The sequence below is a fragment of the Pseudomonas sp. 22085 genome, from assembly GCF_052045815.1.
Taxonomy (GTDB): Bacteria; Pseudomonadota; Gammaproteobacteria; order Pseudomonadales; family Pseudomonadaceae; genus Aquipseudomonas; species Aquipseudomonas glycinae.
Genome location: NZ_JBQEQA010000022.1, coordinates 1 through 111,715, shown reverse-complemented (window position 1 = coordinate 111,715; position 111,715 = coordinate 1). Strand labels below are relative to the sequence as shown.

At 61.0% G+C, this 111,715-nt stretch carries 106 protein-coding genes and 4 tRNA genes (1 of these 110 cut by a window edge); 56 read left to right on the top strand and 54 right to left on the bottom strand.

Translation table 11 applies throughout. The annotated features are described in order from the left end of the window. On the top strand, positions 1 to 585 hold the 3' portion of the coding sequence (locus ACTJK7_RS24100) for a glutathione S-transferase family protein (RefSeq protein WP_108562802.1). Its footprint begins 114 nt before the window's first position; the window shows 585 of its 699 coding nt (coding positions 115-699); its start codon lies beyond the left edge, outside the window; its stop codon occupies positions 583 to 585. A gap of 258 nt (positions 586 to 843) precedes the next feature. Next, positions 844 to 1,818: a porphobilinogen synthase gene (gene hemB, locus ACTJK7_RS24095; RefSeq protein ID WP_064380881.1), complete on the top strand. Its 975-nt coding sequence runs from the start codon at positions 844 to 846 to the stop codon at positions 1,816 to 1,818. Positions 1,819 to 1,946: 128 nt separating this feature from the next. On the opposite strand, the gene ACTJK7_RS24090 is transcribed toward hemB, so the two are convergent. Next, the gene (locus ACTJK7_RS24090) at positions 1,947 to 3,476 is read right to left on the bottom strand and encodes an FAD-dependent oxidoreductase (RefSeq protein WP_108562801.1); all 1,530 of its coding nucleotides are present in this window, start codon (positions 3,474 to 3,476) and stop codon (positions 1,947 to 1,949) included. A 194-nt stretch (positions 3,477 to 3,670) separates the two neighbouring features. Here ACTJK7_RS24090 and ACTJK7_RS24085 point away from each other — a divergent pair, with 194 nt between their 5' ends. Beyond that, positions 3,671 to 4,759 carry a DUF1615 domain-containing protein gene (locus tag ACTJK7_RS24085; protein ID WP_108562800.1) on the top strand — a complete coding sequence of 363 codons (1,089 nt, stop codon included), beginning with the start codon at positions 3,671 to 3,673 and terminating at the stop codon, positions 4,757 to 4,759. 78 nt (positions 4,760 to 4,837) lie between these two features. On the opposite strand, the gene ACTJK7_RS24080 is transcribed toward ACTJK7_RS24085, so the two are convergent. The 12 genes from ACTJK7_RS24080 to ACTJK7_RS24025 all read right to left on the bottom strand — a co-directional run bounded on the left by ACTJK7_RS24080 (position 4,838) and on the right by ACTJK7_RS24025 (position 17,813). After that, entirely contained in the window at positions 4,838 to 5,200 is a 363-nt protein-coding gene (locus ACTJK7_RS24080) for a hypothetical protein (protein ID WP_108562799.1), read from the bottom strand. 113 nt (positions 5,201 to 5,313) lie between these two features. Then, a complete protein-coding gene (locus ACTJK7_RS24075) occupies positions 5,314 to 6,009 on the bottom strand; it encodes an anti-sigma factor (protein WP_108562798.1) in 696 nt (231 codons plus the stop codon). After that, a complete protein-coding gene (locus ACTJK7_RS24070; RefSeq protein WP_170928941.1) occupies positions 6,006 to 6,539 on the bottom strand; it encodes a sigma-70 family RNA polymerase sigma factor in 534 nt (177 codons plus the stop codon). Before ACTJK7_RS24070 ends, ACTJK7_RS24075 begins: the two co-directional genes overlap by 4 nt. A gap of 42 nt (positions 6,540 to 6,581) precedes the next feature. Further along, positions 6,582 to 7,103 (bottom strand): DUF3455 domain-containing protein, encoded by a 522-nt coding sequence (locus ACTJK7_RS24065; RefSeq protein ID WP_064597927.1) that lies wholly within the window; start codon positions 7,101 to 7,103, stop codon positions 6,582 to 6,584. 148 nt (positions 7,104 to 7,251) lie between these two features. Then, positions 7,252 to 8,865, bottom strand: coding sequence for an ABC transporter ATP-binding protein (locus tag ACTJK7_RS24060; RefSeq protein WP_108562797.1), 1,614 nt, complete (start codon positions 8,863 to 8,865; stop codon positions 7,252 to 7,254). 14 nt (positions 8,866 to 8,879) lie between these two features. Further along, positions 8,880 to 9,902 carry an ABC transporter permease gene (locus tag ACTJK7_RS24055; protein ID WP_108562796.1) on the bottom strand — a complete coding sequence of 341 codons (1,023 nt, stop codon included), beginning with the start codon at positions 9,900 to 9,902 and terminating at the stop codon, positions 8,880 to 8,882. Beyond that, on the bottom strand, positions 9,902 to 10,966 hold the full coding sequence (locus ACTJK7_RS24050; RefSeq protein WP_108562795.1) for a microcin C ABC transporter permease YejB: 1,065 nt from the start codon (positions 10,964 to 10,966) through the stop codon (positions 9,902 to 9,904). The genes ACTJK7_RS24055 and ACTJK7_RS24050 overlap by 1 nt, the downstream gene beginning before the upstream one ends. Before the next feature lies 1 nt (position 10,967). Next, positions 10,968 to 12,839: an extracellular solute-binding protein gene (locus tag ACTJK7_RS24045; protein ID WP_108562794.1), complete on the bottom strand. Its 1,872-nt coding sequence runs from the start codon at positions 12,837 to 12,839 to the stop codon at positions 10,968 to 10,970. A gap of 87 nt (positions 12,840 to 12,926) precedes the next feature. Further along, the gene (locus ACTJK7_RS24040) at positions 12,927 to 15,632 is read right to left on the bottom strand and encodes a TonB-dependent receptor (protein WP_064380864.1); all 2,706 of its coding nucleotides are present in this window, start codon (positions 15,630 to 15,632) and stop codon (positions 12,927 to 12,929) included. A gap of 207 nt (positions 15,633 to 15,839) precedes the next feature. Continuing rightward, entirely contained in the window at positions 15,840 to 16,241 is a 402-nt protein-coding gene (locus tag ACTJK7_RS24035) for an ExbD/TolR family protein (protein ID WP_011335072.1), read from the bottom strand. Beyond that, positions 16,241 to 16,945 carry a MotA/TolQ/ExbB proton channel family protein gene (locus ACTJK7_RS24030; RefSeq protein ID WP_007959058.1) on the bottom strand — a complete coding sequence of 235 codons (705 nt, stop codon included), beginning with the start codon at positions 16,943 to 16,945 and terminating at the stop codon, positions 16,241 to 16,243. Before ACTJK7_RS24030 ends, ACTJK7_RS24035 begins: the two co-directional genes overlap by 1 nt. Before the next feature lie 49 nt (positions 16,946 to 16,994). Continuing rightward, on the bottom strand, positions 16,995 to 17,813 hold the full coding sequence (locus ACTJK7_RS24025; protein ID WP_085686619.1) for a TonB family protein: 819 nt from the start codon (positions 17,811 to 17,813) through the stop codon (positions 16,995 to 16,997). A gap of 1,078 nt (positions 17,814 to 18,891) precedes the next feature. Here ACTJK7_RS24025 and ACTJK7_RS24020 point away from each other — a divergent pair. Further along, positions 18,892 to 19,515 (top strand): glutathione S-transferase, encoded by a 624-nt coding sequence (locus tag ACTJK7_RS24020; RefSeq protein ID WP_108562793.1) that lies wholly within the window; start codon positions 18,892 to 18,894, stop codon positions 19,513 to 19,515. 160 nt (positions 19,516 to 19,675) lie between these two features. Here the strand turns inward: ACTJK7_RS24020 and ACTJK7_RS24015 are convergent, their stop codons facing one another. Further along, entirely contained in the window at positions 19,676 to 20,116 is a 441-nt protein-coding gene (locus tag ACTJK7_RS24015; RefSeq protein WP_064380861.1) for a CBS domain-containing protein, read from the bottom strand. A 189-nt stretch (positions 20,117 to 20,305) separates the two neighbouring features. Between ACTJK7_RS24015 and ACTJK7_RS24010 the strand changes: the two genes are divergently transcribed. Continuing rightward, complete coding sequence (locus tag ACTJK7_RS24010; RefSeq protein WP_440780689.1) at positions 20,306 to 22,666, top strand: DNA polymerase II; 2,361 nt, start codon at positions 20,306 to 20,308, stop codon at positions 22,664 to 22,666. On the opposite strand, the gene ACTJK7_RS24005 is transcribed toward ACTJK7_RS24010, so the two are convergent. The 3 genes from ACTJK7_RS24005 to ACTJK7_RS23995 form a co-directional block, all read right to left on the bottom strand. Beyond that, entirely contained in the window at positions 22,631 to 23,101 is a 471-nt protein-coding gene (locus tag ACTJK7_RS24005; RefSeq protein WP_440780690.1) for a DUF1810 domain-containing protein, read from the bottom strand. The genes ACTJK7_RS24010 and ACTJK7_RS24005 overlap by 36 nt on opposite strands. 29 nt (positions 23,102 to 23,130) lie before the next feature. Next, complete coding sequence (locus ACTJK7_RS24000) at positions 23,131 to 23,952, bottom strand: aldo/keto reductase (RefSeq protein WP_440780691.1); 822 nt, start codon at positions 23,950 to 23,952, stop codon at positions 23,131 to 23,133. Positions 23,953 to 24,042: 90 nt separating this feature from the next. Then, the gene (locus tag ACTJK7_RS23995) at positions 24,043 to 25,191 is read right to left on the bottom strand and encodes an aldose epimerase family protein (RefSeq protein ID WP_440780692.1); all 1,149 of its coding nucleotides are present in this window, start codon (positions 25,189 to 25,191) and stop codon (positions 24,043 to 24,045) included. A gap of 246 nt (positions 25,192 to 25,437) precedes the next feature. On the opposite strand from ACTJK7_RS23995, the gene ACTJK7_RS23990 reads away from it, so the two are divergent. From ACTJK7_RS23990 to ACTJK7_RS23980, 3 genes are all read left to right on the top strand, one after another. Further along, entirely contained in the window at positions 25,438 to 26,187 is a 750-nt protein-coding gene (locus tag ACTJK7_RS23990; protein ID WP_440780693.1) for a hypothetical protein, read from the top strand. 95 nt (positions 26,188 to 26,282) lie between these two features. Then, a complete protein-coding gene (locus tag ACTJK7_RS23985) occupies positions 26,283 to 27,068 on the top strand; it encodes a sulfite exporter TauE/SafE family protein (RefSeq protein ID WP_108562788.1) in 786 nt (261 codons plus the stop codon). A 205-nt stretch (positions 27,069 to 27,273) separates the two neighbouring features. Then, complete coding sequence (locus ACTJK7_RS23980; RefSeq protein WP_108562787.1) at positions 27,274 to 27,840, top strand: DUF4174 domain-containing protein; 567 nt, start codon at positions 27,274 to 27,276, stop codon at positions 27,838 to 27,840. Positions 27,841 to 27,912: 72 nt separating this feature from the next. On the opposite strand, the gene ampC is transcribed toward ACTJK7_RS23980, so the two are convergent. Next, positions 27,913 to 29,079: a class C beta-lactamase gene (ampC, locus tag ACTJK7_RS23975; protein WP_108562786.1), complete on the bottom strand. Its 1,167-nt coding sequence runs from the start codon at positions 29,077 to 29,079 to the stop codon at positions 27,913 to 27,915. 160 nt (positions 29,080 to 29,239) lie between these two features. On the opposite strand from ampC, the gene ACTJK7_RS23970 reads away from it, so the two are divergent. Continuing rightward, positions 29,240 to 30,112 (top strand): LysR family transcriptional regulator, encoded by an 873-nt coding sequence (locus ACTJK7_RS23970; RefSeq protein ID WP_440780694.1) that lies wholly within the window; start codon positions 29,240 to 29,242, stop codon positions 30,110 to 30,112. Positions 30,113 to 30,233: 121 nt separating this feature from the next. Here ACTJK7_RS23970 and gudD read toward each other — a convergent pair whose 3' ends face one another. Together gudD and ACTJK7_RS23960 are read right to left on the bottom strand one after the other, a co-directional pair. Next, the gene (gene gudD / locus ACTJK7_RS23965; protein ID WP_440780695.1) at positions 30,234 to 31,577 is read right to left on the bottom strand and encodes a glucarate dehydratase; all 1,344 of its coding nucleotides are present in this window, start codon (positions 31,575 to 31,577) and stop codon (positions 30,234 to 30,236) included. Positions 31,578 to 31,591: 14 nt separating this feature from the next. Continuing rightward, positions 31,592 to 32,938, bottom strand: coding sequence for an MFS transporter (locus tag ACTJK7_RS23960; protein WP_108562783.1), 1,347 nt, complete (start codon positions 32,936 to 32,938; stop codon positions 31,592 to 31,594). Positions 32,939 to 33,302: 364 nt separating this feature from the next. Between ACTJK7_RS23960 and ACTJK7_RS23955 the strand changes: the two genes are divergently transcribed. After that, entirely contained in the window at positions 33,303 to 34,016 is a 714-nt protein-coding gene (locus ACTJK7_RS23955) for a FadR/GntR family transcriptional regulator (RefSeq protein ID WP_108562782.1), read from the top strand. Between the two features lie 155 nt (positions 34,017 to 34,171). Here the strand turns inward: ACTJK7_RS23955 and ACTJK7_RS23950 are convergent, their stop codons facing one another. Next, on the bottom strand, positions 34,172 to 35,065 hold the full coding sequence (locus ACTJK7_RS23950; protein ID WP_234420577.1) for a DMT family transporter: 894 nt from the start codon (positions 35,063 to 35,065) through the stop codon (positions 34,172 to 34,174). A gap of 101 nt (positions 35,066 to 35,166) precedes the next feature. On the opposite strand from ACTJK7_RS23950, the gene ACTJK7_RS23945 reads away from it, so the two are divergent. Continuing rightward, positions 35,167 to 36,030, top strand: coding sequence for a LysR family transcriptional regulator (locus ACTJK7_RS23945; RefSeq protein WP_440780696.1), 864 nt, complete (start codon positions 35,167 to 35,169; stop codon positions 36,028 to 36,030). Between the two features lie 6 nt (positions 36,031 to 36,036). Here the strand turns inward: ACTJK7_RS23945 and trhP are convergent, their stop codons facing one another. Then, positions 36,037 to 37,365, bottom strand: a complete 1,329-nt coding sequence (trhP, locus tag ACTJK7_RS23940) for a prephenate-dependent tRNA uridine(34) hydroxylase TrhP (RefSeq protein WP_085654298.1) — start codon at positions 37,363 to 37,365, stop codon at positions 36,037 to 36,039. 156 nt (positions 37,366 to 37,521) lie between these two features. Here trhP and ACTJK7_RS23935 point away from each other — a divergent pair, with 156 nt between their 5' ends. Next, positions 37,522 to 38,583, top strand: coding sequence for an AI-2E family transporter (locus tag ACTJK7_RS23935; RefSeq protein ID WP_064380833.1), 1,062 nt, complete (start codon positions 37,522 to 37,524; stop codon positions 38,581 to 38,583). Here ACTJK7_RS23935 and ACTJK7_RS23930 read toward each other — a convergent pair. From ACTJK7_RS23930 to ACTJK7_RS23920, 3 genes are all read right to left on the bottom strand, one after another. Next, positions 38,580 to 38,762, bottom strand: coding sequence for a hypothetical protein (locus tag ACTJK7_RS23930; RefSeq protein WP_064380832.1), 183 nt, complete (start codon positions 38,760 to 38,762; stop codon positions 38,580 to 38,582). The genes ACTJK7_RS23935 and ACTJK7_RS23930 overlap by 4 nt on opposite strands. Before the next feature lie 102 nt (positions 38,763 to 38,864). Further along, entirely contained in the window at positions 38,865 to 39,059 is a 195-nt protein-coding gene (locus ACTJK7_RS23925) for a hypothetical protein (RefSeq protein ID WP_007951579.1), read from the bottom strand. A 245-nt stretch (positions 39,060 to 39,304) separates the two neighbouring features. Beyond that, complete coding sequence (locus tag ACTJK7_RS23920; RefSeq protein WP_007951578.1) at positions 39,305 to 39,655, bottom strand: hypothetical protein; 351 nt, start codon at positions 39,653 to 39,655, stop codon at positions 39,305 to 39,307. 254 nt (positions 39,656 to 39,909) lie between these two features. Here ACTJK7_RS23920 and ACTJK7_RS23915 point away from each other — a divergent pair, with 254 nt between their 5' ends. Together ACTJK7_RS23915 and ACTJK7_RS23910 are read left to right on the top strand one after the other, a co-directional pair. Beyond that, the gene (locus tag ACTJK7_RS23915) at positions 39,910 to 40,728 is read left to right on the top strand and encodes a shikimate 5-dehydrogenase (RefSeq protein WP_440780697.1); all 819 of its coding nucleotides are present in this window, start codon (positions 39,910 to 39,912) and stop codon (positions 40,726 to 40,728) included. Between the two features lie 97 nt (positions 40,729 to 40,825). After that, positions 40,826 to 41,344: a cupin domain-containing protein gene (locus tag ACTJK7_RS23910; protein ID WP_085654297.1), complete on the top strand. Its 519-nt coding sequence runs from the start codon at positions 40,826 to 40,828 to the stop codon at positions 41,342 to 41,344. A gap of 16 nt (positions 41,345 to 41,360) precedes the next feature. Here ACTJK7_RS23910 and ACTJK7_RS23905 read toward each other — a convergent pair whose 3' ends face one another. Next, on the bottom strand, positions 41,361 to 42,011 hold the full coding sequence (locus ACTJK7_RS23905) for a YceH family protein (protein ID WP_011335047.1): 651 nt from the start codon (positions 42,009 to 42,011) through the stop codon (positions 41,361 to 41,363). 126 nt (positions 42,012 to 42,137) lie between these two features. Between ACTJK7_RS23905 and ACTJK7_RS23900 the strand changes: the two genes are divergently transcribed. Further along, a complete protein-coding gene (locus ACTJK7_RS23900; protein WP_011335046.1) occupies positions 42,138 to 42,647 on the top strand; it encodes a DUF1993 domain-containing protein in 510 nt (169 codons plus the stop codon). 65 nt (positions 42,648 to 42,712) lie between these two features. Here ACTJK7_RS23900 and sstT read toward each other — a convergent pair whose 3' ends face one another. Then, positions 42,713 to 43,945 (bottom strand): serine/threonine transporter SstT, encoded by a 1,233-nt coding sequence (gene sstT / locus ACTJK7_RS23895; RefSeq protein WP_323151627.1) that lies wholly within the window; start codon positions 43,943 to 43,945, stop codon positions 42,713 to 42,715. 338 nt (positions 43,946 to 44,283) lie between these two features. Between sstT and ACTJK7_RS23890 the strand changes: the two genes are divergently transcribed. Then, positions 44,284 to 45,444 (top strand): MFS transporter, encoded by a 1,161-nt coding sequence (locus ACTJK7_RS23890; protein ID WP_011335044.1) that lies wholly within the window; start codon positions 44,284 to 44,286, stop codon positions 45,442 to 45,444. On the opposite strand, the gene nhaR is transcribed toward ACTJK7_RS23890, so the two are convergent. Then, positions 45,441 to 46,340, bottom strand: coding sequence for a transcriptional activator NhaR (gene nhaR / locus ACTJK7_RS23885; RefSeq protein WP_007951569.1), 900 nt, complete (start codon positions 46,338 to 46,340; stop codon positions 45,441 to 45,443). The genes ACTJK7_RS23890 and nhaR overlap by 4 nt on opposite strands. A gap of 145 nt (positions 46,341 to 46,485) precedes the next feature. On the opposite strand from nhaR, the gene ACTJK7_RS23880 reads away from it, so the two are divergent. Together ACTJK7_RS23880 and ACTJK7_RS23875 are read left to right on the top strand one after the other, a co-directional pair. Then, entirely contained in the window at positions 46,486 to 46,725 is a 240-nt protein-coding gene (locus tag ACTJK7_RS23880; protein WP_039767627.1) for a hypothetical protein, read from the top strand. 29 nt (positions 46,726 to 46,754) lie between these two features. After that, complete coding sequence (locus ACTJK7_RS23875) at positions 46,755 to 47,504, top strand: TerC family protein (protein ID WP_011335043.1); 750 nt, start codon at positions 46,755 to 46,757, stop codon at positions 47,502 to 47,504. Positions 47,505 to 47,578: 74 nt separating this feature from the next. Here the strand turns inward: ACTJK7_RS23875 and ACTJK7_RS23870 are convergent, their stop codons facing one another. After that, positions 47,579 to 47,734: a hypothetical protein gene (locus ACTJK7_RS23870; RefSeq protein WP_170928935.1), complete on the bottom strand. Its 156-nt coding sequence runs from the start codon at positions 47,732 to 47,734 to the stop codon at positions 47,579 to 47,581. Positions 47,735 to 47,977: 243 nt separating this feature from the next. Here ACTJK7_RS23870 and ACTJK7_RS23865 point away from each other — a divergent pair, with 243 nt between their 5' ends. The 3 genes from ACTJK7_RS23865 (at position 47,978) to ACTJK7_RS23855 (ending at position 49,169) form a co-directional block, all read left to right on the top strand. Continuing rightward, complete coding sequence (locus ACTJK7_RS23865) at positions 47,978 to 48,649, top strand: peptidase C39 family protein (RefSeq protein WP_108562777.1); 672 nt, start codon at positions 47,978 to 47,980, stop codon at positions 48,647 to 48,649. 94 nt (positions 48,650 to 48,743) lie between these two features. Beyond that, positions 48,744 to 48,950, top strand: a complete 207-nt coding sequence (locus tag ACTJK7_RS23860) for a DUF6021 family protein (RefSeq protein WP_108562776.1) — start codon at positions 48,744 to 48,746, stop codon at positions 48,948 to 48,950. Positions 48,951 to 48,962: 12 nt separating this feature from the next. Beyond that, positions 48,963 to 49,169 (top strand): hypothetical protein, encoded by a 207-nt coding sequence (locus ACTJK7_RS23855; RefSeq protein ID WP_011335040.1) that lies wholly within the window; start codon positions 48,963 to 48,965, stop codon positions 49,167 to 49,169. A gap of 52 nt (positions 49,170 to 49,221) precedes the next feature. Here ACTJK7_RS23855 and pbpG read toward each other — a convergent pair whose 3' ends face one another. Both pbpG and folD read right to left on the bottom strand, forming a co-directional pair. Then, positions 49,222 to 50,160, bottom strand: coding sequence for a D-alanyl-D-alanine endopeptidase (gene pbpG, locus ACTJK7_RS23850; RefSeq protein WP_085654295.1), 939 nt, complete (start codon positions 50,158 to 50,160; stop codon positions 49,222 to 49,224). A gap of 229 nt (positions 50,161 to 50,389) precedes the next feature. Next, positions 50,390 to 51,244 carry a bifunctional methylenetetrahydrofolate dehydrogenase/methenyltetrahydrofolate cyclohydrolase FolD gene (folD, locus tag ACTJK7_RS23845; protein ID WP_011335038.1) on the bottom strand — a complete coding sequence of 285 codons (855 nt, stop codon included), beginning with the start codon at positions 51,242 to 51,244 and terminating at the stop codon, positions 50,390 to 50,392. A 274-nt stretch (positions 51,245 to 51,518) separates the two neighbouring features. On the opposite strand from folD, the gene ACTJK7_RS23840 reads away from it, so the two are divergent. The 10 genes from ACTJK7_RS23840 (at position 51,519) to ACTJK7_RS23795 (ending at position 60,918) form a co-directional block, all read left to right on the top strand. Further along, positions 51,519 to 51,595 (top strand) — tRNA-Arg (locus tag ACTJK7_RS23840). A 32-nt stretch (positions 51,596 to 51,627) separates the two neighbouring features. Next, a tRNA-His gene (locus ACTJK7_RS23835) sits at positions 51,628 to 51,703 on the top strand. A gap of 58 nt (positions 51,704 to 51,761) precedes the next feature. Continuing rightward, positions 51,762 to 51,846 (top strand) — tRNA-Leu (locus ACTJK7_RS23830). A 76-nt stretch (positions 51,847 to 51,922) separates the two neighbouring features. Beyond that, a tRNA-His gene (locus ACTJK7_RS23825) sits at positions 51,923 to 51,998 on the top strand. Between the two features lie 400 nt (positions 51,999 to 52,398). Then, entirely contained in the window at positions 52,399 to 53,709 is a 1,311-nt protein-coding gene (gene tig / locus ACTJK7_RS23820) for a trigger factor (RefSeq protein ID WP_064380817.1), read from the top strand. 92 nt (positions 53,710 to 53,801) lie between these two features. Next, entirely contained in the window at positions 53,802 to 54,437 is a 636-nt protein-coding gene (clpP, locus tag ACTJK7_RS23815) for an ATP-dependent Clp endopeptidase proteolytic subunit ClpP (RefSeq protein ID WP_323151625.1), read from the top strand. A gap of 113 nt (positions 54,438 to 54,550) precedes the next feature. Further along, entirely contained in the window at positions 54,551 to 55,834 is a 1,284-nt protein-coding gene (gene clpX, locus ACTJK7_RS23810; protein ID WP_007951558.1) for an ATP-dependent Clp protease ATP-binding subunit ClpX, read from the top strand. Between the two features lie 163 nt (positions 55,835 to 55,997). After that, positions 55,998 to 58,394 carry an endopeptidase La gene (gene lon / locus ACTJK7_RS23805; protein WP_108562775.1) on the top strand — a complete coding sequence of 799 codons (2,397 nt, stop codon included), beginning with the start codon at positions 55,998 to 56,000 and terminating at the stop codon, positions 58,392 to 58,394. A 148-nt stretch (positions 58,395 to 58,542) separates the two neighbouring features. Continuing rightward, positions 58,543 to 58,815 carry an HU family DNA-binding protein gene (locus tag ACTJK7_RS23800; protein WP_002552737.1) on the top strand — a complete coding sequence of 91 codons (273 nt, stop codon included), beginning with the start codon at positions 58,543 to 58,545 and terminating at the stop codon, positions 58,813 to 58,815. A 231-nt stretch (positions 58,816 to 59,046) separates the two neighbouring features. Then, positions 59,047 to 60,918, top strand: coding sequence for a SurA N-terminal domain-containing protein (locus tag ACTJK7_RS23795; protein WP_108562774.1), 1,872 nt, complete (start codon positions 59,047 to 59,049; stop codon positions 60,916 to 60,918). Positions 60,919 to 60,978: 60 nt separating this feature from the next. On the opposite strand, the gene ACTJK7_RS23790 is transcribed toward ACTJK7_RS23795, so the two are convergent. Continuing rightward, entirely contained in the window at positions 60,979 to 62,184 is a 1,206-nt protein-coding gene (locus ACTJK7_RS23790; protein ID WP_108562773.1) for an MFS transporter, read from the bottom strand. A gap of 122 nt (positions 62,185 to 62,306) precedes the next feature. On the opposite strand from ACTJK7_RS23790, the gene ACTJK7_RS23785 reads away from it, so the two are divergent. The 3 genes from ACTJK7_RS23785 (at position 62,307) to ACTJK7_RS23775 (ending at position 64,460) form a co-directional block, all read left to right on the top strand. Beyond that, positions 62,307 to 63,206, top strand: a complete 900-nt coding sequence (locus ACTJK7_RS23785; protein ID WP_108562772.1) for a LysR family transcriptional regulator — start codon at positions 62,307 to 62,309, stop codon at positions 63,204 to 63,206. Positions 63,207 to 63,298: 92 nt separating this feature from the next. Then, a complete protein-coding gene (locus tag ACTJK7_RS23780) occupies positions 63,299 to 64,144 on the top strand; it encodes a DUF2242 domain-containing protein (RefSeq protein ID WP_064380804.1) in 846 nt (281 codons plus the stop codon). A 127-nt stretch (positions 64,145 to 64,271) separates the two neighbouring features. Continuing rightward, positions 64,272 to 64,460, top strand: a complete 189-nt coding sequence (locus tag ACTJK7_RS23775; RefSeq protein WP_139831576.1) for a hypothetical protein — start codon at positions 64,272 to 64,274, stop codon at positions 64,458 to 64,460. Between the two features lie 4 nt (positions 64,461 to 64,464). On the opposite strand, the gene ACTJK7_RS23770 is transcribed toward ACTJK7_RS23775, so the two are convergent. Together ACTJK7_RS23770 and ACTJK7_RS23765 are read right to left on the bottom strand one after the other, a co-directional pair. After that, positions 64,465 to 65,505: an AraC family transcriptional regulator gene (locus ACTJK7_RS23770; RefSeq protein WP_108562771.1), complete on the bottom strand. Its 1,041-nt coding sequence runs from the start codon at positions 65,503 to 65,505 to the stop codon at positions 64,465 to 64,467. A gap of 3 nt (positions 65,506 to 65,508) precedes the next feature. Continuing rightward, positions 65,509 to 66,636, bottom strand: coding sequence for a nitrilase-related carbon-nitrogen hydrolase (locus tag ACTJK7_RS23765; RefSeq protein WP_064380801.1), 1,128 nt, complete (start codon positions 66,634 to 66,636; stop codon positions 65,509 to 65,511). A 205-nt stretch (positions 66,637 to 66,841) separates the two neighbouring features. Between ACTJK7_RS23765 and ACTJK7_RS23760 the strand changes: the two genes are divergently transcribed. Both ACTJK7_RS23760 and ACTJK7_RS23755 read left to right on the top strand, forming a co-directional pair. Continuing rightward, a complete protein-coding gene (locus tag ACTJK7_RS23760; protein ID WP_323151624.1) occupies positions 66,842 to 68,881 on the top strand; it encodes an NADPH-dependent 2,4-dienoyl-CoA reductase in 2,040 nt (679 codons plus the stop codon). A 41-nt stretch (positions 68,882 to 68,922) separates the two neighbouring features. Then, the gene (locus tag ACTJK7_RS23755; protein ID WP_108562769.1) at positions 68,923 to 69,831 is read left to right on the top strand and encodes a 1-aminocyclopropane-1-carboxylate deaminase/D-cysteine desulfhydrase; all 909 of its coding nucleotides are present in this window, start codon (positions 68,923 to 68,925) and stop codon (positions 69,829 to 69,831) included. Here the strand turns inward: ACTJK7_RS23755 and ACTJK7_RS23750 are convergent. Together ACTJK7_RS23750 and ACTJK7_RS23745 are read right to left on the bottom strand one after the other, a co-directional pair. Continuing rightward, a complete protein-coding gene (locus ACTJK7_RS23750; protein ID WP_064380796.1) occupies positions 69,828 to 70,382 on the bottom strand; it encodes a cytochrome b in 555 nt (184 codons plus the stop codon). The genes ACTJK7_RS23755 and ACTJK7_RS23750 overlap by 4 nt on opposite strands. A gap of 241 nt (positions 70,383 to 70,623) precedes the next feature. Beyond that, a complete protein-coding gene (locus ACTJK7_RS23745) occupies positions 70,624 to 71,028 on the bottom strand; it encodes a hypothetical protein (protein WP_159085223.1) in 405 nt (134 codons plus the stop codon). Positions 71,029 to 71,044: 16 nt separating this feature from the next. On the opposite strand from ACTJK7_RS23745, the gene ACTJK7_RS23740 reads away from it, so the two are divergent. Continuing rightward, on the top strand, positions 71,045 to 71,350 hold the full coding sequence (locus tag ACTJK7_RS23740) for a hypothetical protein (protein WP_108562767.1): 306 nt from the start codon (positions 71,045 to 71,047) through the stop codon (positions 71,348 to 71,350). Positions 71,351 to 71,452: 102 nt separating this feature from the next. Here the strand turns inward: ACTJK7_RS23740 and phnX are convergent, their stop codons facing one another. Both phnX and ACTJK7_RS23730 read right to left on the bottom strand, forming a co-directional pair. Continuing rightward, positions 71,453 to 72,280: a phosphonoacetaldehyde hydrolase gene (gene phnX / locus ACTJK7_RS23735; protein ID WP_108562766.1), complete on the bottom strand. Its 828-nt coding sequence runs from the start codon at positions 72,278 to 72,280 to the stop codon at positions 71,453 to 71,455. 134 nt (positions 72,281 to 72,414) lie between these two features. After that, positions 72,415 to 73,524, bottom strand: coding sequence for a 2-aminoethylphosphonate--pyruvate transaminase (locus ACTJK7_RS23730; RefSeq protein WP_108562765.1), 1,110 nt, complete (start codon positions 73,522 to 73,524; stop codon positions 72,415 to 72,417). Between the two features lie 113 nt (positions 73,525 to 73,637). Here ACTJK7_RS23730 and ACTJK7_RS23725 point away from each other — a divergent pair, with 113 nt between their 5' ends. Further along, complete coding sequence (locus ACTJK7_RS23725) at positions 73,638 to 74,498, top strand: LysR substrate-binding domain-containing protein (RefSeq protein WP_108562764.1); 861 nt, start codon at positions 73,638 to 73,640, stop codon at positions 74,496 to 74,498. A gap of 121 nt (positions 74,499 to 74,619) precedes the next feature. On the opposite strand, the gene ACTJK7_RS23720 is transcribed toward ACTJK7_RS23725, so the two are convergent. Then, positions 74,620 to 75,492, bottom strand: coding sequence for a LysR family transcriptional regulator (locus tag ACTJK7_RS23720; protein ID WP_108562763.1), 873 nt, complete (start codon positions 75,490 to 75,492; stop codon positions 74,620 to 74,622). A 289-nt stretch (positions 75,493 to 75,781) separates the two neighbouring features. Between ACTJK7_RS23720 and ACTJK7_RS23715 the strand changes: the two genes are divergently transcribed. Continuing rightward, on the top strand, positions 75,782 to 77,107 hold the full coding sequence (locus ACTJK7_RS23715) for an MFS transporter (protein WP_064380788.1): 1,326 nt from the start codon (positions 75,782 to 75,784) through the stop codon (positions 77,105 to 77,107). A gap of 66 nt (positions 77,108 to 77,173) precedes the next feature. After that, positions 77,174 to 78,571 carry an FAD-dependent oxidoreductase gene (locus ACTJK7_RS23710; RefSeq protein WP_323151733.1) on the top strand — a complete coding sequence of 466 codons (1,398 nt, stop codon included), beginning with the start codon at positions 77,174 to 77,176 and terminating at the stop codon, positions 78,569 to 78,571. Between the two features lie 3 nt (positions 78,572 to 78,574). Here ACTJK7_RS23710 and ACTJK7_RS23705 read toward each other — a convergent pair whose 3' ends face one another. Then, on the bottom strand, positions 78,575 to 79,978 hold the full coding sequence (locus ACTJK7_RS23705) for a type VI secretion system Vgr family protein (RefSeq protein ID WP_440780698.1): 1,404 nt from the start codon (positions 79,976 to 79,978) through the stop codon (positions 78,575 to 78,577). Positions 79,979 to 80,197: 219 nt separating this feature from the next. On the opposite strand from ACTJK7_RS23705, the gene ACTJK7_RS23700 reads away from it, so the two are divergent. Next, positions 80,198 to 80,902, top strand: coding sequence for a YebC/PmpR family DNA-binding transcriptional regulator (locus ACTJK7_RS23700; RefSeq protein WP_011335021.1), 705 nt, complete (start codon positions 80,198 to 80,200; stop codon positions 80,900 to 80,902). Positions 80,903 to 80,941: 39 nt separating this feature from the next. On the opposite strand, the gene ACTJK7_RS23695 is transcribed toward ACTJK7_RS23700, so the two are convergent. Further along, a complete protein-coding gene (locus ACTJK7_RS23695) occupies positions 80,942 to 82,255 on the bottom strand; it encodes a leucine-rich repeat-containing protein kinase family protein (protein WP_440780699.1) in 1,314 nt (437 codons plus the stop codon). Positions 82,256 to 82,317: 62 nt separating this feature from the next. Further along, complete coding sequence (gene zapE, locus ACTJK7_RS23690) at positions 82,318 to 83,451, bottom strand: cell division protein ZapE (RefSeq protein WP_108562759.1); 1,134 nt, start codon at positions 83,449 to 83,451, stop codon at positions 82,318 to 82,320. A 287-nt stretch (positions 83,452 to 83,738) separates the two neighbouring features. Here zapE and ACTJK7_RS23685 point away from each other — a divergent pair, with 287 nt between their 5' ends. The 7 genes from ACTJK7_RS23685 to ACTJK7_RS23655 all read left to right on the top strand — a co-directional run bounded on the left by ACTJK7_RS23685 (position 83,739) and on the right by ACTJK7_RS23655 (position 90,161). After that, positions 83,739 to 84,248, top strand: coding sequence for a Csu type fimbrial protein (locus ACTJK7_RS23685; RefSeq protein WP_236196020.1), 510 nt, complete (start codon positions 83,739 to 83,741; stop codon positions 84,246 to 84,248). A 100-nt stretch (positions 84,249 to 84,348) separates the two neighbouring features. Then, positions 84,349 to 84,882, top strand: coding sequence for a Csu type fimbrial protein (locus tag ACTJK7_RS23680; protein ID WP_440780700.1), 534 nt, complete (start codon positions 84,349 to 84,351; stop codon positions 84,880 to 84,882). 20 nt (positions 84,883 to 84,902) lie between these two features. Beyond that, complete coding sequence (locus ACTJK7_RS23675; protein ID WP_007951533.1) at positions 84,903 to 85,439, top strand: Csu type fimbrial protein; 537 nt, start codon at positions 84,903 to 84,905, stop codon at positions 85,437 to 85,439. 4 nt (positions 85,440 to 85,443) lie between these two features. Further along, positions 85,444 to 85,944, top strand: coding sequence for a Csu type fimbrial protein (locus ACTJK7_RS23670; protein WP_011335016.1), 501 nt, complete (start codon positions 85,444 to 85,446; stop codon positions 85,942 to 85,944). A 24-nt stretch (positions 85,945 to 85,968) separates the two neighbouring features. Beyond that, positions 85,969 to 86,751 (top strand): fimbrial biogenesis chaperone, encoded by a 783-nt coding sequence (locus tag ACTJK7_RS23665; protein ID WP_108562756.1) that lies wholly within the window; start codon positions 85,969 to 85,971, stop codon positions 86,749 to 86,751. Between the two features lie 84 nt (positions 86,752 to 86,835). Further along, the gene (locus ACTJK7_RS23660) at positions 86,836 to 89,193 is read left to right on the top strand and encodes a fimbria/pilus outer membrane usher protein (protein WP_108562755.1); all 2,358 of its coding nucleotides are present in this window, start codon (positions 86,836 to 86,838) and stop codon (positions 89,191 to 89,193) included. Then, positions 89,190 to 90,161 (top strand): Csu type fimbrial protein, encoded by a 972-nt coding sequence (locus ACTJK7_RS23655; protein ID WP_108562753.1) that lies wholly within the window; start codon positions 89,190 to 89,192, stop codon positions 90,159 to 90,161. Before ACTJK7_RS23660 ends, ACTJK7_RS23655 begins: the two co-directional genes overlap by 4 nt. A gap of 5 nt (positions 90,162 to 90,166) precedes the next feature. Here the strand turns inward: ACTJK7_RS23655 and ACTJK7_RS23650 are convergent, their stop codons facing one another. Next, positions 90,167 to 90,919 (bottom strand): anti-sigma factor family protein, encoded by a 753-nt coding sequence (locus ACTJK7_RS23650; RefSeq protein ID WP_064380773.1) that lies wholly within the window; start codon positions 90,917 to 90,919, stop codon positions 90,167 to 90,169. Then, on the bottom strand, positions 90,916 to 91,422 hold the full coding sequence (locus ACTJK7_RS23645; protein WP_108562749.1) for an RNA polymerase sigma factor: 507 nt from the start codon (positions 91,420 to 91,422) through the stop codon (positions 90,916 to 90,918). The genes ACTJK7_RS23650 and ACTJK7_RS23645 overlap by 4 nt, the downstream gene beginning before the upstream one ends. Positions 91,423 to 91,681: 259 nt before the next feature. On the opposite strand from ACTJK7_RS23645, the gene ACTJK7_RS23640 reads away from it, so the two are divergent. From ACTJK7_RS23640 to ACTJK7_RS23620, 5 genes are all read left to right on the top strand, one after another. Further along, positions 91,682 to 93,256: an amino acid adenylation domain-containing protein gene (locus tag ACTJK7_RS23640; protein ID WP_323151729.1), complete on the top strand. Its 1,575-nt coding sequence runs from the start codon at positions 91,682 to 91,684 to the stop codon at positions 93,254 to 93,256. A 62-nt stretch (positions 93,257 to 93,318) separates the two neighbouring features. Continuing rightward, positions 93,319 to 94,587: a hypothetical protein gene (locus ACTJK7_RS23635; RefSeq protein ID WP_419791709.1), complete on the top strand. Its 1,269-nt coding sequence runs from the start codon at positions 93,319 to 93,321 to the stop codon at positions 94,585 to 94,587. Positions 94,588 to 94,636: 49 nt separating this feature from the next. Then, positions 94,637 to 95,401, top strand: coding sequence for an enoyl-CoA hydratase-related protein (locus ACTJK7_RS23630; RefSeq protein WP_108562745.1), 765 nt, complete (start codon positions 94,637 to 94,639; stop codon positions 95,399 to 95,401). A 120-nt stretch (positions 95,402 to 95,521) separates the two neighbouring features. Next, positions 95,522 to 96,616: a catalase family peroxidase gene (locus tag ACTJK7_RS23625; RefSeq protein WP_108562743.1), complete on the top strand. Its 1,095-nt coding sequence runs from the start codon at positions 95,522 to 95,524 to the stop codon at positions 96,614 to 96,616. Beyond that, complete coding sequence (locus ACTJK7_RS23620; RefSeq protein WP_108562741.1) at positions 96,613 to 97,158, top strand: cytochrome b; 546 nt, start codon at positions 96,613 to 96,615, stop codon at positions 97,156 to 97,158. Before ACTJK7_RS23625 ends, ACTJK7_RS23620 begins: the two co-directional genes overlap by 4 nt. Before the next feature lie 7 nt (positions 97,159 to 97,165). On the opposite strand, the gene ACTJK7_RS23615 is transcribed toward ACTJK7_RS23620, so the two are convergent. Together ACTJK7_RS23615 and ACTJK7_RS23610 are read right to left on the bottom strand one after the other, a co-directional pair. Then, positions 97,166 to 98,374: an MFS transporter gene (locus tag ACTJK7_RS23615; protein WP_108562739.1), complete on the bottom strand. Its 1,209-nt coding sequence runs from the start codon at positions 98,372 to 98,374 to the stop codon at positions 97,166 to 97,168. Between the two features lie 147 nt (positions 98,375 to 98,521). After that, positions 98,522 to 99,673, bottom strand: coding sequence for a M14 family metallopeptidase (locus ACTJK7_RS23610; protein WP_064380763.1), 1,152 nt, complete (start codon positions 99,671 to 99,673; stop codon positions 98,522 to 98,524). A 97-nt stretch (positions 99,674 to 99,770) separates the two neighbouring features. Here ACTJK7_RS23610 and ACTJK7_RS23605 point away from each other — a divergent pair, with 97 nt between their 5' ends. Further along, on the top strand, positions 99,771 to 100,010 hold the full coding sequence (locus tag ACTJK7_RS23605) for a hypothetical protein (protein WP_223290654.1): 240 nt from the start codon (positions 99,771 to 99,773) through the stop codon (positions 100,008 to 100,010). A 143-nt stretch (positions 100,011 to 100,153) separates the two neighbouring features. Here ACTJK7_RS23605 and ACTJK7_RS23600 read toward each other — a convergent pair whose 3' ends face one another. Further along, the gene (locus tag ACTJK7_RS23600; RefSeq protein ID WP_011335006.1) at positions 100,154 to 100,492 is read right to left on the bottom strand and encodes a DUF6124 family protein; all 339 of its coding nucleotides are present in this window, start codon (positions 100,490 to 100,492) and stop codon (positions 100,154 to 100,156) included. Positions 100,493 to 100,621: 129 nt separating this feature from the next. On the opposite strand from ACTJK7_RS23600, the gene ACTJK7_RS23595 reads away from it, so the two are divergent. After that, positions 100,622 to 101,278 (top strand): LexA family protein, encoded by a 657-nt coding sequence (locus ACTJK7_RS23595; RefSeq protein ID WP_064384077.1) that lies wholly within the window; start codon positions 100,622 to 100,624, stop codon positions 101,276 to 101,278. A gap of 39 nt (positions 101,279 to 101,317) precedes the next feature. On the opposite strand, the gene ACTJK7_RS23590 is transcribed toward ACTJK7_RS23595, so the two are convergent. The 4 genes from ACTJK7_RS23590 to ACTJK7_RS23575 are packed head-to-tail and all read right to left on the bottom strand — an operon-like array spanning position 101,318 to position 106,879. Continuing rightward, positions 101,318 to 103,267 carry an acetyl/propionyl/methylcrotonyl-CoA carboxylase subunit alpha gene (locus tag ACTJK7_RS23590; protein ID WP_108562737.1) on the bottom strand — a complete coding sequence of 650 codons (1,950 nt, stop codon included), beginning with the start codon at positions 103,265 to 103,267 and terminating at the stop codon, positions 101,318 to 101,320. After that, complete coding sequence (locus ACTJK7_RS23585) at positions 103,267 to 104,082, bottom strand: gamma-carboxygeranoyl-CoA hydratase (RefSeq protein ID WP_039767512.1); 816 nt, start codon at positions 104,080 to 104,082, stop codon at positions 103,267 to 103,269. Before ACTJK7_RS23585 ends, ACTJK7_RS23590 begins: the two co-directional genes overlap by 1 nt. A 13-nt stretch (positions 104,083 to 104,095) precedes the next feature. Further along, positions 104,096 to 105,703, bottom strand: a complete 1,608-nt coding sequence (locus ACTJK7_RS23580; protein ID WP_064597790.1) for a carboxyl transferase domain-containing protein — start codon at positions 105,701 to 105,703, stop codon at positions 104,096 to 104,098. Between the two features lie 12 nt (positions 105,704 to 105,715). After that, positions 105,716 to 106,879, bottom strand: a complete 1,164-nt coding sequence (locus ACTJK7_RS23575; RefSeq protein ID WP_039767508.1) for an isovaleryl-CoA dehydrogenase — start codon at positions 106,877 to 106,879, stop codon at positions 105,716 to 105,718. 199 nt (positions 106,880 to 107,078) lie between these two features. Here ACTJK7_RS23575 and ACTJK7_RS23570 point away from each other — a divergent pair, with 199 nt between their 5' ends. Next, on the top strand, positions 107,079 to 108,776 hold the full coding sequence (locus ACTJK7_RS23570) for an AMP-binding protein (RefSeq protein WP_108562735.1): 1,698 nt from the start codon (positions 107,079 to 107,081) through the stop codon (positions 108,774 to 108,776). Positions 108,777 to 108,827: 51 nt separating this feature from the next. Here ACTJK7_RS23570 and ACTJK7_RS23565 read toward each other — a convergent pair whose 3' ends face one another. From ACTJK7_RS23565 to ACTJK7_RS23555, 3 genes are all read right to left on the bottom strand, one after another. After that, on the bottom strand, positions 108,828 to 109,187 hold the full coding sequence (locus ACTJK7_RS23565) for a DUF6124 family protein (RefSeq protein WP_064380755.1): 360 nt from the start codon (positions 109,185 to 109,187) through the stop codon (positions 108,828 to 108,830). Positions 109,188 to 109,274: 87 nt separating this feature from the next. Beyond that, complete coding sequence (locus ACTJK7_RS23560) at positions 109,275 to 109,640, bottom strand: DUF6124 family protein (protein ID WP_064380754.1); 366 nt, start codon at positions 109,638 to 109,640, stop codon at positions 109,275 to 109,277. 1,069 nt (positions 109,641 to 110,709) lie between these two features. Then, positions 110,710 to 111,609 (bottom strand): hydroxymethylglutaryl-CoA lyase, encoded by a 900-nt coding sequence (locus ACTJK7_RS23555; protein ID WP_064380750.1) that lies wholly within the window; start codon positions 111,607 to 111,609, stop codon positions 110,710 to 110,712. Between the last annotated feature and the right edge of the window lie 106 nt (positions 111,610 to 111,715).

Sequence of the window (111,715 nt, the reverse complement as noted above, 5' to 3'; positions counted from 1 at the left end):
GAAGAGATCGGCCTGCCCTACGAGCCGCATCGCGTGGGCTTCGACACCAACGACCAGATGTCTGCGGAGTTCCTGTCGCTGAACCCGAACAACAAGATTCCGGCGATCCTCGACCCCCACGGTCCCGAGGACAAACCGCTGCCGTTGTTCGAGTCCGGCGCGATCCTGATCTACCTCGCCGACAAGAGCGGCCAGTTGCTGGCCCAGGAAGGCGCGTTGCGCTACGAAACCATCCAGTGGCTGATGTTCCAGATGGGCGGGATCGGCCCGATGTTCGGCCAGCTCGGTTTCTTCAACAAATTCGCCGGCAAGGACTACGAAGACAAGCGTCCCCGTGACCGCTACGTCGAAGAAAGCCGTCGCCTGCTCAGCGTCCTGAACACCCGCCTGGAAGGGCGCGACTGGATCATGGGCGAGCGCTACACCATCGCCGACATCGCCACGTTTCCGTGGGTGCGCAACCTGATCGGGTTCTACGAGGCAGGTGATCTGGTCGGCATCAACAACTTTCCGAACGTCACCCGGGTGCTGGAGCGCTTCCTCACGCGGCCGGCGGTTGTGCGCGGCCTGACCATTCCTTCCTGATTTCAAGGTTAAACACCCGACCCTGTGGGAGCTGGCTTGCCAGNCCAGCGATGAGGCTGTCACAGTCAACATCGATGTTGATTGACCCATTGCTATCGCTGGCAAGCCAGCTCCCACAGGTCATCGGGTGGTTCTGATGATTATTGCGTCTTGGGTAATGCACTGTTGATTGATCCAGGTTTGTACCCCGTCCCCCGCAAGGCATAAGCTTCGCCCCCTACGACTTTCGTCTCATCCGCTGTTTTCAGGAAAGGCCCCATGTCCAGTCAGTTCCCCGAAGCACGTCCACGCCGTCTGCGCCGCAATGCGAGCCTGCGCAGCCTGTTCCAGGAAACCGAGTTTTCCCTCAACGATCTGGTGCTGCCGATCTTCGTCGAAGAAGAGATCGATGACTTCGTGCCGATCAAGAGCATGCCCGGCGTGATGCGCATTCCCGAGCGCAAACTGGCCGGCGAAATCGAGCGTTACGCTCGGGCCGGAATCAAGTCGGTGATGACCTTCGGCGTGTCCCATCATCTGGATGCCAATGGCAGCGACACCTGGCGCGAAAACGGCCTGGTGTCGCGCATGTCGCGGATCGCCAAGGACGCCGTGCCGGACATGATCGTGATGTCTGACACCTGCTTCTGCGAGTACACCGACCATGGCCATTGCGGCGTGATGCACAACCATGAGGTCGACAACGACCAGACCCTGATCAACCTCGGCAAACAGGCAGTTGCAGCAGCCCGTGCCGGCGCCGACGTGATCGCGCCATCGGCAGCGATGGACGGCCAGGTACGGGCGATTCGCCGGGCACTCGACGACGCCGGCTTCACGCAGATTCCGATCATGGCCTACTCGACCAAATTCGCCTCGGCGCTCTACGGCCCGTTCCGCGAGGCCGGCGGCAGCGCGCTGAAGGGCGATCGCAAAAGCTATCAGATGAACCCGATGAACCGCCGCGAAGCCCTGCGCGAATCGTTGCTCGACGAACAGGAAGGCGCCGATGCGCTGATGGTCAAACCGGCCGGCGCGTACCTGGACATCATCCGCGACATCCGCGAAGCCTCGAACCTGCCGCTGGCGGCGTATCAGGTCAGCGGCGAGTACGCGATGATCAAGTTCGGCGCCCAGGCCGGGGCCATCGACGAAGATCGCGTGGTGCGCGAAAGCCTCGGCGCGATCAAGCGCGCGGGTGCGGATCTGATCTTCACCTACTTTGCGATGGACCTGGCCCTGGCCGGGATTTAAGCAACACCACAAAACCCAATGTGGGAGCGAGCTTGCTCGCGATATCGGCGTATCAGACAACCCTGCATTGACTGACAGACCGCTATCGCGAGCAAGCTCGCTCCCACAGTGGTTTGTGGTGTTCTGAATCAGGTGAAAAACGGCCGGATCCCGTGGTCACGGAAATACCGCTCGATCACCTTCGGATCCGCGCTGTTGTCGGCAATCGCCACGTAGGTATCGGGGCGCAGCAGGTAAAAGCCGTTGCGCCCCAGGCCCGCCGTTTCAAACGCCGGACGCCAGTCGAACACGTGCAGCGGCAAGTGATGTTCATTGCACCAGGCGATCATCTCGTCGCTGGTGTCGCCGTACACATGCACCTGCCAGCACGGCTGGCGCAACGGCTCGTAATTATCCCCCTCGCCATCATGGGCCCACGGCAAGCGGTCGCCGCCGTGGACGTGCCCGGCCACGCCTTCGCTCAATGCCATGCCCCGATAGTTGACGGTGATCTGCGACACCGTGCGAAACAGGAACTCGCGGCTGCTCTCGAATGAGGCCATTTTCGGAATCAGGAACGGCGCCAGCCGGGTGCGTAACAGGTCGGCCATGCGGCCTTCGGCGGTGACGAAGCTGAAGACCTTGTCGGTGGTCGACACCAGTCGCCGGGCGAAGGCGATGCGTTCGGTCTCGTAGCTGTCGAGCAGTGTGGGCGTTGCTGCGCCGCCGAGCACTGCCGCGAGTTTCCACGCCAGGTTGATCGCATCGCCGATGCCGGTGTTCATGCCCTGACCGCCGGCCGGGCTGTGCACGTGCGCCGCATCGCCGAGCAGAAACGCCCGGCCCTGGCGAAAGTGATCCGCCACCCGATGATGCACGCGGTAGGTGGAGAACCAGTTGACGTCCTCGATGTGCACGTTCAGATGTTCGATGGCACGATTGCTGACGTCGGAGAACTCGAGGGTTTCGGCGCGATCCGCACGTTCGTCGCGCACCGTGCCGATCAACCGCGCACGGCCTTCACCGGCCAGCGGGAACACCGCGAGAAAGTCCGCTTCATCCAGATCCAGATGCAACTCGCCGTTGAGCGCCGGGCCGCTGGCCCGCACATCGGCGACGTAGAAAATCTGCTGGTAGGTGCCACCGGGAAAACCGGTGTCGAGGGTTTTGCGCACAACCGAACGAGCGCCGTCACACCCGGCCAGATAGCAGGCCTGGCAGATTTCCTGCTCGCCATCCGGCAGGCGCAAATGCGCGGTGAGGCCATCGCCGTTTTCCGTGAAGCTCTCCAGCGTCGTGTTGCGCTCGACGGTCACGTCGTAGTCTTCGAGGCGGTCGATCAACAGTCGCTCGTGTTCGTCCTGGGGGTACATTTCCAGAAAGGCATAGGGCGTCAGGCCTTCGCCGATGCGGTTGAGCGGTAGTTGCGCCACGGGTTTGCCCTTGACCCAGAAATTCGCCGCCGCCACCCGGTGACCGTTGCGCACCACCGCGTCGGCCAGATCCAGTTGCCGGTACAACTCAAGGGTGCGCGCCTGCACCGCCAGCGCCCGCGAAGTGGTGCCCGGAGCGGAAGCTTTGTCGATGATGCGCACGCGCACGCCCAGTTTGCTCAGCCACAGGGCCAGCACCAGCCCGGTGGGGCCCGCGCCGATGATCAGAACATCACTGCGGTTCATGGTCTGTCCTCCTCGCGTGTCCTGATCCGAGACGTGCAACTAAGTGTGCAGCAGCAAGTATGGATCAGACGGCGAGGGCGGCCAGTCGGCCTGCCAGACGGGACGATGGAACAGCGCCGCCGGCCCGCAGTCCTATCCTGCACCCTGCGATTGAGCGTAGGGTTAACCCGGCTCAACGGACTGGATGAAGCGTTATGCACACCCCTCGATTATTCGTCAGCCTCGCCGCGCTGCTGGTACTGGCCGGTTGCGCCGGTCAACGCAGCGAAGAACCGGCGCCGCGCCCGCCCGCCGAGGTCAAGGCGCAGATCGTGCGCCTGCTGCCAGCAAAAACCGTTGACCGCCAAGGCTGGGCCACCGACATCTACGCCGCGTTCGCGGCCCAGGGCATCAGCCCGACCACACAGAATCTGTGTTCGGTGCTGGCCGTCACCGAGCAGGAATCCACCTTTCAGGTCGATCCGCCGGTACCCGGCCTGGGCAAGATCGCTCGTGACGAAATCGACCGCCGCGCCGCCAAGGTGCATATCCCGAGCCTGTTGGTCAGCGGCGCCTTGCAGGTGCGCTCGCCGAACGGCAAGAGCTACAGCGAACGCCTGAGCGCCGCCCGCAGCGAAAAGGAATTGAGCGCGATTTTCGATGATTTCATCGGCTCGGTGCCGATGGGCCGCACGCTGTTCAGCGGTTTCAACCCGGTGCACACCGGCGGGCCGATGCAGGTCAGCATCGAATTCGCCGAGAAGCACGCCAAGGATTATCCGTACCCGGTGGACGGGACGATTCGCCGCGAGGTGTTCAGCCGTCGCGGCGGGATGTATTTCGGCATCGCCCATCTGCTCGGTTATCCGGTGAGTTACCGCGAACCTTTGTACCGCTTCGCCGATTTCAACGCCGGCTGGTACGCCAGTCGCAATGCGGCGTTTCAGAACGCGGTCAGCCGGGCGTCGGGGATTCCGCTGGCGCTGGATGGCGACCTGATCCGCCCGGGCGCGATCATGCCGGGCAGCACTGAACTGGCGGTGCGCGCTCTCGGCAAATCGCTGGGCATGCGCAATCCGGTGATCCGCGATCAACTGGAGAAGGGCGATAGCCTGGGCTTCGAGGAAACCAAACTGTATCAACGGGTATTCGAGCTGGCGGAGCGTGCGGAGGGCAAGTCACTGCCCCGTGCGGTGTTGCCGGGCATCGTGCTGCAGAGCCCGAAGATCACCCGCAAACTGACCACGGCGTGGTTTGCCAAACGGGTCGACGAGCGCTATCGGCGCTGCATGGCCAAGGGCTGAGGACGATCAGACAGGCATAAAAAAACCCGGCTGACGGGAGCCGGGTTTTTTCTGGGTTGTTGCGGTCAAGCCATTCATTCAAGCAACGCGGCGTTCGATCAGACGATCCGAGCCACCTTCGGCAACGCGGCGTTCAATCAGACGATCCGAGCCACCTTCGGCAACGCGGCGTTCGATCAGACGATCCGAGCCACCTTCGGCAACGCGGCGTTCAATCAGACGATCCGAGCCACCTTCGGCAACGCGGCGTTCGATCAGACGATCCGAACCGCCTTCGGCAACGCGGCGTTCAATCAGACGATCCGAGCCACCTTCGGCAACGCGCTGTTCGATCAGACGATCCGAACCGCCTTCGGCGATCATGGTGTGGGCCGGTTTGGCGGCAAATGCGTTGGAAGCCAGAACCGAGAGGGCAATGCTGAGGATGACTTGGCGTTTCATGATTGTGTGCTCCGGGGGTGTTGTTTGTTTGGTATGGAGCCGATGTTACGCCCGGGATTTTTTAAGAGAACTTCATTGACGTGATGGTGAACATCGACGCCGATGATGGTTTGTCACAGCACCTTCACTGCGCGGCCAATTGCCTGGATCGGCCCGGTGGGTTTGCCGATCGGCGAACCGGTGGCGCCTTCCAGCGTCAGCTCGAACAATTGGTTAGGTTGCAGCGGCGGCAGTTTGTCCAGCGGGATCGACAGCGCCTGGCCCGGTTTGACCAGCCCCAGCGACACCGGACCCTGCCAGCCGTCGGCCTTGGTCCAGAATTCCAGCGCCTTGTCCGTCGGCACCTCGACCACGCCCAGCGGAATCAACTGAATCTCCCGCGGACTGCTGGCCTGGATCACCCAGCCCGGCGCCTTGTCCTGCGGGGCGACCAGCACCACCAGAAAGCTCGGTTTCGGGGTGGTTTGAGTTAGCAGGATCGAACCCAGCAACAAGGTCGCGGCCAGCCCGGCAGCGCTCAAGCCGCGCCACAGCGACAGGCGGTTCCACCAGGAAATCTCGGGCGCCACCTTATGGGTGAGTTGCCCGACACTGCGTTCGATGCGTTGCCACAACTGCGACGAGGGCTGATGCGCCGGCGCGAGGTCGGTCAGTTCCAGCAGACGCCGCTCCCAGGCATCCACGGCCGCTTGCAGCTCGGGCTCGTTGGGCAAGCGTCGTTGCACTTCGGCGCGGGCTTCGGCCGAGAGGGTGCCGAGCACGTATTCGCTGGCCAGTTCATCGCGTTCCTGCGCCGATTCGGTGGTCATCCCATGCACTCCCGCAACGCATTGAGGCTGCGCTTGATCCAGGCTTTGACGGTGCCCAGCGGCGTGTCGAGGCGTTGGGCGATCTGTGCGTGGCTGTAACCGTCGACGTAGGCGTGAAGGATGCAGCGGCGGCGTTGCGGTTCCAGTTGATGCAGGCAGCGATGGATGCGGGTCGATTGCGCCAGCGCATCGAAGTCGTCATCAATCGCCGGAGATTCGTTGCTGTCGTTCAACGGCGTTTCCCGGTCGTGATTGCGCAGCACATTCAGCGCCAGATGGCGGGTCACGCTGAACATCCAGCCCCGGGCCGAACCGCGCGCCGGATCGAAACCCGCCGCGCCAGCCCAGATCTTGATGAATGCGTCGTGAACGATGTCTTCGGCCAGCGCCGTGTCGCGCACCAGACGCCGGGCCACACCGAGCAGCCGCGGGCTTTCCTGCACATACAATTCGCGCAGGGCCCCGCGCTCGCCGCGGGCACAGGCGGCGAGGCGGGCTTCGTAATCGAACGCGGTTTCGGGTAATGGCATGTCCTGCAATCTAGCAAGCATCGGCCAAACGTCCAGTCAGGCTCAGTTCGCCGCCCAGAAAATGTAGTCGGCCTGGTACTTCACCACTTCCTGTTTGCCCTTGTTGGCTGCCGTGCATTCGCTGCCCGGCGCCACGCCGCCCTTGAGCGCGACGCGCTGGATGTAGCTCACGCCGCTCATGGCGCCTTTGCCCTCGGCGGGGTTGGCCTTGACCAGTTGATAGGGCAGGTTGCCCGGGCTCGATGGCGCTACGGCCAGTTGCGTACCGGTGACTTTCGAGCCGTCCTTTGCCTGCCAGGTGGCGGGCGGGCCGAAGTAGGTACCGACCTGTTTGCCGCTGCGATCGTTGAGCACCGCTTTGGGGCCGACGAACACCCACTCGGTCTGGCCGGCGGCATTGGCCTTGTCCCGGCATTCGTAGGTGATCTCGCCGACCCCGGTGGTTTCCATCGCGATCTTGTGGCCGTCTGGCACTTTGATCGCGTCGGGATAACTGCTTTGGGCAAAGCTTGTCGAGGCGACGGCGAGCAAACCGGTGAAGCCGATCAGTTGGGTGATGTTCATCAGTGTTTCTCCGAAAAAGGGTAAACCGCTGACAGCCGAAAGAGGGCTGTTACAGGGACTACCCGCGACGGAGGCGTTTGGATGCAGGGCCCGACAAATAATTTTGAAAACACTGCAACCCCGCTCCCACAGGGATCTTCAGCAATTGTCAGATTGTTGTAACCAGCTCTTTCCCGGTTTTTTCCAATGCCAGGCCGGAGGCCTTCAGGAGTTCCTGGGTGTAGGCATGCTGCGGCGCCGCAAAAATCTCCCGGGACGACCCCTGTTCCACCACCTTGCCGTCCTTGATCACCATCAAGTCGTGCGCCAGTGCATGCACCACCGCCAGGTCATGGCTGATGAACAGGTATGTCAGCCCATGGCGGATCTGCAATTGCCGCAACAACTCCACCACCTGTTTCTGCACCGTGCGATCCAGTGCCGAGGTCGGTTCGTCGAGCAGAATCAGCGCCGGTTCCAGTACCAGCGCCCGGGCGATGGAAATGCGCTGGCGCTGGCCGCCGGAGAATTCGTGGGGATAGCGATGGCGGCTCTGCGGGTCGAGGCCGACTTCCTTCAAGACGCGGATCACCGCAGCCTCACGTTCTTCGGGCGTGCCGATGCCGTGGGTCAGCAGGCCTTCGGCAATGATCTGCTGCACCGACATCCGTGGGCTGAGGCTGCCGAACGGGTCCTGGAACACTACCTGAATCTGTCGGCGCAACGGGCGCATCAAGCGCTGATTGAGCAGGCTCAGTTGCTTGTTGCCGAAGCGAATCTCGCCCTCGGATTCCACCAGCCGCAGAATTGCCTGGCCCAGCGTCGATTTGCCCGAGCCGGACTCGCCGACAATCCCCAGGGTCTTGCCCCGTTGCAGCCGGAAACTCACGCCGTCCACGGCCTTGATGTATTGCTGGGTGCGGCTGAACAACGCCTTGGGCAGCGGGAACCAGACTTTCAGATCGTCCACCTCCAGCAGGTTGTGATCGTAGCGACTCGGCACCGGTGCGCCCGACGGTTCCGCCTCGATCAGCAGCCGGCTGTAGGGATGCTGCGCGGCGCGGAACAGCGTTTCGCAATCGGCCTGTTCGACGATTTCCCCATGGCGCATCACGCACACCCGTTGGGCGATGCGCCGCACCAGATTGAGGTCGTGAGTGATCAGCAGCAGCGACATGCCGAGGCGTTGCTGCAACTCGATCAACAGCTCGAGAATTTTCTGTTGCACGGTCACGTCCAGCGCCGTGGTCGGTTCGTCGGCGATCAGCAATTCCGGTTCGTTGGCCAGCGCCATGGCAATCATCACCCGTTGCCGCTGGCCGCCGGAGAGCTGGTGCGGATAGGCCTTCAGACGCTGCAACGGCTGGCGAATGCCGACCAGTTCCAGCAGTTCCAGCGTGCGCTGGCGCGCGGCGCGGCCCTTGAGTCCCTTGTGGATCTCCAGCACTTCGCTGATCTGTTTTTCCACCGTGTGCAACGGGTTCAGCGAGGTCATCGGCTCCTGGAAAATCATCGCGATGCGGTTGCCGCGCAAGCTGCGCATCTGCTGTTCACTGGCGTGCAGCAAGTCCACGCCGTTGTAACGGATGCTGCCCGTGCTACTGACGGTTTTGCCTGGCAGCAAACGCAGGATCGAGTGCGCCGTCACCGACTTGCCCGAGCCGGATTCACCGACCAGTGCCAGGCATTCGCCACGGCGGATGTCGAGGTTCACGCCGTGCACCACTTCGTGCCCGGCGAAGGCGACGCGCAGGTCGCGGATTTCAATCAGGTTGTCGGTCATTTCAGCTCCGGGGATCAGGATCGCGGATCGAACGCGTCACGGCAGGCTTCGCCGATGAACACCAGCAGGGACAGAATCAGCGCCAGGGCAAAAAACGCCGTCAGCCCCAGCCACGGCGCTTGCAGATTGCGCTTGGCCTGGCCGATCAGTTCACCCAGCGAGGCGGTGCCGGCGGGCATGCCGAAGCCGAGAAAATCCAGTGCGGTGAGGGTGGCAATGGCGCCGGTCAGAATGAACGGCAGGTAGGTGAGGGTGGAGGTCATGGCGTTGGGCAGAATGTGCCGGCGCATCAGCTCGCTGTCCGTCAGGCCCAGCGCCCGCGCGGCCTTGACGTATTCCAGGCTGCGCCCGCGCAGGAACTCGGCGCGCACCACATCCACCAGTGCCAGCCAGGAAAACAGCGCCATGATCCCCAGCAGCCACCAGAAACTCGGCGAGACGAACCCCGACAAAATGATCAGCAGGTACAGCACCGGCAATCCCGACCAGATCTCCAGCACCCGCTGCCCGAGCAAGTCGACCCAGCCGCCGTAATAACCCTGCAACGCCCCGGCCACGATGCCGACCAGCGCACTGACGGCGGTGAGGATCAGCGCAAACAGAATCGAAATCCGCGTGCCGAAAATCACCCGCGCCAACACGTCCCGGGCCTGATCGTCAGTGCCCAGCCAGTTGCTGGAGGACGGCGGGCTCGGCGCCGGTTCCGTGAGGTCGTAATTGACCGTGTCGTAGCTGAACGGGATCGGCGGGAACAGCATCCAGCCGCCTTGATCCTCGATCAGTTTGTGTACGTAATTGCTGGCGTAATCCGGCTGGAACGGCAGTTCGCCGCCGAAATCGGTTTCCTGATAATCGCTGAGGATCGGGAAGTAGAAGGCGTTGTGGTAGCGGATCACCAGCGGTTTGTCGTTGGCGATCAGTTCGCCGCCGAGGCAGATCAGGCACAGCCCGATGAACAGCCACAGCGACCAGCGCCCGCGACGGTTGGCCTTGAATTGGGCGATGCGCCGCCGGCCCAGAGGGGAGAGTGTGAACATCAGGCAGTCCTCGCCGAGAAGTCGATGCGCGGGTCGAGCAGGGTGTAGCAGAGGTCGCCGATCAGCTTGATCAACAGGCCGAACAGGGTGAACAGAAACAGCGTGCCGAACACCACCGGGTAGTCCCGCGACACCGCCGCTTCGTAGCTCATGCGCCCGAGGCCGTCGAGGTTGAAGATGGTTTCGATCAGCAGCGAGCCGGCGAAAAACACCTCGATCAATGCCGATGGCACTCCGGCCACCACCAGCAGCATTGCGTTGCGAAACACATGGCCGTAGAGCACGCGTCTTTCGGTCAGGCCTTTGGCGCGTGCGGTGATCACGTACTGGCGGCTGATCTCGTTGAGGAAGCTGTTCTTGGTCAGGATCGTCAGCGTCGCAAAACCGCCGATCACCAGCGCCGTCACCGGCAACACCAGGTGCCAGAGGTAGTCGCCTACCTTGCCCCACAGGCTCAGGCTGGCGAAGTTGTCCGAGACCAGCCCCTGCACCGGAAACCAGTTGACGTAGCTACCCCCGGCGAACACCACGATCAGCAGGATCGCGAACAGAAACGCCGGCATCGCGTAACCGACGATGATCGCCGTGCTGCTCCAGACATCGAAAGCGCTGCCGTTTTTGATTGCCTTGCGAATGCCCAGCGGGATCGAGATCAGGTAGGTGATCAAGGTCGCCCACAGGCCGAGGGACAGCGACACCGGCAGCTTCTGCACGATCAGATCCGTCACCTTCGCACCGCGAAAGAAGCTGCTGCCCAAATCCAGTTGCGCGTAGTTTTTCAGCATCAGCCACAGGCGTTCGTGCATCGGCTTGTCGAAGCCGTAGTGGTGTTTGATCTCTTCGATCAGCGCCGGGTCCAGGCCACGGCTGCTGCGCCCGGCACCGCCGATGGCCGTGACCTCGCTGGCGCCGCCCATGCTGTGCCCGCCGAAGCCTTGCAGGCGGGCGATGGCTTGTTCCACCGGGCCGCCGGGCGCGGCCTGCACGATGACGAAGTTGACCACCAGAATGCACAGCAGCGTCGGGATGATCAGCAACAGACGTCGACTCAGATAACGCCACATGTCACTGGCCCCCCGCGAGCTGGCGCAGGGCACTCATCTGCTGGTTGGTCAGCGGCTTGGCCGAGACCTCCCACCAGGTATCGAGGCCTTCGCTGTAAATCGGCTGCACCGGTGGCCTGCCGAAGCGGTTCTGATACACCGTCGGTGTGCCTTTGGAGTAGTAGTTGGGAATCATGTAGTCACCCCATTGCAGCACCCGGTCGAGGGCGCGGGCGTAACGCACCATGGCGTCGCGGGTATTGGCCTGGACCAGGCCGTCGATCAGCCGGTCCACCGCCGGGTCCGCCAGCACCATCGAATTGGAGCTGCCGACCTGGGTCGCGCTCTGCGAGGCATACAGGCTGTACAACTCGCGGCCCGGCGAGACGATCGGATCGCCGCTGCGGGGGAAACTGGTGACGATCATGTCGTAGTCCCGGGCGTTGAGCCGGTTGATGTATTGCGCCGAATCGATACGTCGCAAATTGAGGGTGATGCCGATCTGCGCCAGGGTGCGTTTGTACGGCAGCAGCATGCGGTCGAAACCGCCCTGGCCGTCGAGGAAGGTGAATTCGAATGGCTCGCCGGCGGCGTTCACCAGCCGATTGTTTTTTGGGGTCCATCCGGCTTCGGCCAGCAGCTTCAGGGCCTGCAACTGCTTGTCGCGGATGTAGCCGCTGCCATCGGTTTTCGGCGCCTGATAGACCCGGCTGAAAACCTCGTCCGGAATCTGTCCGCGCAGCGGTTCGAGGATCGCCAGTTCGCCGGCGTCGGGCAGCGCGGTGGCGGCCATTTCACTCTTCGGCCAGTAGCTGTTCTGGCGCACGTAGAAGCCGCGCATCATCTGCTTGTTGGTCCACTCGAAATCCCACAGCAGGCTCAGCGCCTGACGCACGCGGCGATCCTTGAACAGCGGGTTCTGCAGGTTGAACACGAAACCCTGGGCGCAGGTCGGTTTGTCCGGGGCGAGAATTGCCTGTTGCAGGCGACCGTCGCGCAGGGCCGGGCTGTCGTAGCCGACCACGTAGCCGGACGAGGAAAACTCGCGGTTGTAGTCGAACGCGCCGGCCTGCAGCAATTGTCGGGCGACATCGGTGTCGCCGTAGAAATTCACGGTCAGGCTGTCGAAGTTGTACATCCCGCGACTGACCGGCAAGTCTTTGCCCCACCAGTGCGGATCTCTCTGAAAACTGATGCTGCGTCCCGCATCGACCTTGCTCACCCGATACGGGCCGCTGCCCAATGGTGGTTCGAAACCGCCGCCGTTGGCGAAGTCGCGGGTTTTCCACCAGTGCTCGGGCACCGGTCGCAGCGACGCCAGATCCAGCGCCAGGGTGCGGTTGAGGTTGTTCTTGAAAGTGAAGCGAATCTGCCGCGGGCCTTCGATCAGCACGTCCTGCACGTCGGCGTATTGCTGGCGATAACTCAGGCTGCCCTTGGTCATCAACAGTTCGAAGGTGTAGCGCACGTCCTCGGCGGTGATCGGCGTGCCATCGGCGAAACGCGCCTCGGGATTCAGGTTGAAACGCACCCACAGACCGTCGGGATCGCGCTCCATGGTTTGCGCCACCAGACCGTAGACGGTGTAGGGCTCGTCCAGCGAGCGGAACGCCAGCGGCGAATACACCCAGTCGTTGACCTGCACCACGGAAATGCCCTGATCGGCATACGGGGTGATGTAGTTGTACTGACCGATCTCCATCGAAGCGCGGCTGAGCGAGCCACCCTTGGGGGCGTCGGGATTGACGAAATCGAAGTGCTGGAAACCGGCGGGGTATTTCGGCGCCTCGCCGTACACCGTCATCGCGTAGCTGCCGCCGGCCAGCGCAGCTGCCGCGTTGCACAGCAGCGCGCTGCCGAGCAGCAGGCCGGCCATGTTGCGCAAAAAGCTCATGAGATCACTCCTCAAACCTCTGAAAGAACAAGGACCCCTGTGGGAGCTGGCAAGCCAGCTCCCACAGGGTTATGCAGTGCTCGTTCCTTAGAAGTGGTACGTCATGCGCGCAAACAGCGTGCGGCCCAGCGGGTCGGTGTAGCGCGGGTCATAACCGCTCTGGAAGTTGTAAGCCTGGTTGGAGAACGGCGGATCGCGGTCGAACAGGTTCTTCACCCCGGCATCGACGTCCAGCACCTTGTCGAAGGTGTAGCCGGCCGACAGGTCCCACACCGAATACGATGCGACCCGCGCGTTGGTCTCGCGGTCGTAGTCGTTGTAGCCGGTGGTGAAGCGGTTGGTCAGCGCCGCGCGGGCCGCACCGAAGGTCCAGGAACCGGTCAGGTTGTGTTTCCAGCGGGCAATCACACCGTCGCCCTTGAAGTCGCCGACCTTGTCGGTGAACGGGCCCTTGATGGTGCTCTGGAAGTCGTACTCGTCGACATAGGTGCCTTGCAGGCCCAGGCCGAACTGACCGTACGGCGTGTTCGGGAAGCGATAGTCCAGCGACACATCGACGCCGTTGGTTTCGACGATGCCGAGGTTGGCGTTGCCGGTGACGATGTAATTGAGCGTGCCATCGGCGTTGCGCACAAAGCGGTCAGGGTAGCTGCCGGCCTGATCGAACACGGTGGATTCCGGGAACGGCTGGATCTGGTTGGAGATGTGAATCCACCAGAAATCCAGGCCCACGGACAGATTGCTGACCGGCTGATAGACAAAGCCCAGCGTCACGTTGCGCGCCTTCTCCGGGGCCAGGTCTTCGTTGCCGCCGATCTGGTTGAGGAACTGCTGACCGCAATCGCGCCCGCCGTTGCCGCCCGGTTGCACCACGCCGCCGGTACACAGCACCGGGTCGTTGTAGTAGCCCTGGGTGTAGGTGATGCTGCGCGGCGAATACAGCTCATACAGCGACGGCGCACGGAAGCCTTCGCTGTAGGCGCCGCGCACCACCAGCTCCTTGAGCGGCTGATAACGGAACGAATATTTCGGGTTGGTGGTGCTGCCGAAGTCACTGTATTTGTCGTGACGCACGGCGGCGGACAATTCCAGGCTGTCGAGTACCGGTACGTTGATTTCCGCGTAGGCGGCTTTCACGCTGCGGTCGCCCTCGACGCTGCCGGCCGGGTCGATGCCCAGGCTCTGGATGTCGCCGGCAAAGGCTTCGTAGTCTTGGTGGAATTTCTCTTTGCGGTACTCGCCGCCCAGGGCCAGGCCGGACGGACCGGCACCGAACCAGTCACCGATCTCGCGGCTGATCCGCCCGTCGAAACCGGCGACCCGACCGACCGCCGTGGAATAGGCGCCGTGGTACGCGGCCTGGTCGATGTATTGCTGACCGGCGCTGGTCTGCGGGCCGAACGGGTTGAGCAGGCCGCTGGCCAGACCGTCGATCATCGCCTGATCGCTGACGTAGCCGCTGGTAACGCTGGAGACGATCTTGTTCTGGTTGTACGAGGCGCCGACGTTGTAGTCCCAGCCGCCCACCAGACCGTCGAAGCTCAGCAAAAAGCGCTGGCTGGTGTTCTGGTCTTTCGATTCACGCGGGCCGGCGGCGGTTTCGCGCCAGTTCACGTCCACCGGTTGCGTCGGGTCGAGGGCGAAACCGGTGGGCGCCGGGGTGATGCCGTTGCCGGGATAGTAGGGCGAGGACGAATCCAGGCTCAGGCCGGTCAATGGCGCCGGGCCGACAGCGGTGGCGTTGTTGTTGCGCGACCAGAAGTATTCAAGGTTGACGTTGTGGTCGTCGGCCAGTTTGCCGGTGGTCTTGCCGAAGAACGACGTCTTCTCGGTCTGCGGCACCAGGTCGATGAATTCCCGGGTGCTGAAGCGGCAGAGGCCGTCGCGGGCCACCAGGTTGGGGCCGTTGCAATTGCTGTTGGCCAGCGGGTTGGTGGCGTTGCCGTTCTGGCTGTAGTTGCCGGGGAACGCGGTGCCGGAGGTCTGGTCGAGACCTCGGCCGGGCACGTAGTCACGGGCGAAGGAGCGGTCGTTGGCGTCGAGGTTCTGTTGCTTGTTGTAGTTGAACACGCCGAGCACGTTGAAGCGGTCCTGCTCCAGGTCGCCGTAGCCCCAGCTTGCGCTCATGTCCTTGGTCGCACCGCCGCCGCTGTGGGTCGGGGTTTCGCCGCCGAGGGTGAGCTGGCCGTCGGTCATGGATTTCTTGGTGATGAAGTTGATCACGCCGCCGATGGCGTCGGTGCCGTACAGGGCCGAGGCGCCATCGCGCAGCACTTCCACGCGCTCGATCGCGGCAAACGGGATCATGTTCAGATCCACCGCGCCGCCGGCCGAGTTAGTGCCCGACAGGGCGTTGTTGGCCAGTCGGCGACCGTTGAGCAGCACCAGCGTCTTGTTCGCGCCGATGCCGCGCATGTCGGCGAACGATGCGCCGCCGGTGGCTGCGCCGACCGAGCCTGCGCTGTTGTTGATCGACTGGCTGCCGGTGATGCGCTGCACCAGTTCGGCGGTGGTGGTCACGCCCTGTTTGCGCAGTTCATCGGCCTTGAGCACGGTGATCGGCACCGCCGTTTCCGCATCGACCCGGCGAATCGCCGAACCGGTCACTTCGACCCGTTGCAGTTGCGTGGTCGGCGCAACCACCGCAGCGGCGGCCGGGACGCCGTTGTCGTCCTCGGCAGCCTGAACCCCGGCGCCCATCCCCATGGCCACCAGGTACAACGGAACGAAACGGTGGCGGGAAATCGTCGCCACCAAAGGTTTGAGCGTGAAGCGTGGAGTGTTCATCAGCATGGTTGTTTCCGACTTTGTTAGACGTTTATCGAAATGGCCTTGTGAGCCCTCTTTGCACGGAGCACGGTGGTGCCGCGCCGCGAAAACCACTTTCTTCAAGCAAGCCGATCCCCTCCGAAGACGCGCAGCGTTTTTCGGTCGGCCGATTGCGACGGGATTCAACGAACGGTGCCGGGCGCGTCCCTCACAGCGCGCCCGGCACCGCCGTCAGCGGGTGGTCATCACCGATATCTTGGTGATGCCCGAGCGCTCGATGGACGCCATGGCCTTGGCGACCTGGCCGTAATTCACGGCGGAGTCGGCCTGCAGCTGCACGCGTACGTCGGCATCTTTGGCCTTGACTTCCTTGAGGCTGGCCTCCAGTGATTCCGGCGCCAGCTCGGTCTTGGCCAGGAAGAACTTGCCGTCCTGATCGACGCTGACCACCACCGGGTCCTTCTTTTCGGCGGGAGCGACGGCGTCGGTTTTTGGCAGGTTGACCTTGATCGCGTTGGTCATCAGCGGCGCGGTGACGATGAACACCACCAGCAGCACGAGCATCACGTCCACCAGCGGCGTGACGTTCATTTCGCTGAGCACTTCATCGCTGTCTTGAGTGGAAAAGGACATCAGCTGGCCTCCCGCACGGCGGCCGTGGATTTGGCGATGGCCTGGCGGCTGATGGAAAACGCGCTGCGCGAGGCGAGGGCGTCGAAGTCGTGGGCGAAGTCATCCATGTCCGCCGAAGCCAGCTTCAGGCGCCGCAGGAAGAAGTTGTAAATCAGCACCGCCGGCACCGCGACGGCAATCCCCACACCGGTGGCGATCAGTGCGTGGCCGATCGGCCCGGCCACGGTTTCCAGGCTGGCCGAACCGCTGGCGCCGATGCTTTGCAAGGCTTCCATGATTCCCCACACGGTGCCGAACAGGCCAATGAACGGCGCGGTGCTGCCGATGCTGGCGAGGATCGCCTGGCCGTTTTCCAGTGAGCGGCGTTCCTTCTGGATCTGCTGGCGCAGGTTGCGTTCCAGGCGGTCGGAACGGTTGATGGTGTGCGCCAGTTGCTGGGTGGTGCGCGGGGATTCTTCCACCAGCAAGGCTTCGAAACCGCTGCTGGCGATCCGCGCCAGCGAGCCCGGATACTGGCTGGCGTGTTCGGCGGCGGTCAGCAGATCCGGCGCGCCCCAGAAGGCTTTGCTGAACTGCCGGTTCTGGGTTTTCTGGCGCAGGTATTGCGCCGACTTGACCAGCAGGATCGCCCAACTGACCACGGAAAACAGCACCAGCCCCCAGAGCACGCCGGGGACAATCATCGAAGACAGAGAATCGTTCATGGCTACACCTCGCTTGCGTTAATCGGTTGTGAGTTCGGTTGTCGCGCCGTCATTGCGGCAATTTGAAATCGATGGTCTGGGTAGCGAAGCCGTCGATCGGTGTGTCGCCGCGCTTGGCCGGAATGAACTTCCAGGCCTTCACCGCCGCGACTGCCGCGTCATCCAGTTGCGGCTTGCCGCTGGACTTGGTCACCGTCACCGAACCGGCGCGTCCATTGGCCAGCACCTGAATCCGCAGCACCACGCTGCCTTCCCAGTTGCGCCGCAGCGCCAGCGACGGGTATTCCGGCGGCGGGTTGCCGAGGCTGGCGAGGCCGGAAATCGCCGCCGACTCTTTCACCGGGCCCGGTGCCGCAGCAGGTGCCGGCGGCGCGCTCGGGGTCGCCGGAGCGGCAGGCGCGGCTGGTTGCGCAGGTGCCGGCGGCGCTTTCGGCGGCTCGGCCTTTTTCACCGGTTTGGGTTTCTCGACCGGTTTCGGTTTTTCGATCGGCTTGGGTTTCTCCACCGGTTTGGGCGGCGGCTTGACCGCGTCCTCGTCTTCCACCGGTTGTTCCGGTTCGGGAGGGGGCGGTGGTGGGGGCGGCGGCTCCGGTGTCGGCGGGGCCGGCGGTGTCGGGCTGGTCAGCTCGACGGTCATTTCCGGAATTTCCGGCGGCGTGGGCAGCGGCTCGGCCCGCGCTTGCTGGAAAAACCACCAGGCGCCGCCGTGTATCAGCGCCGACACCGCCACCAGCAACAGCATCTGCTGTTTGTTCAGGCCGCCGGGCTGCGACGTGTTGGCCTTGTAGACGGGCCGACCCGCCACCGACGCAAGCGCTGCGTTCGGTACTGGCCCCGGCGGCGTTCTGTGCTTTACCGCATCGTTCATTAAAGCTCCCTCGGGTGGATGAAGGGCAATAAGGTGCCGTTCGAACAACACAGCGTTGTTCGAGTGAGTGGTCGCAACTTTCATACGGGTGTGCAGAAGCCGATAGTTGAACTATCTATTGAACAGGGCTTGTGCAGCGTGTTGTTTCAGTAATGCCGACTTCGATGGTTCATTGATCCGGTCCGTGGCTGTTCTTTTATAAGAGAGTGTGCAATTGAGTGGCAAACATCATTCGTGCCCTCATGGTGGATGCAATAGCAACCGCTGTGCCAAAGAGTGACCAAATGTGTATCGGTTATTTCACGGATGATACGTATGTCGCATTTATATAAGTTTCATTGAGTACACCGGTTTTCATGGGTGCATAACCGCCCGACAGCCCTGTTTTCAGGGCTTTTTTCAGGGCGAGACAGGCTTGGCGCGGTATCGCGCTGTTCAGCGAGATAGAGCGGCTGTTCTCGTGTCGGCCAGGACGCGTGATGGTGCGTGGCGGACTGATTTGGTGCGGGTCTGTGTTTTAGCGGGTCACAGGCGATGTTCCTTGTTTTTGTCTAAATAAAATCGGCTCTGGGTAATGATTGATAGTGCAGTTTTGGTGCGCTTTGGACATTAACGCCGAACAGCAAAAGTTGTATCGGTGTGCTGTCTGAAAGTTATTGTCGAACAATGTGTTCTTGCATTCATTAATGCAGCGCGCACGCAATGGCTTCTTGCGTGCTATTTAAAAAATAAATAGTGCAGGCGTTCAGGTAATAAAAGGAATGCACGGACTGTTCGGCGGGCGAACGCGGCGCAGGTAAACGGGCATCGAGAGAAGAGGGTGGCGCAGCAGATGAAGATTCACGCGGTGAACTCCTTGTTGCCAGCTCGGATACGCGAACTTTTGGTTCGGTATCGCACCTTACAAGAACGCGGATAGCGTTCGCTGATTGCTCTTGGTGCGGGATGGGCACCGCCAGCGCTGTTTTGCGAGATCAGGGATTCGCAAGCTGCCGATGAATGCGCAATCCGTGCCAAATTCGATACAACAGCTATAAATAGGGCCAGGCAGGACGCCTTTCGCAGTGGAGGAGGGGTTATGTATCAGCTCTACGGACATCGCAATTCAGGGGCCGCGGCCATCGAGGCGGCGCTCGAGCTGTGCCAGGTGGCTTACCGCTTCATCGATATCGAGGCCAGTGCGGAAGCGGCCCAGGAGCTGGCGCGGCTCAATCCGCTCAAACAGATCCCGACCCTGCAACTGCCGGACGGCAGTGTCATCACCGAAAGTGCGGCGATTCTGATTCATCTGGGGCAAACCTTTGCGCAATCCGGCCTGCTGCCAGCCAACGGCGCTGACCGCGATCAGGCGATTCGGGGCCTGGTGTACATCGTCAGCAATTGTTACGCGGCCATCGGGATCATTGATTACCCGGAACGCTGGCTGGTGATGCCGGACGAGGCCTCGCGACAGAATCTGATGGCGGGGGCGCGGGAACGACTGCACTGGAGCTGGGAGGTGTTTGCCGATCAGTTCTCGGCCGAGCTGTACCTGGACGATGAAACACCGGGGGCACTGGACGTGCTGGCGGCGGTGGTCACGCGCTGGGCCGGTGCCCGCGAACACCTGCGTCAGGCCCGACCCGGTTTCCATGCGTGGCTGCAACGCATCGACCGACACCCGGTGCTGGCGCCGGTCTTTGCGCGGCATTGGCCCGGTTAAGAAATCGAATCAGATGGTGATCGTTGATCGTTCCCACGCTCCGCGTGGGAATGCCTCTTGTGACGCTCTGCGTCACGCTTTGGGACGCGGAGCGTCCCCGGCTGCATTCCCACGCTGAGCGTGGGAACGATCAAGCGTGGGAACGATCAGGGTGAAGGCATTATTCCCCGCGAATGTACTGCTCCAGCTGTTTGATCAGCTCGGCCTGCTCGGCAATCGCTTCCTTGACCAGGTCGCCGATCGACAGCAGGCCGATCAGCTTGCCGTTCTCCACCACCGGCAAGTGACGCAGGCGTTTGTCGGACATGATGCCAAGGCAGGTGTCGACGGTCTGGTGGGTGTCCACCGTGATCACGTTAGCCACCATGATGTCGCGCACCGGCGTGCCCACCGAGGAGCGACCGTGCAGCACCAGTTTGCGCGCGTAATCACGCTCGCTGATGATGCCCACCACTTTGTCGTCTTCCACCACGAGCAGGGCGCCGACGTTCTTCTCGGCCATTTTCATCAGCGCTTCGAGCACCATGTGATCGGGCTTGATCTGGTGCACTTCCTGATTTTTCGGATCTTTGAGCTTGAGCAGCTGGGCGACGGTTTTCATGGCGGTTACTCAGGTGTTGTCGTTGTTCTCCAAGCATCGTAGACGCAGGCGCGCAGGGCAAGGCCGCAAAACGGCAGATAACACGCAAAAAACGTCATTTGACCGGGTTTTTCATGGCGAGGCCTTTCTCACGGGTTACGGCAATGCCGCGTAGAATGCCCGTCTGAATCAATTCCTGAGGTTGCAGTGGTGGATTTACAGCAGGGCTTCGTCCTGACCCGGCATTGGCGTGACACCCCGGCCGGCACCGAAGTCGAGTTCTGGCTGGCGACCGACGCCGGGCCGCGCCGTGTGCGTCTGCCGCATCAGCCGTCGGTGGCGTTCATCCCGGCGGCGCAGCGCGAGCAGGCCGAGCGGGTGCTGGCGGACGAAAAGAACGTCGAACTGCGCCCCTTGGCCTTGCAGGATTTCGAGCATCGCCCGGTGCTCGGTCTGTACTGCCAGCAGCATGGTCAGTTGATGCGCCTTGAAACCGCGCTCAACCGCCACAGTGTCGATGTCTTCGAAGCCGATGTGCGACCGCCCGAGCGTTACCTGATGGAACGTTTCATCACCGCGCCGGTGTGGTTCAGCGGCACGCCCGATGCCGACGGCGTGTTGCTCGACGCCCACCTCAAGCCTGCCCCCGACTATCGCCCGCAACTGCGGCTGGTCTCGCTGGACATCGAAACCACCGAGCAGGGCGAGTTGTACTCCATCGCCCTGGAAGGCTGCGGCGAACGTCAGGTGTACATGCTCGGCGCACCGAACGGCGATCACAGCATCGTCGACTTCGACCTCGAGTACTGCGAATCGCGCACCTTGATCCTGAAAAAGCTCAACGACTGGTTCGCCCGTCATGACCCCGACGCGATCATCGGCTGGAACCTCGTGCAGTTCGACCTGCGCATCCTCCACGAACACGCTCGGCGCCTCGGCGTGCCGCTCAAGCTCGGGCGTGGCGGCGAGGAAATGCAGTGGCGCGAACACGGCAGCCGCACTCATTACTTCGCGGCCGCGGCGGGGCGGCTGATCATCGATGGCATCGAATCCCTGCGTTCGGCGACCTGGAGCTTTCCCTCGTTCAGTCTGGAGAACGTCGCCCAGACCTTGCTCGGCGAGGGCAAGTCCATCGACAACCCGTACCAGCGCATGGACGAGATCAACCGCATGTTCGCCGAGGACAAACCGGCGCTGGCCAAGTACAACCTCAAGGACTGCGAACTGGTCACGCGGATCTTCGCCAGGACCGAACTGCTGAAATTTTTGCTGGAGCGCGCCAGCGTCACCGGCCTGCCGGCGGATCGCAGCGGCGGCTCGGTGGCGGCGTTCACTCATTTGTACATGCCGTTGATGCACCGCCAGGGTTTTGTGGCGCCGAACCTTGGCACCAATCCGCCGCAGGCCAGCCCCGGCGGGTTTGTCATGGACTCGCAACCGGGGCTGTATGAGTCGGTGCTGGTGCTCGACTACAAGAGCCTTTATCCGTCGATCATCCGCACCTTTCTGATCGACCCGGTGGGGTTGATCGAAGGCTTGCAGCATCCTGACGATAGCGACTCGGTGCCGGGCTTTCGCGGTGCGCGCTTTTCCCGCACCCGGCATTGCTTGCCGTCCATCGTCGCCCGGGTCGCCGAGGGCCGCGAGACCGCCAAGCGCGAACACAACGCGCCGTTGTCCCAGGCGCTGAAGATCATCATGAACGCCTTCTATGGCGTGCTCGGTTCCAGCGGTTGCCGGTTTTTCGATACGCGGCTGGCGTCCTCGATCACCCTGCGCGGCCACGAAATCATGCTGCGCACTCGACAGCTGATTGAGGCTCAGGGGCATGCGGTGATTTATGGCGATACCGACTCGACGTTCGTCTGGCTGCGTCGCCCGCACGGTCAGGAAGAAGCGGCACAAATCGGTCGGGCCTTGGTGCAGCACGTCAACGATTGGTGGCGCGAGCATGTGCGTGAGCAATACGGTCTGGAAAGCGCCCTCGAATTGCAGTTCGAAACTCATTACAAGCGCTTTTTGATGCCGACGATTCGCGGCGCCGAGGAGGGCAGCAAAAAGCGCTACGCCGGCCTGGTGACCCGCGCCGACGGCAGCGAGGAAATGGTCTACAAAGGCCTGGAAACCGTGCGCACCGACTGGTCGCTGCTGGCCCGGCAATTCCAGCAGGAGCTGTACGAGCGGATCTTCCAGCGCAAGCCGTATCAGGATTACGTGCGCGAGTATGTGCGCAAGACCCTGGCCGGCGAGTTCGACGAGCGACTGGTCTACCGCAAGCGCCTGCGCCGTACCCTCGACGATTACGAACGCAACGTGCCGCCCCACGTGCGCGCCGCGCGGCTGGCGGACGATTACAACGCGCAGCACGGTCGCCCGCGCCAGTACCAGAACGGCGGCTGGATCAGCTACGTCATCACCTTGGCCGGCCCCGAACCGCTGGAAGTGCGCCGCGCCGCCATCGACTACGACCACTACATCACCCGCCAGCTGCAACCGGTGGCAGATGCGATCCTGCCGTTTGTCGACGACGATTTCTCAACCCTGATCGGGGGGCAGCTGGGCCTGTTTTGAGTCCAGCAGTTGCAAGGTCCATTCGTCCTCAATGCCGTGAAAGAAGCGCTCCAGCGCCTGATGCCAGAGGCTGTCGTCGTCGGCGAACTGGGCGAACAGGGTCATCGATGAGTGGAATTTCAGGTCGTCCGGATGGCCGAAAATCTCGTCAATCGAACGTTGCTGCACATTCAGTACAAGCTGGGTGCAGGTCCGCAGGCGGGCGCCGAGCAACGGGTGGTCGAGGTAGGCGCGGGTTTCCGGTGCCGAGCTGATCGCGAAGCGCCGCGACATCTCGCTGCCGCCGAGCCCGGCGAACTGCGGGAACACGAACCACATCCAGTGGCTGCGCTTGCGGCCCTCGCCGAGTTCGCGCTGGACCCGTTCGAACACCGGGTCCTGGGCGAGCACGAAGCGTTGCAGGTTGAATGGATCGTCCTGATCAGTGCTTCTCATAACGAAGCCCTCTGTCAGTCGGCGGTGGCTCAGACCATGGCCAGCCGCTGCTTGCGTTTGGGCGCCTGAAACACCTGGTCCAGCGCCGCCAGATCCCCGGCCTCGAGTTGCAGCTGCGCCGCCTGTGCATTGAGCTGCACATGTTCCGGGCGCACGGCCTTGGGAATCGCAATCAGCCCATCCTGACGCAGAATCCACGACAGCGAAACCTGTGCCGGGGTCACGCCGTGACGAGTGGCAATCTGTTTCAGCACCGGCTCGGCCAGCATCGCGCCGCCCTGGCCGATCGGGCAGTACGCCATAATTGGCATACGCTGGTGTTGGCACCACGGCAGCAGGTCGAATTCGATACCGCGCTCTTCCAGGTTGTACAGCACCTGATTGGTGGCGCAGGCCGAATGCGACAGTTCCTCAAGATCATCGACGTCGAAGTTCGAGACGCCCCAGCGACCGATCTTGCCGGCCTCGCGCAGGCGCTCGAAGGCCTCGACGGTTTCTTCCAGCGGATACTGGCCGCGCCAATGCAGCAGATAGAGGTCGATGTAATCAGTGTCGAGCCGGCGCAGACTGCGCTCGCAGGCCTGGGGAATGCCTTGGCGGCTGGCGTTGTGCGGGTAGACCTTGCTCACCAGAAACACTTGATTGCGCAGGCCGGCAATGGCTTCGCCGACCACGCTTTCGGCACCGCCCTCGGCGTACATTTCGGCGGTGTCGATCAAGGTCATGCCCAGCTCGATGCCGCTGCGCAGAGCCGCCACTTCACGCTTGTGCGCCGAGCGGTCTTCGCCCATGCGCCAGGTGCCCTGGCCAATCACCGGCACCTGCACGCCAGCCAGTTCGAGGGTACGCATTCAAACCTCCTTTCTGAAACGGTCGATACCTAGAGTGGGCAGCAGGATGGCCCACGGGTTCCGTCCGGTTCCAGAAAGGAGGTCAGGTGCTTACTTGGCGGAGAACTTCAACACCACGCTCTGCGTGTAGGTCTGTCCCGGATCCAATCGGGTACTTGGGAAGCTCGGCTGGTTCGGCGAGTCTGGATAGTGCTGGGTTTCCAGGGTGAACGCGCCCCAGTGCGGATAGACCTTGCCACCCTTGCCCTTGACCGTGCCGTCGAGGAAGTTGCTGGTGTAGAACTGCACGCCTGGTTCGTTGGTGAACAGCTGCAAGTGGCGACCGGATTGCGGGTCGCTGACTTCGGCGGCGAGTTTGCTGACGTCTCCCTTGGTGTCCAGCGCCCAGTTGAAATCGAAGCCACCTTGTTTCTCTTCAGCGAATTTCAACTGCGGATGATCGGCCTTGATGTGCTGACCGATGGCGGTCGGTTTGGTGAAGTCCATCGGTGTGCCGGCCACGGGCGCCAGTTCGCCGGTCGGGATCAGCTTGGCGGTGACTGGGGTGAAGTGACTGGCGTGCAGGGTGGCGACTTGCTTGAGGATGTCGCCATTGCCGGCGCCGGCAAGGTTGAAGTAGCTGTGGTTGGTCAGGTTGAGCACAGTGGGTTTGTCGGTGCTGGCCTTGTAGTCGATGCGCAGTTCGTTGCTGTCGGTGAGGCGGTAGGTCACCTCGGTGGTGAGGTTGCCGGGGAAGCCCATTTCGCCGTCTGCCGACAGGTAGGTCAGGGTCACGCCGACCGAATCCTTGTCCTTGGTTTCTTTCGCCTTCCAGACCTTTTTGTCGAAGCCCTGAGTGCCGCCGTGCAAGGCGTTGGTCTTGTCGTTCTGCGGCACCTGGTAGCGCTTGCCGTCGAGTTCGAAAGCGCCGTCGGCCAGGCGATTGCCGAAGCGGCCGATGGTCGCGCCGAAGTACGCGGTGCCTTTCTGGTAACCCTGCACATCGTCGAAACCGAGGACGATGTCGTCGAGCTTGCCGTGTTTGTCCGGCACCTGCAGCGCCTGCAAGGTTGCGCCGTAGGTGATGACCGTGGCCTGCATGCCGTGGCTGTTGCGCAGGATGTATTGCTCGACCGGCGTGCCGTCATTGGTTTTGCCGAAGGCTTTGTGTTCGCTGGTCAGGCCGGCGGCCTGGGCGGAGAGGGTGGCGATCATCAGGGACAGTCCGAGGCCGCAAAGTGAGTGTCGGGATTGAAGCATGGTTGACCTTCCTTTTTGTTGTTGTTTTGAAAATCGTTAAATAGTCATGCTAATTAATGGTTGAGTGGAAATTTATAGCGGATTAAACGATTAATGCAAAAATAAAGTCGGACTAAATTGATTGGGTCAACGGTGCCGAAGGTCGGGAATACACGCCGGCACTGCACTTTTGCGAAATCCCCGGCTCTATCCATGGCCAGGGTGCGGTGACTTCCGCCGCACAGGAACGTGTCCGTCAAAGAATTCATGCCGAGAGTTTTGCACCCCATCGCTGCATTCATTCATCGCCCGTGCCTGCTGCTGGCCTGCCTGTCGACGCTGCTGCTCGGTGGTTGCAGTCATCAGGACGGCAACAACTTCATCAGCCAGATGCGCGAGGGCAGGCCTCAGGAATTTCTCCAGACCAGTGTTGACCGCATGGCCACACTGGCGATGCGCGACAACCTCGACAGCCTCTATCGCTTGATGGGCAAGTTGTACCTGCGCAACCCGGAGGAGTTGCGCAAATCCGGCTTTCTCGACATTCGCACGGCGGTCAAACAGGTGCGGCTGGCCATCGAACAACAGCAACCTTTGCCGACCCTCGGCGGCAAAAAGGATCTGGTAGCGCTGAGCTATGCCATGAGCCCTGAATTTCTCGGTGACCGGGTGGGTGCGTTCATCTACGCGATCGGCAGCATGTTGGTCACCGCCCACGGCAACCGCACCGAGTTCTACATGACCGATGCGATCAACCCGACCTTCGTCAACAACGCTGCGCGCAACATCGAGAAAGCCACGTGGATCCTCGCCCAGCGGCAGAACAAGGAGGGCCAGCCGCTGCTGTTTTCCAACGAGATTTCCGAGGAGGGCAGCAACCTGAGTTTTGCCACGGAGTTTGGCAAAGTCGTGGCGCGTCTGGATCTGTTGACCCAGATGCTCGACGAGCGCTACCGGCGCATCGGGCTGAATTACGCCCAGAGCCTGTTGTTTTTGAATTTTTTGCCAGTGCAGTGAAATGGCATAACGATAGATCCGATCGATATAGGGCGTTATAAGAAAACTGGTTATGCTGCGGGCCGGATTTTCCTGTGGTTTGTCTGGACGTCTTAATGGAATTGGCAAATTTCGGCCTGGTGATTGCCGGGCTGGTGGTGGGGTTCATCGTCGGCATGACCGGTGTCGGCGGCGGTTCGTTGATGACGCCGATCCTGCTGTGGTTCGGCATCAATCCGGCCACAGCGGTAGGCACGGATCTGCTGTACGCGGCCATCACCAAATCCAGTGGCGTGCTGGTGCACAGGAAGAACAAGAACATCGACTGGGCCATCACTGGCTGGCTGACCCTGGGCAGTGTCCCGGCGGTGGCCATGACCTTGTGGTTCCTCAGCACCCTGCACACCGCACCGGACGCGATGAACGCCATCATCAAGCAAGCGCTGGGCTTCGTGCTGTTCGCCACGGCGCTGGCGATTCTGTTCAAGAAGCGCCTGCTGGAATTCGCCCATAAACGCGCCGGCGGCAACTACAGCCCCAGCGGTGCGCGCCTGAATGTCATGACCGTGATCACCGGTCTGATCCTCGGCACCATGGTCGCCCTGACCTCCATCGGCGCCGGCGCCCTCGGCACCGTCGCACTGTTTATCCTCTATCCGCTGCTGCCGACCCGCCGCCTGGTCGGCACCGAAATCGCCCACGCGGTCCCGCTGACCCTGGTCGCCGGCCTCGGCCACGCGAGCATGGGCAACATGGACTGGGGCGTGCTCGGCTTTCTGCTGGTCGGCTCACTGCCGGGCATCTGGCTCGGCAGCCACCTGACCGGCCGCGTCTCCGATGAACTGCTGCGCCCGTGCCTGGCGACGATGCTGGTGTTGATCGGTTACAAGCTGGCGTTCTGATCGGCATCCATGACCCCGAAGGCTTGAGCGTCAGCTGACGCGGCATGAAAGGTAAACAAATGGGCACAGGGTCGCGCCCAACCGGTTGCGCAAAATCGGTGCTGACCTAAGCTTTGGGCAAGGCGAAACACTTTTGCCGGGCACCACCCGGAACAATCGCCGCGATGCGCAATCATTAGAGCGTGGATATCAAAAGGAGATGCGCATGCTCATCAGGTCACTGACCCTGACACTCTTGCTGGCGATTGCCGGCCCCCTGTTCGCCGCCGACGGCGATTCCCCTCTGGACGTCGACAAGGGCATTAACCGGCCATTGATCGTGATCGCTTCCAGCACAGTCGATTCTTATTGGGTCAGCCTGAAAAAAGCGCTGGACGACCCGGCCAACAAACAAGGCATCGCCGACCGCAAGATCAAGGTTTACACCATCCTGAGCATGAGCGGTCAGGTCGATGGCAAAAGCCTCGAGCAGCAGCAAACCATGGCGCTGCTGCGCTCGCTGAAGCTGGGCGCCGGGGCGTATCCGAAAGTCTTCCTGGTGGGCAAGGATGGCGAGACCAAACTGACGGCTTCGGGGGATGAAGCGGCGGCGGTCGATCTGAAGAAGATCTTCGACACCATTGATGCGTTGCCTGCCGCTGAAAAAGAAGCCACTTCCACCGTGGTGACGGCGCCGCCTGCTGCAGAACCGGCACCGGCCAAGGGTGCGAAAGGCACGAAACCGGCGAAGCCAGCCAAACCGGCCAAGCCGCCGGAAATGCCGGATGATTGATGTTCTGATTCAGGGGTGATCAGAAAAGAAAAACGGGCGACCCTCTCAGGTCGCCCGTTTTTTATGGCGTGATTACCGGGTCAATTCCCCCAGAATCCTGTGCGCAATCTTCACCCGCTCTCCATTCGGATAATTGCGGTTCGCCAGAATCACGATCCCGACTTTCTTCGACGGCACGAATGCGACGTAGGCGCCGTAACCCCCGGTGGAACCGGTCTTGTTCAGCAGCACGTTCGCCGGTTCAGGCTGTGGCGGATTCAGCCATTTGACCTTGTGCGCCTCCATGGCCATTGGCGTCGAGTTGCCGTCCAGCAGGCGGTCGAGGCTGATCGGGTACGTGTAGCGCTCCCAGCCCAGGCCCTGGGTCATGTCGCCGACGGTGTAGTAGCCGGTGTGAGTGAGGGCGATGGCTTTTTGCAGAGGCGTTTCGAGTTTGGCGGTGTCGAGGTTGGCCTGGACGTATTGCAGCAGGTCGGCGGCGCTGGTTTTCACGCCGTAGGCTTCGGAATCGAGGGCGCCGGGGCTGACGCGAACGGGTTTGTTGTTCTTGTCATAGCCTTGGGCGTAGAGCTTCTCTTCAGACGCCGGCACTGACAGGAAGGTGTGCTTGAGCCCGAGTTTCGGCAGCAGGGTTTCGGTCATGGCCTGATTGAACGGCTGGCCGAGGCTTTTCGCCGCCAGATAACCGAACAGGCCGATGCTCGGGTTGGAATACAGGCGATGGCTGCCGGCCGGATACGTCGGTTTCCACTGTTGGTAATAGCCGAGCATCTTGTCGGCAGAATCCGCAGCATCCGGGAATTGCAGCGGCAGGCCGCCGGCAGTGTAGGTGCCCAGTTGCAGCAGGCTGATGTGGTCGAAGGCGCTGTCTTTCAGTTCGGGCCAGTGCTGGCTGGCCGTATCGGAGAGTTGCAGTTTGCCGCTGGTTTGGGCGTAGGCGGCGAGGGTCGCGGTGAAGGTTTTGCTCACCGAGCCGATTTCGAACAGGGTGTTTTCACTCACCGCTTGCCCGGTGCTTTTGTCGGCGACACCGTAGTTAAAGTAATGTGCCTTGCCATCGACGGTCACGGCTACGGCCAGCCCCGCAATGTCCTGTTGCTGCATGACCGGGGTCACGGTGGCCTTGACCAGCGCCTGCAACTGATCGTCGGTTTGCGGGGCCGCCAGGCAGGTGGCGGCGCTGAAGAAAAGTCCGAAAGTGCTGTAGGACTTGAGTTTTCTCAGGTTGGTCGAAGACATGTTTGAACCACTCTCCATGAGTGTTGATGGTGTTATCCCGCTACACTGCGAGCGTTTTTTCATTGGGCTGCTGATCGGCGCCGCCAAATCTAGGCAGTCCGCTGTCTTTCGGCAAACGATGAAAACTCGGATGAGCCATTAGAAAAATTTGGGATTAGGCATGATTCGACCTCAATTGCCTTTGAATGCATTGCGCGCCTTCGAAGCCTCTGCGCGTCATTTGAGCTTTACTCGCGCCGCCGTGGAGTTGTGCGTGACCCAAGCGGCCGTCAGCCATCAGGTCAAAAGTCTGGAAGCGCAACTCGGCGTGATCCTGTTCAAACGCCTGCCCCGTGGGCTGATGCTGACCGGCGAAGGCGAAACCCTGCTGCCGGTGCTGACCACGTCATTCGATCATATCGCGCAGATGCTCGAGCGTCTGGCGGGCGGGCAATATCGGGAAATGCTCACGGTCGGCGCGGTGGGCACTTTCGCGGTGGGCTGGTTGTTGCCGAGGCTGGCGGACTTTCAGGCGAAACATCCGCTAATAGATTTGCGGCTGTCGACCAACAATAACCGGGTGGATGTCGCCGCCGAGGGACTGGATTACGCGATCCGGTTTGGCGCCGGGGCATGGCACGGTATCGAGGCGACCCGTTTGCTGGAGGCGCCATTGTCGGTGCTCTGCGTGCCGGAAATCGCCCGGCAACTGCACACGCCGGGGGATCTTTTGCAGCAGCGTTTGCTGCGTTCCTATCGCACCGATGAGTGGCCGGAGTGGTTTCATGCGGCCGGTCTTGCGACCCATGCCGCGCCGCCCCAGAGCATCGTTTTCGACTCGTCGCTGGCGATGATGGAGGCGGCGTTGCAGGGCGGCGGGGTGGCACTGGCGCCGCCGTTGATGTTTGCCCGACAACTGGCGGCGGACCTGATCCGCCAACCCTTTGCCATCGAAATCACCACCGGCAGCTATTGGCTGACGCGGTTGCAGTCACGGCCGGAGACGTCGGCAATGGCGGCGTTCAGGCACTGGTTGCTGGAAATTTCCGGCTAATGAAAATCCTTGTGGGAGCGAGCTTGCTCGCGATGACGGCCTCAAATTCGAAACATCTATCGGCTGAGACTCCGCCATCGCGAGCAAGCTCGCTCCCACAGGGAATTGCGATGAATCCGGGTCAGCGCACCAGGCAGGGACGCTTGTTATCAAACTTCCAGCCCGGAATCAGAAACTGCATCGCCACGCTGTCATCCCGCGCGCCCAGCCCCATGCCTTTATAGAGCTCGTGGGCCTTGGCCACCTGATCCATGTCCAGCTCCACGCCCAGCCCCGGTTTCTTTGGTACCTGCACGCAGCCATCGACGATTTGCAACGGTGCCTTGGTCAGGCGCTGGCCGTCCTGCCAGATCCAATGGGTGTCGATGGCGGTGATCTCGCCCGGCGCGGCGGCCGCGACGTGGGTGAACATCGCCAGGGAAATGTCGAAGTGGTTGTTGGAGTGCGAGCCCCAGGTCAGGCCCCATTCGTGGCACATCTGCGCCACGCGCACCGAGCCCTGCATGGTCCAGAAGTGCGGGTCGGCCAGCGGAATGTCCACCGACTGCAACTGAATCGCGTGACCCATCTCGCGCCAGTCGGTGGCGATCATGTTGGTGGCGGTTTTCAGCCCGGTGGCGCGGCGGAATTCAGCCATCACTTCACGGCCCGAGTAGCCGTTTTCCGCACCGCACGGGTCTTCGGCGTAGGCCAGCACATGATGCTGGTCGCGGCACAGACGGATCGCTTCTTTCAGTGACCACGCGCCGTTCGGATCGAGGGTAATGCGGGCGTCAGGGAAGCGCTCGGCCAGTGCGGTCACCGCTTCGATTTCAGCATCGCCGCTGAGCACGCCGCCCTTGAGCTTGAAGTCCTTGAAGCCATAGCGCACATGGGCCGCCTCGGCCAGACGCACCACGGCGTCGGCGGTCATGGCTTTCTCGTGACGCACGCGGAACCAGTCGTTGTCGGCATCCGGTTCGCTGCGGTAGGCGAGGTCGGTTTCCCGGCGATCGCCCACGTAGAACAGGTAACCGAGCATCTTCACTTCATCGCGTTGCTGACCTTCGCCGAGCAATGCGGCCACCGGCACGTCGAGGTGCTGGCCAAGCAGGTCGAGCAGGGCGGCTTCGAGCCCGGTGACCGCGTGAATGGTGATGCGCAGGTCGAAGGTTTGCAGGCCACGGCCTCCGGCGTCGCGGTCGGCGAAAGTCTGGCGGACCTGGTTGAGAATCTTCTGATACGTGCCGATCGGGCTGCCGACCACCAGGCTGCGGGCGTCTTCCAGGGTCTGACGGATACGTTCGCCGCCGGGCACTTCACCGACCCCGGTGTGGCCGGCGTTGTCCTTGAGGATGACGATGTTGCGGGTGAAAAACGGCCCGTGGGCGCCGCTCAGGTTGAGCAGCATGCCGTCGTGGCCGGCGACCGGGATGACTTGCATCTCGGTGATGATCGGGGCTTTGGCGATGTCGTGTGCGGTCATTTGGGATTGTCCTTTCAAGCGTGTTTCGGCGCGGCATCGGCCACGGCGACTTCAGGTGCGGATTTGGGTGTCATGCGGGCGGCGAACACGATGATCGCGGCAATGATCGAGGTCGCGGCCAGGCCATAGAGGCCGCCCTGGATCGAACCGGTGTGTTGTTCCAGCAGGCCGAACGTGGTCGGAGCGACGAAGCCGCCGAGGTTGCCCACCGAGTTGATCAGTGCGATCACGGCAGCGGCGATTCGTGCATCGAGATAGGCCTGCGGGATCGGCCAGAACAGCGAGGATGCGGATTTGAAACCCAGCGCAGCAAAGCAGATCGCGACGAAGGCAAAGATCGGCCCGCCGGTGGTGGACATAAACATCCCCGCGGCGGCGATCAGCAATGCAGTGGCGACCCACGCCTGCTGGTGTTTCCACTTCGCCGAGAACGAGGCGAACGCATACATGCCGATGATCGACAGCAGCCACGGAATCGAATTGAACAGGCCGACCTGGAAGTCGCTCATCTCGCCCATCTTCTTGATGATGCTCGGCAGCCAGAACGTCGCCGCGTAGATGGTCAATTGAATGAAGAAGTAGATCAGGCAGAACAGGATGATCTGGCGATCCTTGAGCAGTTTGCCCAGCGACGGCCGGATCGGGGTCGCGGCTTCGCGGGCCTTTTGTTCATCGTCGATGGCCTTGACCAGCGCGTCTTGCTCGGCGCGGGTCAGCCATTTCGCATCGTGGGGCTTGGCGTCGAGCCAGAACCAGACGAATACGCACAGGCAGACCGAAAACATCCCCTCAATGAAATACATCCACTGCCAGCCATGCATGCCCAGACCTTCGATCTGCAACAACAGGCCGGACAACGGGCCGGAAATCAGCGAGGCCACGGCCGAACCGCTCAAGAAAATCGCAATCGCCTTGCCGCGTTCGGCCCCCGGCAACCAGCGGGTGAAGTAGTAGATCACCCCGGGAAAGAACCCGGCCTCGGCCACGCCGAGCAGAAAACGCAGGATGTAGAAGTGGGTTTCGTTCTGGATGAACGCCATGCCGGCGGCGACCAGGCCCCAGGTGAGCATGATGCGGGTCAGCCAGATTCGTGCGCCGACCTTTTGCAGCAGCATGTTGGAGGGGACTTCGAAAAGCGCGTAACCGATGAAGAACAGTCCGGCACCGAAACCGTAGGCCGCGGCACCGATGCCGAGGTCGTGTTCCATGTGGGTGCGGACGAAGCCGATGTTCACCCGGTCAATGTAATTGACGATGAACATGATGACGAACAGCGGCAAGACGTGGCGTTTGACTTTGGCAATGGCGGAGGACAGCACGGAATCGGCGCCCTCGTTCATCCCGGCAATGGATGATTTCACTTGGTTTTCTCCCACTCGTTATTTTTATGCGGGGTGAATCTGGGTGTTGCGTGTTGATAGACATCATACAACTAGATTTTTTTGTCCTACAAGCGGGAGTGCTCAATCAAATTTGTCTACGGAGAGCGGTTTTTATGCTTTTTCAGATTTCAGGTACCGTATTTATTGGGTTTTAGAAAGGGTCGGTTAGGCGCCGTACAGAATTCTTTGTCAGTGATCGTGGGGTAATCGCCCACAGTTGTGAAAGGTTTTCTAGCTGAAATCGAGTGTTGTCATACAAGTTAAGCTCCGGAATTCATAGGAGCTCATACAAGTCATTGCCGCCAGTGCTACGATCGGTCTGCCCCGATCACCGGAACCGACCATGCAAGACGACATCGACGCCCCCGCCCGTAAACGCGCGCACAACCTGGCCCATGATCTGGTGGAAAAACTGACCCAGAGCATCTTGCTCGGTCAGATGCTGCCCGGTGACAAGTTGCCGTCGGAAAACTCGATCGTTCAGGAACACGGCGTCAGCCGCACCGTCGTGCGCGAGGCGATTTCCAAATTGCAGGCGTCGGGGCTGGTGGAGACGCGGCACGGCATCGGCACGTTCGTGATCGAGCGCGCACCGGAGCAGGGGTTGCGACTGAATGTCGACACCGCGCTGGGGGTGCGCAGCATTCTCGAATTGCGCATGGGTCTGGAGACTCAAGCGGCGGCGCTGGCCGCGCAGCGCCGCACCGAACAGCAGCTGGAGCAGATGCGTCAGGCACTGGACGATTATCAGCGTCTACTGGCCAACAACGACAGTTGCGTCGAGGCCGACCGGCGCTTCCACCTGTTGATTGCCGAAGCCACCGGCAATGTCTGCTTCACCGAGATCATGCAGCACTTGGGCAGTGCGATGATTCCGCGCACTCGGGTCAACGCGGCAGAGCGCGGGGCGGTGGATTTGAGCAAGCTCGGGCAACTGGCGAATCTGGAGCATGAGGCGATCCTCAACGCGATCAAGCGTCAGGATCCGGACGCGGCGCGTGCGGCGATGTGGCTGCACTTGACCAACAGTCGTGACCGGTTTTCGGCTCAGGGTTGAATTGAGTGAAGGGGGGGCGGGCCAGACTCATCGTCGGATCGCAGGCCGGATCAAGCCACATTTTTTGTGTCAGCCCCAAATCCAACGCCTGGCTCTGAACCCTGTGGGAGCGGGCTTGCCCGCGAAGGCGGCCTCTGCTTCGAAACAATTCAGGATCAGGCCTGAGTTGCCCGAACCACCATCGGCCGCTCCAGATTCAACGCCAGCACACTGATCAGCACCACCGCCGAACCCGCCAGCACCAGTAACGTCGGTCTCTCACCCAATCCCACCGAAGCAATTCCCATCGCAGTCGGCGGAATCAGATACAGCGTCATCGTCGCCCGGCTCAGGTCCACATGCTTGAGCACGAATGCCCACGCCAGATAGGCGAGGGCGCTGGGAAACACGCCCAGACCCAGCACCGCCCATTGCACCCGCAATGGCGCACCGGCCACGCTGTCGGCCAATCCCGGCAAGTAGATCAACAGCAACAACGTGCCCGACCACACCGTGTAGCAAACCAGTGTCAGTCCGTCATAACGCCGGGCATGATGTTTTTGCAGAGCGAAGTAGACGCTCCACGACACTGCCGCCAGCAGGATCAATAAACCATGCGCGTCGAGGCTGCCGAGGCCGCGATCGCCGCTGACCACGATCACCACGCCGACGAACCCCAGCAACACACAACCCCAGCGCCAGACGCTGACCCGATCCTTGAACAGAAACCGCGCCAGCAGTGTGCTGAACAGCGGCGTCGATTGCGCCAGCACACTCGACGCGCCGGCGCTGACGCTTTGCTGGCCGATGTTCAACACGACGTGATGCAGGCTCACGGCAAAAAAGCCCAGGGCAAACAACAGCGGCAGGTCTTGCAGGCGCGGCAGGTGAATGCCTTTGAAACCAGCAATCACGGCCATGAACAGCGATGCCAACAGAAACCGCAGCAACGCCAGATGACCGGGATCGTAGGCTTGCAGGCCGATATGGATGCCGGTCGGCGAATAGGCCCAGCAGCCGACCACGAAGGCCATGGCCAACAGGATTTTCAAAGGAGAAGTGGAACGCATGAGCGAGGCACCAAGAGGGTTGATGCGCCGAGTATCCGGGCGGGCAATCATTCGCCACAACTGACTTATACTGCGCGAATTGTTCACTCAGAGTGATGATTATGGAGCTGGCGCAAATCCGCATGTTCAAGACCGTGGCCGAGGTCGGCAGCATCGCCAAAGCCGCTGAAAAGCTGTTTTGCGTGCCGTCGAACATCACAGCGCGGATCAAATCCCTAGAAGCGGAACTGGGGGTGGCGCTGTTTCTGCGCGAAGGGCGGGGGCTGCGGATCAGTCCGGCGGGGCAGACATTTCTGGCTTATGCGCAGAAGATTCTGGCACTGACAGCTGAAGCCAAGCGCGCGGTCGATCCTGCCTCTGAGCCGTCCGGGCCGCTGCGTATCGGCGCCATCGAATCTTCGGCGACCGGGCGTCTGCCGCGCCTGCTGGCAAAATTTCACAAGCGTTATCCGAACGTGGCGCTGGAACTGACCACCGGCACCTGTGGGCAACTGCTCGACGATACCGTCAGCCATCGGCTCGACGGCGCGATCGTCGCGGTGGACGTCGAGCGCTCCCAGCTCAAACGCACGCCGATGTATCGCGAAGAATTGCTGCTGATCGCATCGACCTCGTTCGGGCCGGTGCGCGACCTCGATGATTTGCAGGACAAGACCGTGTTCATGTGGCCGCAAGGCTGTCCGTATCGCGCTGCGCTGGAGCATTGGTTGTTGCGTCAGGGGCTGGCGCTGCCGATTGTCAGTCTGGCCAGTTACGGGGCGATTGTCGGTTGCGTGAGTGCCGGCGCCGGCGTGGCGCTGGTACCCAAAGGCGTGTTCGAGCAGTACGCCAAAGGCGCGGGGTGTGCGGGTTACGAATTCCCGGAGCTGACAGCCATCGACAATTTGTTCTACTGGCATGAAAACGCCGGGGTGCACCCGGCGCGTGAGGCGTTTGTGGCGATGTTGCGCGAGGAATTTGTCTGAGCCGGATCAGGCTCCGCTCACGTCGCGCATCAATAGCCCGAAGCGCAAATCCACCGCATCCGGAATCGGCAGATAAACCGTGTGCCCATCCCCCGGCGCCACATCGATGGCGTCTCCCTTCAGGTTCTGCAGTTCATGCAGATCAAAATGGAAATTGCCCTTGGGCGTCATCAGTTCCAGATGATCGCCCACGGCAAAGCGGTTCTTCACCTTGACCTCGGCCAGACGATCCCGCCGCTCGCCGGTCAGTTCGCCCACAAACTGCTGACGCTCCGACACCGAGCTGCCGTTCTGATAGTTCTGGTATTCGTCATGGACGTGCCGACGCAGGAAACCTTCGGTGTAGCCGCGCTGGGCCAGGGATTCCAGATCGGTCATCAGGCTGCGGTCGAATTCGCGACCGGCCACCGCATCGTCGATGGCCCGGCGATAGACCTGGGTGGTGCGCGCGCAATAGAAGTGCGATTTGGTCCGGCCTTCGATCTTCAGTGAGTGCACACCCATGCGGGTCAGGCGCTCGACGTGCTGCACCGCGCGCAGGTCCTTGGCGTTCATGATGTAGGTGCCGTGTTCGTCTTCGAATGCCGGCATCAGTTCGCCGGGACGGTTGGCTTCCTGCAACAGGAACACCTGATCGGTGGGGGCGCCGAGGCCGAGGGTCGGTTGTGGTTCGAAGGTCTGCACGATTTCACCGAGATGGTTTTCGCTGGCTTCCTGCGCCGAGTATTTCCAGCGGCAGGCATTGGTGCAGGTGCCCTGATTGGCGTCGCGCTTGTTCATGTAACCCGAGAGCAGGCAGCGGCCGGAGTAGGCCATGCACAGTGCGCCGTGGACGAACACTTCCAGTTCCATGCCCGGCACTTGCTCGCGGATTTCGCCGATCTCTTCCAGCGACAGTTCACGGGACAGGATGATCCGGCTCAGCCCCTGTTGCTGCCAGAACTCGACGCTCGCCCAGTTCACCGTGTTGGCCTGCACCGAGAGGTGGATCGGCATCTGTGGAAAGTGTCGGCGTACGAGCATGATCAGGCCCGGGTCGGACATGATCAGCGCGTCCGGCGCCATCTCGATCACCGGCGCCAGGTCCTTGAGGAAGGTCTTCAGCTTGGCGTTGTGCGGCGCGATGTTGACCACCACGTAGAAGCGCTTGCCCTGGGCCTGGGCTTCACGAATGCCGAGCGCCAGGTTGGCGTGATCGAACTCGTTGTTGCGCACCCGCAGGCTGTAGCGCGGCTGGCCGGCATACACCGCATCGGCCCCGTAGGCGAAGGCGTAGCGCATGTTTTTCAGGGTGCCGGCGGGGGCGAGCAGTTCGGGGGTGAAGGAGGTCGTCATGGCGGCGTCGGTTGCAAAAGCGCGGCAGGGTAGAGCAGTTGCGCCGAGGGTTTATTGATCTGGATCTATGCTCCATGAAGAAACAGGGCACTCGCGCTGACGCTGGCTGACTAAACGGGACGGGCGCGGGTGGCGCCTGACTGACCTGGACCGGACATGAACCAAAAGAGTCTGCAATTCAAATCCCTCACCGTGCTGTTGTTTCTGGTGACGGTCGCCTTTATCTGGATCCTGCTGCCGTTTTACGGCGCGGTGTTCTGGGCGGTGATACTCGGCATCCTGTTCGCGCCGATGCAACGTCAGTTGCAACTGAAATTCGGCTGGCAACGCAACCTCACATCCCTGTGTACCTTGAGCATCTGCCTGGTGATCGCGATCTTGCCGGTGATCATCCTCAGTGTGCTGCTGGTGCAGGAAGGGGCCACGCTCTACGACAATATCGAAAGCGGCAAGCTCGATATCGGCGCTTATCTGGCGCAGTTCAAGCACAGCCTGCCACCGTACTTTCAGCATCTGCTCGACCGTTTCGGCATGGGCGAGCTCAATGCCCTGCGCGAGAAGATCGTCAAGGCCGCCATGCAGGGCAGTCAGGTGTTGGCAAGCCAGGCGTTCAGTTTCGGCCAGGGCACGTTCGAATTCGTGGTGAGTTTTTTCATCATGTTGTACCTGTTGTTTTTCTTCCTGCGTGACGGCGCCGAACTGGCGCGCAAGGTGCGCACCGCGATCCCGCTGGAGGAGCATCACAAGCGTCGTTTGCAGCTGAAATTCAACCGCGTGGTACGCGCGACGGTGAAGGGCAATCTGCTGGTGGCGATCACTCAAGGTGCGCTGGGCGGGGCGATTTTCTGGTTTCTCGACATTCCCAGCGCGTTGCTCTGGGCGGTTCTGATGGCGTTTCTGTCGTTGCTGCCAGCTGTGGGGGCTGGGATTGTCTGGGTGCCGGTCGCCATTTACTTCCTGCTCAGCGGGATGATCTGGCAGGGCGTGGTGCTGGGGTTGTTCGGGGTATTCGTGATCGGTCTGGTGGACAACCTGCTGCGCCCGATCCTGGTGGGCAAAGACACCCGGATGCCGGACTACATGATACTGATCTCGACCCTGGGCGGGCTGGCGGTGTTCGGCCTCAACGGTTTCGTGATCGGGCCGCTGATCGCGGCGCTGTTCATGTCGAGTTGGGCGCTGTTCATCGAAAGCAAGCCGAAAGTGCAGCTGCCTTAAGCCTTGAACGGGCCGTTGAGCAGTTGCTGCGACAGCGCCTGCGCCGCTGGCAAGGATGTGAGCGGGCCGCTGACCGGCTCGCCGTCGCGCACCAGATACCAGCAGGCGAGCAGCCCCAGTTCTCTGAGCGAGGCGGGTACGGCGCTGCCGATAACGGACATGATTTGAACCTGAGCCATGAAAAGTACCTCCATCAATCGATGGGGCTACCTTAGGCAATTGGCCGTTTCAGGGACAATCAACGCTTTCGATAGTGGTCATTGACGCCAGTGAGGACTGGCTCAATCCACCACTTGATCGAGCATGTGCACGATCTCGTGTTCGTTGAGGAACCCCTTGCGCACCAGGTTTTCCGCCAGCAACGAGAGAAATTTCGCCGTGCGGTGGCCTTCCAGGTGCTTGAGTTCGGTCAGGGCGTTGTAGACCTTGCTCGAGGTGCATAAACCGACGATGCGGTGCGGATTCTGTGTTGGCATTCAAGTCGTCCTTGTTGTTATCAACCTGTTGTATGCGGACGGATTCAGAGTGCGGTTCCGTCATGACAAATAGATGACCGTTTGTGTTTTTCCCCCGACGGTCGAGTCCATCATGCCGACTTTAACGGTTCAAACTGTCCCCACAGCGACCTTGGCGAGATTTTTTCAGACCTTGGCCGACGGACGGTCTGCTTTTCCGCGGGCAATAAAAAGCCCCGCAATCAAAGCAGGGCTTTGTGTGCCGGCTACCAGCGCGGGCCACCGTAGTAATGTGGCCGGCCGTAATAACCGCGCGGTGGGCCGTAATACACCGGGGCCGGTTGGACGTAGACCGGTTGCTGCACATAAACCGGGGCCGGCTGGTAATAGACCGGTGGCGGCGGTTGCTGCACGTAGACCGGTGCCGGTTGAGCGTAAACGGGCTGTTGGACGTACACCGGCCGATCCTGGTTGATGAGCGCCGAGCCGATGATGGCCGAGCCGACGATCGCACCAAATACCGCCGGGCCCTGCCAGCCACCGCCGTGGGCTTCTGCCTGACCTGTGATCGCGAATGCACCAATCAACAAGGCCACGATGGGGAGTTTACGAATCATGATAATTCCTCGGTTCTTCGACCCGGCGTCCGAACCTGCAACAGGCCCGGAATGGCGCGGGGATACTTCTAAGACAGCAACATTTTGAAAAACAGCACGGCCGCTGGGTAAATTTTGTGTAAGGTCTGTACCGGTTTATTTACCGGACTTCTGCCATCGGCTGTGATGCCCGGAACAGACCGCCTTATGATCGTTCAGAACCCGATGGCCTGGCTAATCCCGTCCATCCGAAAGTGCATTCGAAGGAGCCTCCCATGCAGATGAACCCCAACAAAGACACCCAATTGTGCATGTCCCTGTCTGGGCGTCCCGGGAATTTCGGTCTGCGTTTTCATAACCATTTGTATGAACAACTGGGCCTGAATTTCTACTACAAGGCATTCAGCAGCCAAGACCTGCCCGGTGCGATCGGCGGGATCCGCGCGCTGGGGATTCGCGGTTGCGGGGTGTCGATGCCGTTCAAGGAAGCGAGCATTGCGCTGGTCGATGAACTGGATGCGTCGGCGGCAGCGATTCAGTCGATCAACACCATCGTCAACACCAACGGCCATCTCAAGGCCTACAACACCGATTACATTGCCATCGCCCAGTTGCTGGAAACCCACGCGGTGCCCAAGGACACGACTTTCGCGCTGCGCGGCAGCGGCGGTATGGCCAAGGCGGTGGCCAGTGCCTTGCGCGATGGCGGTTACAAAAACGGTTTGATTGTCGCCCGCAACGAGCGCGCCGGCCGTGCGCTGTCGGACTCCCTGGGCTATCGCTGGCAGGCAGAACTGGGAGCCGAGCGGCCGCAGATGCTGATCAACGTGACCCCGGTGGGCATGGACGGCGGATCGGAAGCCGGGCAGCTGTCGTTTGAGGTGGATGTGATCAAGTCTGCCGACACTGTGTTCGATGTGGTGGCGATCCCCTCGGAAACCCCGTTGATCGTGCGCGGTCGTGCCGAAGGTAAAAAAGTGATCACCGGGCTGGAGGTAATCGCGATCCAGGCGCTTGAGCAGTTCGTGCTGTACACCGGCGTGCGGCCGACGGTCGAGCAGTTCGATGCGGCGGTGGCGTTCGCCCGCAGTTGATAGCGCCTGAACAACGGTGAGTCCGCCCGGATTTGCCGTTGCCTATACTGCTGGATCAGCAAGCACAGACTTGCCCTTCACAAAAGCCGAGGTTTGCATGTATCCGCCCATTCTCAACCTGAATGACGTCGAACTCGAACCGCTTCCCGAAGCCCTGTCGCCCGAAGGCGAAACCGCCGGGCGCTATCGGCAGCGCCTGGCCCGGGTCGGCCAGCAACTGGGTGCGCAAAAGCTTGGTTATCGCCTGTATGCGCTGCCACCGGGCATGCGTGGCAGTCCGTTTCACAGTCATCGGGTCAATGAGGAAATGTTTTACGTGGTGGCCGGGGAAGGGGAAGTGCGCCTGGGCGCCGAACGTTTCCCGATCCGCGCCGGCGACGTGATCGCCTGCCCGCCGGGCGGCCCTGAAGCGGCGCATCAAATCATCAACACCAGTGCTGCGGAACTGCGCTATCTGGCCGTCAGCACCCAGCAGCAACCGGAAATCTGCGAGTACCCGGACTCGAACAAATACGCGGTGATGGACAACTTCAATGTCGATGCCGAAGGCAATGCCTCGGGATTCGTGGCGGTGGCGCGGCAGTCGGACGGGGTGGATTACTGGGACGGCGAATAACACCGCCCCGACGCGCTTATTCTTCGAGGCGGGCCAGACGCTCTTCCAGCGCCGCAATCCGCGCTTCCAGCTCTTCGATGCGCTCTACAGACACGCCGCTGGCAGCCCCGCGATCACTCGGATTCTGCCGCGCCGCGATAATCGCCTCGATGTCCGCCGGATCGCCCAGTGCGTGGGTGTAGCGATCTTCGCGCTGGCCGGCCTGACGCGGAATCAACACCGCCAGCTCCCGGGCGATCAGACGTTCCAACTGATGCACCACTTGTTCGGCGTCTTCGAATTCATGCATGCGACCGCTGCGGGTCAGCAGTTCGTTGACGGTCTGCGGGCCGCGCAAGAACATCAACCCGGTCAGAATCAATTGCGCCGGCACCAGCTCCAGCGCCTTGTCGACCTTGTGCTCCCAGCGGTCGGCGCGACTGCCCATCACCAGTTTGGCGAAACCACGGCTTTCGAGAGCGCGCAGGCTCTGGCCGACCTGGCCCTGGGTCAGGTTCATCACCGGTTCGCGGCTGGTTTTCTGGTTGCAGGCCAACACCAGCGCATTGAGGGTCAACGGATAGGTTTCCGGGCTGGTGGCCTGTTTCTCGATCAGCGAACCCAGAATGCGGATTTCCGTGGCGTTGAGCCGTGGTTCGTCGGAGCGGGTTTCAAATTCTGTGGTCATCGCACGTTCCCTCTGCAGTCGAAGGCGCCTAGCCTAATCCTTGCTGGATAAAAGACAAGCCGCGCCGCCATGCGAGCATGGCTATAATCGCCCCCACGATTCAACCAGCCACCACGTGAGACTGCCATGACCATTTCCCTGTACGCCGCATCCGTCCCGGTTTTCCAACAAATGCTCAACGCCCTGAGCGATGTGCTGAAAAAGGCTGAAGCACACGCCACCGAGAAAAACATCGACCCGAACGCGTTCCTGCAAGCGCGTCTGTACCCGGACATGTTTCCGCTGGTGCGTCAGGTGCAGATCGCCGTGGACTTCGCCAAGGGCGTGTCCTCGCGTCTGGCCGAAATCGAAATCCCGAAATATGACGACACCGAAACCACCTTCGCCGAGCTGCAAGCGCTGATCGCCAAGGTTCTGGCCTTCATCGGCGAGATCAAGCCAGAGCAGATCAATGGCAAGGAAGGCATCGAGATCGTGACTCGCCCGGGCACCCCGAAAGAGAAGCGCTTCAGCGGCCAGGCTTATCTGCTGAGTTACGGCCTGCCGCAGTTCTTCTTCCACGTCACCACCACCTACGCCCTGCTGCGTCACAACGGTGTGGAAGTGGGCAAGCGCGATTACATGGGCGCGTTCTAAAACGTTCTGCAACAAAAAGCCCGCCAAGGTTTACGCCTTGGCGGGCTTTTTGTTGCGCCGGGTTTTTACGCCGGACGCTGGGCTTTCTGCTCTTCGCCCAGGCACGCGGCGGCGGTGAACAGCACGTCGGTGGAGGAGTTCAGCGCCGTCTCGGCCGAATCCTGCAGCACGCCGATGATGAAGCCGGCTGCCACCACCTGCATGGCGATTTCGCTCGGGATGCCAAACAGGCTGCAGGCCAGCGGAATCAGCAGCAGCGAGCCACCGGCAACGCCCGACGCACCACAGGCGCAGATCGCCGCGACGACGCTGAGCAGGATCGCGGTCGGGATGTCCACGGCGATACCCAAGGTGTGCACGGCGGCGAGGGTCAGCACGGTGATGGTGATCGCCGCACCCGCCATGTTGATGGTGGCGCCGAGCGGGATCGATACCGAATAGGTGTCTTCATGCAGGCCCAGACGCTTGCTCAATTCCAGGTTGACCGGAATGTTCGCCGCCGAGCTGCGGGTGAAGAACGCGGTGATGCCGCTTTCGCGCAGGCACTGAAGTGTCAGTGGATAAGGGTTGCGACGCAGCTTCCAGAACACGATCAGCGGATTCATCACCAGCGCCACGAACAGCATGCAGCCGAGCAGCACTGCCAGCAGATGCGCATAACCGATTAATGCACCAAATCCGGAGGTGGCCAGGGTCGATGCCACCAGGCCGAAAATACCCAGCGGCGCAAAACGGATCACGACCCGGACGATCACTGTCACGCCGTTGGACAGATCGCCCAGCACTTCGCGGGTAGTGTCGCCCGCGTGCCGGATCGCCACGCCCATGCCGATGGCCCAGGCCAGAATGCCGATGAAGTTGGCGTTCATCAGTGCGCTGACCGGGTTGTCGACCACGCTCAGCAACAGGCTTTGCAGCACTTCACTGATGCCGCCCGGCGCGCTTACGGCGATGTTGTCGGTGGACAGCACCAGATGCGACGGGAACATCATGCTGGCGATCACCGCGACCACGGCGGCGGCGAAGGTGCCCAGCAGATACAGGAACAGAATCGGCCGGATGTGGGTTTCCTGGCCGTGCTTGTGGTTGGCGATCGAGGCCATGACCAGCACGAACACCAGGATCGGCGCCACGGCTTTCAGGGCCGAGACGAACACCTTGCCGATGAAGGCCGTGCCTTTGGCCGCTTCCGGCGCGAACAGCGCGAGGGCGATGCCGGCAATCAGGCCGATAAGGATCTGGGTGACCAGGCTGAGGCTTTTGAGGCGTTGCAATAGAGAAGGGGATGAAGCGGTCATGAACGGCATCTCTGCTTTTTTATAGGGTGCAAGGTTGCGCAATCCGGGCGTTGAATCGGGGGCAGGCCACAGACACGAACCGAAAGGACTGACGCGCCAACCACGCCGTTAAACGGGTGGCTGAACAGGGTGTACGTTTTGCAGGGCGCGGACTTTATCACAGGGTCATCCGATTCCTTCAGGCCTGTGACGATCTGCCACCGGATCCATCTACAAGTTAGACAGGTTTGTGCAAGTCACTCGGGAAACACTCTGTTAAGATTGCGCATCCTTATTTTCAAGTTCTGCCAGCGGGCCCTCGGGTCAACGCTGGTGTCGTCGTTTTGCTGGAGTTCCTCATGCTGTTGCCCATCCTTCTGTTGTCTGCCGCCGGGTTTACGGTGCTGACCACGGAGTTCGTCATTGTCGGCCTGCTGCCGGCGATTGCTCGCGACCTGGCTGTCACCATCCCGCAGGCCGGGTTGCTGGTGACTCTATTCGCTTTCACCGTGGCGATGTTCGGTCCTTTCTTGACCGCGTATTTCGCCCGCTTCGAGCGCCGCAAGCTGTTCATCACCATCCTGATCATGTTCGGCCTGGCCAATACCGTGGCCGCGTTGGCGCCTAACATCTGGGTCATGGCCATCGCCCGGCTGATCCCGGCGCTGGGTTTGCCGGTGTTCTGGGCGCTGGCCAGCGAAACGGCGGTGGATATCGTCGGCCCGGACTACGCCGGTCGCGCGATCGCCAAGATCGGCTTCGGCATTGTCTGCGCCACCGTGTTCGGCATTCCGGTCGGCACGCTGATTTCCGATGCGTTCGGCTGGCGCAGTGCGTTTGCCATTCTGGCGGTGATCGCGTTCGCCAAGGCGTTGCTGCTGTTTGTCTACCTGCCGAAAACCAGCCTGCACCAGCATCAGGTCAGTTTCGCTTCGCAGTTCAAGATCCTGCGCAGCCCGCTGATGCTGGGGCATGTGCTGCTGTCGATCCTGGTGTTCAGCGGCATGTTCACCGCTTACACCTATCTGGCGGACATCCTTGAGCGTCTGGCCGGCTTCAATGGCACCGTGGTCGGCTGGTGCCTGATGGGCTTTGGCGCGGTCGGTCTGATCGGCAACTCGTTGGGTGGTCGCGCGGTGGATCGTCATCCGCTGATGGCGTCGGTGATGTTCTGCGCGTTCATGATCCCCGGGATGGTGGCGCTGGTGCCGAACATCAATTCGTCGCTGGGTCTGGCGGCGGCGATGGGCATCTGGGGCGTGACCCAGGCGGCGCTGTTTCTGGTCAGCCATGTGCGTTTGATGAAAGCCGCACCGGAGGCGCCGGCCTTCGCCGCGTCGCTGAACATCGCCGGGGCCAACCTCGGGATTGGTCTGGGCGCGATCATTGGCGGTCGAGTGATCGATAGCGCCGGTCTGGGCTTTGTGGGCTTCGCCGCCGCCGGGTTCATTCTGCTGTCGATTTTCCTCGCCATGGTGCTGATGGTGCTCAAGCCGCGCGACGCCTGTGCGCCGGCTTAAAAGGCTGTAAACAGCTCGCGTCGGGCACCTTCGGTAATCGCTTTGATACCGGGGTGCTTGACCTTGCGCTCCACCGAGATCGCGTAGAACGACTCGCTCACCGCATCGGTCTGGCCGATCAACTCGACGCCGTACTGGCGCTTCACCTCATCGGCAATCACGCTCGGGCCGATGAAAATCCCGCTGCCGGACTGGCCGAACGCCTGCATCAGGGCGCTGTCATCGAACTCCCCGACAATCCTCGGCTGAATCTGCTGCTCGGCGAACCAGCGCTGTAAGCGACTGCGCACCACGGTTTCCGCGCCGGGGATCAACAGCGGCGCACCGTGGAGGCTGCGCGGGAAATCCTGACCGTATTGCGCGGCCAGTTCTGCGGTGGCAAAGAAACTGATCCCGCATTCCCCGAGTTTCTGGCTGTAGCCCTTGATGTCCAGGTGCGAGGGCATCGGGCTGTCGGAGATCACCAGGTCCAGGCGCTGGATTGCCAGGTCCGCCAGTAACCTCTCGAGTTTGTCTTCGCGGCAGGTGATGCGCAGTGGCTCGCTCAATTCCATGGTCGGCGCGATCAGGCGATAGACGATGGATTTGGGCACCACGTCCGCCACGCCCACCCGGAACAGGATTTGCTGTTCGTTGGGTTGGGCGCGCAGCATCAACTCCAGTTCGCCGCCGAGCTGGAACATCTGCTCGGCGTAGGGCAGGGCCTGGCGCCCGGCCTCGGTGAGCTCCAGTTGCCGGCCGACCCGTTGAAACAGCTCGATGCCGTAGGTCTGTTCGAGCAGGGAAATCTGCCCGCTGATGGTTTGTGGCGTCAGATTCAGCTGCTCGCAGGCGCGCACGATGCTGCCGGTCTTGGCCACCACCCAGAAGTAGTGCAGTTGTCGGTAATTGAGCATGGGTTCGCTCCGTCCAATACAGTTCGTATAAATCGAAGTATAGCCGCTAAAAATACGAATTTTCCTGAAGTGTTTGTCTCCCTAGAATGCCCAGCCATCGACGGCCGGTCTGTACGGCGCTGTCTGTTCTATCGAGGGAAGCATCATGAAACTGAAAACTACGGCGTTATTGATCGCGTCTTTACTGGTACTGGCCGGTTGCGATCAGGCCGAAAAGAGCGCCCAGCAACTGATGGGGCAGGCGGCTGAAGCGGCCAAGCAAGCCATCGATGACACGCACAAAGCCGCCGAGCAGGCGCTCAGCGATGCCACCGGCAATCTGATCAGCAAGAAAGAACCGAAAGACGACGAAGAAAAATCCGAATCGTCCTCCCAGGAAATCTAAACCGTCTTACACAGAGTCAGGACTGACCCATGGAATATCTGTTAGAACTCGCTTCCAGCCCGACCGCCTGGATTGCCTTGGCCACATTGGTGGTGATGGAGATCGTACTCGGCATCGATAACCTGATCTTCATCTCGATCCTGACCAACAAGCTGCCCGAGCAGTACCGGCAGAAAGCCCGTCGTCTGGGGATCGGCATGGCGCTGATCATGCGTCTGGCCTTGTTGAGCACCATCGCGTTCATCGTTCAGTTGACCGCGCCGGTCATCGAGATCCTCGGCCAGGCGTTCTCCTGGAAGGACATGATCCTGATTGCCGGTGGCCTGTTCCTGGTGTGGAAGGCGACGACCGAAATCCATCACAGCATGGACCCGGCGCCGGAAGATCCGAAGACCGCGACGTCGACGGTGACCCTGGGTTTTGCAGCCGCCATTGGGCAGATCCTGATGCTGGACATGGTGTTCTCGATCGACAGCATCATTACCGCTGTCGGCATGACCGAACATTTGCCGATCATGGTGATTGCGGTTGTCGTCTCGGTGCTGGTGATGTTGTTTGCAGCTGATCCGCTGGCCAAGTTCATCAATGACAACCCGACGGTGGTGATGCTGGCGCTGGGCTTCCTGATCATGATCGGCATGACGCTGATTGCAGAGGGCTTCGGCGCCCACGTACCGAAAGGTTATGTGTATGCCGCCATGGCATTCTCGGCTGCGATTGAAGTGCTGAACATGATGTCGCGCCGCGCCAAGCAGAAGAAACTGACTGCCGAAGCGTAATCGCTGGAAAACCAAAGGCCGCCTGAACTCGCGAGAGTCCAGGCGGCCTTTTTGTTTTTGTTGGTTGCAGAACGTCAGTGCGCGGTGGCGTGGCGGGCGTCGTGTTTCTCGATCTTCCTGGTCGGTGCAGGTTGAACCGGGTGGTGATGGCGGCGGGAAATCCGCAACACGCCCCACAGCATGGCGGCGGCAACGGCCAGCCAGCCGGCGATCAGCATTACGATGGTCATGGTCAGGCTCATCTGTGCCTCCTCTTTGCCCTGCGTCGGGCGCGCTTTCTTTGGCTCTTGTCTGAATGACAGTCTAGTCGCTGGTGTGTTTCAGGCTATTGACCAAAGGTCGGTGGTGTTCAATCAGTTCGCTCTATGCAGCTCTGGCATCTGCCGCTTTGGGCTATACCGCAACGTTGCGCCGTCCTATGATCCTCGACCAAGCCGGAACACGATGACCGGTAACTGATCAAGAGAGTGATGATGGTGCAGCTATTTTCCCGGATTCGCGCAGCGCTGCTGGTGGCCGGTTGCGTGACAGCATTGGTGGGGTGTGCGGGCAGTGTGGCGCCGGAGGTCAAGCGCCTGCCGGAACGGGTCGAGCTCAGCGGCACCTTCTACCGCGGTGAGGCCTATCAAAGCGGGCCACAGGTGCTGGCCAGTCTGCTGTCGCAGCAGGGCATCGTGATCACGCCGGGGCTGTTGGAAAAACCGCTGAACTTGCCGGGCGCCGAGGACAAGTTGCAACAGAATCTGCAGAGCCTGGCGCGTGAATACGGCATGGTCGTGTATCCGCTGGACAGCAATCTGCCGGCGCTGCTGACTCAGGTGGCGGCCGGGTATCCGGTGATGGTGCGTTTCAGTGAGGGGGCGGCGTTTTGGGCGGAGCCGCGCTACGCGATCCTGTCCGGCTATGATCGTCTGAAGCAGAAAGTGCTGCTGCGCGCCGGGATGAATCGCCGTGAATTGATGAGCTTCAGCTCGTTTGAGTCGGCCCTGGAAAAATCCGGCGGCTGGGCGGTGTTGATTCAGAAGCCGACGCAGATTCCGGTGGCGGTCGATCAACAGCGCTGGCTCAAGGCTGCTGACGCACTGGCGCAAGCCGGGCAGGAGCGGGAAGCGGCGCAGGCGAGGAAGGCGCTGGCGGCGCATTGAGGTTCCGTTCGTCGCTTGTCGGGCACCCTGGCGGGGGACGCGCTTCTGAACTGTAGCGTCCCGTGTTTTACGGGCCTGGTATCAGGAGATGAACATGGCAATTCCAAATTCACCCAGTGGGCCGCATTCTTCAGAACATGGCAGTGGCGACGACCTGGGCTTCGATCCGGATTCGCCTGATCTGGACGATCCGCAAGTCGATCCTGTCGGCCCGGCGAAGGCGCCGAAGGATGTTCAGCCGGGCGATGATCCCAAGCGTCCGGCCAAGCCTTACGATCCCTTGGCTGATCTCAAGCCTTGAAGCGAGGTGCGTATGAGTACCGATTCGAGTTTCGACGACCACAAGCCTGACAGTGTGCCCACTACCCCCGAGCCGGATGTCGATCCGGTGCTGGATCCGGACAGCCCCCTGCGCGATCCGCTCGCGCGTCCAGCGGTGGTAACGCCAGAGCATGCGCGCGACCCGAGTGCCGGTGATGGTATTCCCGATGACGACAAGATGCCGTTGCCCAACGACTGAGTGCATAAACGAAAAAGCCCCGACGAGTCGGGGCTTTTTCATGGGTGACGGATTATTTGGAGGCTTCGATCACGCCGCTCTGGCGACTCTTGAGGTTTTTGTCGGCCTTGTATTGCTGGGCCACCGCCGGGACGCTGGCGCTCTTGCCGGTTTCCACCCAGCTGCGAATGCGGCTGGCATCGGCGAAATGGGTGTATTTGCCGAACGCATCGAGAATCACCAGGGCGACCGGACGGTTGGCCATGCGGGTCACCAGCACCAGGCAATGACCGGCAGGGTTGGTGAAACCGGTCTTGGTGATGCGGATATCCCAGTCGGCCTTGTTGACCAGGTGATCGGTGTTACGGAAACCCAGGGTGTAATTGGGTTTGCGGAACGAGACGGTCTTTTCCTTGGTGGTGGTCAGCTCAATAAGCAATGGTTGTTTGTGGGCGGCCACCAGCAACTTGCTCAAGTCGCGGGCAGTGGAGACATTGCGCTCCGACAAACCGGTGGGTTCGACAAAATGCGTGCTGGTCATGCCCAGCGCCTTGGCCTTGGCGTTCATCGCTGCGATGAATGCCGCGTAACCGCCGGGATAGTGGTGGGCCAGGCTGGCGGCGGCGCGGTTTTCCGAGGACATCAAGGCAATCAGCAGCATCTCTCGGCGGGGCAATTCGCTTCGCAGTTTGACGCGAGAAAATACACCTTTCATTTCCGGGGTATGGCTGATGTCGACGTCAATCCATTCGTCCATGTTCTGGTGGGCTTCGACCACTACCAGGCCAGTCATCAACTTGCTCACGGAAGCGATGGGTACCACCACGTCCGGATTGCTGGAATAGATGACTTTGTTGGTCTGCAGATCCATCAGCAGGGCGCTGCCAGACGCAATCTTCAGTTGCGAGGCGTCTCGGGGGGCAGCGGTGGTTTCGGCGGCGTTGACCGTGGGCGTGAGGAGTGTGCCTGAAAATGCAAAAACCAGGCTCAGGATGGACAGACGAATATTCACGCGGGCGAACTCATGAAGGTTGGAAATGCCGTTCTTTGTAACGGGCTGTGTCGTAAAAACGACGCATTGTAGGAGTATGGTTGAAGAACTGTCGATGGTTGTCCGCAAGGCATGAAAAAGTCGTGAAAAGCCCTGTGAAAATAGGGGTTTCCGGCGAACGGTAAAGGTTTTTTCGAGGGCATGAAAAACCCCGCACAAGGCGGGGTTCCCGGAGCATGGAAAACACGACTCAGGCGTGCAGGGTTTCTGCCGCGTAGAGGGTGTTTTCCAGCAGGCAGGCGCGGGTCATCGGACCGACGCCACCCGGCACTGGAGTGATCCAGCCGGCGCGGGGCAGGGCGGTTTCGTACACCACGTCACCGACCAGTTTGCCGTCTTCCTGGCGGTTGATGCCGACGTCGATCACGATCGCGCCTTCCTTGATCCACTCGCCCTTGACCAGGCCCGGCTTGCCGGCGGCCACGACCACCAGGTCAGCGCGGCCGACGTGGCCGGCCAGGTCCTTGGTGAAGCGGTGAGTCACGGTCACGGTGCAACCGGCCAGCAGCAGTTCCATCGCCATCGGGCGACCGACGATGTTGGACGCGCCGACAACCACGGCGTCCATTCCGTACAGATCGGCACCGGTGCTTTCCAGCAGGGTCATGATGCCCTTCGGGGTGCACGGGCGCAGCAATGGAATGCGCTGGGCCAGACGGCCGACGTTATAAGGATGGAAACCGTCGACGTCCTTGTCCGGGCGGATGCGTTCCAGCAGTTTGGAAGCGTCCAGGTGCTCCGGCAGAGGAAGTTGAAGCAGAACGCCGTCGATTGCCGGGTCGTCGTTCAGTCGATCGATCAGATCGGTCAGCGCTTCTTGAGTGGTTTCGGAAGGCAGGTCGTACGCTTGAGAGAGGAAGCCGACCTCTTCACAGTCTTTACGCTTGTGCGAGACATAAACCTGAGAGGCAGGATCGCTGCCGACCAGGATCACCGCGAGGCCTGGCGTGCGCAGACCTTGCTGGCGACGTTCGGCAACCCGTTGGGCGATCTGCTGGCGCAGGCTGGCGGCGATCGATTTGCCGTCGATTAGTTGTGCAGTCATTGCGCGTGATTAACCATCGAGAGGGGAAAAAAAGAGAACGCATTCTCGCATGTCAAACGGTGAGGGCAAAGGCGCTTGGTCAGCAAATTCCCCTAAGCCCTTTAATTAAATGAATTTTTTTTAAAAAGGATTTGACGACCCTCGGGTCGCTCTATACTATTCGTCGCACTTGTCGGGCACAGCCTAGCACTGGTTAAGAAGGTCGAGCGAAATCAACGTTTTGCAAGGCTGGAAAGCACTTAGTTTGTAGTCCTCCAAGGGTACAGCTAACAAGGCGCCCGTAGCTCAGCTGGATAGAGCATCCGCCTTCTAAGCGGATGGTCGCAGGTTCGAGTCCTGCCGGGTGCGCCATTAGGCAGCATTGGCACAAGTAACGCGATATGGTGGGCGTAGCTCAGTTGGTAGAGCACGGGATTGTGACTCCCGTTGTCGTGGGTTCGATCCCCATCGTCCACCCCATATTTCGAAAGGCGCCAGATGTAACAGTCTGGCGCCTTTGCTTTAAAAAGCTTCATCTGCGGATGTGGTGGAATTGGTAGACACACTGGATTTAGGTTCCAGCGCCGCGAGGCGTAAGAGTTCGAGTCTCTTCATCCGCACCAATCAAAGCTTCATTCATGCCGTTGGCCGGGTGAAGTTCTACAAAGAAGTTGTTTGGCTTCTTTGGCACGCAATATGGTGGGCGTAGCTCAGTTGGTAGAGCACGGGATTGTGACTCCCGTTGTCGTGGGTTCGATCCCCATCGTCCACCCCATATTCCGAAAGGCGCCAGATTTAACAGTCTGGCGCCTTTTTTGTTTTACGGTTTCGGATTTTGGCGGCTGCAGGTTTCGGGTTGCCGGGCAGGGCGCTTCGTCGTATCAATGTTACTCGATGATGCTGCGCTGCCCGCCAACCTTGCTTGCAAGGTCGACTGTCAGGGAGATGATTCAACCGCCTCTATATATAGAAGAGGTTGGCGCAGAGCTCTGGCTTGAATTGGCTGTATTTGCTAACAGGGCGAGGCGCAACCGTTTGTCCCCGCCTTCAAATGGCCTGCTGTTTTTTTACCCGTTTTCAGTAGGGTGACTTCTTGAGTTTGACCTACTAGAATGCTTGCCCTTGATTCTTGGGTCGGAAACGGCCGGCTAACGTCTGTGCAACGAGGAATATCCATGCAAGTTTCTGTTGAAAATACTACTGCTCTTGAGCGCCGCATGAGCGTCACTGTGCCGGCCTCGCAACTTGAGAGCCAGGTCAACAACCGTCTGCAGCAGACTGCCAAAAAGGCCAAGATTGCTGGCTTCCGCCCAGGCAAAGTGCCTATGAGCGAAATCAAGCGTCGTTTCGGTCAAGAAGCAGAGCGCGATGCTGTAGGCGACCTCATTCAAAAGTCTTTTTATGAGGCTGTGGTTGAGCAGAAGCTGAACCCGGCTGGCTCGCCATCGATCGAGCCCAAATCGATCGAAGCTGGCAAGGATCTGGAATACGTAGCCGTATTCGAAGTGTTCCCCGAGTTCACCGTTGCCGGCTTCGAAGGCATCACCGTCGAGCGTCTGAGCGCTGAAGTGGCTGACGCCGATCTGGACAAGATGCTGGACATCCTGCGCAAGCAGAACACCCGTTTCGAAGTGGCCGATCGCGCTGCCCAGAACGAAGACCAGCTGAACATCGATTTCGTTGGCAAGGTTGACGGCGAAGTATTCGCTGGCGGTTCCGCCAAGGGCACTCAGCTGGTGCTGGGTTCCGGCCGCATGATCCCAGGCTTCGAAGAAGGCCTGGTCGGCGCTAAAGCCGGCGAAGAGCGCGTTCTGAACCTGACCTTCCCAGAGGACTATCAGAACCTGGACCTGGCTGGCAAAACCGCCGAGTTCACCGTGACTGTAAACACCGTTTCCGAGCCAAAACTGCCTGAGCTGAACGAAGAGTTCTTCGCTCAATTCGGCATCAAGGAAAGCGGCATCGACGGTTTCCGCACCGAAGTTCGCAAGAACATGGAGCGTGAACTGCGTCAGGCGATCAAATCCAAGGTCAAGAATCAGGTAATGGACGGTCTGCTGGCCACCAACCCGATCGAAGTGCCAAAGGCTCTGCTGTCCAACGAAGTTGACCGTCTGCGCGTGCAGGCTGTTCAGCAGTTCGGTGGCAACATCAAGCCTGACCAACTGCCGGCCGAGCTGTTCGAAGAACAAGCCAAGCGTCGCGTTGTCCTGGGTCTGATCGTGGCTGAAGTGGTCAAGCAGTTCGACCTGAAGCCAGACGAAGCCCGCGTTCGCGAAATGATTCAGGAAATGGCTTCGGCTTACCAAGAGCCTGAGCAGGTCGTGTCCTGGTACTACAAGAACGAGCAGCAACTGAACGAAGTTCGTTCGGTTGTGCTGGAAGAACAAGTTGTGGATACTGTTCTGCAGAAAGCTAGCGTGACCGACAAATCGGTCTCTTACGAAGAAGCGGTCAAGCCGGTAGAAGCTCCAAAAGCCGACTGATTGTTTTTGCGTTAGAAGCACACACCATAAGCCAGCCTTCGAGCTGGCTTATGCGTATTCAAGACATGACTATTTGGGAGTGACTGCAGAGCATGTTCCGTAATTCCTATATTCAGCAGAACTCTGATGTCCAGGCCGCCGGCGGCCTGGTCCCGATGGTTGTCGAGCAATCTGCTCGTGGCGAGCGCGCCTATGACATTTACTCGCGTCTTCTCAAGGAGCGAGTAATCTTTCTGGTTGGGCCGGTAGAGGATTACATGGCCAACCTGATTTGTGCGCAATTGCTGTTCCTTGAAGCGGAAAACCCGGACAAGGACATCCATCTTTATATCAACTCCCCGGGCGGTTCGGTGACAGCGGGTATGTCGATCTACGACACCATGCAGTTCATCAAGCCAAACGTATCGACGACCTGTATCGGTCAGGCGTGCAGCATGGGCGCATTCCTGCTGACGGCCGGTGCACCTGGCAAGCGTTTCTGCCTGCCGAACTCGCGCGTGATGATTCACCAGCCGCTGGGCGGTTTCCAGGGACAGGCGTCGGACATCGAGATCCATGCCAAGGAAATCCTCTTCATCCGCGAGCGTCTCAACACGCTGATGGCCAAGCACAGCGGTCGTACGCTTGAAGAAATCGAGCGCGACACCAACCGCGACAACTTCATGAGTGCAGAAGCTGCGAAGGAATACGGTCTGATCGACGAAGTGATCAACCAGCGCCCAGCTTAAAAATAAGCAACTCAAAATAGGCTTGGTCGGCGCGTCTGATCAGCGGCGGGCTTGAAAAAGCCCGCAATAGCCTTCATCTTGTGTTGCAAGCCTATCGGATTTGGATCGAACGAATGACTGACACCCGCAACGGCGAGGACAACGGCAAGCTGCTCTATTGCTCCTTCTGTGGCAAAAGCCAGCATGAAGTGCGCAAATTGATTGCCGGCCCCTCGGTCTTTATCTGCGACGAGTGCGTCGACCTGTGCAATGACATCATCCGCGAGGAGGTGCAGGAAGCACAGGCCGAAAGCAGCGCGCATAAATTGCCTTCGCCTAAAGAAATCAGCGGCATCCTTGATCAATATGTCATTGGTCAGGAACGTGCCAAGAAGGTTCTGGCGGTAGCGGTATACAACCACTACAAGCGTCTGAACCAGCGTGACAAAAAGGCTGACGACGTCGAACTCGGCAAGAGCAACATCCTGCTGATCGGCCCGACCGGCTCCGGTAAAACCCTGCTGGCCGAAACTCTGGCCCGCTTGCTGAACGTTCCGTTCACTATCGCCGACGCAACCACCCTCACGGAGGCGGGTTACGTGGGTGAAGACGTCGAGAACATTATTCAGAAGCTGTTGCAGAAGTGCGATTACGACGTAGAGAAAGCCCAGATGGGTATTGTCTACATCGACGAAATCGACAAGATTTCGCGCAAGTCCGACAACCCGTCGATCACCCGGGACGTTTCCGGTGAAGGCGTACAGCAGGCCTTGCTCAAACTGATCGAAGGCACGGTCGCTTCCGTTCCGCCGCAAGGTGGCCGCAAGCATCCGCAACAGGAATTCCTTCAGGTTGATACCCGTAACATCTTGTTCATCTGCGGTGGCGCATTCTCCGGTCTGGAGAAGGTCATTCAGAACCGTTCCACCAAGGGTGGCATCGGTTTCAACGCAGAAGTGCGCAGCAAGGAAGAAGGCAAGAAAGTCGGTGAATCCCTGCGTGAAGTCGAGCCTGACGATCTGGTCAAGTTCGGTCTGATCCCGGAATTCGTCGGTCGTCTGCCGGTTCTCGCGACGCTGGACGAGCTGGATGAGGCTGCTTTGATGCAGATTCTCACCGAGCCGAAAAACGCGCTGACCAAACAGTATGCCAAGCTGTTCGAGATGGAAGGCGTGGATCTGGAATTCCGTTCCGACGCGCTGAAATCGGTCGCCAAGCGTGCCCTGGAGCGCAAAACCGGTGCCCGTGGCCTGCGTTCGATTCTCGAAGGTGTGCTGCTCGACACGATGTATGAAATCCCCTCACAGTCCGAGGTGAGCAAAGTCGTGATCGATGAAAGCGTGATCGAAGGCAAGTCCAAGCCACTGTATATCTATGAAAACAGTGAGCCGGCTGCCAAGGCTGCGCCGGACGCGTAAGCGCCCGGTCTGCCGGAACAAGGAAGGGGCCTTCGGGCCTCTTTTTTTTTATGTCGTTTTTTACATCCGCTTTGCGCTTGTTTTTTTTCAAGTCAGCCCCCATCTTGGTTTCAAGTTTAATTCCATCTGATTACGGCCGTATGGCCGCCGTAGAGGCGAAATCATGAAGACCACCATCGAATTGCCTCTCCTGCCATTGCGTGATGTCGTTGTGTATCCGCACATGGTTATCCCGCTGTTCGTGGGGCGCGAGAAATCCATCGAAGCCCTCGAGGCCGCGATGACGGGCGACAAGCAGATCCTGCTGCTGGCCCAGAGAAATCCGGCTGACGACGATCCCGGTGAAGAAGCTCTCTATCGCGTAGGTACTATCGCCACTGTTTTGCAGTTGCTGAAGCTCCCGGACGGCACCGTCAAGGTTCTGGTCGAGGGCGAGCAGCGTGGTGCTGTGGAGCGCTTCAGCGAAGTTGATGGCCACTGCCGTGCTGAAGTGTCGCTGATCGACGAAGTCGATGCCGCCGAGCGCGAATCGGAAGTGTTCGTGCGCAGCCTGCTGTCGCAGTTCGAACAATATGTGCAGTTGGGCAAGAAAGTCCCCGCTGAAGTCCTGTCGTCGCTTAACAGCATCGACGAGCCTGGCCGACTGGTAGATACCATGGCCGCGCACATGGCGCTGAAGATCGAGCAGAAGCAGGAAATCCTCGAAATCATCGATTTGTCGGCCCGGGTCGAGCACGTTCTCGCCTTGCTGGACGCCGAGATCGACCTGCTGCAAGTCGAAAAACGCATTCGTGGTCGCGTCAAAAAGCAAATGGAGCGCAGTCAGCGCGAGTACTACCTGAATGAGCAGATGAAGGCCATTCAGAAAGAGCTCGGCGACAGCGACGAAGGTCACAACGAAATCGAAGACCTTAAAAAGCGTATCGACGCTGCCGGTCTGCCAAAAGATGCCCTGGCCAAGGCCACTGCCGAGTTGAACAAGCTCAAGCAAATGTCGCCGATGTCCGCTGAAGCCACCGTGGTGCGCTCGTACATCGACTGGCTGGTTCAGGTGCCGTGGAAGGCTCAGAGCAAGGTGCGTCTGGACCTGGCCCGGGCCGAAGACATTCTCGACGCCGATCACTACGGCCTGGAAGAGGTCAAGGAACGCATCCTTGAATACCTCGCCGTGCAGAAACGCGTGAAGAAAATTCGTGGCCCGGTGTTGTGCCTGGTCGGTCCTCCGGGCGTGGGTAAAACCTCGCTGGCCGAGTCGATCGCCCATGCCACCAACCGCAAATTCGTGCGCATGGCCCTCGGTGGCGTGCGTGATGAAGCGGAAATCCGTGGTCACCGTCGGACTTACATCGGTTCGATGCCAGGAAGATTGATTCAAAAGATGACAAAAGTGGGTGTGCGCAACCCGCTGTTCCTGCTCGATGAAATCGACAAAATGGGCAGCGACATGCGTGGCGACCCGGCGTCGGCGTTGCTGGAAGTGCTCGATCCTGAGCAGAACCACAACTTCAACGACCACTATCTGGAAGTCGATTACGACCTCTCGGATGTGATGTTCCTGTGCACCTCGAACTCGATGAACATTCCGCCGGCGCTGCTGGACCGGATGGAAGTCATCCGTCTGCCGGGCTACACCGAAGACGAGAAGATCAACATCGCGGTCAAGTACCTGTCGCCGAAACAGATTGCAGCCAACGGCCTGAAGAAGGGCGAGCTGGAATTCGACGAAGAAGCGATCCGCGACATTATCCGTTACTACACCCGCGAAGCCGGTGTGCGTGGCCTTGAGCGGCAGATTGCCAAGGTCTGCCGCAAGGCGGTCAAAGAGCACGCGCTGGAAAAACGCTTCTCGGTAAAAGTGACAGCTGATCTGTTGGAGCATTTCCTCGGCGTTCGCAAGTTCCGCTACGGTCTGGCCGAGCAGCAGGATCAGATCGGTCAGGTGACCGGCCTGGCCTGGACTCAGGTGGGCGGCGAACTGCTGACCATCGAAGCCGCTGTGGTGCCGGGTAAAGGTCAACTGATCAAGACCGGTTCGCTGGGTGATGTAATGGTCGAATCGATCACTGCGGCTCTGACGGTGGTGCGCAGCCGTGCCAAGAGCCTGGGCATTCCCCTGGACTTTCACGAGAAGCGCGACACCCACATTCACATGCCGGAAGGCGCGACGCCAAAAGACGGCCCTAGCGCTGGTGTAGGCATGTGTACTGCGCTGGTGTCGGCGTTGACCGGTATTCCTGTGCGTGCCGATGTCGCCATGACCGGCGAGATCACCCTGCGTGGTCAAGTTCTCGCCATTGGTGGTCTGAAGGAAAAACTGCTGGCCGCTCACCGTGGCGGAATCAAGATCGTGATTATTCCGGAAGAGAACGTGCGTGATCTGAAGGAGATTCCTGACAATATCAAGCAGGATCTGCAGATCAAACCGGTTAAATGGATTGACGAGGTCCTGCAAATTGCGCTGCAATACGCGCCGGAGCCCTTGCCGGATGTGGCTCCGGAGATAGTTGCCAAGGACGAAAAACGTGAGTCTGACTCTAAGGAAAGAATTAGCACGCATTAATACGCTTTTGCCTGGGGGGCTTCCTTGACAGCTTTTTAGAGCCCTTGTTATAAAGCGGCTCTTAAGTGTCTGTAGGCCATTCAGCACTCGTTTTTGCTTTCACCAAAAAACTTAGAATCATACTCAAATAGATATAAGGGGACTTAGAGTGAACAAGTCGGAACTGATTGATGCTATCGCTGCATCCGCTGATATCCCGAAAGCTGCTGCTGGCCGTGCGCTGGACGCTGTAATCGAATCCGTCACTGGCGCTCTCAAGGCCGGCGACTCCGTTGTTCTGGTTGGTTTCGGTACTTTCTCCGTGACTGATCGTCCAGCTCGCATCGGTCGTAACCCACAGACCGGCAAGACTCTGGAAATCGCGGCAGCCAAAAAGCCAGGTTTCAAAGCCGGTAAAGCCCTGAAAGAAGCCGTCAACTAAGTTTGATTCAGGATTTTACCCATCCGGGTCGGGGTCATGCCTGACTTGGCAGCGGAGCGGTAGAGCAGGTAGTTGAAACAGTTGCCTGTCACACCGGGATCGAGGGTTCGAGCCCTGTCCGCTCCGCCAGTTACGAGAAGGCGCATCCTCGGATGCGCCTTTCTTCTATCCGGATTCTACCCACACTCCACGGTTGCCAAATTTTGAAGTTCAACCGTTTCTGGGGGACGCATGCTGCAGAATATCAGGGACAATTCACAAGGCTGGATTGCCAAGACCATTATCGGAGTCATCGTTGCACTGATGGCCCTGACCGGTTTCGACGCCATTTTCCAGGCCACGACTCACAAGAATGAGGCGGCCAAGGTCAACGGTGAAGAAATCAGCCAGAACGAGCTGAGCCAGGCGGTGGATATGCAACGCCGTCAGCTGATGCAACAACTGGGCAAGGATTTCGACGCTTCCTTGCTGGACGAAAAAATGCTGCGCGAATCGGCCCTCAAGGGTCTGATCGATCGCAAGCTGCTGCTGCAAGGCGCAGAACAATCGAAATTCGCTTTCTCCGAAGCGGCCCTGGACCAAGTGATCCTGCAGACGCCTGAATTCCAGGTCGATGGCAAGTTCAGCTCCGACCGTTTCGATCAGGTGATCCGTCAACTGGGCTACAGCCGCATGCAGTTCCGCCAGATGCTGGCTCAGGAAATGCTGATCGGCCAACTGCGCGCCGGTGTGGCGGGCAGCGGTTTTGTGACCGACGCTCAGGTGCTGGCCTTCGCCCGTCTGGAAAAACAGACCCGCGACTTCGCCACGCTGAACATCAAGGCTGACCCTTCGGCCGTGAAGCTGACCGATGACGAGGTCAAGGCTTACTACGACGAGCACGCCAAGGAATTCATGACCCCGGATCAAGTGGTCATCGATTACCTGGAATTGAAGAAGTCTTCGTTCTTCGATCAGGTCGCCGTCAAGGACGAAGACCTGCAGGCGGCGTATCAGAAAGAGATCGCCAACCTGTCGGAACAGCGTCGTGCGGCGCACATTCTGATCGAAGTCAACGACAAGACCACCGAGGCCCAGGCCAAGGCGAAGATCGAAGAAGTCCAGGCGCGTCTGGCCAAGGGCGAGAAATTCGAAGCGCTGGCCAAGGAGTTCTCGCAGGATCCGGGTTCGGCCAACAACGGCGGTGACCTCGGTTATGCCGGTCCTGGCGTTTACGATCCAGCCTTTGAGAAAGCCCTGTATTCGCTGAACAAGGATCAGGTTTCCGAGCCGGTTCGCACCGACTTCGGTTTCCATCTGATCAAGCTGCTGGGTGTCGAGGCGCCTGAAGTGCCGACGCTGGCCAGCCTGAAAGACAAGCTGACCCGCGAGCTGAAAACCCAGCAAGTCGAGCAGCGTTTCGTCGAGGCGACCAAGCAACTGGAAGACTCTTCGTTCGAAGCATCCGACCTGGCCCAGCCAGCGCAGGATCTGAAACTGACCGTGCACACCTCCAAGCCGTTCGGCCGTGAAGGTGGCGAAGGCGTTGCAGCCAACCGTGCTGTAGTGACTGCCGCGTTCAGCACCGAAGTGCTGGAAGAGGGTGCCAACAGCACCGCCATCGAGCTGGATCCGGAAACCGTGATCGTGCTGCGCGCCAAGGAACATCTGAAGCCTGCTCAATTGCCGCTGGAAAGAGTGGCCACCGCCATTCGCGCCCAGTTGACCAAAGAGCACGCCAGCGCGGCTGCCAAGACCAAGGCGGAGCAACTGATCGCCAGTCTGCGTGATGGCAAGACCCCGCTGGACAAGGCGGTGGATGGTCAGAGCTGGAAAGTCACTGAAGCGGCGAACCGCGCTCAGGAAGGTGTTGACCCGGCGGTGCTGCAAGCACTGTTCCGCATGCCTAAGCCGGCTGCCAAGGACAAGCCGACCTTCACCAGCGTGACGCTGGCGGATGGCAGCCTGACCATCGTGCGTCTGAACGGCGTGAACGAAGCGGCGGCTCCGACCGATGAAGAGAAAGCGCAGTACCGTCGCTTCCTCGCATCGCGTGTGGGCCAGCAAGACTTTGCGGCGTACCGCAAGCAGCTGGAAGCCGAAGCCGACATCAAGCGTTTCTGATGCCTGGCTGAGCCGCAAGACCCGAGCCCCGGATGAAAATCCGGGGCTTTTTTATGCGCGTTATCCCGCGTTCGGGAAGCCATGACTTCGGGCATTGATGGTCGCATTCAGAGTCAGCAGCAACAGACCCGCGACCAGCCACGGGTAACTCCCGACGCCCAGGTTGTTCAGCAACAGGCCTCCCGCAAGCCCGCCGCCGGCAATGCCGACATTCCACAGGGTCACCAGCATCGATTGCGCGGTATCGGCAGCCTCCCTGGCGGTTTTCGCCAGGGCCGTCTGCAACAGTGAGGGCATCGCGCCGAATGCCAGGCCCCAGACAGCGGTAGCGGTGTAGACCACTCCCGGCGATTCGCGCCATAGCCCCAGTGCGATCGCCGACAGCAGGAACAACAGGGCGCTGGCCAGTACCAGCTGACGCAGCCAGCGATCAATCAGGCTGCCGACGATCCACAGGCTCAATACCGATGCCAGGCCAAACACCAACAACACCCGGTCGATTTCTGCGCCAAGTCCCGATGGCTCCAGAAATGGCGCGATATAGGTGTACAGAAGGTTGTGCGCGACGACGTAGGACAAAGTCACAAACAACACGGATCGCACGCCCGGCAAGGTAAACACCTGACGCAGTGGCAGGCGCTTTCCGGCGCGTTCACCGGCGAAGTCCGGTACTTGCCAACGCACCCAGATCACCAGCAGCACGGTCAGCCCGGTCATGATCGCGAAGCTCAGGCGCCAGCCGACTGCCGTGCCCAGCAGCGTCCCGGCCGGAATGCCCAGCGACAGCGCAAGCGGCGCCCCGAGCATGGCCACCGTAATCGCCCGGCCTTGCAAGTGAGGTGCGACCATCCGGCTCGCGTACCCCGCCAGCAAAGCCCAGAGCAGCCCCGCGAACACGCCTGCGATCAAGCGTGCAATCAGGGTCAGCCAGTACAGCTCGGACAACGCAGTGATGCTGTTGGCGATGGCAAACCCGCTAATGGCCGCCAGCAACAGCGGGCGCCGACGCCAGCCCCGTGTGGCAATGGTGAGCGGAATCGCCGCCAGCATCGAACCAATGGCGTACAGCGTGACCAGTTGCCCGATCAGGGCTTGAGAGACATCAAGCCCCGCGCTCATTTGCGGCAGCAGGCCGGCGGGCATCGCCTCGGTCAGCACGGTGATGAACCCGGCGGTGGCGAGCGCTAGCAATGCGCCCAGCGGTAATCGTTCCGCGGGCTCGACTGTGCCGGCGAGCGAGGGGGAGGTGAGTGGCGCATCGTTCATGGGCGGGTTTCCATTTTGCCAAAGGAGACGAAGGCCATAGGTTAGGGCGCTGCACATTCGGGAAAAACAGGTTAGGGTTCCGAACATCTCGGACAAGAATGTCGCGAATCAGGGAGGGATGAATGGACAGCCTGGGCAGTATTTCAGTGTTTGTGCAGGTGGCGGAAACCCGCAGCTTTACCGAGGCCGGCCGCTTGCAGGGCGTGTCCTCGTCGGCGGTTGGCAAAAGCATCGCCCGCCTGGAAGCTCGACTCAATGTGCGCTTGTTTCACCGCACCACCCGCAGCATCACGCTGACCAGCGAAGGCGCGCTGTTTCTTGAACGTTGCCGCAAGATCCTCGCCGAAGTGGAGGCGGCGGAATTTGAACTGTGCGATGCCGCAGCGGCGCCTCACGGCAAGTTGCGGGTCAGCCTGCCGCAGGTGCATGACCTGGTGATGCCGGTCATGAACGAGTTCATGGCATTGTACCCGCAGATCGAACTGGATCTGGACCTGACCGATCGCATGGTCGATGTGGTTGAAGAAGGCTTCGATGCGGTGATCCGGACGGGTAAACCGCGAGATTCGCGACTGATGGCACGACCGTTGGGCGAGTTTCACATGGTGTTGGTGGCCAGTCCTGCGTACCTGCGCGAGCGCGGCGAACCGCTGACCCCGGCCGATCTGGCGGAGCACGCCTGCCTGCGCCATACGTTTCACGCCACCGGCAAACTGGAGTCCTGGCCGTTCAAACGCGAGGAGGGCGCTCCCGAGCCGACCTTGCCGACACGCCTGGTCAGTACGTCGATCGAAGCCGTGCGGCATGCAGCGCTGGCGGGCATGGGCATCGCTTGTCTGCCGGATTTCATGATCTTCGAGGCGCAGCAGCAGGGTCGCCTGCAGCGCGTGCTCGATGAGCATCTGGAGCACGTCGGGCAGTTCTGGGTCCTGTGGCCATCAAGCCGGCATGCAACCGCCAAATTGCGCGTGTTCATCGATCATTTATCGGCGCGACTTTTTCCTGTCGTCCATGACCGGTAGAGTTGTAACTGTTTTAAGACACTAATCCATACGCCGCGGGGCAGCGATCTGTTGCACAATACGCCCCGGACCGTTTTCCCTCAGGATGTTTAATGTTGAATTCTATTCCCGTGCGTTTCATCGGGTTGGCGTTGTTGCTGACCGCCGCTGCCGGCTGCTCCAAGGACAAGCCTATCTACGAGCATGAGAATTTCGACGACTCCGGCACCTTTTCGCGCAATTACCCGGTGACCGACACCGCCAGTTGCGAAGCGGCCCGCCGAGCGTTGCTCAGCCAGGGCTATATCATTACCAGCAATGACCCGAAACTGGTCAGCGGCCACAAGAGCTTCCAGCAGACCGGCGAAACCCATCTGGAGATCAGCTTCAACGTGGTGTGCGCCGATGATGGCAGCGCCGGCCATCACGCCACCGTGTTCGCCAACGCCTTGCAGGACCGCTACGCGCTGAAGAAGACCAACAACTCGGCCAGCCTCGGTGTCGGCGTATTGGGCTCGGTGTCGATGCCGATCGGCTCGTCTGACGATTCGATGGTCAAGGTGGCCAGCGAAACCGTGTCTTCGCAGAAGTTCTACGAACGTTTCTTCACTCTGGTCGAGCTGTTCCTGCCAGCCGACGCGAAGAAAGCTGCGCATATCACCGAAAAACCGAAGACCGATCTGGGTGTGCCGGAAGCCAAGGCGGCGCCGGCTCCGTTGGCTCCAGCCCCTGCGACTGAACCCACCCCGGCGCCCGCTGCGGCGCCAACGCCAGCGCCTGCAGAGGCAACCCCGGTGAGCTCCGAACCGGTAGCCCCGCCGGCAGAAGCTGCACCGATCACCCCGGCACCGGTTGCCGAGCCTGCGCCCGCGACGGAAACCATCACCCCTCCGGCCAATCCGACGGACATTCCGCCGCCGTCCGAGCCGATTCCGGCCATGCCTGCGTCCGGGCAGTAAACTTCACGCCACGCCTCCGGCTCCTGTCGGACGCGTGGCGTTTTGTTGTCTCCCTTGAGCTTCTTCCTGCCAGCCCCGTCGAAAAATTTCCCGCGATAAATCCCTGACCGCCTGCTACGTTTATTTCATGAAGGCCGTGTTTCATTTTTCCTTCACACGGGCACTTTATGCTCGAGGCGCTGGTCATTTGTTCCAGGCCATTTCAAGCAAGCGTCAGGGGGATTACGCAATGGATGACTATCAAGAAGAATTGCTCGAATTCCAGGCCTTTGAGCTGGATTCACCAGAGCCTGCGGAAGACGCCACCGAGCTGTGAGGCGTCAGCCTGTCTTGCGGTGACTGCGGCGAAATTCGCCCGGTGTCTGGCGGTTCCAGCGCTTGAAGGCGCGCTGGAAAGCTTCAGCCGAGGCAAAGCCCAGCAAGTAGGCAATTTCACCGAATGCCAGTTCGGTGTCGCGGATGTAGGTCATCGCCAGATCACGGCGGGTGTCATTGAGGATCGCGCGAAACTGCGTGCCTTCCTCGGCCAGCTTTCGCCGTAACGTCCAGGTCGGCAGCTTCAAACGTGCCGCCACTTCTTCCAGGTCCGGTTCCCGGCCACCATTGAGCAACGGCCCGAGCAATTGCGTGATGCGTTCGCGCAGGCTGCGGGTGCGGGTCAGTTGTTCCAGTTCCCGTTCACACAAGCCGAGCAAATGTTTCCAGGTGCTGGGGCAATGCTCCGGGTTGCGTCGGGCCAGGTCGGTGAGGCTCAGACGCAGTTGATTGTGTTCGGCGCCAAACTGGATCGGGCATTCACCGAGCACCGCATAAGCGTCGCGATAATCCGGGGTGTCAAATTCGATCTCGATCCGTTCAGCGCGCAACGGTTCGGGGCTGATGCTGGACAGCTGATGCAGCCAGCCAGCGATGATCGAATCCACCACAAAGCGGTTGTAGGCGTTGTACGGGCTGATGGAATAGAACCGCAGCCACGCACCGCTGGCGTCCTCGTGGAAACTCGACTGGCCGCGATAATTGGAGCCGTACAAGGGTTCGAAGCGCGTCAGGCAGCGGGCGGCTTCGCGCACGGTCGGGGCCTGCGCGGCAGTCACACCGGCCAGCCCCGCCTGACTCAAGCGACTGAGTTGGCCCATGCGCAAACCCAATGCCGGATCGCCAGTCAGCTGGATCGCGCCATGTCCCAGGCGCATGTAGCGCGGGATCGACAGGCGCGCTCCGGCTTCGGCCAGCCGGGCGGCATCCAGGCCGTACTGTTCGAGCAAGGGAAGGGGATCGATGTCATGGCTGCGCACGGCATCGGCCAGGCTGTGGACGAAGCCCACCGACAGATCCCCGAGACGCATCGGCAGCGGCTTCACGGGTTACAACCAGAGGTTCAGCAGGCGCGCGCCACGGGCTTCGCTGTCGGCGAATTGCTGGCCGTTGCTGCTGAGGAAACTTTGCCCGGCGCTCGGCTTGTCCCAGAACTGCCCGCGCAGAAACACACTCATACCGGCCTGCGCCTTGCTGGCCGGCGGTTGCGCGGTCAGGGTCAGTTGGTGCCAGGCTTGGCCTACACTGACTGCTCCTGGTTTCAGGCTGACCGAGTCCGGCACGCTCGAGCCTTTGTAACCCTTCCAGGGTTGATCCCACACGCCATGACCGACGACAAACGCGGGCACCGCGATCAGCTGCGCGCCTTGCTCGTCGAGTTTGCGGTAGTTGTCCGGGTACCAGCTGTCGTTGCCGATCAACACGCCGAGGCGTCCGGCCGGGGTGTCGATCACATTGATCCGCGACGCTTCGCGGGTGCCGGAGTCATCCTGATCGAAGACCGGACGCATCTGCCGCTGCGGCTGGCCGAGCGGGGCACCGTCGCGACCGAACACCACCGTGCTGTTGTACAGCGCGCCACTGCCGGCCTTGAGCCGGCCGTCGGTGATGTTCGGTTCAGGCAACACGATCGTGCCGGCCACCAGAGTGACGTGGAACTCCTTGGCCAAACCACCGAACAGCGCCTGATAGTCCTTGGCCATGTCCCGGGACTTCATGCGCAGGTGCGCGTCATCCAGACGGCTGCTGCCCTTGGCGGTGAGCCAGGCGCGAGCAAACTGCACCGGGTTGCTCGCTGCCAGCCAGTTCATCGCTTCGGCGAGGGTAGCGGCCTGGTACAGCTCATCTTTCTCGCCGCTGATCATCAGCCAGGTGCCGACATGCTCCGGCAGGATGACCACGGTTTTTTCATTCAACAGCCCCTGATCCTGCGCCTGCTGCAAATAGGCGGCGAGCTTGCGGTGCAGGCGTTCGGGGCTTTGGTAGTCGGTGGGGAACAGCTCGGGCTGGATGCCCAGCAGGTTGCCACGGTCGGCGGGCGTGCCCTGATCGACCGCGAGTTTGATCCGCAGGTCCGACAGGTAATGACCGGCCGGACGGTCAGCCGCCCACATGGCGTAGAAGGTGAGTGCGGCGATGAGCGCCATGGAAAAAGTCAGGTACAGAAGTTTGCGCATGAAATCCAACAACAACCGGGTGCAGGGTGTGTGGACAGGGTAGGGCGCCAGCCCCGGCTTGCCAAGGGGTGCTGCGCATTTGGATCAATAACTTGTCAGTTACGGTCATTGAGTGACAGCGATGCGACTCCTAATCTGTCGAGCATGACTGACGGGGGACGCAGAGCTCCCGCATTTTCCGTGATCGCTCGCTGTGGAGTTAACGATGACCGCCACTCAATACCCGCACCTGTTGGCCCCGCTGGACCTGGGATTCACCACGTTGCGCAACCGCACCCTCATGGGCTCGATGCACACTGGCCTTGAAGAGAAACCGGGCGGTTTCGAACGCATGGCAGCGTATTTCGCCGAGCGTGCCCGTGGCGGCGTTGGCCTGATGGTCACCGGCGGTATCGGTCCGAATGACGAGGGCGGTGTGTATTCCGGCGCGGCCAAGCTGACCACCGAGGAAGAAGCGCTCCAACACCGCATCGTCACGCGCGCCGTGCACGAGGCGGGCGGCAAGATCTGCATGCAGATCCTCCACGCCGGCCGTTATGCCTACAGTCCGAAACAGGTCGCGCCGAGCGCCATTCAGGCGCCGATCAACCCGTTCAAGCCCAAAGAGCTGGACGAGGAAGGCATTGAGAAGCAGATCCGCGATTTCGTCACCTGCTCGGTACTGGCCCAGACCGCCGAGTACGACGGCGTGGAAATCATGGGCTCGGAAGGTTATTTCATTAACCAGTTCCTCGCCGCTCACACCAACCACCGCACCGACCGTTGGGGCGGCAGCTACGAAAACCGCATGCGCCTGCCGGTGGAGATCGTTCGCCGGGTGCGTGAAGCGGTGGGCCCGAACTTCATCATCATCTTCCGTCTGTCGATGCTCGATCTGGTGGAAGGTGGCAGCACCTGGGAAGAAATCGTCACCCTGGCAAAAGCCATCGAGCAGGCCGGCGCGACCCTCATCAACACCGGCATCGGCTGGCACGAAGCGCGGATCCCGACCATCGCCACCAAAGTGCCGCGTGCGGCGTTCAGCAAGGTCACGGCCAAGCTGCGCGGTTCGGTGAATATTCCGCTGATCACCACCAACCGCATCAACACCCCGGAAATCGCCGAGCAGATCCTCGCTGAAGGCGATGCCGACATGGTCTCGATGGCGCGGCCGTTCCTCGCCGACCCGGACTTCGTCAACAAGGCTGCTGAAGGTCGCGCCGACGAAATCAATACCTGCATCGGCTGCAACCAGGCCTGCCTCGATCACACCTTCGGCGGCAAGCTCACCAGCTGCCTGGTCAACCCGCGTGCCTGCCACGAAACCGAGCTCAATTACCTGCCGGTCAAGCAGATCAAGAAAATCGCCGTGGTCGGTGCCGGTCCTGCCGGTCTGTCCGCCGCCACCGTGGCCGCCGAGCGCGGGCATCAGGTGACCTTGTTCGATTCGGCCAGCGAGATCGGTGGCCAGTTCAATGTCGCCAAGCGAGTGCCGGGCAAGGAAGAGTTCTACGAAACCCTGCGTTACTTCAAACGCAAGTTGCAGACCACCAACGTTGAGGTGTGCCTGAACACCCGCGTCGATGTGGCAAAACTGGTCGAGGGCGGTTACGACGAAGTCATCCTCGCGACCGGCATTGCACCGCGTCTGCCGGCGATTCCGGGTGTCGACAACGCCAAAGTGCTGAGCTATCTGGATGTGCTGCTCGAGCGCAAACCGGTCGGCAAGCGTGTGGCGGTGATTGGTGCCGGCGGTATCGGTTTCGACGTGTCGGAATTCCTCGTCCATGAAGGCGTGGCCACCAGTCAGGATCGCGCCGCGTTCTGGAAAGAGTGGGGCATCGACACGAATCTGGAAGCCCGTGGTGGCGTGGCCGGGATCAAAGCTGCACCGCACGCACCAGCGCGTGACGTGTTCCTGCTGCAACGCAAGAAATCCAAGGTCGGTGACGGCCTGGGCAAGACCACCGGCTGGATTCACCGCACCGGTTTGAAGAACAAGCAGGTGCAGATGCTCAACAGCGTCGAATACCTGAAGATCGACGACGAAGGCCTGCACATCCGCATCGGCGAAACCGGCGAGCCGCAAGTGCTGCCGGTGGACAACATCGTCATCTGCGCCGGCCAGGATCCGCTGCGTGAGTTGCACGACGGTCTGGTGGCAGCCGGGCAGAACGTGCACCTGATCGGCGGCGCCGATGTGGCGGCCGAACTGGATGCCAAACGTGCGATCAACCAGGGTTCGCGTCTGGCCGCCGAGCTCTGATCCACCCTAGAATGCCGGCTCTTTGCACAGAGCCGGCCTTCATGTTTCTGCCTCCCACCGACTGGCTACCTCAAGCCCCACTCGAAGCGCTTCATCTGGAGTGGCTCACCGCCGCCAGCATTGAAGTCGCGATCCTGCGCCTGGACTTGATTGATCCGCTGATCAGCGGCAACAAGTGGTTCAAACTCGTCGAACATCTCAAAGCCGCCGACCGCGCGGGTGCCGAAGGCATCATCAGCCTGGGCGGTGCGCATTCCAATCATCTGCATGCATTGGCGGCTGCGGGCAAACGCCTGGGATTCACGACGGTCGGGCTGTTGCGCGGGCATCCGCAGGACACGCCGACGGTCAGGGATCTGCACGACTTCGGCATGCAACTGCACTGGCTCGGTTACGGCGGTTATCGGGCGCGGCACGAGCCGGGGTTCTGGCAGCCTTGGCGAGAGCAATATCCGACGCTGCACCCGGTGCCCGAAGGGGGCGGTGGTCTGCCGGGTGCGCAGGGTTGCGCGGCGCTGAAGGATCAAGTCAGTGAACAACTCGGCAAGTTCGGCTGGGACGACTATCACGGTTGGTGGCTGGCTTGCGGCACTGGCACGACGCTCGCGGGATTGGTGTTGGCCGAGGCCGGACAACATGCGGTGTACGGCGCAATGGCCGTGCCCGACGATCACGGCGTCGCGGCCAATGTCGAGGCGATTGTCGGCGAAACCGGAGGGTATGAGTTGATCGACGCCAGCCGCGGCGGCTTCGCCAAGGTCGATCCGGCGCTGCTTGAATTCATTTTGCAAACCGAACAGGCCAGCGGCATTCCCCTCGAGCCGCTGTACACCGGCAAGGCCTTGCTGGCGATCAAGCAACAGATCGAGGCGGGTCGCTTTGCCCGGGGTTCACGCTTGATCTTCGTCCACACCGGCGGCTTGCAGGGCCGGCGCGGATTAGACGGCTAACCCTGGCTGCGCTTGGGCATCATCCGCAGCAACGTGTTATCGCGCACCACGTAATGGTGATAGATCCCCGCCAGCGCATGCAGACCGATCAGCCAGTAGCCAATCGTGCTGATCAGTACGTGCCAATATTCAACCTGTTTGGCAAAGGCCTTGTCTTCACTCACCAGCAACGGCAGGTCGAAACCGTAGAACATCACCTGATGGCCCTCGGCGCTGGTGATCAGCCAGCCGAGGATCGGCATGCTGATCATGAACAGGTACAAGGCCCAGTGCATCAAGCGTGCGAGGATGGTTTGCCACGGTGGCGAGGCCGGGAAGATTTTCGGCGCCGGGCCCAGGCTGCGGGCGAACAGGCGAAACCAGACCAGCACGAATACCGTCAGCCCAAGCATGTAATGCACTTCGCGGATCAGCGTGCGGCCGCCGCTGCCCTTGGGAAACAGACCACGCAATTCCATGCTGGCGTACACCAGTACCAACAGCACCAGCATCAGCCAGTGCAACAGGATCGACACGGTGCTGTAACGGGATTCGGAATTTGTCCACGGCATACGGCGTTCCTCACGGTTCAGGGCTCAAGCGTGCCGTTCTGTGACGGCATGCCTTAACTGTAATCGTATTAAGGTCATTCTTCCTCCACGATCCTGTTTTTTATTGATGCACATCATTGGCATTGCAGTGACATGATCCCTGCGCTGACGGGGTGGCTGTAACAAGGCATTGTTTATATTTTGTATTTGCGAAAGTTTGAGTGCGTGAAGCCGTGTGGTTATTGTTGGGCGCAGTCGATAGTTAAAGTTCGGCTCGATAAATAAACCAATAGCGTCGTTCAAGGATGCTGTACTGGAAAAAGGATTTAGCAATGGCTTTCAATGTTCTTCTTAATAATAAACATGGCTGTATTGTCAAAAAAGCAATGGCTAAGGCGCCTGTACCCAGACCAAAACCGCGGCCTGCGGTTACGCAACCCCCCAAGCCGGCGAGCAAGCCATCCGTTCCGCCCGTCAAGCCACCTGTGCAGCCGGTAAAGCCTCCAGTGAAACCCGGCGTACCGCCAGTCAAACCAGCTGTGCCTCCGGTCAAGCCACCGGTAAAACCTGCTTCTCCCGCCAGGCCTGTTTCGCCAGTTAGCAAGCCTCCTGTGGCGCCGACCAAGCCAGTCGTCGCCAGGCCGCCAATGCCGTGGCCTACGCTCAATATCAATGTGGATCCTGTGGCGTTGATCAATTTGCTGAATGCGATTGGAAACAGCCGTCATCCGGATGGCTCCACGTTGTTGGCCGACGGAAGTCTGGTAAATGCGCAACAGACGGCAGTGACGCGTCCGGACGGGATCATTCAGCATATAGACGGCAGGGTTGAACACCCCGACGGGCGTATTGTGTGGCCAGACAATACAATCGAATATCCCGATGGACGCATCGTCTGGGCCGACGGAACCGAACAACTGGCAGATGGTTCGGTGAAGTATCCAGACGGGCTCGGTTTTGATGCGCAGGGTAACTTGGTTTCTGAGTGATCCGGTTGTAATGACTGTGGGTTGAAAGTTGTCTCTTCAAAGTTTGTAATTTATAAATAAAAAGCCGCCAGCTTTTATCGACTGGCGGCTTTTTTTGTCAGGTTATTTGTTTTGCGGCATTTCCCCTTTGGTCAGGCGCCGGTTGATGTCAGCGATCACTTCCGGCAGATCGCTGATGGTGTCGATCATGTAGTGCGGGCGTGAGCCTTCGAACAGCGCGTGAATGCGCTTGCGTTCGCTGGCCAGCGCGTCGCTGCCCAATGCGCGGTAGCCCTCGTAATCCAGACCCAGCGCGTTGCCGGAACAGATCAGCGCCACGGTCCACATCCCGGCACGACGGCCTTCAAGAATGCCCGGCACGGTGTCGTCGATCTTCACGCAGGCGGCGACATCGTCGATGCCCAGCGCAATCACGTTGGCCAGCGCCTGCGCCGGCCATGGACGACCGTTCGGCACTTCGTCGGTGGCCACGACGTGGTCGGCGACGTAGCCATTGGTGGCGGCCAGTGCCACGACCTTGTCCATCACTTGCTTCGGATAACCGGAGCAGGAACCGATCTTGATCCCTTGCTGACGCAGGTTGGCGATGGTCTCCAGCGCACCGGGAATCAGCGCCGAGTGCTCGGCGATTTTCTCGATCTGTAGCGGCATGAAGCGGTTGTAGATCGCGGTCACGTCATCGTCAGTCGGAGTGCGGCCGAACGCCTTGCGATAGCGCTCGGCAACCTGCGGCTGATTGCACAGGGTGCGGATGTGATCCCACTTGCCCATGCCCATCGGGCCACGGGCCTCTTCGATGGAGACCTGGACATCGAACTCGGCGAAGGCTTCGACGAAGATCTGGGTTGGTGCGAAGGAACCGAAGTCGACCACGGTGCCGGCCCAGTCGAGGATGGCGGCTTGCAGCTGGGTTGGGTTGTTGTAGTTCATGGCAAAAATTCCTGTGATAACACGCAATTCGGAGTTCGCTGTCCCTGTGGGAGCGGGCTTGCCCGCGATGGCGGTCTGACATTCACCATTGATNCGCGGGCAAGCCCGCTCCCACAGGGGATTTGAGGTGTGGTTTAAATCTCTAACACTTCCATCTCGCGCAGCACTTCACCCACCGCCGCGACGGCTTCGCGCATCTGCGCCGGGGTGACGTGGCCGATGCAGCCGACGCGGAAAGTTTCGACCTGGGTCAGCTTGCCGGGGTAGAGGATGTAACCCTTGGCCTTGACCCGTTCGTAGAAGTCCTTGAACTGGTAGCGCGGATCTTTCGGTGCGTGGAAGGTCGCGATGATCGGCGCCTGAATCGCAGCAGGCAGGAAGCTGCGCAAGCCGAGCTTGCCCATCTCTTCCATCAGCGCCTGGCAGTTGGCGGCGTAGCGCGCATGTCGCGCCGGCAGGCCGCCTTCTTCGTTGTATTGCAGCAGCGCTTCGTGCAGCGCCGCGACCACGTGGGTCGGCGGGGTGAAGCGCCACTGGCCGGTTTTTTTCATGTAGCTGTGTTGGTCGAACAGGTCCATCGCCAGCGAATGCGAATTGCCGGCGGCTGCGGCCAGAGATTCCTTGCGGGCGAACACGAAGCCCATGCCCGGTACGCCTTCCAGGCATTTGCCGGAGGCGGCAATCAGCGCGTCGAACGGGACTTTTTGCGCATCCACCGGCAACGCGCCGAACGAGCTCATGGCATCAATGATCAAGCGTTTGCCGTGCTGCTCTACAACCTGGGCGATTTCCGGCAGCGGATTGAGGATGCCGGTGCTGGTTTCGCAGTGGATCAGCGCGACGTGGGTAATGTCGCTGTCGGCACGCAGCAGGCGGTCGACGTCGGCGGCGGTGGTCGGTTCGTCTTCAGCGGTTTCGAAGGTGCTGAACGAGCGGCCGAGCACTTCGCAGATTTTTGCCAGACGCTTGCCGTAGGCGCCGTTGATCAGCACCAGCACCTTGCCGTCGCGGGGGACGAGGGTGCCGATCGCGGCTTCGACGGCAAAGGTGCCGCTGCCCTGTAACGGTACGCAGTGGTGGCTGTCGGCGCCGTTGAGAATCGCCAGCAGTTGTTCGCACAGGCTGGCGGTCAATTGGTTGAAGCGGTCATCCCATGAACCCCAGTCGACCATCATCGCCTGGCGGGTGCGGGCCGAGGTGGTCAACGGGCCGGGAGTGAGCAGGATGGGTGCGGCAGTACTCATTCGTGTGTCCTCGCGATAGCGCTGTGGGATGAAGCTACGGGGACTACGTTGCAATTCGCTAGATCATCAATCAAATTGTTTGTTGTTATGCCAGCCATCAGTGAGGGTTATTCATGAACCTGTTCCAGCTCCGCGCCTTCGACGCCGTGGCCCGGGAAGGCAGCTTCACCCGTGCCGCCGCTCGCCTGTTCATCAGCCAACCGGCGGTCACCGGGCACATCAAGGCGCTGGAGGAGCATTACCAGATCACCCTGTTGCGACGCACGGCGCGCCGGGTCGAGCTGACCGAGGAGGGCACCAAACTGGCAGCGATCACCCGGGCGATGTTCGGCATGGCGGAAGAGGCCCAGGCGTTGCTCGAGGCCAATCGGCAATTGCTCACCGGACGTCTTGAGGTGGCGGCGGATGGCCCGCACATGGTCATGCCGATGCTCGCCAGCCTGCGGGCGCGCTATCCGGGGATCACCGTGAATCTGCGGTTGGGCAATGCCCAGGAAACGTTGGCGGCGTTGTTGTCCGAGCATGCTGACGTGGCGGTGCTGACCGAAGTCGAACCGCGCAAAGGGCTGCATCTGCAAGCGCTGAGTGAATCGCGGATTTGCGCGCTGGTGCCGGCGGGGCATCCGTGGGCGGCTCGCAGTGGCGAGGTCAGGCTCAAGGAGCTGGATCAGGTGATCATGGTGTTGCGCGAGCCGAGTTCGATTACCCGGCGCACGTTTGATCAGGCCTGTGCGCAGGCGTCGGTCAGCCCACGGGTGTTGCTGGAACTGGATAGCCGCGAGGCGGTGACGGAGGCGGTGGCGGCTGAGTTGGGGGTTGGGGTGGTGTCATCGGTGGAGGTCAGTCATGACCCCCGTGTCGTCGCGATTCCCATTGCGGGAGAAGGGCTGGTGAACCGGCACATGATCGGCTGCGTGGAGCGGCGGCGGGAGTTGCGGTTGATTCAGGCGTTTTTCGGGTTGGCCCCGGTCTGATAAACCGCGGCGCCTCAATCGCTGGCAAGCCAGCTCCCACAGTGTCAGAGGCGTTAACAAAATCTGTGCATACCGCAAAACCTGTGGGAGCTGGCTTGCCAGCGATTGAGGCCGGAACTGACTACACAAGACTCTCGCGCACCATATCGAGAAACGTCGCCACCACCCGCCGCGAACTCTGCTCGCGCAGGCACACCAGCGTTTCGGTCAAGCGCCGAGTGCAATCGGTGATCGGCAACGCGCAAACCCTTGAGTCCGCACCAAACTCCGCCGCCGACACCACGCCCACGCCAATCCCCACCACCACTGCCTCCCGCGCCGCTTCCCGGCCTTCGACCTGGATCGCCGGGCGGATGCGGAAACCGGCGCGGGTCATTTCTTCTTCCAGGGTCTGGCGGGTCACCGAGCCGTGTTCACGCAGCACCAGCGGCGTGTCGTCCAGATCTTCCAGACAGATCGACTCGCGCTCGGCCCACGGATGATGGCGCGAGACAAACGCCACCATCGGGTCGTTGCGCAGCGGCACACACAGCAGGCGTTCATCGCTGACATCGCGCCCCAGCAACGCCAGATCAGCCTGATAGTTGAACAGTCGAAACAGCGACTCATCGGTGTTACCGGTCTCGATCTTCACGCTGATCCCCGGATAGCGCTCACAAAACCGGGCAATCTGCGGCAACACATGCACCGGGGCATCCACCGCCAGAATCAGGCTGCCGGTCTGCAAGGCCTGGGATTCCTGCAGCAACTCCTGGGCTTCGGCTTCGACCACGAACAAGCGCTGGGTGATCGCCAGCAAGCGTTCGCCCAGATCCGTCAGGCGCACCGATCGCTTGTTGCGATGGAACAGCAACACGCCGAAGCGTTCTTCCAGCTTGCGCACCTGGTCGGAAATCGCCGGTTGCGTCAGATAAAGCCGCTCGGCGGCCTTGGTGAAGCTTCCGTGCACGGCCACGGCGTGAAAGGCTTTGAGCTGGGCGTGGGAAACCGACATGGCTGATTCCTCGTTTACAGGCGAACTTCAGTAACAAGCTGAGATTATGTGTGAAATACGATAAATCGATTTTATTTATTAAACAGTAATTGCTTTGATCGGCTCACGCCAACGCTGACTGCCCGGTCGGGCAGCGACGCTGGCCATGAGCCTGTGCGTGCAACACCAGGACTCATCTGACCGGTATCGCCGAAGGGACGGGGTGATATCGCAGTGCTCAACAATAAAAAACACAGGCGTTTACTCATCGATTCTGCCGGCACACTCACACCCTGAGGTCAGAACCACAATGAACAAGCACATCGGCACCCTTGCGCGTTGGCGCATGCAGATCTTCGCTGTCACCTGGCTCGCTTACGCCGCGTTCTATTTCACCCGCAAAGCCTTTTCGGTGGCCAAACTGGGCATCGCCGAAGACCCCAGCTTCACCCTCGACAAAATGGCCATGGCCAACCTCGACGCGATTTACCTGGCGGCCTACGCCATCGGCCAGTTCACCTGGGGCATGCTCGCCGACCGCTTCGGCCCACGGGTCGTGGTGCTCGGCGGCTTGCTGATTTCCGCTGCGGCGGCGCTGGTGATGGGCAGTTTCGCGACGTTGCCGATCTTCGCCACTTGCATGCTGATTCAGGGGCTGGCGCAGTCCACCGGCTGGTCGGGGTTGTGCAAGAACCTCGGTAGTTTTTTCCCTTCGGAACAGCGCGGGCGAGTGCTCGGGTTGTGGAGTTCCTGCTACGCCTTCGGTGGATTGGTGGCCTCGCCGTTCGCCGGTTGGTGGGCGTACACGCTGGTCGGCACCTGGCACGCGGCGTTCATTTCCAGTGCGGCGGTGGTCGCGGCGGTGGCGGTGTTGTTCTTCATCTTTCAGCGCAACAAACCGGAAGATGTCGGCCTGCCGGCGGTGGAACCGGAGCCGGTCATCAGCGCCGAGGAAGCCGAAGCCAACAGCAAACTCAGCGTGTGGGAGCCGCTCAAGGAAATCCTGCGTAACCGCACGGTGCTGGTGCTGGGTCTGGCGTATTTCCTGTTGAAACCGGCGCGTTACGCAATTCTGTTGTGGGGCCCGGTGATCGTGTTTGAACAGATGCCCTCGGTCGGCAAGGTCGGCGCGGCGATCATCCCCACGGCGTTTGAACTGGCCGGTCTGCTGGGGCCGATCATGATCGGTCTGGCCTCGGACAAACTGTTCGGCGCCCGACGCATGCCGGCCTGCGTGTTGAGTCTGCTGGCATTGACCGTGACGCTGGCGCTGTTCATGGGCGCCTTGCACACCGGCAGCGTGATGCTGGTGGTCGCATTGTTGTTCGTAATGGGCCTGACCCTGTACGGCCCGGACTCGATGATCAGCGGCGCGGCCGCGATCGATTTCGGCAAGGCCAAGGCCGGCGCCACGGCGGCGGGATTCGTCAACGGCTGCGGCTCGGTCGGTGCGGTGCTCGGTGGTTTGCTGCCGGGTTACTTCGACTCGGTGACGGTGTTCATCGTGTTCGCCGGTTGCGCGCTGTTCTCGGCGCTGGTGCTGATTCCGCACTGGAACAGTCGCCCGGTCGGCGTCATGGAACCGCGCGCCTACGTGCCCAATCGCGCCCTGACCGTCAAACCCCTGCGTAACTGAAACCCCTTGCCTCGCGGCCTGCTGCGGCACTCGCGGCAGGCTGTGCCGTGGCCGACTGACTGGAGAATGTTCATGAGACCGTTTTGGCTGGAGCAGGCTTTGCAGCTCGATACGTCCGAACCTTGCCCGCCGCTGCAAGGCGATGTGCGCACTGATGTGTGCATCGTCGGCGGCGGTTACACCGGGTTGTGGACGGCGATCATGCTCAAGCAGCAGAACCCCGAACTCGATGTGTTGCTGATCGAAGCCGACATTTGCGGCGCCGGCGCCAGTGGGCGCAACGGCGGTTGTGCGCTGTCGTGGTCGGCGAAGTATTTCACCCTGGAGCGGCTGTTCGGCGTCGAAGAGGCGGTGCGGCTGGTCAAGGAGTCGGAACGCAGCATCCACGCCATCGGCGAGTTCTGTGAGCAGTACGGCGTGGATGCCGATTACCGCCTCGATGGCACGCTTTACACCGCCACCAACCGCGCGCAATGCGGCTCCACCGACGCGGTGATTGCGGCGCTGGAGCGCAATGGCATCAACTCGTTTACCCAGCGGCCGGTCGCCGATGTACAGCGCATGGCCGGTTCGGCAAAACACCTGGAGGGCTGGTTCTCGCCGGCCGCCGCCAGTGTGCAGCCGGGCAAATTGGTGCGTGGCTTGCGCCGGGTGACGTTGCAGTTGGGCGTGCGAATTCACGAAAGCACGGCGATGACCGGGCTGGAGGAGGGCCGTCCGGCGCGCCTTCACACGGCGAACGGCCGGGTGACCGCCGACCGCGTGGTGCTGGCGATGAATGCGTGGATGGCCCGCGCTTTCCCGCAGTTCGAGCGCAGCGTGGCGATTGTCTCCAGCGACATGCTGATCACCGAACAACGTCCGGATCTGTTGCAGGAAATCGGTTTGACCAGCGGCGTCACCGTGCTCGACTCGCGGATTTTCGTGCACTACTACCACAACACCCCGGACGGCCGGATCATGCTCGGCAAGGGCGGCAACACCTTCGCTTACGGCGGGCGGATGCTGCCGGTGTTCGACCAGCCCTCGCCCTATACCGGATTGCTCAAACGTAGCCTCGACGATTTCTTCCCGGCATTCGCGGATGTGAAAGTCGATGCAACGTGGAACGGCCCCTCGGATCGCTCGGTCACCGGATTGCCGTTCTTCGGCCAGATGAGTGCCAGCGGCAACGTGTTCTACGGTTTCGGTTATTCCGGCAGCGGCGTCGGACCCTGCCACATGGGCGGGCAGATTCTCGCCTCGCTGGTGCAGGGCCTCGACAACCCGTGGACGCGTTCGCCGCTGGTCAACGGGCCGCTGGGATACTTTCCGCCGGAGCCGATCCGCTACCTCGGCTCGCTGATGGTGCGCAACGCCATTCGCCGCAAGGAACGCGCCGAGGATCACGGTCGGCGGCCTCGGCACCTTGACGTGCGTCTGGCGAAATTCGCGGCGGCAGCGGGCAAGGCCGACAAGGCTTGAGCGTCAGCTTGGCGGGGCGGAACGGTTGAGCAGCCAGTCGAGCAGGAGGTCGTCGTCGGGTTCGGTTTCTGTCGGCGGTGCCTGGCGGAGCCGACAAGCATCGAGGCAGAGGATCGGTCGGTCGGGATCGCTGTCGAGAAAACTCACCCAGACCTCGCTGCCGGCGCAGGGAAGATTTTCCCGAGGCAAGCGGCCGCCGGCATGGGGCATGACCACCGGCAACCACAGCCCTTCGCTGGTGTCGGCTTGAGGCTGGTCGGGCCATAACCGGACGGCAATCCGCCCCTGATCGTCCACTTGCGCCGCTTGTCCCGGGATGCCGAGTACTTGCGCCGGGTGATAGCCCGGAATGCTAGGGCGCGGTTGTTCCAGTGGTGGGCGAAACGGGGTCGACCAGGGCAGCGCGGTGAAATCGTTGTGGTAGCGACGGACCGTCGGCAATGGATCGAGAATCGACGGTTGCTGGCCCTGATGACGCAAGCTTGTGATCAGCCACTGTTCGTTGAAGGTGCTTACCGGGTGATCCATGACGTGCAACAGACGCCCGCTGAGCAGTCGCAGACAATCGCTGCGGCCCTGAATCGAACGTGCGCGGCAACGTTGGCGCTCCAGCAGACGACGACTGCGCTGAACGGCGTGACGTTGTGCCGTCGGCAGAAATCCAGTTGTGGCGGCATTTTTCAGTGTGTGATTGGCGGCCTCCTGGCCTTCGATCAGTTGCCCTCGCTCACGCGCGCCTGCGGGCATCTGCGGCAGCACCGCCTCATGGCGTTGAAACAGGCTGCTTAGGCCGGTGCAGGGCCCATCGTTCTGCGTGTTGAAAGGAAGGGTCGTCGGTTGTTGCGGCAGGCTCAGGCTGTCATCGGCGAACACCACCACGTGGCCGTCCGGCTGATGTTCGAAGTGGTAGTGGATGCCTTCCTCTTCGCAAAGCCGCTGCAAGAAGTTCAGATCGGTCTCATCGTACTGAATACAGAACGGGCGCGGGGGATAGTGGCCGACGGTCATCTCGATCCGGTAGCTGTCGCCGGGCAGGTGATGTTCGCACAGCAGTTGCTCAAGGATGGCCGGTACGCTCAATTGCGTGAAGACCCGGCGCACGGGACGCTGCTCCAGCGCTTGCAGACGCGGCATCAGTACCAGTTGGTAGGCGATCCGGTGTGTGGCGCGGTGTTCGCAACTGGCACTTTGAATGACACCATGAATTCCGTGATCGTTATCCAGGTGCAGAAACGCTGCCTGATGCAGCAGAGCGCCGGGTGACCAGGCGGGCGCCAGGCCCATGACCTCGATGTCGAACCGGTAGGGCTGATTCAGCGCTTCATGACCGCTGAAGCGCAGGACCGGCAGGCTTATCCCGCCTTCGGCCAGGGTCAGCGAAAACGGACTTTCCTTGTCATTGAGCATTCGGGCGGGCTCTGTCAGGCAATACGGGCGACAGAGGTTACGAAAACGCGACGTTGATTGGACGTGGCAAACCGGTTTTTCAGAATCGCCCTACAAGGCGTGTAGAAGATGTCGATGCGCATCGGAATTTTTGGTCGATTGCCGACTTTAGGCCGTATAAACTTGGCGCCATGCGTCGGCCAATAGATGTCTCGGCGCCACAGATCAAGAGAGTGAGTAATGGGCGCACAGTGGAAGGTTAAACACAAAGAAGCGGCAGCCAACGCCAAGGGCAAGATCTTCGGCAAACTGGTGAAGGAAATCACCATTGCTGCGCGTAACGGTGCCGATACCGCGACCAACGCACACCTGCGTCTGGTGGTCGAACAGGCCAAGAAAGCCTCGATGCCCAAGGAAACCCTGGACCGCGCCATCAAAAAGGGTGCTGGCCTGCTGGGCGAAACCGTGCAATACCATCGCGTCACCTACGAAGGCTTCGCACCGCACCAGGTGCCGCTGATCGTGGAGTGTGTGACCGATAACATCAACCGTACCGTGGCGGAAATCCGCGTGGCGTTCCGCAAGGGCCAATTGGGTGCTTCCGGTTCGGTTGCCTGGGACTTCAACCATGTCGGCATGATCGAAGCGTCGCCGGATACCCCGGACGCCGATCCTGAAATGGCCGCGATCGAAGCCGGCGCCCAGGATTTCGAGGCTGGCGAAGAGGGAGCGACCCTGTTCCTGACCGATCCGACCGACCTCGATGCCGTGCAGAAAGCCCTGCCGGAACAAGGCTTCACCGTGCTGTCGGCCAAACTGGGCTACCAGCCGAAGAACCCGGTCAGCGGTCTGAGCGACGAGCAGATGGCTGAAGTCGAGGCGTTCCTCGAAGGCCTGGACAACCATGACGACGTGCAAGACATGTTCGTCGGTCTGGCCGGCTGACACACCAGAAAATCGCAGCCCTCGGGCTGCGATTTTTTTTCAGGCGTGTTGCAACGCCTGGCTGATCTCGCCAAACCCCGGCCGTGCCAGCACATCCGGCTGACAGCAGCGCTGTTCCAGGGCTTCCAGCACCTGACGCTGTCCATCACTCAACCCCGAGTCGATGCGCGCCAGCAGTTCCCCCAGCAGAATCCCGAATGCCCGCACTTCAAGACGCTGTAGTGCGCGGGTTTCAGGTGTATCCGCCGTGGCATGGAATGACGCCGCACCAAAATCCCCCAGCAGACAGTCGCCCTGATCGTTCAACAGAATGTTGTGCCCGTAGAGATCGCCATGGGTGATGCCATGACCGTGCAGATGCCCGGCGACCGAAGCGATGCCGCGAGCGATGCGCAAGGCAACCTCGGCACTGAAGCGGTAATCGTCGGCATACACATCCCGTGAGCAGGACGCCAGACTCGGCAGCCCGGCCAGGTTGCGGTAGCTCGGATCGATCAACTGCATCACCAGACCTTGCTGGCCATCGGGATGCCGGGCGATGCGGCCTTCGACGCGAATCAGGTTCGGGTGCAGCCCGGCGGTGATGCACGCGTTCATTTCATGCAGCGGCGAGCCGTCGCTGGTCATCTCGCCCTTGTACAACTTGACTGCCACTGGCGTGGCCGGCTGATTCGCGGGCTGCCACCGGGCCCGGTAAATGACCCCGGAAGCGCCTTCTCCGAGCCGTTGCTCCAATTGCAGCGCCGACCAGTCGATCAGTGGCGCTTTGTCGAGGGCGGCCGCATCGGCTTCGGTTTCCAGCGGATTGCCGGCGTAGGCCAGCCAGGTCAGGCTCGGCAGGGTCAGCAGCCATTGTGGCAATTCAGTGAGCTGGTTGGCGGCAATGCGGATCAGTTCCAGCCGATGGCACTGGCTCAGTGATTGCGGCAGGGCGCGCAGCCGATTGCCGGCGAGCATGAGTTTTTGCAGCAACGGGCGCTCGCCCAGTTCTGTGGGCAGGTTTTCGATGGCGTTGTCGGTCAGGATCAGCCAGCGCAACTGCGGCGGCAGCGCCGCGCCGGGCACCTGAGTGATCCGGTTGGCCTTGAAACCGATCATCGTCAGCGCCTGACACTGGCCCAGGCAAGCCGGCAATTGGGTGAACTGATTGTCCGAGCAGAACAGCACGCGCAGGCGTGTCAGACGGTGCAAGTCGTCCGGCAGGCTGCTCAGGGCATTGCCGCTGAGGTTGAGCACTTCCAGCGAATCGGCCAGGTTGAAAATCTCCGGCGGAAATTCAGTCAGGCCTTCAGCCAGATCGAGCCGGGTGATGCCCGACAGTTCGCCGGCGCGCAGTTGAGCAAGGGTGTGCATGAAAAGGGTCGCTATCTGGAAGGCGCCCGAGCGCCGGAAATGGGCGGCATGATAACGGCAAATCAGCCCGGCTCGTGCACTTCGCGCAATTGCCCGAGCCGGCTGCGGGTGCGGGCCAGATCAATCGCCTGGCCGCCGAGGCTTTCACGCAACGGGAGTTGGCCGAGCAGGGTCAGGTGTTTGTCCTGGTCGTAGAGCACGTCGATCAGGTTGATGAACCGTTGCTGGGCGGCGATCGAACATTCGCCCAGCTCCGGCAGGCCATCGATGATCCAGTGGTCGAAACGCCGGCACAGTTCCAGATAATCCATCACGGCGGTGGGCTGTTCGCAGAGGTCGTTGAAAGTGAAACCGACACGCCGGTCTTCGCACAGGCGCACCTGCAAATGCCGGCTGCCAACCGCTAAAGGCAACGGTGTGGCGTCGAGTGGCGGCAGGTTCAAGGCCTGGCGCTGCGCCGGGGTGGCCGGCCAGACGTAATGGCCCTGGGTGAACACCTGATGCGCGTGACGGCGCGCCTGGCTGCGGTAATCGTGCGGCCCGCCGACTTCCATGACCTGCATGCGCGCATTGATCAGGTCGATCACCGGTTTGAACCGCGCGTGGTAGAGCGGGTTGGGCAACAAGCCTTCGGGCGGGTAGTTGGAGGTCACCAGCAACAGGATTCCGCGCTTGAACAGCGCCTTGAACAAGCGGGTGATGAGCATCGCATCGCCGATGTCATGCACGTGGAATTCATCGAAACACAGCACTCGACAGTCCATCAGCAGCGCGTCAAGAGTGACAGCGAGCGCGTCGTCGCGGTCGCGGTGCTCGAACATGCCCTGATGTAACCGGGCGAAAAATCCATGGAAGTGCAGACGGCGCTTTTGCTCGATCGGCAACGCCTGGAAGAATCCGTCCAGCAGCCAGCTCTTGCCGCGCCCGACTGCCCCGTACAGATAGAGGCTGCGCGGGGTTTGCGCAGGCGTGCCGAACAACAGACCGGCCTGCTTTGCCATGCAGTCGATGACCCGTTGCTGGCTGTGGCTGAGGGTGTAGCCCTGGCCGTGGGCCTTTTGCCGGAAGTAGTCGCGGATCGTTTGCGCGCTGGCGGCGCACTGGCCCGCAGCCCTGTGGGAGCGTTTGCCGAAGAAGTGGCGCAAGGCTGACAAGCGCTGAGTCAGACGCGAACGTTCGGGCGGTCGGGCAGGCACTGCGGTCACTCCGTCATCATCGGGCCGGCTCCTCGCGAGCGCGGCGGCGTAGTGTAACCAGACGGGTAGTTTTGCTTCTACTGCGCTTTATCGTTTTTCCGCACAGTAATCTGCGGCGTGTACAGGTTTTTTCAACAATATGAATCGACGTGTTGCCAACCTTTCGAAACAAATCCCGGTCGGTGACTGGATCCAATCGACTGGCGCATTCGGTGTCCGTTGCTAACCTGAAACACTGTAACGGCAGCGAGGCTGCCGCCATCAAGGAACGGGCAGTGAATGCAGGGATGGTCTGGGCATTGCTGGGCGGGCTCGCGGCACCGGTCCACGCCGCCGACCTTCAGGTCGAGGTGCGGGTCGATGTGCAGCGCGGTTGCCAGTTGATCGGCCAGCAACGCGAGGCCGGTATCGAGCAACTGGGTGTGCTCGACTTCGGCACCACGGCGCGGCTCGGCGACCTGGAAGGGCCTCTCGGTGCGGCGCTGACGAATTCGCGCCTGCCACGTCTGGAATGCAACCCGGACACCCCGTACCAGTTGCGTGTCGATGGCGGCCTGCACGGTGGCGTTGGCGAGGTGCGTTATATGGCGGGGGAGGCTGGCAGCAAGCCGATTCCTTATCGCCTGTATCAGGACCCTGCGCGGCGGGTGCCGCTGGTGGTGAATGTGCCCGTCAGCGGCCGGGTGCCGGACAGCGGCACGGTGGACTTGCCGTTATACGGGCGGATCGAGCGTATGGCGGATGTGCCGCGCGTCAGCCGGTATTCGGATCTGGTGAAGGTGACGGTCACCTGGTGATCGCGGAGTTTTTCAGCCATTCGGTGGAACCGGGTGGCGCAGGGAAGGGCGTTCAATGACGAGCGCAATGGTCGAGTGATCCTGAAGGAGTCGGGGCTCAATGATGGGCAGACACGGGCGCGTAAGCGCCACAGTCACGTTGCTGTTGTTCACCGAGATCGCGTCGGCGGCGGTCAGTGGGCAGATCCTTGCGCGACTGACGCTGATCGCCGGCTGTGAGGTCACCAACGCCACCAGCCCCGCCAGCCCGGTGGGTGGGCTGGGCTCTCTCGATTTCGGCCAGCAGGGCCCGACCTGGAACGCACCGATCAAGGCCAGCCTCAGCGAAGCGGGCAGCGGCCAACTGAATGTCGCCTGCAACCCTTCGGTCACCGGGTTCACCGTGACCATCGATGGCGGCACCCACGGCGACGGCACCACGCGCCGCCTGAGCAACGGGCGCCAGACGCTCCCCTATCAGCTGTTTCTCGATGCCTCCGGCAGCCAGAGCTACAGCATCGGTCAACAACACAATTTCGCTGTCACCAGCGGCGCACAGATACCCATCCCGGTATTTGGCTCGGTGGTGGCGAACACCCGTGCGGTACCGGCCGGTGTCTATACCGACACCCTGACGGTGACGCTCGACTGGTAACCCCGTAGAGGACGGACACCATGCGTACGATTGCATCAAGGATAGGTTTGTCGCTGCTCGGCCTGACGCTCGCTTCCAGCGTCAATGCCGCCACCACGGTCACCGGCCAGATCACCTCCAGCCTGATCCTGATCAGCAGTTGCCAGGTCAACGGTTCCGGCGGTTCGACCGGGCTGAACTTCGGTGCGTTGAACTTCGGCACCGCCAACAGCCTGTTCACCACGGCCACCGGCCAGGTGCTTGGCGGCGGGGGCGGGGCGCTGTCGATCCTGTGCTCGGCCGGCACCACCCCAACGGTCAAGGTTCGGGCCGGCGCCCATGACGGGCTCTCGCCGGGTGGTACTCGCGCACTGTACGACGGGGTCGCCAACTACGTGCCGTATGACCTGTACACCGACGCCGGACACTCGCAGTTGCTGGCCATCGACGGGGTGATCAACCTCGCCGCCAGCACCGGTGTGGCGCAGACCGTGAACATCTACGGTCAGGCGGTGGGCAAGGCCGGGCTGCCGGCGGGCACGTATACCGACACGATTTCCGTCGAACTGACGTTCTAGTGCCATGGCCCGGCATGGCGGTGCGGTGCTGTTCCTGTTGTGTGCGGGCAGCTTGCCGCTGCCGTTGGCGGCGGTGACCAGCCAGAGCTTTCAGGTCAGTGCCACAGTGACACCGGGCTGTCTGGTGGTGGGGGGCGTATCGAACTATGGCGGGCTGAATTTCGGTTCGCGTTCGGCGCTGGCCACCGGCACGGTTCAGGTCGCATTGACCGGTGGTGTCACGCTGCAATGCACGCCGGGGGTGGCGCTGAACATGACGGTCGATGGCGGCCAGTACAACAGCGGCGGGCGACGCATGCAGATCAGCGGAGGCAGCGCGAAGGTGGCGTATGCGCTGTTTCGCGATGCGGCATACAGCCAGAGCCTGGGCATCGGTCAGAGTGTGGCGGTCGCCTACAGCGATGCGAACAACATCAGTCTGCCGATCTACGGACAGGTGCAATTGCCGGGCAATCAGCCCGGGGGGACATACAGCGATGTGTTGCAGGTGCAGCTGTCGTGGTGATGTGAAATGACAAGGAGCAGGTTTATGGGGTTTTTCACGTCACGCTATTGGTCCGTGTGTTGCGCCGTGCTGGCGCTGGTCATGTTCGGGACGCTCAAGGCCCAGGCCGCCAGTTCGGTGCTGATCTGGCCGATCGATCCGGTGCTGGAGGCCGATCAACAGGCCAGTGCGCTGTGGCTGGAAAATCGCGGCACGGAAACCGCCAACCTGCAGATCCGCGTGTTCGGCTGGAGCCAGAGCGGATTCGAAGAGCAATACCGCAATCAACGCGAGGTGATCGGCAGTCCGCCGGTGGCGAAGATCGAGCCGGGTCAGAAGCAACTGGTGCGCCTGACCCGCACCAAAGACGTGCCGCCAGGTCAGGAGCTGGCGTACCGGATCATCATCGATGAAATCCCCTCGGCCCAGCCGCCCGTTGCCGAAGACGGCAAGACCGCTGCGGCGATCCGCTTCCAGATGCGCTACTCGGTGCCGCTGTTCGCCTATGGCGCGGGCCTGTGGAGCAAGGAAGACAGCGCCCGTCAGCGTGACCCCAAAGGTATCGGCCTGCCGCAACTGAGCTGGCGTACGGTGGCGGTGGAGGGCCGTCCTTATGTGGAAGTGCGTAATCAGGGCGCGGTTCATGCGCGATTGACCGATGTGGCCATCAGGCAGGGCAGCCAAAGCAAACCCTTGGCCGAAGGCCTGCTCGGTTACGTGCTGCCCGGCGCAGTGATGCGCTGGCCGGCACCGGGGCCGGTGACGGGAGAGCTGGCGGGGCGCATCAATGGCGCGGCGCAGGTGCAGAGCATTCCACCGGCGCGATAGCCGTAGCGAGTGATCTCGACGCTTCCAGGCTTCGACGCCAGCGGTTTCAGGAGGAATCAGTCCATTGACGGACGTAACACGCTAATGAGTCCGGGATGGGCTCGCCGTATTCAGCGTCCGTTGTGGCTCATGACCGGCGCGTGGTGCCTGATGTTCGTTCATCCATCCGGGGCCGGCGAACTGCCGCCGCCCCCCAGCGGCATGGAGGCCGTCAGCGATGCACAGTTGTTTCTGGAACTGGTGGTCAACCAGATGAATACCGGTCGGGTGGTGGCGGTGGAGCAGCGCGGTGGGCGGCTTTTCCTGCCGGCCAGCGTATTGCGTGATACGGGCATGAAGCTGCCGGAAGAGGCGGGTGCCGAAGTCGATCTCGACGGCCTGCCGGGCCTGCACAGCGATTACGACAGTGTCGGCCAGCGCCTGTTGCTCGACGTTCCGCCGGACTGGCTGCCGGAGCAGTTCATCGGTAACCGTGAAGTTTATCCTCGCACCCCGGCGCTGAGCAGTTTCGGCGCGTTGTTCAACTATGACCTGTATCTCAATGACACCGACGCCGCCGGCACCTATCTGGCGGCGTGGAACGAGGTGCGGGTGTTCGACAGTTGGGGCACTTTGTCGAACACCGGGCAATATCGCCGCACGTTGTCGGGGGATGCGGTCAGCACGCTGGACAACGGTTATCTGCGTTACGACACCACCTGGCGTTACTCCGATGATGAACGGATGCTGACCTACGAGGCCGGGGACGTGGTCAGCGGCGCCTTGCCCTGGAGCAGTTCAGTGCGTCTGGGCGGTGTGCAGTTCTCACGGGATTTTGCGGTGCGTCCGGATCTAGTGACCTATCCGCTGCCGCAGTTCGCAGGGGAAGCGGCGGTGCCGTCCTCGGTGGATCTGTTCATCAACGGCTACAAGTCCAGCAGCACCGACCTGCAACCGGGGCCGTACACCCTGACCAACATTCCGTTCATCAACGGCGCGGGCGAGGCGGTGGTGGTGACCACCGATGCGCTGGGCCGGCAGGTGTCGACCACGGTGCCGTTCTACGTCACCAGCAGCCTGTTGCAAAAGGGCCTGAGCGATTTTTCGGTGACCGCCGGGACGCTGCGTCGGGATTACGGTTTGAAGGATTTCAGCTACGGTCAGGGCGTGACGTCCGGCAGTCTGCGCTACGGCGTCAGCGACGTGTTTACTCTGGAAAGTCACGCCGAAGCGGCGGATTCCCTGACCCTCGCAGGGCTGGGGGGCAACTTGCGTCTGGGCAATTTCGGGGTACTCAACAGTGCGCTCAGCCAGAGTCGTTTCGACGGCGACGGTGGTCAGCAACTGAGCCTCGGTTATCAATACAGCGGCCAGCGCTACAGCTTTTCCTATCAGCGCCTGCAACGTCGCGACCACTACGCCGACCTGACCGTCGTCGACAGCTCCTACACCACACTCAGCCGGCGCAGTGAGCAGGCCACTCTGAGCCTCAACCTCGAACGTTGGGGCAGTCTCGGCGTCGGCTATTTCGACATCCGCGCGGCAGACGAGACTCGCACGCGGTTGCTCAACCTGAGCTGGAGCAAACCGCTGTGGCGCAACAGCAGTTTTTACCTGTCGGCCAACCGCGAAATCGGCGACAGCAACTGGGCGGTGCAGGCGCAACTGGTGATTCCTTTCGACCTGCGCGGCAGCCTGGCCATCAGCAGCGAGCGCAGCAAGACCGGGCAGACACAGCAACGGGTCAACTACAGCCGCGCCGTGCCGTCCGAGGGCGGGGTGGGCTTCAATCTCGGCTATGCCAAGGGCGACGGCGCCGATTACCGCCAGGCTGACGTCACCTGGCGCCTGCAATCGGTGCAATTGCAGGCGGGCGTCTACGGGACGTCCGACGCCGAAACCCGTTGGGCCGACGCCAGCGGTTCGCTGGTGTGGATGGATGATCAAGTGTTCGCCGCCAACCGCATCGATGATGCGTTCGTGGTGGTCAGCACCGACGGCTACGCGGACATTCCGGTGCGCTACGAGAACCAGCAGGTCGGCCAGACCGACCGCAACGGCCATTTGCTGGTGCCGTGGAGCAGCGCCTATTACCGCGGCAAGTACGAAATCGATCCGCTGAACCTGCCGGCCAACGTGCGCAGCCCCAACGTCGAACAGCGTGTTGCCGTGCGCCGGGGCAGCGGTTATCTGCTGGAGTTTCCGCTGAGCCGGGTGATCGCCGCGAGCATCGTGCTGGTGGATTCGCAGCAAAAGGAATTGCCGCTGGGCAGTGGTGTGCTGCACGAGCAGAGCGGCACGCGGACAGTGGTCGGCTGGGACGGACTGGTCTATCTGGAAAATCTTCAGGCGCAGAATTCGCTGCGGGTGACTCTCGCGGACGGCAAGACTTGCCAGGCGCAATTCAGCGTCGACCTGCAGCAGGACGAAGTGCCGCTGATCGGCCCGTTGGTGTGCCAATGACCCGGGCGCGGCTTGTTGTGTGGCTGTTGTCGCTGCTGCCGGGGCTGGCGCAGGCGCTGTGTTCGGTGGTCACCACTACGCCGGCCGGGTTCGGCAACATCAGTTCGATCGCCGTGCGCACTGCCTCTCAACCCAGTTCCACTCTGAATGGAGGCTTGAGTTGCACCGGTTCGCTGTTGTCGCTGTTGACCAACAATGACCATTTCTGGGCCACCGTCACCTCGACCCAGAGTGGTTTGCTCGGGCCCAGCGGTGACGTGATCGGTTACACGATCTACGCCAACAACAGCACCAGTTACCCGCTGACGCGAGGCACCGCCTATGACTTCGCCCGCAATGGCATCATCGATGCCCTTGGCTTGCTGGGCGGTACGGTGCCGAAGACCGTTCCGCTCTATTTCGGTACCACCATCGGCAGCAATGTGGCGGCGGGGGTGTATACCGAGACCCTGAGCATTTTCTGGAACTGGAATTATTGTTCGGGTATCGGTGCGGGCGGGCTGTGCCTGGGCCGCGACATCAACAGCGGCACGACGACGCTGACGGTCAACCTGACGGTGGCCAACGATTGCACCATCACCGCGCCGAACATCGCTTTCGGCAGCGCGCCGGTGGTCAGTGCATTCACCCCGGTGACCGGGCAGACCATCAACCTCGCCTGCACCAAGGGCAGTGCCTACACGGTGGGTCTGAACGACGGGCAAAATGCACTGAGTGTCGGCGGACGACGGCGGATGATTTCCGGCAGCAACTATCTGGCCTACGACATTTTCAAAAGTGCCGGCACCACCCGTTGGGGCAGTGTCGGCGCGGCTCGCCGAGCCAGCAGCGATGCCGAGGTCAATCCCGGCAACGGCCTGGGCACCGGCAGTCAGATCTTCAATTACAACGCGAAAATCTACACCGACCAGACCACACCGCCAGCCGGAACCTATCTGGACAATGTGGTGCTGGATGTGGGGTTTTGAACCAGCTAGAAGCTCAAGGATTGCTTGAGCATTTTCGCCGCCGGGGTATCGGTCGGGCTGACCATCGCGTAGTTGTAACCCTTGCCGGACCAGTATTCGGCCTGCAGATCCCCGTCCTGACGGCTGCCCCGGGGCAGGAAGGTATTTTTCGGTCCTGGTGGGCGCACGTAGAAGCTGACCTTGTGCCCGCTCCGGTCTTCATACATCACCATCGCCGCCGGGCCTTCATCGGTGCTCAGCAGACGGCCGCTGACCGGTGAAAATCCGGCCCGGCTCAGGTCCGGCAGGCGATTGGCCTGAGTGAAATAACGGTCGAGCCAGCGCTGGATATCGCCGTCGCCATCGACCTTGTAGTCCGCCGGCAGAAGCCCTTGCTGGGCGATCAAGCGGTACGCCTGCAAGGCATCCGTCATCGGTGCCGGGGGATGAAACACGGTCATGTCCCGGGCCTTCCAGCCTCCGACACCGCCGAGGCTGACGGCAATCAGCAACACCGCCGCGCTGGCCCATTGACGGCGCGACTGGCGCTTGAGCCGCTGACGGATCAGCGACGGATCGAGGTCCGGATTGGCCGGTTGTTGCAGGGCACCGCCGAGGGCGGCGCGCAGGTGCTGGGCGTCCTGTTGCCAGGCGCGAACCTGCGCCGCCTCGTCGGGATGACTGGCGAGCCAGGTGTCCAGCACATGCCGGTCGGCCTCGCTGAGCTGGTGATCGACGTAGGCGTGCAGGTCACGTTCGTTGGGGGGCAGACTGATCATTTGAGTATCCGCAAGGAAGGGCTGCTGATTTCCCCGTCGCTGAGCTGGCGCAGGGCCTGGCGAGCACGGGACAGGCGCGACATCACGGTGCCGGTGGGGACGTCGAGAATCTCGGCGACCTCCTTATAAGTCAGGCCTTCCACCGACACCATCAGCAGCAGGGCGCGCTGTTCGGTGGGCAGTCGGTCGAAGGCCTTCAAAGTCGATTGGGCAATCACGGTGCGTTCCACCGAGGGCTCGGCGTCATCGCGGCCGGTGAAGAATTCGAGCATCCGCGCATATCGCCGCGAACGCCGATGCGCATCGAGGAATTGCCGGTACAGGATCGAAAACAGCCAGGCCCGCAGATCGCCGTCGGCGCGTTTGTCGCCCCAACCCGACAGCGCCCGCTCGAGGCTGGCTTGCACCAGGTCGTCGGCGCTGCTGCTGTTGCGTGTCAACGACAGCGCGAAGCGGCGCAATCTGGGGATCAGATCGCGTAATTGCTCGTCGAGTGTATTCATGACAGGGACATGCTCTGGGCCACAAGCGCGGTAGTGGTAGGAAAGACGCCTCTCGACACAGCTTATTCCATTCCAGAAGCTGAAAGACTTCATTACTGGCGACGTAGGAAAGTTCGCCGCGTTCTGTAGTGCGTGTAATGGATTCAAATCCCCCGGCTCAACCCGTCCGACAAGCGCAAGCAGCCACCGATGTCGCCAGCAGGCAATCGGTGGCCGAAGCCACTGAAACGATGACTTGAGCAAAAAAGGGATGTTTAAAATGCACGCAATCGTAATGAATCCCCCCTCACCAAGTGCCGGCCCTGACGCCTGGCGGACATTCGGCTGCGGCCCGGTGGCCGAGCCTGAGTTCTCGTTGATCCACCGTGCGATCGAGGCGCAGGCAGCGACTCACCCGCAGCAGGTGGCCGCACGTTTTGAGGGACAGAGCCTGACGTACGGCGAGTTGAATCGCCAGGCCAACCGGTTGGCCAGATTGTTGTCGAGCCATGGCGTAGCACCGGGTGATCACGTGGCGCTGTTTGTCGAACGCTCGATCCCTATGCTGGTGGGCATGCTTGCGACCTTGAAGCTGGGGGCCGCTTATATTCCGCAGCATGTCGGCATTACCCCGACCACGCAGTTGAGCCACATCATGTCGGTTGCTTCGACGCAGGTGGTGTTGACGCTTTCAACGCTGGCCCATGGGATTCCCCTGACGGCCGGGCAGCATTGCATTCATCTGGATACGTTCATCGACTCGCCGGGCTCGGCTGTCGATGACGTCAATGTGGGAGAGGATATTTCGTCACCGGATGCCTTGTGTTTTGTGTTGTTTACGTCCGGTACGACCGGACAGCCCAACGGTGTCAGGGTGACCCAACGCAATGTCTGCAACATTCTGCTGACCGGCCCCGGCAATCTCGGCATGGGGCCGGGCATGAACGTCGGGCAAATCCTCAATATCGCCTTTGACATGGCCGCCTGGGAAATCCTCGGCTGTCTGGCCCATGGTGCGACGCTGCTGATCCGGGGCAAGGACATTGCCGAGACCGCCGAGCAGTGTGACGTGCTGATCGCGACGCCATCGATTCTCGCCACGCTGGATCCGGCGCGCTGCAGCCAGGTGAAAGTGGTGGCGCTGGCCGGCGAACCGTGTCCGCAGCCCCTGGCCGATCGCTGGGCGTCCTTTTGCGATTTCTACAATGCTTGCGGCCCTACAGAAACCACCATCGTCAATACCATGCAGCATTACCGAGGCGTGGGGCCGTTGACGATCGGCAAGCCAACGCCCAACAACACCGTGTACGTGCTGGATGAAGCGGGCCAACTGTGCGGGCCGGGTGAACAGGGCGAAATGTGGGCGGGTGGCGATTGTGTGACGGCCGGGTATCTGGGCAATCCTGCCCTGACTGCCGAACGTTATCGACTCGACCCGTTTCTGGGGCAGGGTCGCATGATGTTTCGCACCCGTGATCTGGGACGCTGGACCGCTGACGGCGAACTGGAGCACCTGGGCCGGGTGGACGATCAGGTGAAAGTCCGGGGCTTTCGCGTTGAACTGGACTCGGTATCGGCGGCGCTGGAGTCTGCACCGGGCTGCGAGCGCGCGGTGACCTTGAAGTTCGATAACCGTCATCTGGTGGCGTTCGTCTATCCCGCTTCTACGGATACCGACGAGGCGCGACGCCGTTGCGAGGAGCGTCTGGCCTATTACTGCGTGCCTTCGATGATTCTGCCGGTGGACGACATCCCGCTGACCTCAAGGGGCAAGGTCGATAAACGCTTGCTGCTGGAGCGGGCTCAGGCGTATCAGGCACAGCTCGTTGCCACCACTCGGGAGGCGGGGCAATGAGTCAGGTCGATGACGCTTTTGTCCTGCCACCACGAAGGCCGCTTTGGCGGCGTCTGGGAACGATGCCCTTGTTTTCGCACTACAACCGCCTGGTAGCGCTGGTGCTGCTGGCTAACGTCGGGGCGCTGGTGTACGGAGTGAACGTCGGTCAGTGGTGGTCGGCCTCGGGGATCGCGTTGGAGACATTGTCGCAGCTGGTGTTGGCGAACCTGTCGATGGCGATCCTGATTCGTCAGCAATATGTGATCAATCTGTTGTTCTGGCTGGCGACCCGCGCCCCGACGAGCTGGCCGTTGGCGATTCGTCGCTCGCTGGCCAAGGTCTATCATTTCGGTGGGCTGCACAGTGGCGGGGCGATGGCCGCGATTGCCTGGTTCGTGGCACTGCTCGGCTCGATGATCTGGCAAAGGACCCAAGGGGTGGGTGGGGTTTCGCTGACGTTGCTGACCATCAGCGCCGGGCTGCTGGGATTGTTGCTGCTGATGGCTATCATGGCGATGCCGGGAATTCGTTCACGGTTTCACAACGCTTTCGAGCGCACGCACCGGTTTGCCGGTTGGGCGGCGCTGTTGCTGTTCTGGGGCATGACGCTGGTGTTTGCGCGGGACAGAAATCCTTCGGCAGACCTGACGCAGGTCCTGTTGACGTCCTTTTCGTTCTGGATGCTGCCGATCCTGACGTTCAGCATTGCCTTGCCTTGGTTACGCCTGCGCAGGGTGCCAGTGACGCTGGTCAAACCGTCATCGCATGCAGTGATTGCCCGGTTCAATCACCTTACGCCGTTCGCCGGATCTTCCACCGCCATCAGTCGCCATCCGCTGTGGGAGTGGCACTCATTTGCCAACATTCCTGCACCTGACGAACAGGGTTTTCGCCTGATCATTTCCCGTGCCGGCGACTGGACCGGTGAACTGATCGAACAACCGCCGAGCCATGTCTGGGTCAAGGGCATCACCACGGCAGGCGTCGCCCATATCGAAACCCTGTTCAAGTCAGTGGTGTACGTCGCTACCGGCAGTGGCATTGGACCGGTGCTGCCGCATCTGCTGGCGGGGCAAGTGCCAATCCACCTGATCTGGTCCACCCGCAGCCCGCGCGAGACCTATGGTGAGGCGCTGGTGGAGGAAATCCTGCAGGCACAACCCGATGCCCATATCTGGGACACCGACCGGTTGGGCAAACCGGATCTGGTGGCGCTGGCGTATGCCGCCGTTCGAACCCACGGTGCGGAGGCGGTGATCTGTATTTCCAATCAGAAGTTGACCGAGCGGGTCGTCGAGGAAATGGAATCCCGGGGTATTCCGGCCTACGGCGCGATCTGGGATTCCTGACGGCGCGTCGGTGTTTTTCCACTCACTCCACTTTTCAAAGAGATTGCGAATGAACCTATTGATTGAACGACACGGGCCCGTGGTACTGATCCGCCTCAACCGCCCGCAGGCGCGGAATGCGCTCGACACATCACTGATGCACGAATTGCTGGGGACCTTGCAACCGCTGGACAACGAACCGGGTGTCGGATGTTTCCTCATTACCGGTACACAGGATTATTTTGCTGCCGGCGCCGACATCAAGGAGATGTACGAAAAGTCCTGCAGGGAAATGATCGAGGAAGATCATTTCGCCGGATGGGATGCGTTTGCCGCTCTGCGCACGCCAAAAATCGCGGCGGTGGCGGGCTTCGCGTTCGGTGGGGGCTGCGAATTGGCAATGATGTGCGACGTGATTGTGGCGGCCGAGTCCGCGAAGTTCGCATTGCCGGAAATCACTCTGGGGGTGATGCCCGGCATGGGCGGTACGCAACGCCTGACCCGGTTGATTGGCCGCGCCAAAGCCATGGACATGATACTGACCGGTCGCACACTGTCCGCCCGTGAGGCCGAACAGGCGGGATTGGTGTCGCGGGTGACAGAGGACGATCACTTGTTGAAGCAGGCCATGGACATTGCACAGCGCATCGGCGCCTTTCCGCGTACGGCGACACGGGCTGCCCGGGAAGCTGTAGACCGGGCATCCGAGTCGGGACTGCGCGAAGGCATTCTGTTTGAACGACGCTCGTTTCACGGCCTGTTCGCAACACCTGGACAGAAGGAGGGCATGCAGGCGTTTCTGGAAAAACGCGAGCCGCGTTTCGATCAGATTTAGCTGATCTCGATTGGGCTCCGACGCCATCGCACGAAAGAAACTACAGTTCAGAGGGAATAATCCTACGAGGCGTGCGTCTCATAGCACCTTTCCCTATGGCCGATGGCCCTGGAGTCTTTCATGGTTGATCGCAGTTCATCGCCCGGCGGGCCACAACGCCCGCCACTGAGTGCCCCGAGCCTGGTATTGCGACTTGGCGGAATCGCCGTGGTGGTCGCCGGCCTGGCCGGGGCATTTGCCTACGTTCATGGTTCATTTGACCCACAACGCCTGACGCCAAAAGCGTTGGTCGATGTGCTGGAGAAGAATAACGGCGTGCATCCCGGCTTTCGCCGCAATCACGCCAAAGGTGTGTGCGTGATCGGACATTTCGAGAGCAGCGGCGAGGCTCGTCCGTATTCTGTCGCGCAAGTGTTCAATGAGCCGCGCACCCCGGTGGTCGGGCGCTTTGCGTTGCCGGCCGGCAGTCCGTATGCGCCGGACAGCGCCGTACCGATCCGCAGTCTGGCGCTGCGTTTCACTCAGGCCAACGGCCAGCAGTGGCGCACCGGGATGAACAGCATGCCGGTGTTCCCGGTCGGCACGCCCGAGGCGTTCTATCAGTTGCAGCAGGCGCAATCGCCGGATCCCGCCACCGGTAAACCGGACCCGACCAAGGTGCCGGCATTTTTTGCCTCACACCCGGAAGCCGTGCCGTTTCTGACCTGGATAAAAACCGCCAAGCCCTCGGCCAGTTACGCGACCGAAACCTACAACAGCGTCAACGCGTTCTATCTGGTGGATGCCAGCGGCAAGAAGCAAGCGGTACGCTGGAGCATGACGCCTCTGGCCCAGGACGCTGCCGGTGCGACCGCGCCTGAAGGTAGCGACTTCCTTGAAAAAGACCTGGTGCAGCGCCTGGCTGAAGGGCCGCTGCGCTTTCAGTTGAACATCACCTTGGCCAACGCCGACGATCCGGTGAACGATGCGAGCAAGACCTGGCCCGCCGGCCGCAAGGTGTTGAACGCCGGCACCCTGGTACTGGAAAAGACCCAGCCCCAGCTCAGCGGCGAATGCCGTGACATCAACTACGATCCGCTGGTGCTGCCGGCCGGTATTCAGGGTTCCGACGATCCGTTGCTGGCCGCACGCTCGGCCGGTTATGCCGATTCCTACCTGCGTCGCACCAGCGAAGTCAGCCAACTGCCAACCGGCAAAAAGGAGGCTCGCCCATGAGCACGCAACCGACTCATTTCAATCCGCTGGCGCGGTTGCTGCACTGGTTGATGGCGTTGATGATCATCGCAATGTTGTTCATCGGCGCCGGTATGGTGACCTCGGTGTCGGCGCGGCATGAATGGCTGATCAATCTGCACAAACCGCTGGGCATCGCGATTCTGTTGCTGGTGATCGTGCGCATTCTGGTGCGGCTGGGCACCCGTCAGCCGCCGCTGCCGGCGGATCTGCCGGGCTGGCAGGTGATGGCGGCCAAGGCCTCTCATCTGTTGTTGTATGCGCTGATGCTGGTGTTGCCGTTGCTGGGCTGGGCGATGATCAGCGCGGCGGGGGATCCGGTGATGCTCGGCACATCCCTGCAATTGCCGTCGATCGTGCCGGCGGATGCGCAGGTGTTTGCGTTGCTGCGCAAGGCTCACGGATATCTGGCGTATCTGTTGTTCCTGACCGTGCTGCTGCACCTGGCGGCGGCGCTGTTCCATGGCTGGGTGCGCCGCGACGAGGTGCTCGACAGCATGCTGCGGGGACGCAATCGCGGTTGATGGTGCCTCAATCCGACGTGGCGAGGGCGCAGGCAGCCTCGCCACGTTTCCGTGTGGCCAGCGTTCGCCACCAGTACAGCAACGCGACCATATTGATTGCGGCTCCCAACCCGCAGACGCCCGGCCATCCTGCCCAGGCGTACATGGCCGTCGAGGCGATTGAGCCCAAGGCGCTGCCCATTGAATAAAACAGCATGTAGCCGGCGGTCAGTCGGCTCTGCGCCTGCGGGCGGACGTTGTAGATCATGCTCTGACTGGTGACGTGCACGGCCTGCAAGCCCAAGTCCAGGGTGATGACGCCAAGCAGCAACGCCCACAACGAAGACTGGGTCAGTGCGATCGGCAACCACGAACCGAGCATCAGCAGCAGCGACAGACCGCTTACCCATTGCCCCAACCCTCGATCCGCCAGGTGTCCGGCTCTGGCGGCGGCGAGTGCACCCGCCGCGCCGGCGAGTCCGAACAATCCGATTTCACTCTGGGAAAGCGACAGCGGCGGGGCGGCCAGCGGCAACACCATCGGCGTCCACAGCACCATGGCGCTGGCGAAAGTCAGCAGCGCGAGGATCGCACGTTGGCGCAGCACCGGTTCTTCACGAAACAGGCTGAATACTGAGGCGATCAATGCCACGTAATGCGTGGATGGCCGTGCTTCTTCATCTTTGGGCAACACCCGAAACAGCAGCGTGGCCATCACCAGCGTCAATCCCGCCGACAGCAGATAGATCGAGCGCCAGCCGGCCAGATCAGCCATGCCGCCCGCCACCGTGCGCGCAAGCAGGATGCCGACGACGATGCCGCTGGTGATCACGCCCACAACCTTTCCGCGTTGCGCCGGGACGGCCAGAGTCGCGGCGTAGGCGACCAGCACCTGAGTCACCACGGCAAGCAAACCGGTCAGGGTGACGCCGATCAGTAGCCAGACGCTGTTCGATGCCAAGGCGATCATCAGCAAGGCAGCGGCGGACAACAGCGTTTGCGTGACGATCAGCCGCCGGCGGTTGAGCAGGTCGCCAAGGGGCACGAGCAACAACAGCCCAAGGCCGTAACCGACCTGAGTCAACGTCATGACGATGCCGATGCTGCCCGGCGACAGACCGAAGGCGTCGGCCATCGCATCCAGCAGCGGCTGGGCGTAATACACGTTGCCCACCGCAAGGCCGCAGGCGATGGCGAACAGCAGCACGACACCTTTATCGAATGTTGCAGTTTTCATGTCCCGGATCCTTTCAGGTTTCAATTTAAAACTTGATTGACGGTAAGTAATCCGGTTTTGATTTGCAACCTGATTGGGTAAATGTCGGCGCAAAAAAAAAGATCGCAGACAGGCTGCGATCTTTCGTGAAGCGAAACTCAGGGGCGATCAACGCAGGGTGTCGACCATGTCCGCGATGGTGGTCAGCACGTCCTTGCCCAGTTGTTTCGAGCGCTTGCCCGACCAGCCGGTGAGCGGGTTCGGCGCGTCATCGTGATCCTTGAACGGCATTTCCAGGGTCAGCGACAGGCAGTCGAACTTCTGGCCAACGCTGTTGCAGGCCAAGGTCATGTTGGCCTGACCCGGTTCGTCGCGGGTGTAGCCGTACTTGGTCTGGAAGTCTTTGGTGGTGTGTTTCAGGTGGCTGCGGAAGTGCTCTTCGAGCTTCTCGATTCGCGGGGTGTAACCCGGATTGCCTTCGCAGCCGGCGGTGAACACGTGGGGAATTTCTTCGTCGCCGTGTACGTCGAGGAACAGATCGACGCCGTACTTTTCCATCTGCTGCTGTACGAAAAGCACTTCGGGGCTGACTTCCTGACTGGCGTTCTGCCAGGCGCGGTTCAGATCCTGACCCATGGCGTTGGTGCGCAAGTGTCCGTGGAAGGCGCCGTCCGGATTCATGTTCGGCACGAGGTACAGATCAGCGCTGGCCAGCAGTTTGTTCAATACCGGATCGTCATGATGTTCCAGGCGTTCGATCACGCCTTCCATGAACCACTCGGCCATGTGCTCGCCGGGATGCTGCTGGGCGATGATCCAGATCTTGCGGCGACCTTCGGCGCCAGTGCCTTTGCGTAGCAGCTGGATGTCGCGGCCTTCGACGCTTTTGCCGGTGGCCAGCAGTTCGGTGCCGGCCTTGGTCAGCGCTTGCTCGATCAGCCAGTCGTGACGGCCGCGGCTGTAAGGTTCGAAGTAGGCGAACCAGGCGTGGGTCTGCTCGGCTTCAAGGCAGAAGCGCAGGCTGTCGCCTTCGAATTGGGTCGGAATGCGGAACCAGTTGACGTGGTCGTAGGAAGCGACTGCCTGATAGCCGGTCCAGGCCTTGTTGTACGAGGACTGACTGGCGTTGACCAGACGAAACCAGTGTTCCTGATGAACGTGCAGGCCGCTGGCCTTGAAGTGGAACCACTGGAAATGGCCGCTGCGGGTATCTGGCCGAATTGCCAGAACCGGGTTGAGCGGGTTGCTGATGTCGATGACTTGGATGTTGCCGCTGTCGAAGTTGGCGCTGATGTCGAACGAAGATTTGGCCACGGTCATAATCGGTTCCTGAATATGATTTTTATGGCGGCTACTTTACACGCAAGACAGGGGTGAAACCGAGGGAAATTGCGGGTTGCGGCGGGGGGCGTCTTCCATGACGCGCTGGCAGCTTAGTGGCTGTGCGATTGATTCTCAAGTGCTGATTGGCATTACTTTGTCCCAATGTGGTCGGGGTCGGCTTGCCAAGCGATGTTCTTTTGATATCATCCGCGCCGACGAATTTGCAGCACCCAAAGACTTCATTAGCCTGAAGCCACAAGCCAGAAAACTGGCAAAAAAAAGACCCGGCAAAAAAGCCGGGTCAAAAACCGTGATTAGCCTGATGAGGAGATAGTCCAGAAGACCGACCTAAGGTCTCTGGTCTATCGACTGATCTCGCGACCAGTTGCTTGCAATAATAATCATTATCATTTGCAAGTCAAATGTTTTTATCTGCGCGATAGGAAAGTTCTTTCCTGTCCGTCCGAACTCCCGTCTTCAGCGCACTGCGCCATCAAGCGAGTGATCAACCATCGCCCGCGCCATGTCCACCATGTGCACGACCGAAAACGCCAGATCCCGATTGACGCCCTGCAAGCTGTCCGCAGCCTTGAACGCCGTCGCTGCTGCACAACGGAGCAGGTCGGAGGCGTGGACCAGGGATTCTTCGCCACTCAGGTTGCTGTTCACGCCGAAAAAGCGCTCATCCACTTCCGGTTCTGACACAGCTGGTTTCAAGTAATAGTCCAACGCCCGTTGCGCAGCGGCGCACCCTTGCGGAGACGTAAAGGTGGTGTCCATTTGCAGGTCGGGCAAGTCTTTGCTGGGGATATTCATGGTGAAAGGTCACTCCTTGGTCGATTCAAATCCGTGACCCAAGAATAGTACCAATAGTATTTGTGACCAGAATTTAAATACTACAATATGTGTTTTGTCGGCCGAAGGCGTCCACGTATGGTGCCGCACATGGATAAATGGATTGAGTTGGTCAAGGCCAAAATGAGTGAACTCAACGTCACTCAAGTCGAGCTCGGCGAGCGTGTCGGCATGTCTCAGGGTGGCATCGGCCATTGGCTGAACAAGCGTCGCGAGCCCGGAATCACGCAGATGAACCGCGTGCTGAAAGCGTTGGGTATGGAGTATCTCGAAGTCGCGGTGGTGATTCGTGAACCGCAGATCGATGCGGACGACGAAATGCCTCTGGCACAGAAGTACAACCCTTACTTTCGCTACCCGGTCAGCGAGTGGAATGCGCCGATCGAGGCCCGTGAAAGCCAGCCAGCGTATTCGAGTGCCAAGGACAAGCGACGTTTCGAGCTGACGGATTATCACGCCCGTGGCCCGGCGTTCTGGCTCACGGTGACGGGTAATGCGATGACCGCGCCGACCGGGCAGAGCATCGGCGAGGGGATGATGATCCTGGTGGATCCGGCGCTGGAAGCCGAGCCCGGAAAATTGGTGATCGCCCAGTGGCCGGACAGCGACGAGGCCATTTTCCGCAAACTGATCGAAGAGGGCGGCCAGCGTTACCTGGCGCCGCTCAATCCGACCTGGCCGAAAGCCTTGTTGACCGACGAGTGCCGAATTATCGGTGTCGTGGTTCAGGCAACCGCCAAATACTAGTCAGATCGATCCTCGCCAAGCGTAGGATCGATCCACCTTTCACGCTTCTTCCAGTTCGACCAGTGCGCTGCCTTCGCTGACCATTTCGCCTTCCTGGCAATACAGCGCCTTGATCACGCCAGCATGGGGCGCGCGGATGCTGTGTTCCATCTTCATCGCTTCCAGCACCACCAATTGAGTGCCGGCCTCAACCGATTGCCCGGCCTCCACCAACACTCGAACGATGCTGCCGTTCATTGGCGCTGTCAGACCACCCTGATGGCTATGACTGGCTTCGACAGCGCTGATCGGGTCGTACGTTTCAACGCGTCGCAGCTCGCCGTCCCATTGCAGAAACAGAACCTCTCCACGACGAATCGCACGCAGTTGTCGGCGCAGCCCATCGTGCTCGACCACCAGTTGTTCGCCGATCAGTTTTGCATTGCCGCCAGCGCCGAGCGTCAACGCCCGATCCTGCCCCTCGCAACTCAAGTGGAGTGCGATTTCACGTGGCAACCCCGCGCGCAAACCACTGTGTAGCGCCCAAGGCGAAGCGGGATCATCCGACCGAGCCGTCTCCGGCAGGCTCTGCGCAAAAGCCTGCGCCGCCGCATTCCAAAATTCATCGCTCAGCGCAGCAGGCGCTGGCAGCAACTGATCCTGATAACGCGGAATGAACCCGGTATCCAGTTCCGCCGCCGCAAACGCCGGATGCCCGATGATCCGCCGCAGGAAGTTGATGTTGGTCTTCAACCCGCCAATCGCAAACTCATCGAGCATGCTCAGCAGCCGCAAACGCGCCTGTTCACGATCCTCGCCCCAGGCAATCAGCTTGCCGAGCATCGGGTCATAGAACGGCGAAATCTCGTCGCCTTCCTCAACGCCACTGTCCACACGGCGCCCCGGACCTGCGGCGGATTCGCGATACAGATCCAGACGCCCGGTCGCCGGCAGGAAATCATTCGACGGATCTTCCGCATACAGCCGAACCTCAATCGCATGCCCGTTCAGCGGCAATTGATCCTGAGTGATCGGCAACGCTTCGCCACGGGCGACGCGAATCTGCCAGGCCACCAGATCGAGCCCGGTGATGGCTTCGGTGACCGGGTGTTCGACCTGTAGCCGCGTGTTCATTTCCATGAAGAAGAACTCGCCGCGAGCATCCAGCAGAAACTCCACCGTGCCGGCGCCGACGTAACCGATAGCCTGCGCCGAACGCACAGCCGCTTCACCCATCGCCCGACGCAGTTCCGGACTGAGGCCCGGTGCCGGCGCCTCTTCGACGACCTTCTGGTGCCGACGCTGAATCGAGCAGTCGCGCTCATTCAGGTACAGGCAATTGCCATGCTGATCGGCGAACACCTGGATTTCCACGTGACGCGGCTTGAGCAGGTATTTTTCCACCAGCATCCGCGAATCGCCGAACGAGGACTGCGCTTCACGCTGAGCCGAGGCCAGCGCTTCAGCCAATTGGCTGACGTCCTCGACAACTTTCATACCTTTACCGCCACCGCCGGCTGTGGCTTTGAGCAGCACCGGATAACCGATGCGTTCGCAAGCATCGCGGAAGGTATCAAGATCCTGAGCCTCGCCGTGATAACCCGGCACCAGCGGCACGCCGGCAGTTTCCATCAATGCCTTGGCGGCGGATTTGCTGCCCATCGCATCGATGGCCGAGGCGGGCGGGCCGAGGAAAATCAGGCCGGCGGCTTCGATGGCGCGGGCAAACCCGGCGTTCTCCGACAGAAAGCCATACCCCGGATGAATCGCCTGAGCGCCGCTGGCCTTGGCCGCCGCGATCAGTTTGTCGATTTGCAGATAGCTGTCGGCCGCTTTGCTGCCGCCCAGATCGACGCGGATATCCGCTTCACGACTGTGCCGCGCTTCGCGGTCGGTGGCGCTGTGTACGGCGACGGTGGTCATGCCCAGCGCCTTGGCGGTACGCATGACCCGGCAAGCGATTTCGCCACGGTTGGCCACCAGCAGGGTGGTGAGAACAGGTGCGCTCATCAACGCGGCTCCTTGGTGGTGGTTGCGGCTTGCCAGCTCGGCGCACGTTTCTGCAAAAAGGCCCGCAAGCCTTCCTGGCCTTCCGGGCTGACGCGGATGCGGGCGATGGCGTTTTCGGTGTAGCGACGCAGGGCCGGCGTCAGCGCGCCGTTGCCGACTTCACGCAGCAGATCCTTGCTGGCGCGCATCGCGGCGGGGCTGTTGAGCAGCAGGTTGTCGATCCATTGCTCGACTTTCTGTTCAAGCTCGGTCGCTGGATAGCTTTCCGACAACAAACCGATTTCCCGCGCCCGCTGCCCGCCGAAACGCTCGGCCGTCAACGCATAACGCCGCGCCGCCCGTTCGCCGATGGCTTGCACCACGAACGGGCTGATCACCGCCGGCGCCAGGCCAATGCGCACTTCCGACAGACAGAACTGCGCGTCATCGGCGCCAATCGCCATGTCGCAGCAACTGATAAGACCCAGCGCGCCGCCGAACGCCGCGCCTTGCACCACGGCCACGGTCGGGATTTTCAGTTTGGCGAGGTTGTACATCAGCTCCGCCAGTTCCCGGGCGTCGTCGAGGTTGGTGTGGTAATCGAGTTCGGCCGATTGCTGCATCCAGGCCAGATCGGCGCCGGCGCTGAAGTGTTTGCCGCGTCCGCGCACCAGCAGGAAACGCAGGCTGGCGTCGCTGGCGACCTTGTCCAAAGCCAGGATCAGTTCGCGGATCATCTCGGCGTTGAACGCGTTGTTCTTTTCTTCGCGGCTCAGCCACAGGGTCGCGAAACCCCGTGGATCGCTGTGCAATTCGAGGGTGTTGAAGTCGCTCATGAGGTTCTCCCGATCACATCCGGAACACGCCGAAGCGGCTCGGTTCGATAGGCGCGTTCAACGACGCGGACAAGGCCAGGGCCAGTACATCGCGGGTCTGCGCCGGGTCGATGACGCCGTCGTCCCACAGCCGTGCGCTGGAGTAGTAGGGGTGACCCTGCTCTTCGTACTGGTCGAGAATCGGTTGCTTGATCTCGCTTTCCTGCTCGGCGCTGAACGCCTGACCGCTGCGTTCGGCCTGCTCGCGCTTGACCTGAACCAGCACGCCGGCCGCCTGTTCGGCGCCCATCACGCCGATCCGCGCGTTCGGCCACATCCACAGGAAACGCGGATCGTAGGCCCGCCCGCACATGCCGTAGTTACCGGCACCGAAGCTGCCGCCGATGATCACGGTGAATTTCGGCACCTTGGCGCACGCCACGGCGGTCACCAGTTTGGCGCCGTGTTTGGCGATGCCGCCGGCCTCATATTTCTGGCCGACCATGAAGCCTGTGATGTTCTGCAGAAACAGCAGCGGAATCCCGCGTTGGCAGGCCAGTTCGATGAAGTGCGCGCCTTTCTGCGCGGCTTCGGCGAACAGGATGCCGTTGTTGGCGAGGATCGCGATCGGGTAGCCATGCAGATGAGCGAAACCGCACACCAGCGTGGTGCCGAACAAAGCTTTGAATTCATCGAACACCGAACCGTCGACCAGTCGCGCAATCACTTCGCGCACATCGAACGGCTGCTTGGCGTCCGCCGACACCACGCCGTACAACTCATCGCTGGCGTACAGCGGCGCAATCGGTGCGCGCTGCTGCACTTCGCCGAGCTTGCGCCAGTTGAGGTTGGCGACGCTGCGGCGGGCGAGGGCGAGGGCGTGCTCATCGCTTTCGGCGTAATGGTCGGCGACCCCGGAAGTCTTGCAGTGCACATCGGCCCCGCCGAGGTCTTCGGCGCTGACCACTTCACCGGTCGCGGCTTTCACCAGCGGCGGGCCGGCGAGGAAAATCGTCGCCTGATTGCGCACCATGATCGCTTCGTCGGCCATCGCCGGCACGTAGGCGCCGCCGGCGGTACAGGAACCCATGACCACGGCAATCTGCGGAATGCCCATGGCGCTCATGTTGGCCTGATTGAAGAAGATCCGCCCGAAGTGCTCGCGATCCGGGAATACTTCGTCCTGACGCGGCAGGTTGGCACCGCCCGAGTCCACCAGATAAATGCACGGCAAGCGGTTTTGCTGGGCGATGGTCTGGGCACGCAGGTGTTTCTTCACGGTCAGCGGGTAGTACGAGCCACCTTTCACCGTCGCGTCGTTGGCGACGATCATGCATTCGACGCCTTCCACGCGGCCGATCCCGGCAATCACGCCAGCGGCCGGCACGTCTTCGCCATACACGGCGTGAGCGGCCAACTGGCTGATTTCCAGAAACGGCGAGCCCGGATCGAGCAAGCGGTTGATCCGCTCACGGGGCAGCAGTTTGCCGCGTGAGGTGTGACGTTCCTGAGCTTTTGCGCCGCCGCCCTGGGCCACTTGGGCGAGCAGGGTGTGCAGGGCGTCGACCTGTTTGAGCATCGCCGCGCTGTTGGCGGCGAACTCCGCTGAACGAGGGTTGAGCTGGGTATGCAGGATAGCCATGGACAGCTCCGTTTAGCGGGTTTCGTTGAACAGTTCGCGGCCGATCAGCATGCGACGGATCTCACTGGTGCCAGCGCCGATTTCGTACAACTTGGCGTCACGCAACAGACGACCGGCCGGGAATTCGTTGATGTAACCGTTACCGCCGAGAATCTGGATCGCGTCCAGAGCCATTTGCGTGGCACGTTCGGCGGTGTAGAGGATCACGCCGGCGGCGTCCTTGCGGGTGGTTTCGTTGCGCTCGCAGGCCTGGGCCACAGCGTAGAGGTAGGCGCGGCTGGCATTGAGTTGGGTGTACATGTCGGCGACCTTGCCCTGGATCAGCTGGAATTCGCCGATGCTCTGGCCGAACTGCTTGCGGTCGTGGATGTACGGTACGATCAAGTCCATGCACGACTGCATGATCCCGGTCGGGCCACCGGACAGCACGACGCGCTCGTAATCGAGGCCGCTCATCAGCACTTTCACGCCGCCGTTGAGCACGCCGAGGATGTTTTCTTCCGGCACTTCGACGTCATCGAAGAACAGCTCGCAAGTGTTGGAGCCGCGCATGCCGAGCTTGTCGAACTTGTTGCTGCGGCTGAAGCCTTTCCAGTCGCGCTCGACGATGAATGCGGTGATGCCGTGCGGGCCCTTTTCCAGGTCGGTCTTGGCGTAGATCACGTAGGTGTTGGCGTCGGGGCCATTGGTGATCCAGGTCTTGCTGCCGTTGAGCACGAAACGGTCGCCGCGTTTATCGGCGCGCAGTTTCATCGAGACCACGTCGGAACCGGCGTTCGGCTCGCTCATGGCGAGGGCGCCGACGTGCTCGCCGCTGATCAGTTTTGGCAGGTATTTGGCTTTCTGTTCGTGGTTGCCATTGCGGTTGATCTGGTTCACGCAGAGGTTGGAGTGGGCGCCGTAGGACAACGCCACCGAGGCCGAGCCACGGCTGATTTCTTCCATCGCCACCACGTGCGCCAGGTAACCCAGACCAGCGCCGCCGTACTCTTCCGGTACGGTGATGCCGAGCAGGCCCATATCGCCAAACTTGCGCCACAGATCGGCCGGGAACAGGTTGTCGCTGTCGATCTGCGCGGCACGCGGGGCGATCTCCTTGGCAACGAAGGACTGAACCTGATCGCGCAGCATGTCGATGGTTTCGCCGAGGGCAAAGTTCAGGGATGGGTAGCTCATGGGTCACCTTTTGGCTTTTTGTAGGGTGGGGAGAAGGGCGTTCAGTTCTCACCTTTACGTTAACGTAAGCCTGTGACGAATGGCTGTCAATCACCCTTTACGTTAACGTCAACTTGAGCGAGAGTAGAGCCAGTTCTGAATGGTCGGAGCTGCCGTAGCTCCGGTCCAACACCCACTAATAAAGACAATAGGGGTCGTCATGGATCAACCCAGTGCAAACCCGCAGCGCAGCTACACCCGTGGTTCCCAGGACAAAGCCTTGCTGGCGATGACCATCGGGCAGAAGTTCGACGAGACCGTCGCGCAGTACCCGGACGGCGAGGCGCTGGTGGTGCGCCACCAGCAGCTGCGGTATACCTGGCGGCAACTGGCCGACGCGGTGAACGTGCATGCCAGAGCGCTGCTGGCGTTGGGTTTGCAGGCCGGTGATCGGCTCGGCATCTGGGCGCCGAATTGCGCGCAGTGGTGCATCACTCAGTTTGCCACCGCGAAGCTCGGCGTGGTCCTGGTCAACATCAATCCGGCCTACCGCAGCTCCGAACTGGAATACGTGCTCAAGCAGTCCGGTTGCCAATGGCTGGTCTGCGCCGGTGCCTTCAAATCTTCGAACTATCACGGCATGTTGCAAGGCTTGCTGCCGGAACTGGCCGAGCAATCCATCGGCGAACTGCGCAGCGAACGTCTGCCGGAGCTGCGCGGGTTGATCAGTCTTGATCCCCAGCCGCCTTCGGGTTTTCTCCCGTGGTCGCAACTGGCAGATCTGGCCGCCAGTGTCTCTCCAGAACAATTGCGTGAACGCAGCGACAGCCTGCACTTCGATCAACCGGTCAACATCCAGTACACCTCCGGCACCACCGGTTTCCCCAAGGGCGCGACCCTCAGTCACTACAACATCCTCAACAACGGTTACATGGTCGGCGAAAGCCTCGGCCTGACCGCCGCTGATCGCCTGGTGATCCCGGTGCCGTTGTATCACTGCTTCGGCATGGTCATGGGCAACCTCGGCTGTATTACCCACGGCAGCACGATGATTTATCCCAACGATGCCTTCGATCCGCTGCTGACCCTGAGCACCGTCGCCGAAGAAAAGGCCACCGCGCTGTACGGCGTGCCGACCATGTTCATCGCTATGCTCGATCAGCCACAACGCGCCGAATTCGACCTGTCGACCCTGCGCACCGGGATCATGGCCGGCGCCACCTGCCCAATCGAAGTGATGCGTCGCGTCATCAACGAAATGCACATGAGCGAAGTGCAGATCGCCTACGGCATGACCGAAACCAGCCCCGTGTCCCTGCAGACCGGGCCATCCGACGAACTGGAACTGCGCGTCACCACCGTCGGCCGCACCCAGCCACAACTCGAAAGCAAAATCATCGACGAGGCTGGCAATCCAGTGCCGCGCGGCACCATCGGCGAGCTGTGCACCCGTGGCTACAGCGTGATGCTCGGCTACTGGAACAACCCGAATGCCACCGCCGAAGCCATCGACGCGGCAGGCTGGATGCACACCGGCGACCTGGCGAGCATGAACGACGAGGGTTACGTGTGCATCGCCGGGCGTAACAAGGACATGATCATCCGTGGCGGCGAAAACATTTACCCGCGTGAACTGGAAGAGTTCTTCTTCACCCATCCAGCGGTGGCGGACGTGCAGGTGATCGGCATTCCTTGCTCGCGCTACGGCGAGGAAATCGTCGCCTGGATCAAATTCCATCCCGGCCACAGCGCGACCGAACAAGAGCTGCAAGCGTGGTGCAAGGAGCGCATCGCTCACTTCAAGACGCCGCGGTACTTCAAGTTCGTCGAGGAATTTCCGATGACTGTGACGGGCAAGATCCAGAAATTCCGGATGCGTGAGATCAGTATCGAGGAGTTACGTAGCAACGAGGGCTGACGATTAGAGCTTTCGAAGCCAGGCCGCGGATCCTGGCTTCGAAAGCGGCGCTTATTGCTTTACTTCTACATTTTCCAACGCCTGATTAACCGCCAACTCGCCCAACATCACCACTTGCGCAATGCCCAAAAGGGTCTTGCGGTTCGGCCCTTCCAGCAGGCCGGCAAAGTCACCGAGCATGACCGTGGCTGAAGCCAGGGATTCGCAGGCGTTGGCCAGCAATGACTCCGTGTCGGTTTGCGGGTTGACCCTGAACATGTCGTTTGGGGTGTAGGGCGTGGCCATGATCTTGGCTGCGGGGGGCAAGTAATAGTCGAGGGCGCGTTCGGCCGCGTCGTGGAGTTTTCTTGAATCGGGAAATTCGTAGGGGGACACCGGATCTTCTAACGGTGGAATGACGGTCTTGGACATCAGCTGGAACTCCAGAAAGAGTCGCTTGAGGGTTTTTATAGACGGCTGCCAGGCGGTGAGGGGACAAACCCCTCACCGAGGCGGCAACTACCGCGAGACGTGATGGTTATCCAGCACACGATTGACCAGCAGCTCACTCAGCATGATGACCTGCTGCAGAATCTGCATCGCCTTGCGCTGCGACGGATCGACGGTGTCGCCGAGGTCCCGAGCCATGTCACTGGCCGACGACAGCGTTTCGCACGCTTCGACCAGCAGCGTTTCGTCATCCATTGTTGGATTGACCAGATAGATCTTTCCGGGCTTGCGCGATGGCTTGGACGTCTTCTGCGCCCCAGGATCGAGGTAATGATTGATCGCCCGCTCGGTTGCCGTTTTTATGTTTTCGGCTTCCAGTGCGGCGTCGTAGGGGATTGAATCGGTATCTGGTGGGTTTGGTGTGGCTTTGAACATACGTGTAACTCCTATCGCAGATGTCAAGGAGCCATCACCCACGCTACCAAACGATGGGTGGCGGCCATACGCGGGTTGGTAGACCGGCTGCAATAGGAACCCGGCGCTCACGAATGAGCCCCACGCATGACCACCATAAAACAGAGCCCCCAAAAGGGCCTGCATACGGTGTTGCCATACAGCTATTACAGACGGGCTACCAAACCCGATCACTGTTTTTCAGTGACAGGGAAACGATATAGCCCACCCCATAGCCGCGTAAGCCGGCGGATTCTGGCGTACGCGTAGGCAACGACGCAAGGTGTTGTAGCCCTTATGGCGTAACGGTTCGTGTAATTTAAACGCGCATGCGGCGTCGTGTTTACACACAGCGAAAGCCGTGAACCCACCGTGTTTTTGTTGGGATTACTTGTATGTGGGGCTGGATGTTGAGGCACGGCATCAATTGCCTTATTGAGATCATGCCGAGTAAGCGCTTGCAGGAAGATCGAGATGGGGGAGGAGTTCCGTTGCGGACAATTTCAGAACGCCAGACAGCACAAAGGGGAGCCGAAGCTCCCCTTTAATTTTGTCGTCGCGTGCTCTTTTTTATTATTGAGGGGCGGTCTGTTGTTGTTTTTGGCAACCGTGGCCCTTTACCGCTGTTTTTGGCGACCCCCATCCGGGGTCAAGAGCAAACGTATTTTTTTGAGCGCTGATCTGCTTTCTCGTCTAACGATCCAACCGATTCGGGAGCTACCTGAAGGTAGTTTTATTGTTCTCTGCCCGGTTGCGGGTCATTCCGAGGAATACCCTGAAAAGCACACCTTCTCCAAAAAAATCTGTTAGCTGCGTCTCTGCCGTGTTGTTTTTGTTATGTCAGAGTCGGTACGTCTTATTTTTATTGGTTTGCTGCTTTTTATTCTTGTTATGCCATAGAGATAGCAGAAGCCGTGCCAACTTTTGGAAACCCTTGTAAATCAATGGTTTGAGTTTTTTGAAGGATTTTTCCTTCGGGCAAAACCAGACAATCTGTTTCCGTGTTACTCGCTTGTGCCCACGTTTCACGCTCGGCGGTAACACCATCCCCTCACTGTGCGCTGCGAGCCTTGGCCACGCGCGAACCGGTCGGGCGGCCCAGCACGGCGCTGATCTGTTGGCCGGCGGCAATCAAGGCGTCGAGGTCGATACCGGTCTCGATGCCTAGGCCGTTGAGCAGGTACACCACGTCTTCGGTGGCGACGTTACCGCTGGCGCCCTTGGCGTACGGGCAGCCGCCGAGGCCGGCGATCGAGCTGTCGAACACCGCGATGCCTTCCAGCAGGCTGGCGTAGATGTTGGCCATGGCCTGGCCGTAGGTGTCGTGGAAGTGGCCGGCGAGTTTTTCGCGTGGCACCTGATTCGAAACCACTTCGAACAGCCGGCGGGTCGCGCCCGCGGTGCCGGTACCGATGGTGTCACCCAGCGATACTTCGTAGCAGCCCATCGCGTACAGCTCGCGGGCGACCATGGCCACTTGTTCCGGGGCGACCTCGCCTTCATAAGGGCAGCCGAGCACGCAGGACACGTAACCGCGCACGGTAACGCCGTGCTGTTTCGCCGATTCCATGATCGGCGCGAACCGCGCCAGGCTTTCGCTGATCGAGCAATTGATGTTGCGCTGCGAAAAGGCTTCGGACGCGGCGGCAAACACGGCGACTTCCTTGACCCCGGCGGCCAGCGCATCCTCAAAACCGCGCAGGTTCGGCGCCAGCGCGCCATAGGTCACGCCGGGCTTGCGCTGGATCTGCGCGAATACATCAGCGGAACCGGCCATCTGCGGTACCCACTTGGGCGAAACGAAACTGCCGACTTCTATATAGCCGAGACCGGCGGCGCTCAGCGCGTCGACCAGTTGCACCTTGTCGGCGACGCTGATGGGCTGGGCTTCGTTCTGCAGGCCGTCACGCGGGCCGACTTCGATCAGGCGTACTTGGGAGGGGAGGGACATGGTGTTGACCTGCTCTTTGAATTCCTGCGGAACCCCTTGTGGGAGCGGGCTTGCTCGCGAAGGCGGAGTGTCAGTCGACAAATCTGATTCTGAAACACCGCATTCG

Coding starts and splice junctions, on each gene's coding strand:
- hemB (WP_064380881.1), top strand. CDS start 844: ATGTCCAGTCAGTTCCCCGAAGCACGTCCACGCCGTCTGCGCCGCAAT.
- ACTJK7_RS24090 (WP_108562801.1), bottom strand. CDS start 3,476: ATGAACCGCAGTGATGTTCTGATCATCGGCGCGGGCCCCACCGGGCTG.
- ACTJK7_RS24085 (WP_108562800.1), top strand. CDS start 3,671: ATGCACACCCCTCGATTATTCGTCAGCCTCGCCGCGCTGCTGGTACTG.
- ACTJK7_RS24080 (WP_108562799.1), bottom strand. CDS start 5,200: ATGAAACGCCAAGTCATCCTCAGCATTGCCCTCTCGGTTCTGGCTTCC.
- ACTJK7_RS24075 (WP_108562798.1), bottom strand. CDS start 6,009: ATGACCACCGAATCGGCGCAGGAACGCGATGAACTGGCCAGCGAATAC.
- ACTJK7_RS24070 (WP_170928941.1), bottom strand. CDS start 6,539: ATGCCATTACCCGAAACCGCGTTCGATTACGAAGCCCGCCTCGCCGCC.
- ACTJK7_RS24065 (WP_064597927.1), bottom strand. CDS start 7,103: ATGAACATCACCCAACTGATCGGCTTCACCGGTTTGCTCGCCGTCGCC.
- ACTJK7_RS24060 (WP_108562797.1), bottom strand. CDS start 8,865: ATGACCGACAACCTGATTGAAATCCGCGACCTGCGCGTCGCCTTCGCC.
- ACTJK7_RS24055 (WP_108562796.1), bottom strand. CDS start 9,902: ATGTTCACACTCTCCCCTCTGGGCCGGCGGCGCATCGCCCAATTCAAG.
- ACTJK7_RS24050 (WP_108562795.1), bottom strand. CDS start 10,966: ATGTGGCGTTATCTGAGTCGACGTCTGTTGCTGATCATCCCGACGCTG.
- ACTJK7_RS24045 (WP_108562794.1), bottom strand. CDS start 12,839: ATGAGCTTTTTGCGCAACATGGCCGGCCTGCTGCTCGGCAGCGCGCTG.
- ACTJK7_RS24040 (WP_064380864.1), bottom strand. CDS start 15,632: ATGCTGATGAACACTCCACGCTTCACGCTCAAACCTTTGGTGGCGACG.
- ACTJK7_RS24035 (WP_011335072.1), bottom strand. CDS start 16,241: ATGTCCTTTTCCACTCAAGACAGCGATGAAGTGCTCAGCGAAATGAAC.
- ACTJK7_RS24030 (WP_007959058.1), bottom strand. CDS start 16,945: ATGAACGATTCTCTGTCTTCGATGATTGTCCCCGGCGTGCTCTGGGGG.
- ACTJK7_RS24025 (WP_085686619.1), bottom strand. CDS start 17,813: ATGAACGATGCGGTAAAGCACAGAACGCCGCCGGGGCCAGTACCGAAC.
- ACTJK7_RS24020 (WP_108562793.1), top strand. CDS start 18,892: ATGTATCAGCTCTACGGACATCGCAATTCAGGGGCCGCGGCCATCGAG.
- ACTJK7_RS24015 (WP_064380861.1), bottom strand. CDS start 20,116: ATGAAAACCGTCGCCCAGCTGCTCAAGCTCAAAGATCCGAAAAATCAG.
- ACTJK7_RS24005 (WP_440780690.1), bottom strand. CDS start 23,101: ATGAGAAGCACTGATCAGGACGATCCATTCAACCTGCAACGCTTCGTG.
- ACTJK7_RS24000 (WP_440780691.1), bottom strand. CDS start 23,952: ATGCGTACCCTCGAACTGGCTGGCGTGCAGGTGCCGGTGATTGGCCAG.
- ACTJK7_RS23995 (WP_440780692.1), bottom strand. CDS start 25,191: ATGCTTCAATCCCGACACTCACTTTGCGGCCTCGGACTGTCCCTGATG.
- ACTJK7_RS23990 (WP_440780693.1), top strand. CDS start 25,438: ATGCCGAGAGTTTTGCACCCCATCGCTGCATTCATTCATCGCCCGTGC.
- ACTJK7_RS23985 (WP_108562788.1), top strand. CDS start 26,283: ATGGAATTGGCAAATTTCGGCCTGGTGATTGCCGGGCTGGTGGTGGGG.
- ACTJK7_RS23980 (WP_108562787.1), top strand. CDS start 27,274: ATGCTCATCAGGTCACTGACCCTGACACTCTTGCTGGCGATTGCCGGC.
- ampC (WP_108562786.1), bottom strand. CDS start 29,079: ATGTCTTCGACCAACCTGAGAAAACTCAAGTCCTACAGCACTTTCGGA.
- ACTJK7_RS23970 (WP_440780694.1), top strand. CDS start 29,240: ATGATTCGACCTCAATTGCCTTTGAATGCATTGCGCGCCTTCGAAGCC.
- gudD (WP_440780695.1), bottom strand. CDS start 31,577: ATGACCGCACACGACATCGCCAAAGCCCCGATCATCACCGAGATGCAA.
- ACTJK7_RS23955 (WP_108562782.1), top strand. CDS start 33,303: ATGCAAGACGACATCGACGCCCCCGCCCGTAAACGCGCGCACAACCTG.
- ACTJK7_RS23950 (WP_234420577.1), bottom strand. CDS start 35,065: ATGCGTTCCACTTCTCCTTTGAAAATCCTGTTGGCCATGGCCTTCGTG.
- ACTJK7_RS23945 (WP_440780696.1), top strand. CDS start 35,167: ATGGAGCTGGCGCAAATCCGCATGTTCAAGACCGTGGCCGAGGTCGGC.
- trhP (WP_085654298.1), bottom strand. CDS start 37,365: ATGACGACCTCCTTCACCCCCGAACTGCTCGCCCCCGCCGGCACCCTG.
- ACTJK7_RS23935 (WP_064380833.1), top strand. CDS start 37,522: ATGAACCAAAAGAGTCTGCAATTCAAATCCCTCACCGTGCTGTTGTTT.
- ACTJK7_RS23930 (WP_064380832.1), bottom strand. CDS start 38,762: ATGGCTCAGGTTCAAATCATGTCCGTTATCGGCAGCGCCGTACCCGCC.
- ACTJK7_RS23925 (WP_007951579.1), bottom strand. CDS start 39,059: ATGCCAACACAGAATCCGCACCGCATCGTCGGTTTATGCACCTCGAGC.
- ACTJK7_RS23920 (WP_007951578.1), bottom strand. CDS start 39,655: ATGATTCGTAAACTCCCCATCGTGGCCTTGTTGATTGGTGCATTCGCG.
- ACTJK7_RS23915 (WP_440780697.1), top strand. CDS start 39,910: ATGCAGATGAACCCCAACAAAGACACCCAATTGTGCATGTCCCTGTCT.
- ACTJK7_RS23910 (WP_085654297.1), top strand. CDS start 40,826: ATGTATCCGCCCATTCTCAACCTGAATGACGTCGAACTCGAACCGCTT.
- ACTJK7_RS23905 (WP_011335047.1), bottom strand. CDS start 42,011: ATGACCACAGAATTTGAAACCCGCTCCGACGAACCACGGCTCAACGCC.
- ACTJK7_RS23900 (WP_011335046.1), top strand. CDS start 42,138: ATGACCATTTCCCTGTACGCCGCATCCGTCCCGGTTTTCCAACAAATG.
- sstT (WP_323151627.1), bottom strand. CDS start 43,945: ATGACCGCTTCATCCCCTTCTCTATTGCAACGCCTCAAAAGCCTCAGC.
- ACTJK7_RS23890 (WP_011335044.1), top strand. CDS start 44,284: ATGCTGTTGCCCATCCTTCTGTTGTCTGCCGCCGGGTTTACGGTGCTG.
- nhaR (WP_007951569.1), bottom strand. CDS start 46,340: ATGCTCAATTACCGACAACTGCACTACTTCTGGGTGGTGGCCAAGACC.
- ACTJK7_RS23880 (WP_039767627.1), top strand. CDS start 46,486: ATGAAACTGAAAACTACGGCGTTATTGATCGCGTCTTTACTGGTACTG.
- ACTJK7_RS23875 (WP_011335043.1), top strand. CDS start 46,755: ATGGAATATCTGTTAGAACTCGCTTCCAGCCCGACCGCCTGGATTGCC.
- ACTJK7_RS23870 (WP_170928935.1), bottom strand. CDS start 47,734: ATGACCATCGTAATGCTGATCGCCGGCTGGCTGGCCGTTGCCGCCGCC.
- ACTJK7_RS23865 (WP_108562777.1), top strand. CDS start 47,978: ATGGTGCAGCTATTTTCCCGGATTCGCGCAGCGCTGCTGGTGGCCGGT.
- ACTJK7_RS23860 (WP_108562776.1), top strand. CDS start 48,744: ATGGCAATTCCAAATTCACCCAGTGGGCCGCATTCTTCAGAACATGGC.
- ACTJK7_RS23855 (WP_011335040.1), top strand. CDS start 48,963: ATGAGTACCGATTCGAGTTTCGACGACCACAAGCCTGACAGTGTGCCC.
- folD (WP_011335038.1), bottom strand. CDS start 51,244: ATGACTGCACAACTAATCGACGGCAAATCGATCGCCGCCAGCCTGCGC.
- tig (WP_064380817.1), top strand. CDS start 52,399: ATGCAAGTTTCTGTTGAAAATACTACTGCTCTTGAGCGCCGCATGAGC.
- clpP (WP_323151625.1), top strand. CDS start 53,802: ATGTTCCGTAATTCCTATATTCAGCAGAACTCTGATGTCCAGGCCGCC.
- clpX (WP_007951558.1), top strand. CDS start 54,551: ATGACTGACACCCGCAACGGCGAGGACAACGGCAAGCTGCTCTATTGC.
- lon (WP_108562775.1), top strand. CDS start 55,998: ATGAAGACCACCATCGAATTGCCTCTCCTGCCATTGCGTGATGTCGTT.
- ACTJK7_RS23795 (WP_108562774.1), top strand. CDS start 59,047: ATGCTGCAGAATATCAGGGACAATTCACAAGGCTGGATTGCCAAGACC.
- ACTJK7_RS23790 (WP_108562773.1), bottom strand. CDS start 62,184: ATGAACGATGCGCCACTCACCTCCCCCTCGCTCGCCGGCACAGTCGAG.
- ACTJK7_RS23785 (WP_108562772.1), top strand. CDS start 62,307: ATGGACAGCCTGGGCAGTATTTCAGTGTTTGTGCAGGTGGCGGAAACC.
- ACTJK7_RS23780 (WP_064380804.1), top strand. CDS start 63,299: ATGTTGAATTCTATTCCCGTGCGTTTCATCGGGTTGGCGTTGTTGCTG.
- ACTJK7_RS23775 (WP_139831576.1), top strand. CDS start 64,272: ATGAAGGCCGTGTTTCATTTTTCCTTCACACGGGCACTTTATGCTCGA.
- ACTJK7_RS23765 (WP_064380801.1), bottom strand. CDS start 66,636: ATGCGCAAACTTCTGTACCTGACTTTTTCCATGGCGCTCATCGCCGCA.
- ACTJK7_RS23760 (WP_323151624.1), top strand. CDS start 66,842: ATGACCGCCACTCAATACCCGCACCTGTTGGCCCCGCTGGACCTGGGA.
- ACTJK7_RS23755 (WP_108562769.1), top strand. CDS start 68,923: ATGTTTCTGCCTCCCACCGACTGGCTACCTCAAGCCCCACTCGAAGCG.
- ACTJK7_RS23750 (WP_064380796.1), bottom strand. CDS start 70,382: ATGCCGTGGACAAATTCCGAATCCCGTTACAGCACCGTGTCGATCCTG.
- phnX (WP_108562766.1), bottom strand. CDS start 72,280: ATGAACTACAACAACCCAACCCAGCTGCAAGCCGCCATCCTCGACTGG.
- ACTJK7_RS23730 (WP_108562765.1), bottom strand. CDS start 73,524: ATGAGTACTGCCGCACCCATCCTGCTCACTCCCGGCCCGTTGACCACC.
- ACTJK7_RS23725 (WP_108562764.1), top strand. CDS start 73,638: ATGAACCTGTTCCAGCTCCGCGCCTTCGACGCCGTGGCCCGGGAAGGC.
- ACTJK7_RS23720 (WP_108562763.1), bottom strand. CDS start 75,492: ATGTCGGTTTCCCACGCCCAGCTCAAAGCCTTTCACGCCGTGGCCGTG.
- ACTJK7_RS23715 (WP_064380788.1), top strand. CDS start 75,782: ATGAACAAGCACATCGGCACCCTTGCGCGTTGGCGCATGCAGATCTTC.
- ACTJK7_RS23710 (WP_323151733.1), top strand. CDS start 77,174: ATGTTCATGAGACCGTTTTGGCTGGAGCAGGCTTTGCAGCTCGATACG.
- ACTJK7_RS23705 (WP_440780698.1), bottom strand. CDS start 79,978: ATGCTCAATGACAAGGAAAGTCCGTTTTCGCTGACCCTGGCCGAAGGC.
- ACTJK7_RS23700 (WP_011335021.1), top strand. CDS start 80,198: ATGGGCGCACAGTGGAAGGTTAAACACAAAGAAGCGGCAGCCAACGCC.
- ACTJK7_RS23695 (WP_440780699.1), bottom strand. CDS start 82,255: ATGCACACCCTTGCTCAACTGCGCGCCGGCGAACTGTCGGGCATCACC.
- ACTJK7_RS23685 (WP_236196020.1), top strand. CDS start 83,739: ATGGTCTGGGCATTGCTGGGCGGGCTCGCGGCACCGGTCCACGCCGCC.
- ACTJK7_RS23680 (WP_440780700.1), top strand. CDS start 84,349: ATGATGGGCAGACACGGGCGCGTAAGCGCCACAGTCACGTTGCTGTTG.
- ACTJK7_RS23675 (WP_007951533.1), top strand. CDS start 84,903: ATGCGTACGATTGCATCAAGGATAGGTTTGTCGCTGCTCGGCCTGACG.
- ACTJK7_RS23670 (WP_011335016.1), top strand. CDS start 85,444: ATGGCCCGGCATGGCGGTGCGGTGCTGTTCCTGTTGTGTGCGGGCAGC.
- ACTJK7_RS23665 (WP_108562756.1), top strand. CDS start 85,969: ATGGGGTTTTTCACGTCACGCTATTGGTCCGTGTGTTGCGCCGTGCTG.
- ACTJK7_RS23660 (WP_108562755.1), top strand. CDS start 86,836: ATGAGTCCGGGATGGGCTCGCCGTATTCAGCGTCCGTTGTGGCTCATG.
- ACTJK7_RS23655 (WP_108562753.1), top strand. CDS start 89,190: ATGACCCGGGCGCGGCTTGTTGTGTGGCTGTTGTCGCTGCTGCCGGGG.
- ACTJK7_RS23650 (WP_064380773.1), bottom strand. CDS start 90,919: ATGATCAGTCTGCCCCCCAACGAACGTGACCTGCACGCCTACGTCGAT.
- ACTJK7_RS23645 (WP_108562749.1), bottom strand. CDS start 91,422: ATGAATACACTCGACGAGCAATTACGCGATCTGATCCCCAGATTGCGC.
- ACTJK7_RS23640 (WP_323151729.1), top strand. CDS start 91,682: ATGCACGCAATCGTAATGAATCCCCCCTCACCAAGTGCCGGCCCTGAC.
- ACTJK7_RS23635 (WP_419791709.1), top strand. CDS start 93,319: ATGCCCTTGTTTTCGCACTACAACCGCCTGGTAGCGCTGGTGCTGCTG.
- ACTJK7_RS23630 (WP_108562745.1), top strand. CDS start 94,637: ATGAACCTATTGATTGAACGACACGGGCCCGTGGTACTGATCCGCCTC.
- ACTJK7_RS23625 (WP_108562743.1), top strand. CDS start 95,522: ATGGTTGATCGCAGTTCATCGCCCGGCGGGCCACAACGCCCGCCACTG.
- ACTJK7_RS23620 (WP_108562741.1), top strand. CDS start 96,613: ATGAGCACGCAACCGACTCATTTCAATCCGCTGGCGCGGTTGCTGCAC.
- ACTJK7_RS23615 (WP_108562739.1), bottom strand. CDS start 98,374: ATGAAAACTGCAACATTCGATAAAGGTGTCGTGCTGCTGTTCGCCATC.
- ACTJK7_RS23610 (WP_064380763.1), bottom strand. CDS start 99,673: ATGACCGTGGCCAAATCTTCGTTCGACATCAGCGCCAACTTCGACAGC.
- ACTJK7_RS23605 (WP_223290654.1), top strand. CDS start 99,771: ATGACGCGCTGGCAGCTTAGTGGCTGTGCGATTGATTCTCAAGTGCTG.
- ACTJK7_RS23600 (WP_011335006.1), bottom strand. CDS start 100,492: ATGAATATCCCCAGCAAAGACTTGCCCGACCTGCAAATGGACACCACC.
- ACTJK7_RS23595 (WP_064384077.1), top strand. CDS start 100,622: ATGGATAAATGGATTGAGTTGGTCAAGGCCAAAATGAGTGAACTCAAC.
- ACTJK7_RS23590 (WP_108562737.1), bottom strand. CDS start 103,267: ATGAGCGCACCTGTTCTCACCACCCTGCTGGTGGCCAACCGTGGCGAA.
- ACTJK7_RS23585 (WP_039767512.1), bottom strand. CDS start 104,082: ATGAGCGACTTCAACACCCTCGAATTGCACAGCGATCCACGGGGTTTC.
- ACTJK7_RS23580 (WP_064597790.1), bottom strand. CDS start 105,703: ATGGCTATCCTGCATACCCAGCTCAACCCTCGTTCAGCGGAGTTCGCC.
- ACTJK7_RS23575 (WP_039767508.1), bottom strand. CDS start 106,879: ATGAGCTACCCATCCCTGAACTTTGCCCTCGGCGAAACCATCGACATG.
- ACTJK7_RS23570 (WP_108562735.1), top strand. CDS start 107,079: ATGGATCAACCCAGTGCAAACCCGCAGCGCAGCTACACCCGTGGTTCC.
- ACTJK7_RS23565 (WP_064380755.1), bottom strand. CDS start 109,187: ATGTCCAAGACCGTCATTCCACCGTTAGAAGATCCGGTGTCCCCCTAC.
- ACTJK7_RS23560 (WP_064380754.1), bottom strand. CDS start 109,640: ATGTTCAAAGCCACACCAAACCCACCAGATACCGATTCAATCCCCTAC.
- ACTJK7_RS23555 (WP_064380750.1), bottom strand. CDS start 111,609: ATGTCCCTCCCCTCCCAAGTACGCCTGATCGAAGTCGGCCCGCGTGAC.